This window comes from Kordia sp., from assembly GCF_965283645.1.
Classification (GTDB): domain Bacteria; phylum Bacteroidota; class Bacteroidia; order Flavobacteriales; family Flavobacteriaceae; genus Kordia.
The window spans coordinates 2,869,113-2,984,455 of sequence record NZ_CBDIPG010000001.1; the positions used below are offsets into that span (position 1 = coordinate 2,869,113).

Below are 115,343 nucleotides of genomic sequence, written 5' to 3' on the forward strand. Positions count from 1 at the left end.
GTGATTATCAATTATCGATAGAAGAGTATGAAACTGCAAAGAAAAATTTACGCCTTTCAGAACGTATTGAGAAAAAAAATCAAGTGAAATTTTTTGAAGGTGTCGGAACCAGTTTTCAATTACGCCAAGCACAAACACAATTATATAGTGCACAACAAGAATATTTACAATCTATGTTAGATGTAATTAACAAAAAGGCCGAATTAGAAACAATTTTAAATCAAACGAACTAGTCGTATCGTGTAATGGTTTATAAGTTTAAGAGTTTATGAAAAACACAATGAATCAACTTACAGCCAAAAAGTATAAAATTGTTAGTTAAAAAGTTTATTTAAAATACTTTATAAAACTAATCAACCTATAAACAAAAAATAACAGTGAAAGTATTCTCATTTGAAAAATTAGTAGAATGTTAAACACATTACGAAAATCACAATTAAACGAATAAACTTTTAAACTCATCAACTAACACACATCAACTATAAAATATCAATCATAATGAAAAAAATAAATATACTACTCATTCCTATTGTACTCATATTGGCTTCATGCGGTGGCGGAGCTGAGAAAGATGTAGATACATTAATTTCAGAAAAAAACATAGAGGCAATTGCTGAAAAAAGAGATGCATTGAAAGCTGAAAAAATGGAGCTTGACGCTAAAATTCAAAAGCTTTCGGATGCAATGGAAGCAATAAATCCTACGAAAAAGCTTCCGTTGGTTACTACAATTGTAGCAAAAGATACCATTTTTAATCACTTTTTAGAGTTACAAGGAAGTGTTGACACGAAGAAGAATATTGTCATAACACCTGAAATGTCTGGAATTTTAAAACAGGTTTTTGTAAAAGAAGGACAACGTGTTTCAAAAGGTCAAATTTTAGCAAGAGTTGATGATAACGGATTAAGTCAACAATTGGCACAATTGCAAATTCAAACTGACTTTGCAAAAACAACATACGAACGTCAAAAAAGATTATGGGATCAAAAAATTGGTTCTGAAATTGAGTTTTTACAAACAAAATCGGCATATGAAGGACAACAAAAAGCAGTTGATCAGTTAAAAATTCAAATTGCTAAAACAGCAATCCGTGCTCCTTTTTCTGGTGTTATTGATGATGTTATTACAGAACAAGGTTCTGTCGTTGGTGCCGGACAATCGCAAATTATGCGCATTGTAAACTTACGTGATATGTATATTGAAGCTGTCATCCCTGAAAAATATCTTACAAGCGTTGTAGAAGGTGTTGATGTAGAAGTGTATTTTCCAGTATTAGGAACAACCTCAAAAGAAAAAATTCGCCAAGCGGCAGATTTTATCAATCCAAACAATCGTACGTACAAAATTGAAATTGGTGTATCCAACAAAGATGGGAAAATCAAACCAAACTTAACTGCGAAACTAAAAATTAACGATTATACAAGCGAAAAAGCAATTCTAATTCCACAAAGTGTAATCTCAGAAAATGCTGAAGGTCAACAATATGTATTTGTTGCTAATGATATTAACGACAAAACTGCAAAAGCAAAACGTGTTATCATAGAAACAGGTAAAACACAAGGTGATTTCATTGAAATTACAAGCGGATTAAAAGATGGCGACGCAGTCATTAAAGAAGGTGCGCGAAGTGTAAAAGATGATCAAGAAATTAAGATCATAACAACCAACTAATCTCTACCAAATGGCTAACAAAAAAACAAATAAAGAGTTCATTTTATCCTCTTGGGCGATTGATAATAAAACAATTATCTACATCGTAATGAGCTTAATTCTCGTCTTGGGAATCTCAGCGTACTTCAGTATGCCGCGAGAAAATTTCCCAGAAGTGATTGAAACAAAAATTTACGTAAGTACCATATATCCTGGAAATACTGCGGAAGATATTGAAAAACTAATTGTGGATCCGTTAGAAGATCGACTCAAAAACGTAAGTGGCGTTGTAGAAGTTACCTCTACATCACAAGAAGATTACGGAATTATTATTGTTGAATTTGATGAAAAAATAAGCGTCGAATCAGCAAAACTCAAAGTAAAAGATGAAGTTGATGCGGAAAAAGGTGGCGAAGATTGGCCAACATTCAATGGCGCAAAAGTAGAGCCAACGGTATTCAATCTAAATCTTTCGGAAGAACAACCTATTTTAAACATCAACATTTCAGGAAACTACCCGGTAGATAAACTAAAAGAGTTTGCCGAAGTACTAGAAGATGATATCGAAGATTTAATCGAAATTAAACAAGTTGATATTCGTGGTGCGCAAGAAAAAGAAGTAGAAGTTGCTGTTGATGTATACAAAATGATGGCGGCACAAGTAAACTTTGATGATGTTAGAGGCGCTATTGCAAACGGAAATATGACAATTTCTGCAGGAAACATGATTTCCTCAGGACAACGACGTACGATTAGAATTATTGGTGAAATTGAAAATCCAAAACAACTTAATGATTTTGTAGTAAAATCAATTGATGGTCCTGTATATCTTAGAGATATTGCCGAAGTACGTTTTAAAGAAGAGGACAAAACTACATACGCACGTAAATTCTCAGAAGATAAAGATATCATTGCACGTGATGTAGTCATGCTAGATGTAAAAAAACGTGCAGGAGAAAACATGGTTGCCGCCGCAGAACAAATTAGTGACATCATTAAAGATTTCAAAGAAGATCACAAAGACTTAGATGTTTCTGTAACAAATGATCAATCTGAAAAAACAATCAATCAAGTAAATGACTTGGTAAACAACATTATTTTCGGAATCATTCTAGTGGTTTTTGTATTGATGTTCTTCTTAGGATTTAGAAATGCATTATTCGTGGGATTGGCAATTCCAATGTCAATGTTTATGTCGTTTGTCATTCTAGATTTATTTGGATACACCATGAATACCATGATTCTGTTCGCCTTAATTATGGGACTTGGAATGCTGGTAGATAATGGAATTGTAGTCGTTGAAAACGTATATCGTTTAATGGATGAAGAAGGCATGAGCCGAATTGAAGCTGCAAAAAAAGGTATTGGCGAAATTGCTTTTCCAATTATCATATCTACCTTAACAACAGTTGCCGCCTTTGTTCCGCTTGGAATGTGGCCTGGAACTATGGGACAATTCATGATTTATTTCCCAATTACGCTTTCTGTCGTATTAGGTTCTTCCCTATTTGTTGCCATATTTATCAACTCGTTAATGGTGTCTCAATTTATGGAAGTTGGCGAGCGCAAACTAAAAATACGTCAACTCATTATTATAAGTATCGTTCTTGGATTTCTTGGAATTTTATGCCTAATCATTGGTGGAGCGGCAAAAGGTTTAGGAACATTACTCATATTTATTGCCATCATGTTTTGGGTTTATAAATACATCTTAAAACCGATGGCGCGTTTCTTTCAAAACAGAATTTTAGCGGCGTTAGAACGTGCGTACGAACGTTTCTTACGATTTGCTCTTGGTGGTTGGAGACCGTATTTATTTACTATAGGAACATTTATATTACTGTTTTTAGCATTTGGATTTTTTGGGGCATCTATGGCGAGCAAACGTACCAAAGTAGAATTTTTTCCAGACAATAAACCAAATCAAATTATTGTTTACATTGAATATCCGCAAGGAACAGCTATTGAAAAAACGAACAATATTACCCAAGAAATTGAAGCGCGTGTATACGAAGTGTTAAATGGTGAAGAATACATGGATAATGGCAAAAACTTCTTGGTAGAATCTGCCGTTTCACAAGTTGGTGAAGGTGCTGGAAATCCGCAAACCGATGGTGGTTCGGCGGCAGAAATGCCACACAAAGCAAAAATCACAGCTTCCATGCGCGAATACAAATTCCGTAAAGGAGAAGATAGCGAAATATTACGCCAAAAAGTAACCGAAGCTTTAAAAGGAATTTATCCTGGAGTTGCTATTTCGGTAGAAAAAGATGCCGTTGGTCCGCCAACAGGTTATCCGATTAATATTGAATTGGAAGGTGAAGATTATACACAACTTATTGCAGAAGCAGAACGTATGCGTGATATTATCAATACTAAAAATATTGCAGGTATTGAAGAATTAAAAATTGACGTAAACAAAGGAAAACCAGCAATGCAAGTTGTTATAGACAGAGAAAAAGCTGGAGAATTAGGTGTTTCGGCTGGGCAAGTTGGGCAACAATTACGAAATTCGTTATTTGGTGTCAAAGCAGCAGTTTACAAAGAAGATGGAGAAGATTATGATATCTACGTTCGTTTCAATAAAGATAACAGATACAACATAAGCTCGTTGTTCAACCAAAAAATGATTTTCAGAAATCAAATGGGGCAGTTAAAAGAAATTCCTGTGTCTGCGGTTGTAAAACGAAACAATACGTCTGGTTTTAGTGCCATAAAACACAAACAGAAAAAACGTGTGGTAACAGTGTATTCAGGGATGTCTCCCGGGTTTACGGATGCTGGTGCCATTGTAGCGCAAATTCAGGCAGCAATGGCAGATTTTAAACCTGACGGAGTAGAAATTGATTATACAGGACAAATTGAAGAACAAAACAAGCAACAGGCATTCTTAGGAAGCGCATTCTTTGCTGGTTTAGGTTTAATTATGTTAATCTTAATTTTCCAATTTAGTTCCATCTCAAAACCAACAATCATTATGATTGCTATTTTCTTAAGTTTAATTGGTGTTTTTGGTGGAATATTAATTACAGGTGCGCCATTTGTAATTATGATGACAATGATGGGAATTATTTCCTTGGCGGGAATTGTGGTAAACAATGGTGTAGTTTTACTCGACTACAATCAATTACTCATTGATCGTAAAAAAGAAGAACTTGAAATTCCTGAAGACAAATATTTACCTATTGACGAAGTATTCAATACTGTTGTACGAAGTGGAAAAGCACGTTTGCGTCCAGTATTGCTAACCGCAATTACAACCGTATTAGGATTAATTCCGTTGGCAATTGGATTCAATATTGACTTCTTCTCACTATTCAGCGATTTTGATCCGAAAATATATATTGGTGGAGACAACGTAATTTTCTGGGGACCATTAGCATGGACAGTAATCTATGGATTAATTATTGCGACATTCCTTACGTTAATTATTGTTCCAATACTATTTTTCCTAATCACGAAATTCAAATTCTGGTTATTCAAAAGTAAACGACCTATCACAGATGAAGTTGTTGAAACTAAAAATAACGTTGAAGACAATAATGAAAACGGAGATGAAGACTTAGATATCAACGAAATTGATTTGCCAATAGAAACGGTATAAAATCATAAAGTAATACATGAAAACTCTGCTCAAAAGGCGGAGTTTTTTTATGTAGCAAAGTTTACGTCAAGCTTCCTATAGTTCGTTAAATTTGAGCATAAAAACAACTAGCAAATCAAAAAGTATTAGTTTTGGAAACTATATAGAACAGTACACTAAAATGAAAAGCAAACAGAAGTTCGCTAATTACTCATAGTTAATACTCACTCCTTGCTAATTACTATCGTTTATATCGTATTTGGGCGATAACAAGATCGACTAGCTGCTATACGAACGAACGTCTGACGATGCGCCGCCTAAAATTTTATTTTCTTTTAAAATTAACAATGGATTTTTTGTTGATGTTTAATGATTTAATATTTACAGAATTAAAGAACGAAAATAATTACGAAATAAACAATAAGGAAAATTCCCCTTTAACATTTAGCCTGTGAGTTATTTCATTAAATGCAAAACCACTTCTTAGATTTACGTTAAGGAAAAAGATATACAAATAGAAAACAAAAAAATCCCCAAATCTCATTGAGACTTGGGGATTTTGTATGATCGTAATTTTTTTATTTATTGCTCACAACCGGATTTGTATTTTTCCAGTTATTAACGCCAACAATTCTACTATTAGAATAATCTACTTCGCTTAAACTATTTGCACTCCAGAAAAACCATTTTCCAACTTTCTTTCCATTTTCGTAATTTCCAACGGCAACTTTCTTTCCGTTTGTATCATACGACTTCCATTCTCCTTGTAACTTTCCTTCTTTGTTGAAAAATCCTGTTTGTGCAACAGCTCCATTATTATGAAAATAAGTAGCTTCAATTACATCTCCTTTTTTCTCTAATGTTGGCTTGTTGTTTTGTGCGAATGCAACTGTTCCTGAAAGGAAGAACACTGCTATTATAAGTAACTTTTTCATATCTATATATTTTTAAATGACTTGGGCTTATTAATAATTACGTTACAAACTTAACTATTTTTTTACTTTTAAACAACATTTACGTAACATTAAATTAACATTGAAGCTTTAACAAGCTAATTTTCAACAACTTAAATATTAACACATATATCCTTCTTACATAAAAAAGGGTGAAAACACCTAGTAGTATTTAGGATATACATGGCTGAAATCGTTGACAGAACAATCTAGTTTTGGGAAAAACTAGATTAAAAAAATTAAAACTACTATTTATGGGAGCAATTGGAATTGAATGGGTAAATCAATACAACGGAAATGCATCTGACCTTAGTAACAATGACGATAATGCAAGAGGTTTTTACAACACATTAGCTGGTGTAAAACAATTTGATTACGGAGATAACTTAGCTTGGGATCGAGATTTTGAAGAATCAGGAAAAGGTTCTCCATCGTCAGGAACCGATACAACTTATGCCGACAATGTAGATATTGCCTTCTTTTCTGGTCATGGATCAAGAAGTTACTTATTGTTTGGAAGAAACGATTTAGACGATGGGAAAGCTCGAAATACTGAAATGGAACTTGGTGACAAAGACTTGGAATGGATCGTTTTTGATGGCTGTAACGCCTTAGATTCTAACGATGTTTTTAATCGTTGGGGTTGGGGAGTTTTTAAAGGATTGCATTTTATATTAGGTTTTGCTACTATTTGTTATGACCGCAGTGATCGTGGAGAAAAGTTTGCAAAACGTTTAAATGACTCTTGGACGGTTCGCGAATCATGGATAAAAGCCTGTGTAGAAACTGAGCCTGTAGCAACAGAATGGGCATATTTGCGCGCAAACGAAGGAAGTATCAACACATTTAGCGATCATTGGCATGGAAAGGGTTCTGTAAGTGCCGATCCTGATAATCCTACGCAATTAGCGTATGCAAAAGGAAGTTGTTAACATTCAAAATCATCAAAAAAATAATATAAAATGAAAGATTCATTATTCAAATTCAATACAAAATTACCAAAACACGTTGGACAGGTACCAATGTATAAAACATTTCACTTTGATACTGCCTCGGCTAAAAACAAAGAATATGCAAATTATATTGCAAAACGCACAGAATTTTTACGTTCAAACTTCAAAACTGAAGGAGAATTAAGAGATTTAGGAGATCAATTACTGATTAGAAACGATAAAGAAGCCTTAGAGATATACACTGGAAGTGACTCATTTTGGTGGACAGATCGTGAAAACGCGTATAGTGAAAACAGAGAACTTTCTAAAAATTTACCTTCTGAACAAGAAGCCATTCGCAGTGCAAAAAAACTTTTAGAGCAACTTAAAATTGATGAAAGTACGATGAAAGTACATTCAGTTTCAAACTCATTTGCCGCAACAAGCGAATCACCAAAAGATACAGCTACTAAAGAATTTCCAACAAGTGTAAATGTAAACTTTACACACGAATTGGAAGGTTTTCCAATATTCGGATCGGGTGCAAAAACACAAATATCATTTGTAAACAATGACCAATTGGTTCAATTTGTGCACTTTAACAGAATTCCAAAACAGGAAGGAAAAGCGGAAGTAATTTTACCCGAAGAAGCAGTGCAACAAGTGTTTGACAACTTTAGATTTGCAGTCATTAAAGAACAAGGGAAGAGCTCAGGCGAAATTACAGATGTAAGTCTCGGATACTACGCGGCGAGTCCTTCAGACTTACAACGATTCTTAATTCCAGTATACAAAGTACAAGGAAACGTATCTACTCCAGAGTTGGAAAATTATGATTTCAACCTATATGTAATCGCAGCTAAAGAAAGTCAGGAAATGGCAAAACGCAAAGGGCAAACAAATCAAGCATTAGAAACTGTCTTTAATTAATACAACTTTAACCATACTAAAACGCTTTGCAATTGTTGTGGAGCGTTTTTACTTCTTTTCTCTTTTTAAGAAATTCAATACTAATTTATAATAAAGAAGCCAACAACTCTTTAATTGTATCTTTAGAAATACCACATGTTGCATGCAACTCTTCAACTGTTCCATGTTCTATAAAACGATCTGGAATGCCAAGTACACGTAGCGTATTTGTATAATTATATCGCGAAGCAAATTCAGTAATAGCACTTCCAAAACCGCCTTTTATTGTTCCGTCTTCAACCGTAATTATCGTTTTGAATTTTTTGAAAATATGATGTAATAATATTTCGTCCAACGGTTTTACAAACTGCATATCATACTGTGCTACTTTTTCAGAAAAATCAACTTCTTTCAAAACATCAATAACAGTATTTCCGATAGCTCCTATACTCAAAATAGCAACCTCAGAACCTTCTTGAATGCAAATTCCTTTACCAATTTCAATAGCAGAAAACGGTTGTTTCCAATCGTGTAGAACGCCGCGACCTCTTGGATATCGAATCGCAATTGGATGTTTCAAGCCAAGTTGAGCTGTATACATTATATTTCGTAATGCGACTTCATTTAAAGGTGCAAAAATGATAAGATTTGGAATACAACGTAAATATGCCAAATCGAACACTCCATGATGTGTTGCACCATCTTCTCCAACCAATCCGGCTCTGTCTAAACAAAAAATTACGGGTAAATTCTGCAAAGCTACATCGTGAATTACTTGGTCATATGCACGTTGTAAAAACGTAGAATATACATTGCAAAACGGAATTAAACCTTGTGTTGCCATTCCGGCGGCTAAAGTTACGGCGTGTTGTTCGGCAATTCCAACATCAAAAGCACGATCAGGAATTGCTTCCATCATATACTTTAACGAACTTCCTGTAGGCATGGCTGGTGTAATTCCAACAATGTTTTCATTCTTTTTAGCAAGTTCTACAATTGTATGTCCAAAAACATCTTGAAACTTTGGTGGTAAATGCGAGGTGTTTTTTGGTGTTAATTCGCCAGTAATTTTATCAAACTTTCCTGGCGCATGATACTTTACTTGATCTTCTTCAGCTTTCTGCAATCCTTTTCCTTTGGTAGTAATTACATGTAAAAACTTTGGACCTTTTACGGTTTTCAAACGTTCCAATTCGGCAATAACACTAAAAACATCATGCCCGTCAATTGGTCCAGAATAGTCAAAATTTAACGCTTCAAAAATATTATCTTGCTTCTCTGCACCTTTCTTAACATTTGTTAAATACTGTTTCAACGCGCCAACACTTGGGTCAATTCCGATAGCGTTGTCATTCAGGATAATCAATATATTCGTATCCGTTACGCCAGCATGATTCATGGCTTCAAATGCCATTCCACTTGCAATGGAAGCATCACCGACAACGGCAATATGTTGTTTGGAAAAATTCTTTTGTAACTTGGATGCAATTGCCATTCCTAAAGCCGCAGAAATCGCCGTAGATGAATGTCCAACACCAAATGTATCATAGTCACTTTCGTCACGTTTAGGAAAGCCAGAAATCCCGTTACGTCTTCTATTTGTATGAAAAACGTCTCTGCGCTCTGTTAAAATTTTATGTCCATACGCTTGATGCCCAACATCCCAAACGAGTAAATCATTTGGCGTGTCAAACACGTAATGCAAGGCAATTGTTAATTCAACAACACCCAAACTTGCACCTAAATGTCCTTCTTTCGTAGCAACAATATCAATTATAAATTCACGTAATTCTTTTGCAATTTGTGGCAATTCCTCTTTGGAAATTTTTCGTAAATCTATAGGTGAATTTATATGTGAAAGTAAATTTTTCATGTATGCATTAATGATTACAAAACTACGATTTTTGAAGTTGGTTCGCTAAAAACTTAGTAGTTTTACTGTAGAATCTATTTCTATGAATCTACAAGACATTTACGACGACGCATATTTTATGAAAAAAGCGCTACAAGAAGCTGAAATGGCGTTCGAAAAAGGAGAAGTTCCTGTGGGCGCGGTCATTGTAATTGACAATAGAGTCATTGCGCGCGGACACAACTTAACAGAAACTTTAAACGATGTTACAGCGCATGCAGAAATGCAAGCAATTACAGCGGCGGCAAACTTTTTAGGTGGGAAATATTTAAAAAGATGCACCTTGTATGTTACGTTAGAACCTTGCCAAATGTGTGCAGGCGCGTTGTATTGGAGTCAAATTTCAAATATTGTTTACGGCGCTCGTGATGAAGAACGTGGCTGTATTCACTTAAACACAAAATTACATCCAAAAACTGTTATGAAAGGTGGAATTATGGCGGAACAAGCTTCCAGTTTATTAAAACAATTCTTTAGTCAAAAACGAAATTTGAATTAAGTTTCTCACTTTTTATTTCGAAATGTAAGTGTATAAAAAAACGCGCAATTTTGATTGCGCGCATTGTCGTTTTAGCGTTGGTTGAAAAAACAATTATTCAATAATTTGAACATCTGCAGCAACCACACCTTTTCGTCCATCTGCTTCTTCGTATGAAACGTTGTCGCCTTCGTTTAAAACTAAGCCATTCAAGTTAGAGATGTGGACAAAAATGTCTCTTCCTGTGTCTTCATTGGTAATGAATCCAAAGCCTTTGTCTTCGTTGAAAAATTTAACTGTACCAGTCATTTGTGATAAAAAATAAAATTAATAAGTACCTAAGTTAATATTTTTAAAGCATAATTAACATAAATAAATATTGTTTTTTGTGTTATTTTTTTCGAGCAAAGTCGTTCATTTCCTTCAAATTTTCGTTCGAAAGTATAAAGTCTTCTTTCTTTTTGTCTTTATATCGATAGTAAATAAATAGTGGCATCCAAATAAAAGAAAAGGTCAAAATACACAATCCGATTACTTTTTGATCAAAGTTTTCTTCTTGAAATTTGTAGTAATGTGCAAAAGCTCCAACACCTACTAAAGCTATTAAAAGTATGATAAGAATGTATTTCATGCGATTATTTTTTAGTTGAAAAACTATCGTGTAAAAGTAATTAACTTTCTTCTATATGCGGTTAACATTTTAGATTTTGAGACGAATCCGTAATATTTTCCTTCTTTTAAAACAGGCAAATTCCAAGCACTACTATCTTGAAATTTTTTCATCACAGATTTCATATTGTCTTGTTCATAAATGATGTAATCGGGCGCATTGTGCATGATATCATCCACGTGAAGTGAATTGTACAGAGACGTATCAAACATAAACTCACGAATATCATCTAATACAATTATTCCCACTAAAATATTATCTTCATCCACCACAGGAAACAGGTTTCGTTTCGATTTCGCAACAGCAGTATGCAACATTTCGCCCAACGTCATTTTAGGCTGAATTTTACTAAAATTTTGCTCAATTACGCTATCCAATGCCATTAATGTCAGTACCGTTTCATCTTTATTGTGCGTGAGCAATTCGCCTGTAGAAGAAAGTTCACGTGTGTAAATGGTATAGTTTAATAAATTTTTTGTGATTAAAAACGAAATCGCACAGGTTAACATCAACGGAACAAACAAGTCGTAACCGCCTGTAATTTCTGCAATCAAGAAAATTGCTGTTAGTGGCGCATGCAGAACTCCTGCAATTAACCCTGCCATGCCAACAAGTGTGAAATTTGCTTCCGACACATTAAATCCAAATTGATTGATTACTTTGGCGACAATATTTCCCAAGGCGCTTCCCATCACCATTGTTGGAATAAAAATTCCGCCAGATCCGCCAGCCGCAAACGTTGTTGTCATGGCAATTGCTTTAAAAATGGTGATTCCTATCAATAATAAAATAACAATCCAGATGTTTTCCGTGTAATTGTCCAACGGTGTTTTTCCGAGTGCTTCCATATGATTTCCATCGAGCAAATTGGTAATGAATCCAAAACCTTCTCCATACAATGGTGGAATAAAATACAGCATCACACCAATTGCCAAACCACCAATAATGAGTTTTGAGAGTTTGTTTTTAAATCGATCAAAAAACTTCGTAATGGCAAAGTGCATTTTAGTAAAGTAGATAGACGCAAACGCAGTTCCGATACCTAAGAAAACATACAAAGGAATGTCACTTAATTTAAATTGTTCTGAAAGTGTAAAGTTGAATAAGTTTTCATTCCCAAGAAAAAAATACGAAGTCACAACTGCCGAAACTGACGCTAGTAATAACGGAATTAAGGAAGTTAAGGTTAAGTCTAAACTAAAGACTTCTATGGCGAAAATAATAGCCGCAATGGGCGATTTAAATATAGAAGAAATTGCACCAGCCGCCGCACAACCAATTAGTAACATTCGTGTTTTACTGTTGATGTGAAATAGCTTGCTAATATTAGAACTTATTGCTGAACCAGAAGCAACTGCTGGTCCAAGTAATCCTACCGAACCACCAAAACCAACCGTTAATGGTGCCGTAATTAACGGAACATATATTTTGTAATTTGGAATGATTCCTGTGCGTTTGGATAGCGCGTATAATATGGACGAAATAGCGTGTTCGGGTTGTCTTTTAAAAACAAATTTTACCAATACGTATACCAAAAATAAACCGACAACCGGCAAAACGAAGTAGAGTTGATTTTTAGAAAAGATGATTCCGTTTTCTAATAATGTCTGAATCCAAAATGTAATATTTTTAATTGTAACCGCAACCAATCCTGAGCCTAAACCGACTAATACGCTTAGTATAAAAACGAAATTTTTGTTGGAAATGTGTTTATATCTCCAAATTAAGAAACGTCTGAATAATGATTTTTTCTGCGTTGGCATATGTATTGATTCGTATATCTTTAAAAGTACAAATCTAATGCAACGATTCCAATTTCAGCTTTAGGTTTATATAATCTTGCCAATATAATTGTCGCAATGTTTCCACATATGGACGTTGATTTGAGTATCCATTGTTAAAGTTATCAATGGCTTCGTCAATGATTTTTAACGCTTGTTGTTGTTTTTCATGCTGTTGTTGCACAAGGATTTTTGCTAAACTATTGTTGCTACGTGTCTGATTTTCAAAGGCAATACGACGTTGTAGTGATTGGCATTCATCAAATAAAATCAACGCTTTGTAGTATTTCGCATCCGCAAAATCGGAGTTGTATTTTAATAAGGTATTGAAATCTTTTAGCGCGAGTTCATACTTATGTTTGTCTATCTTGCTTAGATATTCTTTGTCTTTTTCGACTTCATAATGTGCAATTCCACGATATAAGAACGCTTCATGTTCAACCCAATCTTCGCCAGTTTCTTCCGTTTCTTTTTGAATGTGCTTGTCAAAATAGGCGATCGAATTTTTATGATCTTTTAAACCCAAATAGGCTATTCCGCGCCAAAAATCGACACTGTGACCTTGTGGTGCATCAATGAAATTTGGTGTCAACGAATCAGAAGCATTGAAGTCAGCAATTGCTTTTTTGTAATCTCGGTAAAACCATAAATATAAATAGCCGCGCCACGGATATCGATATGCAGGGTTCATTGCAAGTGCTTTGTTGTATTGTGGCAACCATTTGTGTGGCATTCCGCGTTTTAAGTGCGCTACAGAAAGTTCGTATACAGCATCTTCATAGGTAGAATCAATTGTAACGGCTTCTGCAATTCCATTTTGAAAAGGTATTGAACCTTGTGTAAATTGGATCGCTTCTTTGTAGCGTTTTTCCGCGCGTTGTCTTTTACTTTTTGCATCATCTTCACAAGAAAACAGCAAACATAGACAACAAATACTAAGGGATAATTTCAGTAACTTTTCCATTTTCTATTCGGTATGATACGTACATGTAATAATTTCTTGGTGCTTCGTAATATTCAATAATTTCCCAGTTTTCAGGATTAGATGTTAGGGTAAAAAGTGAATCTACCATTGTTTTATTTAGCGTTGTTTCTTTTAAATCTAAATTCATTTGAATAATTTCAAACCAACCTGCATTTCCTTCACAATTTACGAGAAAGCGAAAATTTACATACCCAGCATCTGTAAATGCATTGTTGTTAAAATTTTCATTTATATGATCGCGGAAACGCTTTTTTGAACCTTTATATGCTTTTAAACCTGCGCTACTGTACGTGTTGTAAATTCTGCCTTCGTCGCAAAGTTCATACGCATCATTTAGCAATGCTTTTTTAAAATCTATATACCCTACGTAATGTTTATAAGGTTTGTTTTCTGTATCAAAAGCTGCTGTATAGGTGTAATAGGAATAAGCTAGAAATCCTGCAAAAGCTAAGATTGAAACACCTACAATAGCCATTATTATTTTGAAGATTTTCATTCGTTGGTTTTATCTTATAAATCTAATGAAAATAAAGAAAGTTTACTAGATGTTTTATATGTACGACCTTGATAGTTATATGAACTTCTTTACTAATGGTATGAACTACATTATAGTGTTTAGCTTAAATAAATAGAGTATTTTCGCTGAAAAATAAATTATTTCTTACAAATTTATATAGATTTTTAATATATTTGAATGATTATGAAAAAAATAACCAGATTTATACCGATACTTCTTATTTTGATTCACATTCTATTCTTTAAGAATTTTTATCAAGATACTTTTGAATATAAAATGTATTCATTAGCAGTTATTTTTGTGATAACTACTTTTATACTCGTAAATTCTTTAAAAAAAGAGACACAAAAGAAGCGCAAAATAAAACTTATCGTAGTATCTGTATCGATACTTGTAACTTTACTGATTTCTTTTTTTGGGTTTAATCTCTAACTAGATTCTTACGAGAAGAATTTAATGTCAGTTTAAAAAGATATTCAATAAAAAAACCTGCAAAATGCAGGTTTTTTTATTTATAAATACGAATGTAATTGTAAAAACTACATGTCAAGTTTAATGCTTAATTCTTTTAATTGTTCATTATCAATTGGTGCAGGAGCATCAATCATAACATCACGACCAGAATTGTTTTTTGGGAAGGCAATAAAATCACGAATGGTTTCTTGTCCACCTAAAATAGCAACCAGTCTGTCCAAACCAAAAGCCAATCCACCGTGTGGCGGCGCTCCATATTGGAAAGCGTCCATTAGGAAACCAAACTGTGCTTTTGCTTCTTCTTCTGTAAATCCTAAATGCTTAAACATGATGGCTTGCATTTCTTTATCGTGAATACGAATAGATCCACCACCAATTTCATTTCCATTTAAGACTAAATCGTATGCGTTTGCTTTTACATCACCAGGATGTGTGTCTAACAATTCTAACTGACCTGGTTTTGGTGATGTAAATGGATGGTGCATTGCGTGGTAATGTCCAGTTTCTTCATCCAATTCTAGTAAAGGGAAATCCATCACCCATAACGGAGCAAATTCTTCTGAGTTACGCAAGTCCAAACGTGTTGCCATTTCCATACGTAAAGCACTTAGTTGTGCACGTACTTTGTTGGTGTTTCCTGATAATACACAGATTAAATCACCAGGTTTTGCACCAGTAATTGCTGCCCATTTTGCTAAATCTTCTTGATCGTAGAATTTGTCTACTGACGATTTGAAACTTCCGTCTTCATTGCATTTTACATATACCATTCCTAACGCACCAACTTGTGGACGTCGTACCCAATCAATCAGTTTGTCAATTTCTTTACGAGTATAACTTGCGCCTCCAGGCACTGCAATTCCGACAACCAATTCGGCAGAATTGAATACGTTAAATTCTTTGTGTTGTGCTACTTCATTTAGCTCACCGAATTCCATACCAAAACGAATGTCTGGTTTGTCGTTTCCGTACGTTTTCATTGCGTGATCGTACGTCATTCTTGGGAATTTTTCAATTTCAATTCCTTTAATTTCTTTTAGTAAGTGACGCGTTAATCCTTCAAATACATTTAAAATATCTTCTTGTTCTACAAACGCCATTTCGCAGTCAATTTGCGTAAATTCTGGCTGTCTGTCGGCACGTAAATCTTCATCACGGAAGCATTTTACAATCTGAAAATATTTGTCCATTCCACCAACCATCAATAATTGTTTGAAGGTTTGTGGCGATTGTGGTAAGGCGTAAAATTGACCTTCATTCATACGAGAAGGCACTACAAAATCACGTGCGCCTTCTGGCGTAGATTTGATTAAGTATGGTGTTTCAACTTCTATAAATTCTTGCTCTGACAAGTATTTACGAACTTCCATTGTTACTTTATGACGAAATATTAAGCTGTCTTTTACAGGGTTTCGACGAATGTCTAAGTAGCGATATTTCATTCGGATATCTTCTCCTCCGTCCGTTTCATCTTCAATTGTGAAAGGTGGTAATAACGAAGCATTTAACAATGTCAATTCGGTTACTAAAATCTCAATATCTCCCGTAGGCATGTTTGGATTTTTAGAAACACGCTCAATTACGTCTCCTTTTACTTGGATCACAAATTCTCTACCAAGCGTTTTCGCTTTTTCAAAAACTTCTTTTGGAGTGCGTTCTTCATCAAAGATTAATTGTGTGATTCCGTAACGATCGCGAAGATCGACCCAAATCATAAATCCTTTGTCTCTAGACTTTTGCACCCAACCTGATAAGGTAACTTCTTGTGTAATGTGTGATGTTCTTAATTCACCACAACTATGTGATCTGTACATGTATATGCGTTTTTAAAAGCGCAAATTTAATGGTTTTTGGCGGATGAATGGTGTAGGAATTGAAATATTTTGAGAGAAGAATTTGAATTTGAACCTGAAATAGGTTTGGTTTAAAAAAGAACTTATGTGGAAAGTGTTGTACAACATTCTCTCGCTAATCTATATATGTTACATTATGCGTAGCACTTCCGATTGCGCATTCATTATTTCTTCTGGCAGGCGAAAGCATTTTGAAATATATTTTCAAATTATTGAATCACTATTTTTTGTGTTTGAATGTTCCTATTCTGTTGAATTTTTAAGATGTAAACTCCTGAAGATAATTGAGATAGATTTAAGTTTGTTAGTGCGTTTTTTGTGAGATTCAGCGTTTTACTGTAAACGTTTTGACCTGATAGTGAATATACTTGAATGATAGTTTTTCCGTTTTCATTCGCGCTAAGCGTTATGTTTCCATCCGAAATAGTAGGATATATTTTGAAGTTGTTAATTGGTTTAATTTCCGCAGTATTTAGAGTTCCAGATAAGAATGCACCTGTAAATTGACCTCTTCCATAGGTTGATGCTAATACCGTATTGTCCGAAGTTCGTAAGTCTAAATCTAAGACAGAAACTGCGCGCATTCCATTGTCTGATTGTGTCCACGTTGGAGAATTGGTGTCAAAATTTTGCGATCGCCACACACCTAAGTCTGTTCCAATGATTGCTTCTGATCCAGCCGTTAGTATCGGATTCATCAGAATAGATTTTACAGGTATGTCAGGAAGATTTCCTTCTTTGTTTTCCCAAGAAACACCATTGTTTTCAGAAAACCACACATTATTCACGCCATAGTTATGGAACGTAACAAGTAGTTCGTTTTCAATTAAACCAAATTCAATATCAGAGATGCTTCCCACAAAATTACCATCACTTATGTTTGTAAATGTTGGTGTTTGCGTATGTGCGTTTTCAATTTTTAACAATCTACCATTTTTTAATCCAGCGTATAATGTTTGTCCGTCTGCCGAAATTTTTAATGCTGTTGGCGGATTGTTTAGTAATGGATCTGTAAGTTGAAAAGTGGTTACGTTCCCGTTTCCTCCATTTACATTGGAATATTGTCCAATTTGGTAGGTTCCAGTAGACGTTGAAGCATTTGTATATAGAATGTCTAATGTTTTGTCTAATGCCGCAGCATTTAGGAATTCGCCTTCGCGAAAGCTAAACGGATTTGATTCGAACGCAATGAAATATCCAACATTCACATCAAACGAAGGATACGGAACATGTGCATGATTTTGAAATGGAAATGAAATGATCGCGTATCCGTCAACCTCATCAATTTCTATGTAACCGCCATCACCTGAAATGATTGCAGCAAAACTGTTGATTCCTACATTTGCATCAATTGCTGCCAAGCTTCCATTGTCTTGCGTTCCGCCAGCGATATCATCACCATCTAAAATATCATTTTGTGCAATAGCACCTGTGTAAAATTGTGTTACGTTGTAATTTTTTACTCGTTTTTGAATTGCCGTTGCATCGTTTACTGCTGTAGAAATGTTATCGCTGAAGTACACGCCACCATCGTTTCCAATGACTGCTTCGTTGTTATTGTTTGGTCTAAAAACAATTGCATGTTGATCAGGATGTACTAGCGAAGCCGTAATGTTTTGCAAACCGCTATCGTTTTTCCACTTTGAGATTTGATCCCAATTGCTGTTTGTTGTGTTGTATTTGAATAAATCAATTCCGCCAACATATAGATTATCGTTTTCATCGGCTTCTACAACTAAGTCATAAAATGCTTGATTTCGGGTGAAATCTGTAGCAGGAATTCCACTATCCGCATCGTTTGGCTCTACAATTGCATTTACAGTATCAAAATTGTCATTTGTGAAGAATATATCTGCTTGACTGTTGATTTCTGCCAATATCCAGAACGTTCCTGGTGTTGTTGATGAAGGTTCTATTTCTGTACGTTTTGCTCCTGAAACTGCATATTTTTGTTGAAACGTGATTCCGTCAGATGATGTATATATTTGTCCACCAAAGTTGTTAAAGAAATCTCCTGTAGTTGTTAACCAAATATCATTGTTAAGATCAATTTCGATGTCGTTTGGGTTTCTGTATAATCCGCTTGTGTACTGAATTGGAAAGCGTGACCAATTGGTTCCGCCATCGTCTGATTTGTATAATCCACGTTGGTTGTATCCTAATATATTGAACGGAGAAGCCGCATTTCTGTATACGGCGCTTGCTACTGAAGCATATAGTTCAGTAGTTCCGTTGTTGTTTCGTGCTACTAAATCATTGATATAAAATATACCATCAACATAGTAGGAAGCTCCATCAACTGATGAAGTTCCGTAGTTTCCGCCAAATAGTTGTTGCCATGTAGTTCCGCCATCTGTAGATTTGTAAATTCCATTTCCAACAGCATCACCTGACACGTACGATTCGCCAGAACCTAGATATAATGTATTCGTATTATTTGGATCTGCAATAATTACCGAAACAGAGATATTATCTGGTAAACCCGTAACCAATTGCCAAGATGAGTTTGCGTCTGTGATATCGTTATTTACCCATAATCCTCCTGAGACACTTCCTGCAAAAACACGTGTGTAATCATCTGATGGGTTTGCATTGTTTGTATCATTAGGATCAAATAGGATGGCACGTGTGCGTCCTCCAATGTTATTTGGTCCTCTTTCTTCCCAAGCGTTATCAAAAGTGTCTCCTGGAGAACGTTCTTGTGCGTTTTGGGTAGCTAATTGTTGTTGCACACGAACTAAGACTTCTGGAGTTGGTCTTCCTAAACTGGGATTCATAGTGAGTTCCCATTGTTGTTCAAAATACGCGTTTGGTGGCAATCCTTGTAATTTTCGCTCTTGGCGAGATGTGTTTTTAGAAGCTTGAAACGGACTATTTTCTAAGTGATAGGCATGCGTTTCTTGTATGTTTTTTTCAGGAACTTTTTCTTTCGTTTCTTTTTTGGACTTACTACTTAGCATATATCCAACGATGGCTAAAAATAGTAGTATATAAAATATCCTTCTCTTTTTTTTTCTGTCCATATGTATAGATCGATTTTCCAAGAGAAGGATATTTTGTGTTTGTGAATGAGTTTACTTGTTATGTATTACTCAATGATAATTTTTCTTGATTCGATAAAATCATCTCCTTCAACTCTTAAGATGTATAATCCTGATTGTAAGCTATCTAAGTTAAAGTTTACCGTTCCTGTTAAAGTAACATCTTTTGTGTAAATACTTCTTCCATTGATATCAAATATATTGACTGAAACATCACCTAAGTTTTTCTTAGCCTGAATGTTAAAGCTTCCTTTTGATGGATTTGGATATACTGAGAAACCATTGTTATTTGCCACATCATCAACACTTAAGCTTGAGTTAACAGCTAAGTTATCAATTATTGGACCTGCTTGGTTTGTATTTGTATCGGCAACCATTGCAAATCTGAATACAATACTTGTTTCAGTACTTAAGGCACTTAAGTTATAGCTATATTCTTGCATTATTGTGTTTGTTCCTGTCCATTGCGCTCCTGGGCAATTGAAACAATCAGTGTTTCCAGATGAAGCAGCTGTCCTGTCACTATTATACCAGTTAGGCGCACTTGCAGATCCTAGAACGTTCCAACTATCGCCTCCATCAGTAGAATATTCTACAAAAAGAATGTCAAAATTTTCTTCTAAGTCGTATGCTAAGTCAAATACAATTTGTGGATTTGTAATTTGAGTTAAATCATAACATTCTGACAATAGGTAACTTCTAGTACTTTGAAAGTGGTTTCCGTTAAGGTTTGTTGCATATACGTCTCCTTCCAATACAGTAGATTGAAATACACTTCCAGCTTGTGCGTATGTACCTCTACTCCATAGTTGTGGAATTCCGTCAGCATATGTGTTTAATTCATCAGCAGTGCTTTCAAAATCATTTACTACTTGTGGTGTTCCAATTTCGTTGATACGAATTGCAAAACCTTCCGTGTTGTTTGTGGCATCTTGATCGTTTGGTGTATCAATTATAAAATTAATCGCGTGGAAACCTCTTGTCATTGTTATTGCAGGAATATCAATATCACCTGTAGTACCAACAGGAATGTTAACATTGTACATCGCTGTATTTGCAGCGCCACCATCAATAGTGTAGCTTACTTCAACTGAAGTTATTGTATTTGTTACTCCAGAATTTTCAACAGTTAGTCTTGGACTGAATGTATTTAAACCACAGTTAATTGCAGGATCAGTTACAGAAGCTAAACGAGCATCAGTGTCTAAAGCAACATATTGTGGTCCAACATTGACTGCATAGAAAGCATCTTGTGTTGCAATTGCTTCTGGACTGTTTGATCCGTAAAGACTGATTGCAACTTCTACTCCTGCATTTCTCGTATCTAAAAATGTACTATTTGGTGTTAAATAGTCTCTCAGTATTAAGTATGCTATTTCCTCCGCTTTTTGCATTCCTATTCCTGTTACATTAAACGCATCAAATACGTCATTTGTTCCAGATCCACCTTGCACTAATAAGTAAAACCAGTAATTTAATACTCCACTATTACTATGTACTCCACATTGGTCATTTGCATTGCTTGGTGTTGGACAACCTGCTGTATTTGTTGGTCTCCAGTTTGCACCTAAGTATGTATCAGGATCACCAAAAGTATTTGGATTGCTCATACTTCTGATTCCATTTCCTGGTGTAATATCTTCACCAATTTGCCATGTTTCAATATTTGGATTTAAATTATCTCCATTACCTTTTGAACGAAATTCAATTGCAGCTCCCCATAAATCAGAGTATCCTTCGTTTAGTGCTCCAGATTCTCTAGCATATACTAAGTTGTTTGCAAATTGTGTAACTCCGTGTCCAATTTCGTGAGCAACGATATCTAAACATGTAAAAGCATCTCTATTTCCTCCATTCCCATCTCCGTATGACATTACTGAGCCATTCCAAGCAGCATTTGTCCAGTTAGTACCAACATGTACATAACTTCTCATAGAAAACCCGTTACCATCAATTCCTTCTCTTCCATGTACATTTAACCAATAATCGTATGATTCCATTGCTCCCCAATGTGCATCTAATGCCGCATTATCTATGTTATTGTAAGACCAAATGTTGTCTGAATCTGAAAATTCTGCAAAGTTATTTATATAACCACCACCAAAAGGTATGTTTTGAGCATCTCTTGTAAATACGCTTCTAGTGTCGTCATTTAGTGTAAACTCACCTGTTGTTTCTAAACGTGTCTCAATGTCACGCAATCCACTGTAACGTGTGTTTGCTGCTCCTAAGACAAACATTGCTGTTTCTTCTTTTTTAACCGTAATTAAGTTTGCCGGATTGTTCAGCATTTCACGACCTTCATTGTTGTGATGTTTAATAATTTTGTTGTAGAATAAAATTTCTCCAGTAACAGCATCTACATATACTTCTCCTCTACTTACAGGTTGTGTAGCGTAGATATCAAATTTGTATGCTAGGTTTAGTAAGCCTGAATAGGTATTCATTTCAGGAAGTAATACCAATTCTCCTGTTGGTTTTGCATAGTTCATTGCCGCAGCTTCCGCAGGATTAGACCACAAATATTGTTGTGCTCCAATGTGCGCTGTTGCCTTGTTAAAAGCTTCTTGTGCAGATAATGAAGGAGCAAGGTTGATACCAATTCCGTCATATACTTCTCCATTGATACTTTTTACAGTATTATTTTTAGAGTGAACGATTAGCGTACCAAATTCTACTTTGATTCCTTTGTAATATTGTTGCATTTTTTCATGCTTCATTCCTTTTCTATCTTGATTTACAACTATAGATTGGAATGTGTTGTTTTCGTCTAATTTAAAATTTCTTAAGAATTCACTCTGAGCTTGTGCCGGAGAGACATCTTTAGTGAACTTCAAGTATTTGTTCACAGATACTGCTTGGTCTTGTGCGTTTGTTTGTAAGATAAACATAGCACAAAAAAGCATAATTCCAGTTTTAATGTAATTTGTATACATAGATAATAATTGGGTTAAATAACTAAATTAATAATTTTTTATAATGTTTTGGCTGTTATCTTGTTAAACAAGAATACCGCTTTACTATCAGATAATCTGGATATAAAGTTGGTGATATTCATCAGCCTTTTGTATAAATGATCTGTAGAGTAGTCTACAGTTTCAGGTAAAACTTTCAAAATTAATTTGTCATAGTTTGAAAGGGAATCGTTATGGTAATTTGTTGTTGCTGTGATAAATGTATCAAGCAAATGTTGCAATACATGATAACCTGTAATTTCTTTTTCTATAACTTCATCACTTTGATATATCTTTTCAATACTGATTTTAATGATATCATCAATTTGTGCTTTATATTTACTCTTATCCATAATACTTACGAAAAAATCACCTTTACGGATTGCTTCTTCGTTTTCTAAAAAGATTCGAGCTGCATCATTGATGAGCGTATTGATTGATAGTGCTCTTAGATAACTCAAACGATCTTCGCGATATTGTAATGAGTTATACTTTTCCGTCTGAATATTATCTCTAACTAAATTGATTAAATATTCTAATGCATATTCTTCTTGAATGAGCCCAAGATTGATTCCATCTTCAAAATCAATGATTGTGTAACAAATATCGTCAGCCGCTTCCACCAAAAAAGTTAATGGATGCCGTGCATAACGAATGTCATCAGCTTCTCCATAGGTTTTTAATCCTAATTCATTGGCTACATCTCTAAATGCAGTTTTTTCAGATTGAAAGATACCGTACTTTTTATCTGAAATGTGTTTTGTTGGCTTTTTTGGTAACGATTGTTTCGGATATTTCATAAACGCGCCAAGCGTTGCATAACTTAAACGTAAACTTCCGTCAACTCCTTTGCGATTTTCGGTTAAAATTTTAAAACCATTCGCATTTCCTTCAAAATCACATAAATCTTGATATTCTTTAGGTGTCAATTGCGATTGAAACTGTGTTCCTTTTCCAATCTTAAAATATTCTCCAATTGCTTTCTCTCCTGAGTGTCCAAAAGGCGGATTTCCAATATCATGTGCTAAAGCCGCCGCGGCAACAATGGCACCAAAATCATTAAACTGAAATCCGTGAACTTCTTTAAGATGTGGATACTTTTCTAGCAGTTTCTTTCCAACACTTCTTCCTAAACTTCTTCCAACAACAGACACTTCTAAACTGTGTGTCAATCGCGTGTGAACGAAATCTGTTTTAGATAATGGAACAACTTGCGTTTTGTCTTGTAAACTACGAAAAGCAGAAGAAAATATGATTCTATCATAATCTACTTCAAATCCCAATCTGGTTTCATCTTGTTCTTTTCGAAGTCGCTTATGGGTATCCCCGTAACGCTTTAACGAGAGTAATTGTTCCCAATTCATTAGTAAATAGCATTTTTCCTTGCAATATACTACATAAATAATTGAAATGCCAACCTTGAGGCTTTCTGAGGCGTATATTCCTGTTTTTGAGGAAAAAAGAACGACATTTACTTACAAAATTGAGTTATTTACTATATTTAGCACACACAGCTGTTGTATCGTCTTGAATACTACAAGATATAACCTTATGGTAACATTACATTTCACAACACTGTTGATATTTGTAAATTATTTATAAAACCACATATGGACAATATTTACTTAGTAATGATCATTGCCCTGATTGTATTGGCTGTTGCCGATTTAGTCGTAGGAGTTAGTAATGACGCAGTAAATTTTTTAAATTCAGCTATTGGCTCTAAAGCCATTTCGTTTAAAACAATTATGATTGTTGCTAGTGTTGGTGTAGCCGTCGGCGCTATTTTTTCTAGTGGATTAATGGAAGTCGCCCGGAAGGGAATTTTTAAACCTGAAAATTTTGTGTTTCATGAAATCATGATCATTTTCATGGCCGTCATGATAACCGATATTCTTTTACTTGACTTTTTTAATAGTATTGGAATGCCTACATCTACTACAGTTTCTATTGTTTTTGAATTGTTAGGAGCCGCTGTAGCCGTAGCATTGATTAGAATTAGCAATCAAGGTGATAATTATGACACATTACTTCAATACATTAATACCACACAAGCAACGGGAATTATTATTGGAATTTTGCTTTCCGTCGTCGTCGCCTTTTCCATTGGAGCATTCGTCCAATGGATTACACGTTTGCTTTTGTCGTATAATTTTCAAGAAAAAGCAAGTTGGGTAGGCGCATCATTTGGTGGAATTGCCCTAACTGCAATTACCTATTTTATTTTTGTTAAAGGAATTAAAGGAACTGATTATTCTTCAATGATTGTTGACAAAGCTTCATCATTAACATTAAAAGAATTCCTAGAAATACATGTATTATCAATTGTTTCTATAAGTTTAGTAGTATGGTCAATTGTCTCGTATTTAATCATATCATTATTAAATACAAATATTTACAAATTAATCATCATTGTAGGAACTTTTGCATTGGCATTGGCTTTTGCAGGAAATGACTTGGTAAACTTTATTGGAGTTCCTATTGCAGGTTGGCAATCGTACGATGCTTTTATGAATCCGGCAATAAACGTTAATGGTTTACCTGCTACAGAATTTTCTATGGGCTTTCTTGGAAAAACGGTAGCAACACCAACTATGTTTTTAGTAATTGCAGGACTTGTTATGGTGGTAACACTTTGGTTTTCAAGCAAAGCAAAAGCCGTTGTAAAAACATCACTCGATTTATCGAGTCAAGAACAAACAAAAGAACGTTTCAAGCCAAATTTCTTATCAAGAGGTTTAGTTCGTATAGCTATTGGAGTTTCTCAAGGAATTAATAAAATTACACCTGAATCGTGGCAAATAAAAATTGACAAACAGTTTGAAGTTCCACCAGTAGCCGTATATAAAAACAAAGAAGATATTCCTGCTTTTGATATGGTTAGAGCCGCTGTTAATTTAATGGTTGCTGGTGTATTAATTTCCATTGCTACTTCCAAAGGATATCCTTTATCTACAACCTACGTAACATTTATGGTTGCTATGGGAACATCTTTAGCCGATAGAGCTTGGGGAGCAGAAAGCGCCGTATATAGAGTTGCTGGTGTATTAAATGTAATTGGCGGTTGGTTTTTTACAGCCATCGTTGCCTTTTTAGCCGCAGGATTAATTGCCTTCTTATTAAATATACATTTGCCAAGTATGCTAGCCGTATTACTGAGTTTAGCGGCATTTTTGTTGATTCGTAATTATGTTGTGCATAATAAAAAAGCAAAAGAAGCGAAAGTAGAAGATAGCTTAAAGAAAGCAGAAAGCAGTTCTGTACAAGGCGTTATTCACGAAAGTGCAGACAATATTGCCAATGTTGTAAAACGTGGAAATAAAATTTATACAAGCGCTATTAATGGTTTGGCTAAGCAAGATTTACATATGCTTAAAAAGAACCGAAAAAATATCACGAAGCTTTCCAATGAGATTGATGAGTTACGTGACAATATTTTCTATTTTATTAAAAATTTAGATGAAACTAGTATTGGTGCGAGTAATTTCTACATTAATATTTTAGGCTATTTGCAGGATATAACGCAATCATTAGAATACATTTCTAAAGCGAGTTTAAAGCACGTTAATAACAATCACAAGAAATTAAAATTCAATCAAATTAAAGAATTGAAGCAGGTTGATGAAGCATTAGAAATGCTATTCAACAAAACAAAACAAGCTTTTGATTCTCGTTCGTTTGAAGAAATTGGAAGTGTTTTAGCAAGCAAAGAAGTTATTTTTGAATTGGTCTATGAAAAAATTCAAACGCAGGTTGCACGTACACGTACGGAAGAATCGAGTCCTAAGAATACCACATTGTATTTTAGCTTATTATTAGAGACTAAAGATTTGTTAAAAGCAACAATGAATCTTTTAGAAGAATATCACATTGCACATGATGATTCAGTAGAGCCTGCAACTATTACTATTATAAAAGATAAAATAACAGATACTACAAATACAAAAACTAAAGGCTCAGAACCAGATACTTCAGAAGATTCAGAAGATTCAGAATAATTTAGAGTATCATTTTATATACAAAAACACAATCGTAACGGTTGTGTTTTTTTGTTTTGATCTGATTCAAAATTTCTATCTTAGACACACCAATTTAAAACTACACTCATGAACAAATCATTTTTTCTTAGCCTTTTATGTTGTTTTATTTATGTAACAACGGCCACAAGTCAAGAACTTACAGGACAACAGTTACTAGAAAAAGCCATTCAATATCACGATCCTAACGGAAATTGGGAAACGTTCAACGGAACATTAACTGTAACTATGGAAACGCCAAAAAATCCTGCGCGTCTTAGTACGATTAAAATCAATTTACCAACAGAATATTTTTATGTAAAAGCAACACGTGGTGACACAACAACAGCATATACGGTTAAAAAAGATACGTGTATGATTGCTTTTAATGGAAAAACGGATCTTTCTGATGCTGTTTTAAAAGAAAACAATTTAAGTTGTGAACGTGCCAACTTATACAAAAATTATTATACTTATTTGTATGGTTTGCCAATGAAGCTGAAAGATAACGGAACTATTATTGATCCGAAAGTAATGAAGAAAACATTCAAAGGAAAAGCATATTTGGTCCTAAAAGCTACGTATGATAAAAATGTTGGGAAAGATACATGGTACTTTTATTTTGACCCAAAAACGTATGCAATGGAAGTATATCAGTTTTTTAAGGATGAATCTAAAAATGATGGCGAATACATTTTATTAACGGAAGAAGCTGTAATTAACGATATTAAAATGCCAAAAAAACGTGCGTGGTATTACAACAAAGACGATGGATATTTAGGAACAGATATTCTGGGAAAATAGGTCGCTTCGCTTTTGGGTTTTTGAATTTAACTATATCATGTTGCACTTTTACATTGAGCTAAGTTTAAATGTGATGCAGCATCACATATCATGAAAAATTTTAATTCGTTTCCCTATTTAAAAAATGATACTTCTAAGTACTTCTCGATACAATTTTCTAGCGAAAATTACTCGAAGTGACGCATCTTAATAATCTATAACTTTATAAACAGATCGCTTTGCGTTTAAACCTATCCAGATTATTAACTTCCGATTCGTTATTACAAGCGATAGTGAAATAATCTGTTTATTATAAAATGTTTTTGTTTTTTCAAGCTACAGATTGCTTCGTTATCGCTCGCAATAACGTTCAAGATATATCCAAAACAAAAAAAGGGAACGCTAGTAAACGTTCCCTTTTTCGTATTGTCAATTTTTTATCTATAAATTAAGAACCACACATTAAGCAGTCATCATCTTGATCTCCTTTCGATCTTGCAATCATTTCCTTCATTTCCTGAGGTGTCAATGGCTCTACAGCAATTGGTGCTGGCTTTGCTCCTACAGTTTCTACAGCTATTGCTGTTGCCGCTTCAACCGCTACAGGCTCTTTCTTTGCCGCTTTACTCACTGTAAATTTAATTGCATCTACTGCCGATTTTGTTCGTAAGTAGTACATTCCTGTTTTCAATCCTGATTTCCAAGCGTAGAAGTGCATAGAGGTTAATTTCGCCATCGTTGCACCTTCCATAAACAAGTTTAATGATTGTGATTGATCAATGAAATATCCTCTGTGACGCGACATATCAATGATATCTTTCATGCTCAATTCCCAAACTGTTTTGTACAAGTCTTTAATGTCTTGTGGAATTTCTTCAATGTGTTGGATAGATCCATTCGCGCGCATCAACTCTTGCTTTAAATCTTCTGTCCACAATCCTAAGTTTACCAAATCTTCTAGTAAATGCTTATTTACCACAATAAATTCTCCCGAAAGCACTCTACGTGTATAAATATTTGATGTATATGGTTCAAAACATTCGTTGTTTCCAAGAATTTGCGAGGTAGAAGCTGTTGGCATTGGTGCAACTAATAATGAGTTACGCACACCGTTTTTAGCAACTTGCTTGCGCAGTTTTGCCCAGTCCCAACGACCGCTTAATTCTTCATCTTTAATTCCCCATAAATTATGTTGAAATTCTCCTTGTGATATTGGTGAACCTTCATACGTTTGGTATGGACCTTCAACTTTTGCCAATTCCATAGAAGCTGTAACTGCCGCAAAATATAATGTTTCAAATATTTCTTGGTTCAATTTTTTAGCTTCATCCGATGTAAATGGCATACGTAATTTAATGAATGTATCTGCCAATCCTTGCACACCTAATCCAATTGGACGGTGACGGAAGTTAGAATTTTCTGCTTCTTTTACAGGATAGTAATTACGATCAATTACCACGTTTAAGTTCTTTGTTACACGTTTTGTAACTCTGAATAATTCTTTGTGATCAAATTCGTTTCCTTTAACAAACATTGGCAACGCAATAGAAGCCAAGTTACAAACGGCTACTTCATCAGGAGATGTGTACTCCATAATTTCCGTACATAAGTTTGAAGAACGGATCGTACCTAAATTCTTTTGGTTCGATTTGCGGTTTGCTGCATCTTTATACAACATATATGGCGTTCCTGTTTCAATTTGCGATTCTAGGATTTTCTCCCACAACTCACGCGCTTTGATTGTTTTTCTTCCTTTTCCTGCTGCTTCGTATTTTAAGTACATTTCATCAAACTCATCACTATGTACATTAAATAAGTTTGGACATTCGTTTGGACACATTAACGTCCAAGAACCATTTTCTTCTACACGTTTCATAAACAAATCCGGAATCCACATTGCATAGAATAAATCACGCGCACGCATTTCTTCTTTACCGTGGTTTTTCTTTAAGTCTAAGAAGTCAAAAATATCTGCATGCCAAGGTTCAATGTATATTGCAAACGAACCTTTACGTTTTCCTCCACCTTGATCTACATAACGAGCTGTATCATTGTATACCTGTAACATTGGTACAATTCCGTTACTTGTTCCGTTGGTTCCTGCAATATATGATCCTGTAGCACGAACATTGTGGATAGACAAACCAATTCCTCCTGCTGATTGTGATATTTTCGCCGTTTGTTTTAATGTATCGTAAATTCCGTCAATACTATCATCTTTCATTGCTAATAAGAAGCATGATGACATTTGCGGTTTTGGTGTCCCAGAATTGAATAACGTTGGTGTTGCATGTGTAAAGAATTTTTTAGACATTAACTCATACGTTTCAAGCGCCGCATCCAAATCATTTAAATGGATTCCGACAGAAACACGCATTAACATATGTTGTGGACGTTCTGCAATTTTTCCATTCAATTTTAATAAATATGAACGCTCTAATGTTTTAAATCCGAAATAATCGTATCCAAAATCGCGGTTGTAGATAATGGTAGAGTCTAAACGATCTGCATTTTCCATAATTACATTATATACCTCATCGGATAATAATGGTGCTTTTTTACCTGTTCTAGGGTTTACATATTCATATAAATCTATCATCGTTTCAGAAAACGATTTTTTGGTGTTTTTATGCAAGTTAGATACAGAAATACGTGCAGCCAATCGAGCATAATCTGGATGCGTAGTCGTCATTGTGGCGGCAATTTCTGCGGCCAAGTTATCTAATTCTGAAGTAGTTACTCCATCGTATAATCCTTCAATTACACGCATGGCAACTTTTACAGGATCTACCAAATCGTTTAAGCCATAACATAACTTTCTCACTCGTGAAGTGATCTTGTCAAACATTATTAGCTCTTTTCTTCCGTCTCTTTTTACTACAAACATATGCTCGTCTATTTTTTAAGTTCTTCTGAATTTCGTTCAGAAAAGGGGTTAGTTATTTTACCAATTTTTCGGCGAAAAAATTGGCATTCTAGGTATTTTGTTATGTATTTTAAGTTTCAACTGCAAGCAATTAAAACTTGGGGTTTTTTTAACTAGAAATCAGCGTCAAAGCTAAATTTGTCTGACTCTTCTTCTTTATTTAAGACACCTGCTTTTTGATATTCAGATACTCTTTTCTCGAAAAAGTTTGTTTTACCTTGAAGGGATATCATATCCATAAAATCGAATGGATTTGTTACATTATACTCTTTTTCACAACCCAATTCTTGTAAAAGTCTGTCGGTAACAAACTCCAAGTATTGTGTCATTAATTTAGCGTTCATTCCAATAAGACTTACTGGTAATGATTCTGTGATAAACTCACGTTCAATATTCAATGCATCCACAATAATTCCGCGGATACGTTCTTTAGGAACTTTGTTTACTAGGTGATTATTGTGTAAATGCACTGCAAAATCACAATGTACACCTTCATCACGAGAGATTAACTCGTTTGAAAACGTTAATCCTGGCATAATTCCTCTTTTCTTTAACCAATAAATAGAACAGAAAGCTCCTGAAAAGAATATACCTTCTACAGCTGCAAACGCAATTAAACGTTCTGCAAAACTTGGCGATTCAATCCATTGTAAAGCCCAGTCTGCTTTCTTTTTGATTGCAGGGAAATTATCGATTGCCTTAAACAGCATATCTTTTTCTTTTTCATCTTTTACATACGTATCAATTAATAGAGAGTATGTTTCTGAATGAATATTTTCCATCATAATTTGGAATCCGTAGAAAAATTTAGCTTCAGAATATTGCACTTCATTTACGAAGTTTTCTGCTAAGTTTTCATTTACAATTCCATCAGATGCTGCAAAAAATGCTAAGATATGTTTGATAAAATAACGTTCGTCATCATTCAATTTTGTGGTCCAATCTGTCAAATCTTGGTGAAGGTCTATTTCTTCCGCTGTCCAAAAACTAGCTTCAGATTTCTTATACCATTCCCAAATATCTGCATGTTTGATTGGAAAAATCACAAATCTGTCTTTGTTTTCTTGTAAGATGGGTTCTATTGCTGATGACATAAAATTATCGAGTTTTTAATGTAAAATTTGGTAAAAGACTATTGTTTGATTTGGGAATAACAAAGATTGAAAAATGTATGCGGAAATGAAAGCCTAACTTATTCACAAAGTTAGTGAGTTTTTAACAACAGTACAGTTTTTTCCTACTTTTTAACATATTTTCAAAACGGCATTTTTTACTGATTATCAATTACTTACAAGAATTAATTCTTTGTAAAGTGCTATAAAACGGGCGATTCTAAAAAAAAATGAGAAAAAGAAATTTTAATAATTTAACGACCTAGTTTTTGCGCAGTTTTTTCTAATTCGGAATACCAATCTTCTCCAAATTTTCGAACCAATGCATCTTTTACAAATTTGTACACTGGTACTTGCAATTCTTTCCCCAATGTACATGCATCATCACATATTTGCCATTTGTGATAGTTAACAGCCGCAAAATCACTGTATTCTTCTATTCGAACTGGATATAAATGGCAAGAAATTGGTTTTTTCCAATCTACAAGTCCTTTATTATATGCTTGCTCAATTCCGCACATAGCGGTTTGGTTTTCATCAAAAGTAACATACGCACATTCGGCATCATTTACCAACGGTGTTTCCAAATCGCCATTGTCTCTTACAATATATGTTCCTTGTTTTTCAATGGCATGTATTCCTTCTTTTCGTAAAAATGGTTTTACTGTATCGTAAATTTCATCAAGTTTTTTAATTTCATTTTGCTCTAAAGGTGCGCCAGCGTCTCCTGCTACACAACAAATTCCTTTACACGCGCTAAGATTACATACAAAATCCTTTTCGAGGATATCTTCTGAAATGATGGTTTTCCCTAATTGAAACATGCTACAAAGATACTTTTTATACAAATTCTATTTAGTGTACTATTCACTTTTTTTTGAACATGTTAAATTCACTTTAATTTAAACTAAAAAACACATGCTTTTACTATTATAATTAGTTGAATAGTGTACTTTTGCCGCGAATTTAAAAATGTAACGAAATGGAGTTAAATTTTAAACATATTTTAACGGCAAGTATGTTGTTATTTGCTGTAATTGACATCGTAGGAAATATTCCGATTATTATAGATTTACGACGCAAAACTGGACATATTCAATCTGGAAAAGCGACTATTATTGCAGGTGTAATTTTGACTGTGTTTTTATTTGTTGGGCAAAGTTTGCTTAATTTGATAGGAATCACCGTAAGTCAGTTTGCCATTGCTGGTTCGTTTGTGTTATTTTTCTTGGCGTTGGAAATGATTTTAGGAATTACACTGTTTAAGGAAGATGAAGAAAGTCCTATGAGTGATGCTTCAGTATTCCCTATTGCCTTTCCTTTAGTTGCCGGACCTGGAAGTTTAACGTCAATTTTATCGCTTCGTGCAGAATTTGATGCAATGAATATTGTAATTGCAATTTTAATCAATATGATTATTATGTACGTTGTATTGAAGGCTTCAGCAAGAATTGAACGATTGTTAGGGCAAAATGGTATCCGTATTTTGAGAAAAGTATTTGGTGTAATTTTATTAGCAATTGCAGTTAAAATATTTACTACGGGAGTTCAAAAAATATTTGCTTAATTTTGCAGTAAGAAAAGTGTCGTTGCGTATATCAATTTCGAGTAAATTTATATGCGCAACTATATATTCTATCTAAACTCATATAAAATGAAAATATTCACCTATATATTTATTGCAATTGCAACACTACTTTGTATTTACAACGCTACAAAACTAGATTTTTCAAACCTATTACAAGGTGATAGTTTGGTTGCCTTAATTAGTATTGTTGCCTCTATGTGTGCGATACTTATTTTATTAATTTTTATGACTTCAAAGAAGATTGAAGATAAAGTTAATGACAATAAGTAATGTTTGATGTTCTGGTAATTGGTGGTGGCGTTTCAGGAATGCAATGCGCACTTGTGTTAGGTTCGGCGAAGAATAAACCTTTTGCTTCGGATAGGAACATTGGTGTTATTATGCATCAAAAATCTTCACATTTACAAAATGCATTGTTTAATAATGTGCTCGGTTTGCCCGAAGGAAAAACTGGAGCTACAATTTTAGAAGAAGGAAAAGCACACTTACAAAAAGTATATCCGCATGTACAACAAATTGCGAATGAAAAAGTATGTGAAATTACAGGTGAAGCAGGCAATTTTCAGGTTGTTACCAATAAAAACACATATTATACAAAGTTAGTTGTGATTGCCTTGAATTATGCAAAACCGTTTACAATTGATGGTTTGGACGAATTTATTGCGCCACATCCAAGAGCAGCCGCTAAAAAAGATAGAATCTACTTAAAAAACGAAGATCATTTGGTAAAAGAAGGCATGTATGCTTGTGGAACCATTGCGGGTTGGCGAAGTCAATTTGCTATTGCAGCTGGAAGCGGCGCGCAAGTTGCTACGGATATTTTGACGCTTTGGAATGATGGAAATCATACTAAGATTCATGATAAGGTATAATTGAAAAATCGAATCAATTATTACTCTTTTCCTTACTAACAATTTATATTGTTTTTCTCTTTTGTAATGAAAAGATTTTAAAGTCGTAGAATCTATAAATGAAATGCTTGTGCATTTACCCAAACAATGCATTTTTCAGATATACTCCTATTGGTTGAACTACTTTTTTTTGTAGCTCAACTAAAAGATCGAACTCACGTAAAACACATTATCGATTTAGCCAAAGTCTCATTTTTCTCTATCCATAAATCATCTATAATTAAGTAATAATTATAATATTCGCCTAGTGTACTCACGGAAAGTTCTGCTGAATGTTCATTGATAATAACTCTATTTTTTTCTGGAATATTATCTAGTTTCATTTTAATAATCTCAGATAATTTATGCTCATCTATCTCTATTTCTTGAAGCTCAGTTATTGGATGATCAGCAAATATTTTTAAAACAGTTTGTAAGTCATTCGTTTCTAACTGTGCAGCAATATATTTTATATAGTTTAATTCATCAACTGCATATAAAACATCATCCAACTCCTCTAGTTCATTAGCTTTTAAAAAGTCCAATAAAGTATTCATTCTAACACCTTCAATTGTTACAACTGTCATATCTTCAATATTAAATCTATCATAGATAGGAACAGAAATAAAATAAGTACATCCTTCACCAGAACCTTTTACCTCTAATACATTTATATCTTCTTCCAAAACTATTCCATGTAAACCAAAAGAAGTTGGCAAAATATCATTAAACCAAATCGCTACTTTATCTTCATTTTTATTTTTATACTCTTCTGTAAAAATGTACCAACACAATCCAATTTCATCATTATCAGTACCAACTTTTATATAATCTTCTTCTCCTTCAATTTCATTTAGATAAAGACCTTCTTGTAATAAATTGAGTAAGTCTTGAAAATCTTTAGGTTTTAAACTACTAGAATTGTCCATATCTTCAGTCTCATCTTTTCTATCAAATAATTTACTAAAAAATGGGCGCTTCTCAACCACTATTTCTTTAGCATCTATATTGATAGGAAATCCATAAACATCCGTTCCTAAAATTTCTGAGTATTTATCACTACATAGAGAATCCCAATTTTCAATAAACCAATCATATATTGAATTTGAATTAAACTCTTTTAAATACCGTAAGTTCGATTTATATGCTGTTCTGTATGCAAAGTATATTTTCATAAAATTGTTCTTTTATATATAATGTAGTTTTATTTTTTTTAATCCTTGCCAAGATTTATAAATATGTGTCAACATATAATAAAACATTACCCATTGTTTTTGAATATTTTACATTTTTTTACTAATTCACTCATTCATCTTTACAAAAAAGAGTTGTTAAATGTATTGTTTCAGTTACATTATAAATACATCGAATATTTTTCTTTAGGAAGTTGTTTGAATCGACAAAACATAAATTTAATACTTTGAAAATTCGGATGTAAAAGCGATTCTATTAATTCTCGTGCAATTTAATCACTTTCTCAAGCATCTTATCATCTTTATTCAACTGTTGCTGATATCCGTTTCCACCAAATAGTTGTTCTATAAAAACGGCTTTGATGTGTCGTTTTATTTGTTTCGCGTACTTTTCTATGTAGATTCGTTGTCCGCGTTTTTCACTTAAGTAATCTGTATATTCTTTTACTATTTTGTCATCAATTTCGAAATCATTCATAAATTCTGAAATCGACATATTGCTATAAAAAGCCCTATCACTTTCCAATTTATTAAATACGAAGTCTTCAATATATCCGATAAGTTTTGCACGCAATCCTCTTTCTAGTGATAATTCTTCTGGCGTATATGAAATAGGCACAAACACATCTGGAATGATTCCGCCGCCGCCATATACAATTTTACCTTTTGGTGTTTCAAATTTGAGTGAATCTGCAACTTTGATACTATCCATTGATTTGAGTTCACCCGAGCTGAATCGTTTGTAATACTCATCAAAATAGTCTTCATTTCCTTTTTTGTACGAACGTTGAATAGATCTTCCAGTTGGTGTATAATAGCGTGAAATGGTTAGTCGTACCATAGAGCCATCACCAAGCGGCATTGGACGTTGCACCAAGCCTTTTCCAAACGAACGTCTTCCAACAATAACACCTTTGTCATTGTCTTGCAATGCACCTGCTATAATTTCGCTTGCTGAAGCTGATTTTTCATTAATTAACACATATATTTCGCCTTCTTCAAATTCGCCTTCATCGGTTGCATAGTAATTTTCAATATCACCTTTTTTATCTTTTGTAAAGAGAATTAGCTTTTTAGCTTTTAAGAATTCATCCGCAATTTGTCGTGTAACATCTAATATTCCACCAGGATTATTGCGCAAATCTAATGCTAAGTTTGTAGCGCCTTTTTGCTGCAAATCTTTTAGTGCAACTTTAAATTCATCATACGTAGTTTCTGCAAAACGATTGATTTTTATATAGCCTAAATCGTCCGCCAACATATAATTTGCAACGACACTTTTGATTGGTACTTTAGCACGTTTTAGATTAATTGTAACGTGTTCATTTGTTTTCTTACGATATATTTTAAGTTTTACAGAAGCACCTTCAACATCTTTCAGTTTTGAGATAATTTGTGTGTTGGCTAATTTTTTCCCGTATAGTGTGTCTTTATCTGCGGTTAAAATACGATCGCCAGCTTGAATTCCTGCCGCTACACTAGGACCGCCATCTAAGGTTCTAATAACGGTTAAGGTGTCATTTACCATATCAAACCGAATTCCTAGACCTACAAAATCGCCTTGCATATTTTCTGCAACACGTTTTTCTTCTTCCGAAGGAATGTATACGGAATGTGGATCTAAGTTTTCCATGATATTTTTCACGGTAGCATCTACAATACTATCTACATCAATATCATCAACATATTCGTAATCGATATAATCAATAAGTTTGTTGAGTTTGTCTTTGCTTGTGTTTGAAGAAAACAGCTTTTCAGGCGAAGCACTAAAGCTTAGTTTTCCGCCAATAACTACTCCTACAGCAACTGCCGCGGCAATTATAACAGGAAGTAAGTATTGTGTTGTTTTATTCAAAGTTTTTTATTTTTAAGAAGCGTTTATTACAGGAATGTGTTCTACTTCAACGCCAGCTTTTTGTAAAAATTGTATGCCCGAATCGTCTTTGTATGCATCTACATAGACAACTCTTTTAATTCCAGATTGATGAATAAGCTTGCTACATTCTTTGCATGGTGACATGGTAATGTACAATGTTGCATCCACACATGATTGTGTAGAAGCGGCAACTTTTAATATGGCGTTTGCTTCTGCGTGCAATACATACCATTTTGTGTATCCTTCTTCATCTTCGCAGAAATTTTCAAATCCTGATGGTGTTCCGTTGTAACCATCGGAGATGATCATTCTATCTTTTACAACAATCGCGCCGACTTGTTTTCGCTTACAATAAGAGAGTTTTCCCCATTCTTTTGCCATGCGTAAATAGGCGTGATCGTATTTTGCTTGTTTTTGTTTTGGCATGACCAAATGTAAAGTTTTTACAGCTAAAAAAAGCAACTTATTACAGTTGCTTTTGTCTTCCGTAACGAAGATATTAGGTTTATTCTGGAATCACAACAGCTTTGTTGTTAATTTTTTACCAAAATAATTATGGTGCTAACTCAGAGTAACAAGGTTTACAGTCTGTTTCTTCTGTATCACAGTCGCAAGTGTTTACTTCTGTACAGTTACAAGTACATGTTCCTTCACAATCAGTTTCTCCAGCACCTACTCTTCCTCCACGTAAATCGTGAAAAGTTAGTGATGAGATTTGTTTTTTATTTAAACTTAGTTTAGACATTGATCTTTTTTTCATACTTATTTGTTTTTATAGTTCATATTAATTTCTAAACTAGAGAAAGCTTATTAGCTTACAAAAAATTCACATCTACAATATGAATGGCAATTCCTAATACAATTGCCGAAATAACCATAACCCAATCTCTTTTTGAGAATCGGAAAATGGTTTGAAACACAAATGAAAGCGCCAATACAACTAGTACAATGATGATTTGAGCCGCTTCTACACCTAAGGCAAATTCTAACATTGGCAACAATTTTCCGCTTACGCCAGTAGTGATGGTTTTGAAGTAGTTTGAAAACGCCAAACCATGAATTAATCCAAAAAATAAAGCTGCAACTAATAGCAATACTAATTTTGTTTTATCGCTACTTTTTCCAGCCGTAAATATGTTGAATAACGCTGTCGCTAGAATGGTTATATAGACTAACAATTCGGCTAAATTTGCTTTTACAGAAATAACACCATAGGTTGATAAGAGTAATGAAATTGTATGTCCGATAGTAAAAACAGTTACGAGCCAAAAGACACGTTTCCATTCTTTAAAAGTGTAGGCTACTGTGAGCACAATTAGAAATAAAACATGATCGTATCCGTTTAAATCTAGTACGTGATTGAGTCCTAGTTTGAAATAGATCAGAAAATCATTCATCATAAGATTTCATTTTTAAGTTTGGGGTTTGTATATCAAATTTACATTTTTTATGTTAAAAACGGCGCTCTTTTTGCAGTTGCTCGTACGCTTTTTGTACTTGTTGAAACTTTTCTTTTGCACCTTTTATATGCTCTTCACCTAAATGCTGTACTTTGTCTGGATGGTATTTTTTCACCATTTTACGATAGGCTTTTTTCACTTCATTATCCGAAACCGATTTGTCAATTTCTAAGATTTTGTAAGCATTATCTGTTGCATTGTAAAACATGGCTTTGATCGATTCAAAATCACGATTGTTGATATAGAGATATCCTGCAATTTTTTCAATGAGTGTTACTTCTTCTTCACTTACGTGATTATCCGCTTTTGTGACACCAAATAAGTAATGTAATAATTGCAAACGAGATGAATGATCCATGTGCGATTGAATCTGCTGACATATTTCACGTGTAGAAATGTCTTCTTTTTTCAACACACTATTGAACAACTGAAATGCTTGATTGGCACGTTCTTTTCCGTACATTTTCACAAAATAGCTTCGTACATAGTTTAGTTCAGATTCTGAAACTTCGCCATCCGCTTTCATTACAATTGCGGAAAGCACGAGCAAACTTACTTCAAAATCTCCCGATTTTGTTTGTTCACGCTTTTGAGAAGGCTTGACACGCCTACGTTTTTCATATACTGGATCTTGTCGTCGTTGGCGACTTCCTTTTTTTCGCTTTGGTGGTTCTAATAATAATCCTTTAGAAGTTGCTTTGTCTACTGCAGTTCCAATAGCAAATCCAATAGCGGCACCAATAGGTCCACCAAGTGTCCAGCCTAACGCGCCTCCAATCCAGCTTGCAAATCCACTCATAAGTTTCGTTTCTGTTTGATTTTTATCAAAGATACATTTTCCCAAGAAAAAAATATCAAAATATCATATGAAGGTGACATTATGATTCATATTATGGCACACTGTATGCATTGACTGTTTTCTGTCAATCTAAATCTTAAAGATAATTTCTATATTCTTATTAAATTTTCCGCTAAGAAGGTTATTAAATTAAAAGATTTAATAGCTATTCAAAATCTTTAAAAAATTCTTCCAGTGTGATGCTGTGAATATTAGTAATACGTATTAAGCTAGACACTTTAAAATCATAACCTGATTCCCAACGCCACATTTGTTTTGGTTGAATATTATTGTCAAATGCAAATTGTTCATGACTTTTATATCCAGCAGTTACTCTTAGGTCTTTAATTCGTTTACCAATTTTTTTTAGCATCTCATCTTTTTCTAATGCGCTCATAAAGGTTAAAATTCTCAATTCAGAGCGCAATAATTTACGTCATACATGACGTATTCAACTTATATTTTTTACTTTTACGTCATGTGTGACGTAATTTTCTACTTAATACGTATTACAAGACTTAAAAAAGCATGGGTAAAAAGAAACAAAAGGCAGTCATAGAGGAAAAAAAAGAAAATGGCGAAACAGAAAACAAAATTAAAAAGCAAAAATATTTTGAAAAAGAGTCAACATTCATCAGCATTACTGTCGTCCTTTTTCTTATAGATTTATTTTCTATAACAGCCTTAAGCATTTTTTTTTCAGATATAATTATTGGCAATAATACATCTCATTTAGGAATATTCAGCACTAGTGCATTTGGAATATTTGTAATGATTTTAGTTTTAGGAATTATTAATGGTTTGGTATTAATTTATATAACTGTGTTATTGAAACGTTTTTTAAAAAAGAAATAGGTAGTTGAACTATTGAATTGTTACTAAAAGCCTCCTAATCAAAATAGTAGTATATTTATCAACTGCCTATTTTTACTCAAACTTTGATATTCATAGCATTGAGAAGAAAGTATTTACGAAGTCTATTGCCTATTTTAAAAAGTATTTCTATGACGGAAATATTTATAAAAATTACATGCTTTATGTATTTGATCTTTTAGGCGTATCACAACAAAGTATATCCGATTTTATTTCCCATAATGTGTCTTCAATTCAAAAATTGTTTCCTATTGAGACAACTTCGTTATCGCTGAGAAATATAAAGTAGCTGTTTTTATTGAATAAAGTGTTTCAAAAGAAGCTATAAACAAAGGCTTTTGGAGCAACGGTTGGTTCATGGAATTAGTTGCAGCATGCATTCGACAAGTGATTAAAAAAGATCATTATAAAATGAACATCATCACCTAAATTCAATTTTAACATTAATGAATAGAAGTATTAAAATTACATTTTTAACATTATTTTTCACCTTCTTTTTATTTATTTTCCGTAGTTTTCTGTACTAATTTTAAAAATTATATATCATGAAAAAAAGAAGTCTTACATCGTTAAAACTTAACAAAAAAACCATTACTCATTTACAAGCTCAGAAAAGTGCAGGTGGAATTCGTAAACAAGCACGTGATGTTTCAGGTACGTACTGCGATTCAGTAAATGTTTGTTGTGCATAACAGCTGAAAAAGCAATAGTGCATATAAAGAACCTTGTTTTTATTTTATCAAACTATATACTAACTAAGTATTGAAATTTTTACAGTGTATGTTTGGAAAAGTATCAACAAGGTTTTCTGTTTTCTCAATCCAATGTAAAGTTGTGGTTATGCGTTTACCATAAAGCGTTCTCAAAATTGAGTTTCACTAATTTAATCCGTATCTTTGCACCATTATTAATGAATTAATTTAGAAAGATTATGTATCCACCAGAATTGGTAAAACCAATGCGCGAAGATTTAACCGCAGTTGGTTTTGAAGAATTACATACGGTAGAAGCTGTTGATACTGCAATAGCAAAAGAAGGAACAACATTAGTAGTTGTAAATTCTGTTTGTGGTTGTGCAGCTGCCAATGCAAGACCTGGCGCAAGAATGTCTTTAGATAATGATAAAAAACCAGATAACTTAGTTACTGTTTTTGCTGGAGTTGATAGAGAAGCTACTAACAAAGCAAGAGGTTATATGATTCCTTTTCCTCCATCTTCACCAAGCATGGCTTTGTTTAAAGATGGACAATTAGTACATATGTTAGAACGTCATCATATTGAAGGTAGACCAGCTGAAATGATTGCTGAAAACTTAAAAGATGCCTATAACGAGAATTGCTAATACATTCTTACCGAAAAAAATACTATAAAACCACGTTTTTACGTGGTTTTGTTTTTATACTTTTACCACATTATAAAGTACTAAGTAGTGAAATTCTTATCGTATATATTATCTTCTATTTACATGCTGTTTTTCGGCTTGTCATTAGTTATTTTTCATGGAGTTCAATGGGTTTGTTTAAAATTAGGTGGGCAAAAATGGCACAATTGGAGCGTAAATATGCTACAATTTAGCTTAATGCGCTGCCAAAATATTTTAGGAACACGTTACATTCTGAGAAATCCGCAGAAATTAAATACCAATCAGCCTTTAATTATTGTGTCTAATCATCAAAGTATGAATGACATTTCTCCGCTGATTTGGACGTTTAAAAAGCATTATCCAAAATTTATCAGCAAGAAAGAACTCGGAAAAGGAATTCCAAGTATTTCTTTCAATTTACGTCATGGTGGTGCAGCTCTAATCGATAGAAATGATCCGAAACAAGCCATTACTGAAATCATCAATTTTGCGAAACGAATTCATGAAAACACACAAGCAGCAGTTATTTTTCCTGAAGGAACACGTAGCAAAGATGGTGTGCCAAGACCGTTTAAAACAAAAGGATTAGACGTATTGTTTAAGTATATTCCGAATGCACAAATTGTTCCTGTAACGATTAATAATTCGTGGAAAACGACCAAATATGGAAAGTTTCCGTACGGATTAGGCTCAAAAATTACAGTGGATGTTCATAAACCAATTCAACTTAGCGACTATCCAAAAAACAAACGTGCCGAATTGCTTGAACACATTGAAAAAGTTGTAACAGAACATATTGTTGTAGACTAAAAATATGCATCTCGATAGCTAAGCTATGTATTTACAATCAAAAAATATATGTACATGAATTCAAAAGAAGTAGAAATCATAACGCAAACTATTTCTTTTGTGAAAGAAACACTCAAAAACGCAGAAGGCGGACACGATTGGTTTCACATTGAACGTGTATATAAAAATGCATTGTTGATTGCGAAAGAAGAAACCGTAGATGAATTTATTGTAAGTTTAGGCGCGTTGTTACATGATATTGCTGATGCAAAATTTCACAATGGAGACGAAACAGTTGGCCCAAAAGTAGCGCGTGAGTTTCTTGAAAATGTACACGTTTCCGAAAATGTGATTGTACACGTTGAAAATATCATTTCTAATATTTCTTTTAAAGGTGGAAATTTTAATCAAAAGTTCACGTCTCCTGAGTTAGATGTCATTCAAGATGCAGATCGTTTGGATGCTATTGGCGCTATCGGAATTGCGCGTTGTTTTAATTATGGTGGATTTAAAAATCGTAAATTATACGATCCGGCAATTCCTGTAAATATGAACATGACGAAGGAACAGTACAAAAAATCTACTACGCCGACAATTAATCATTTCTACGAAAAATTGTTATTATTGAGAGATAAAATGAACACTACAACCGGACGAAAAATTGCGGAACAACGTCATGCGTATATGGAACAGTTTCTCGATCAGTTTTATGGTGAATGGAATGGGGAAAGATAACTTCTACATGAAAGTTACCATGTTTATTGACTTTTTTCAAAAATTGCGAATTTGTTTGTGTACATATTGTTCATGCTAAACTCGATTCAGCATCGCACCTAAATGAGCTAGTTTATGAGATTCTGAGTCAAGCTCAGCATAACGCAATCAAAGTGTTTAAAACAAATAAGCTTATTGTTTGAAAAACATAAAGCTAAAATCTCACTTAAAACCATCTTGAATCTTTTTAAACTTACTGAATCATCAACTTCATTTCGCTTCTATATTTTGAAGCACTTTTTCCTGTAATTTCTTTAAAGAGTTTATTGAAATGCGAAAAATTATTAAACCCACTTTCATAACAAATATCTGCAATACTACTTTGACTTTCCAAGAGTAATTTGGTTGCAAATACAACTCTATATTCGTTTACCAATTTCGTAAATGTTTTTCCTGTTACCTTTTTAAAATAACGACAAAAAGCTGGAACCGTCATATTTACTTCATTGGCAATTTCGTCTAAAGTTATGTGTCGTTGAAAATTATTATTGATATATTTAAATATCGTATCAATCTTTACGCTGTCTTGCGGTTGTGTTTCAAAAGCAAATCCGTCAGCATTGAGCAACTCATAATCTGTTGCCAGAGCCAGCATATTTAAAATTTCTAGCAGTTTTATAACTCTTTTAAAACCTTCATATTTTGGTAATTTTTCAATTTTCGGGCCTACTATTTTTTTAGTTTCTGGTCGAAAACGGATGCCTTTTTTTGCTTTTTCTAATAACAATGAAATGTCTTGCATTTCTGGTAAGTTGTAGAATTCTTTCCCTAAAAAATCTGTTTTAAATTGAATAAGTGTTTCTTTTCCTTTAGAAGTTAAACGATCTGCAAATCCGTTATGTGGCAAGTTGGAACCAATTAAAATTAATTGACTGTTATTGAAATATGACAAATGATTTCCAATATGGCATTTACCATTTCCTTTGTTTACGTACACCAATTCTACTTCAGGATGAAAATGCCAAAACGCCAATCCGCGTTTTCGCTTCTTCGTATTCTGCGCAACCAAAATAGAATTTCCAAATTCGGGTGTTATCTTTTCGTAGGTAGGCTTCGTGTGCTTCATTTGTAAAAATTCGTGTTACAAAGTTACCATTTATGCTATTCAAATTATATGTTCTTTTACCTAAATTATGTGCTATTTTAACTCTAATAAAAATTTACAATTATTTAATGGTTAAAATAACACACAAATTCATCAAAATAGCTGTTTTTCAAGAACCAAATCTGACTTAGTTTTGCTATGTGAACTATTTAAAATAAAAGTCATGAAAAAAAGCATTAAAAACATTGTATGTATACTACTTATGATAGTTAGTATAACGAGTTACGCAAACAGTGACTATACTTTACACACTAGAAAAGGAAGTACTGTTTTGACATTAGCAAATGTGAAGAAAGGACATCAGCTACTTATTAAAGATACTAATTTTTTAGTCCTTTACAGAGAAGCAATTGCACAAAACGGAAACTATTCTAAAGGATTTGATTTAACAAGTTTACCTGACGGTTCGTACTATTTTGAACTGGAAAAAGATGTAGAAATTTTAACAATCCCTTTTGCAGTAGTTGCAAATAAAGTAACCTTTGACAAAGAAAAAGAAAAGACTATTTACAAACCAACCATACGCGTTGTAGATGATAAGTTGTGTATTTCCAGGCTTTCGCTAGAATCGCAACCTATGAAAGTTGAAATTTATTATAGAGAAGTCATTGGCGACAATACTGCTTTATTACTTTCCGAAGATATTGAAAACACAAAGATTATTTCTCGAATTTATGAACTTTCAAAAGAGAGAAAAGGAAAATATACAATTGTATTTACAACACACGAAAGAGAGTTTACTGAGGAAATTAGATTTTAGACCGTAATAGTGATTCAACCAACTTGAAAGCGTAGTTATTTTATTTGTATAAAATGCTACGCTTTTTTACTATAAGCTCATATAAATACACACTTTAGTATACGTTATCACTCATATCATATTTACTAAAACTACTAAATTCAGATTGTTTTTTTCATTTTCTTTGTTTGCCCAAAGATTCCTGCATCAAGGTATTCATAAATGTAAACATTTCCAGAGGTGTTTTTAGCTGAAAAGCGCTCACTTCTATTAAACTTTTGCAAACACTAAACGCTTTTTTTATTGCTATTTTAATATTCAATATTGATCATTCCGTTTGTAAATGTAAATACTGGCTTATCAGAAATAGCATCTGTAGTAACTCTAAATGTGCCTTCCATATTTGAATCTGTATGTGTGGTGATAGAAGTTTCTCGGTCTCCGAAATTGACATCAGATGTATAATATCTATCATTATTTATAAAAATAAATTCATCAATTTGATTGGTTTCTTCAAGTAATACAAAAAAACGGATGGTTTTTGAATTGTTATCAAAAGAAGCTTCTATCATTCTGAAATTTTCATCCAAAGGATGTAATGTTACCTGATATTCTGTCAAAAAATAATTTACTCCATCCAAATTAAAGCTTATAAAAGTTTGTAAAGGGATATTTTCATCATCTGACGAGCACGATAACATAATTAAAGCTATCATACATAAAAGTACTTTTTTCATTGTTATTATTTTAAATTGTTACCTATTCTAAGCAATCAATCTTGATTACTTTAGACTAAATGTATCACAATAATGAATGAAAAATCTTATGTATTTTATAAGCGTCGTATCTTTTTTATAAGCGTTGTTCGATATTCGAAATTTAAAGTGTTTTTAAACTTTCCTCAATATTTTATGTGAATTCCTTTTATATACTTCGGGAACTTGCCTTGTGGTAACTAACTAAAACAGTGAATATTGCCCGTTTTTATACTTTTCGTGCAATATTCGATTGAGTCTTGGCATGTTTTTATCTTTAAAATATTTTAACCGTGCCAATTTGATTAGATTTCGAATTTGTTCTGCTATTTTTCCTTCACCGCGCATTCGGTTTCCGTAACGACTGTCGCCCAAACTTCCGCCATGACAACTTTCAATTTGATGCAATACTTTTTCAGCTTTGTCTGGCATCGTTTTGTGAATCCAATCAGAGAATATTTCGCCAATAGCGCCATTCAATCGTACAATGGTAAAGGCAATTGAACTTGCGCCTAATTCGGCTACTTTTTTTGCCATTGGTAATATTTCATGACTGTTTATTGATGGAATTATTGGTGCCAACATCACATTAACAGGAATTCCGTTTTCTGCCAACGTTTGTACAGTTTCCAATCGTTTTTTAATGGTTGCCGTTCGTGGTTCTAGCACACGGCGCGTTTCTTCCGACAAGGAAGTAATGGAAATATTGACATTAACTAAGTTGTCTTTTGCGAGTTCTTTTAAAATGTCTAAATCACGTAGAATTAAAGCATTTTTGGTAATGATTCCGACAGGATGTTTGTATTTTAAAAACACCTTTAACAGATTTCTAGTGATTTCAAATTCCTTTTCCGCAGGTTGGTAACAATCTGTATTTCCTGAAAGTATAATTGGGCATGCTTTCCAACTTTTCTTTTTTATTTTTTCTTCCAACAATTCGGCGGCATTTCGTTTGATCAATATTTTTCGTTCAAAATCCAAACCTGCGCTAAATCCCCAATATTCGTGCGTTACACGCGCATAACAATAAATACAACCATGTTCGCAACCTTGATACGGATTTAAGGAATATTCCATACCAACATCCGGACTTTTTACTTTGTTCACAATGGTTTTTGGAAACGTATTGATATAGGTTGTTTTGTTTTTATCAGCTTCTTCACCTTCTTTTCGGCAATATTCTAAAAAATCGGCACGTGTTTCATGCGCGTCTTGTAAAAAACGATTGTGTACATTTTTTTGTGCGCCTCTGCCTTTTATGTTCCCTGATTTGTTCAAGTTTGCCATTTATTTTCTCAAAAATAATTCTCACGAAAGTGAATTACGCAGATATATATCTTTTTAAGGTGCAACTACGGGAATAAAAAAATCCTGCTTTACGAAAACAGGATTTTTGATTTGTATATTTTATAGTCTACTTTTTAATAAATTTTCGAACTGCAGTACGGTTTTGAGCATCCGTTATTTTCAAAAAGTATACGCCATTTTTAAGTGAACTTACGTTTATAGTGTCTGAAGAAGTATTCAATGGAATGATTATGAATCGATATAACGAGTCGTTGCTTTCTACTTACCAGGAAAAGCAGCTTTGCGTTTTTCTAAGAAAGCTGTGGTACCTTCTTTAAAATCTTCCGTTCCAAAACAGTTTCCAAATGCTGTAATTTCTGTTTCATAACCATTTACGCCATCTTCATAGTTTGCATTAATCGCTTTAATTGCGCCGCTAATGGCAACTAAGGAGTTTCGCATTATTTTACTTGCGAGTTTGTACGCTAAAGGCAGTAACTCTTCTTGTGTTGTAACATGATTTACCAATCCGCATTGGTGTGCTTCAACTGCGCCAATCATTCCGGCAGTCATTACCATTTCCATGGCTTTTCCTTTTCCAACTAGTTGTGGCAAACGTTGTGTTCCGCCATATCCTGGAATAACGCCAAGCGAAACTTCTGGCAAGCCCATTTTTGCATTGTCACTCGCAATTCTGAAATGTGAAGCCATTGCCAATTCTAATCCGCCACCGAGCGCAAAACCGTTTACAGCCGCAATAACTGGTGTTCCTAAATTTTCTACAAAATTGAATAATAATTCTTGTCCTTTTGCAGCTAGCTTTCCTCCTTCATCTACTGAAAAGTGTGCAAATTCGCTAATATCAGCACCTGCAACAAATGCTTTTTCGCCACTTCCTGTAAGTACAATTACTTTTGCATCCGAGTCTGTATCTAATGCTTCAAAAGCATCGTGTAGTTCCTGAATTGTATCGCGGTTTAACGCGTTTAATTTTTTTGGACGATTGATGGTAATGGTTGCAATTCCATTGTCTTGCTGTACTAGTATATTTTCGTAATTCATGTTGTTTAGTTTTTTGGAATTTTCACTGTAAATGTTGTTCCTCTATTTTCTTCTGATGTAAAAGTAATACTTCCGTTATAAGTTTCCACAATATTTTTTACCATTCCCAATCCAAGTCCCATTCCGCTGGTTTTTGTGGTGAATTTTGGTTCAAATATTTTTGGTGTGTTTTCTTTTGTAATTCCGATTCCGTTATCTTCAACCGTAATAATTGCATTTCCATTTTGCTCAAATACACGTACATCAATTAATGGTTTTCGATCGCTTGAAATGGCTTGAATAGCATTTTTTACCAAGTTCGTAATTACACGAATAAGTTGTGTACGATCAAATTTTATGATAATTTCTTCTTGCTCATAATGTACCTGAATGTATTCCTCATTAAAAATATCCATTGCCAAACGTGTAATTCCTACCACATTCAACATTTCATTTTGTTGTGCTGGCATTTTTGCAAAGTTAGAAAAAGCCGATGCAATACTACTCATGGTATCAATTTGTTGAATGAGTGTTTTTGTGTATTCATCTACTTTTTGATGAATTTGCGGATCATTCGGATCAAACTTTCGTTGGAAACTTTGCACACTTAAACGCATTGGTGTTAATGGATTTTTAATTTCGTGCGCTACTTGTTTTGCCATTTCGCGCCAAGCTTGTTCACGTTCGCTCACAGCAAGTTTTACAGCACTTTCTTCCAATTCATCAATCATTCCGTTGTAGGCAGTAATTAAGTTGAAAATTTCTTCTCCAGCATTTTCTACTATAATTTTTTCATTACGCTTATTAAATCGAGTTTGATCTAATTTTGCACCAATACTTTTCAGCGAACGCGTTATATATCTTGAGATAAAATATGCAAAAACAATAGCAACCAACAACATTACAATGTAGGCATAGCCCAAACGTCTAAAGAATTCTTTCAATTCATTATTACTAAACGAATCATCACGTTCGTATTGAAGATTTAGGATTCCTAATGGTTTCGATTTCGAATCTGTAATGATACTGTATGAAGATTGGTATTGTCCGTTTTTAATTGTAATTTCTTCTAAATAACGTTTGTCTGCAAGCGTGTTTAAATTGTTTAAAATTTCCGCAGATAAGCAGTTTGGTATTTCTTCTTGACCAATAGACGTATCAGATGTGTTGATAAGCGTTCCGCCCAAATCGTATAAATTGAAATCAACATTATGGATATCCGCTATTTTATAAATTGCATCTTTAAAAATTAAATGTAAATTTTCTTCACTTACAACATACGTAGTTTCCTTATTAATAACATAATTTACATGTGATCGTATTTGATCTTCTTTACGTTCCAAACGTTTTTCATGATAATCGTTTGATTGTTCATTGTATTGATAAATACTGACCAAAGCAATTAAGATAGATGCTACAAGTATCAGTAGAATCATGTACGCAAATATTCGGGAACGTAATGAAAGTCTTGCTGGTTTCATGAATGTTTATTTTTCTTGACCAATATGCACAATAACCAAGCCAAGGTTACGCGTTTGGGTTTTTCTCGCGAATGCGTTTGTATAGCTTAAATCCTAACATGAGTAGTATTCCTAATACTAAAATTCCGATGACACCAAAAATCCAATTAATCGAGTTTTTTAAGATCACCAAAAAGACAACAGCAAACAATATAAATGTTGCGCCTTCATTCCACAATCGCATAAAATTAGACGTGTATTTTACCTCATCACGTTGCAATTGCTTGAACATTTGATGTGTTTTTAATTGATATAAAAATAACAATACTACAAATCCTAGTTTTACGTGCATCCAACCAAATTCCAGCCAAACTGGTCTTAAAATGAGCAACCAAATTGCAAAAATAGTTGCCAATATTGCAGATGGCCATGTAATGATAAACCACAAGCGTTTTGCCATGAGTTTGAGTTGTTTTCCTAAAATTTCCTTTTCAGGAGACGGTTTGTGAAACGCTTCTATTTGATACACAAATAAACGTGGAATGTAAAATAATCCTGCAAACCATGTCACTACAAATATTAAGTGTAGTGATTTTATGTAGTCGTAATAATATCCCATTTAATCTTCTATGAACAGATAGTTTAGTTTTTTTGCATTGAACGCTTCATTAAACGTTTTAATTTCGGTATCAACCAAGTTGTTAAATGTGTTTAATTCTGCATTTATTTTTTGCGATAATTCATTTTTCACTGCAATATCTTGTGCTGTTGGCGCAAAATCGCCCATACTTACCAATGAATTTAAATGTCCTAATTTGTTGGTGAGACGAATTGGGAAATTTAACGGATCTTGTCCGCTTCGGTTTTTAGTTTGATACAACGCTTCTTCAATTGACGTGAATTTTTTCTTTAGTTCTTTGGCTTTTTCTACCAAATCTTTCACATTCTCATCATCTTTATATTGCGCTGCAAAAGAAGTCAATTTTGCATTAATCTTACGTATTTTTTTGATCGATTTGTGCGCATTGTCCATCGTTGCATTTACATCTTTGATAAAATCGAATTGCTTTTGCATGTCTGCCAACGTACTTTCTGCTCTTGGATCTGCTAAAATGGTAAATGGCTTTGTAATTTCAACTGCGTCCGAACCTTCTTTTTTGACCGTTAATTGTACTTTGTACGTTCCTGGAACTGCTTTTGGGCCGTTTAAGCTTGCCCACCATAAAATCATTCCTTTGAGCTTTTCCGTTCCTTTGTAACCCATATTCCATACAAACTGATTGGCTCCTTCTTTTACTGCTAACTTGTCTTTCTTTTTGTTTTTTGTGCTAAACTTTTTAATCACATCACCATTTGCTTCCATATACGTTAATGAAACCTCAGCTGTTTCATCAAAATTATTTAGATAGAAATACGTCATCACACCATTTGGATGATTTGTTCCTTCCGTTTTACTTCCTTTTCGTGAACCGCCGCGCATTCTATACGTATCTTTTGGCGTGTATAAAATGTTTGCGTTTTTTGCAATGTTGTATTGTTGATGAATTACTGTTAAATCGTCAATCATCCATAAACTTCTACCTTGTGTGGCAACAATTAAATTATTGTTTTTTATGGTTAAATCTGTAATTGGAACGATTGGAAGATTCAACTGAAATGATTGCCAATTTTTTCCATCATTGAACGAAATATACATGCCCGTTTCTGTTCCTGCATAGAGTAATCCTTTGCGTTTTGGATCTTCACGAACAACTCTTGTAAAGTGTTCATTGTTGATTCCGTTGGTAATTTTCGTCCACGATTTCCCGTAATCTGTTGTTTTATATAGATACGGAGCAAAATCGCCCGTTTTGTATTTTGTTCCAGCTACATAGCATGTTCCCGCATCAAAGGCACTTGGTTCAATGCTGTTAATCATCATCCATTCTGGCATTCCTTTTGGCGTAACGTTGCTCCAGGTTTTTCCACCATCTTGTGTGATATTGATTAATCCGTCATCACTTCCAACCCACAATAAACCTTCTTTTAAAGGTGATTCTTGCGCAGCAAATATGGTGCAATAATATTCTACGGATGTGTTATCTTGTGTAATTGGTCCACCAGAAGATTTTAGTTTTTCTGGATCGTTTCGAGTTAAATCTGGACTGATAATATCCCACGATTGTCCTTCATTCTCCGTTACATGTACACGGTTTGAAAATGTATATAATCGGTTTGGATTGTGTTTTGAAAAGATAATTGGAAAGTTCCACTGAAAACGATATTTCATGCCTTCTGCGCCATGTCCCATCGGATTATCTGGCCAAACATTGATGGCTCTTACCGTTCCTGTTCTGTGATTTTTTCTGGTTAGAAAACCATCATAACTTCCACCATATACAATGTCATTATCTTTTGGATCGACAGCAATATGTGCCGATTCGCCACCAGCTGTACGTTCCCAATCATCATCCGAAATTGAACGTCCGTCAGTTCTATGCGGAATTCGAATGGTAGAATTGTCTTGTTGTGCTACATAAATTCTGTATGGGAAACTATTGTCCGTTGTTACTCTATAAAATTGTGATGTTGGTTGGTTGTGATAGGTACTCCACGTTTCGCCACCATCATAAGTAACTTGCGCGCCACCATCGTCACCAATAATCATGCGTTTTGGATTTTCGGGTGCAATCCATAAATCGTGATGATCGCCATGTGGCGCATTGTACGTACTAAATGTTTTTCCGCCATCTGTACTTTTATGATAACGAACATTTAAAACGTATACAACATCTACATTTTCAGTATCTGCATATAAACGTGTGTAATACCAAGCACGTTGACGCAATTTGCGTTCGCTATTGACTTGCTTCCATGTTTCGCCACCATCTTCACTTCGGTATAAACCACCTTTTTCTTTGTTTTCTACGATTGCCCAAACACGTTGATTGTTTAATGGAGAAACCGTTACTCCAATAATTCCTAAAGTTCCTGTTGGAAATCCTTTTTTCGTTGAGATTTCCGTCCACGTTTCACCACTATCCGTACTTTTCCATAATGCTGAACCTTCTCCACCAGAACTTAAACTGTACGGCGTTCTACGAATTCGCCATGTAGACGCATATAGTATTCTTGGATTTGTTGGATCGATGCGTAAATCGACAACACCAGCATCTGCATTTGCAAATAGTGTTTTGCGCCAGGTTTTTCCACCATCGGTACTTTTGTAAACACCTCTTTCTTGCGTTGGTTTGTACAAATTCCCCATAACGCCAGCATATACAATATCTGAGTTTGTTGGATGTACTGCCATTCTTGGAATGTGCCGTGAATTTTTTAATCCTGAAGCTGTCCATGTTTTTCCTGCATCAACACTTTTCCATACGCCATATCCTGAAGATACATTACCACGAACCGTTTTTTCGCCACCACCAACATATAGTACATTTGGATCACTTTGTGAAACCGTTATTGAGCCGACACTTCCGCCAAAATAGCCGTCTGAGATATTTTCCCAATTGCGTCCGCCATTGGTTGTTTTCCAAACGCCACCACCTGTAGCGCCAAAATAGAATAGATTTGGTTTGTTCGGAACTCCTGTAACTGCGGCACTTCGTCCACCACGAAAAGGTCCGACCAATCGGTATTCTACATTTTTATAATAAGTTTCGTCAAAGGTTTGTGCTTGTAGTTCAAGAGAACTTCCTACCGTAAGGAGTAGCACGGTGAGTAAGGATAAAAATCGCATTTTTAGGTTGGTTTGGTTTTCAGTTACTAAAAATACGGATTATTCTTTTTATGATGTTGGGTTTAGGGTTTTTTGTGATTTATTTAGGGTGTTGGACTACTCTTATTTTCGGTTGTGAGTTGTCGGTTTGAGCGTAATCGGGAATCTTTTTTAGGTTTTGGGTTTTGGGTTTTGGGTCTTGGGTCTTGGGTCTTGGGTCTTGGGTTTTAAAAAGTATCTTTTTTACATTTAAAATTTTAAGATGCTGTTTTCAACGTTCGTCGAATTTCTTTGTTGAGATACCAACCTGTAAGAATTGTTGATAGCAAATCGGCAATAGGAAATGCTACCCAAACACCAAATATTCCGTAGTATTTTGGTAAGATGAGAATTAACGGAATGAGGAAAAAACCTTGTTTTGTGAGTGTTAATAGTAGTGCTGGAATTGCTTTTCCGATAGCTTGAAAGTACCCAGAACCAATCATTTGTACCGCAATTAATGGTGTAACTAAGAAAACCCAACGCAATGCATTTGGCGTGTCTCTAATGACAACTGCATCATTGGTAAAAACTGCCGTAATTTGCTCTGGAAAAAACATAATTATAGCAAAGATAACTAACGCCAATCCTGTTCCGTATTTGATAGAGATATTGATACTTTCGCGTACGCGTTCTAGCTTTTTTGCTCCGTAATTGAAGCCTGCAATTGGTAAAAAGCCTTGTGAGATTCCCATGACTGGAAATAACGCAAACATGAGCATTCGGCTAATGATTCCGTAAATTGTTACCGAAGTTTCGCCTCCATACGTATATAATGTATGATTTAGAATGATAGATAAGATACTTACCATTCCTTGTCGTGCCAACGTGACACCGCCAAGTTCTGTAATTTCACGAACAATCGCTTTTTCTAGTTTGAAACATTTTAAACGTATTTTGAGTTCGCTATGTTTTGAAAAGAAAAACCAATAGATAAACACGAAACAGATAAAGTAAGAGATTGATGTTGCCCAAGCGGCACCAGCCATTCCCATATCTAATACATTGATAAAAATATAATCAAAGAGAATATTCCCGATGGCAGGAAGAATCAAAGCAACCATTGCAAATTTTGGTTTTCCTTCTGCACGAACCACAGGGTTTCCGGTCATACACAAAGCTAAAAACGGAATGCAATACATGATGATTTGATAGTATATTTCGGCTGGACCGAAAATTTTACCATTCGCACCAAATAATGCCAATGCTTCTTCTTTAAAGATGAGTCCGACAATTACAAAGAAAACGGACAAACCTAACGACATCACTATTTGATTTCCGAACGTACGTTGTGCTTTGTCGTGATTATCTGCACCTAATGCTCTGGAAATTATGGACGCACCACCAACTCCAATTGCCATTCCAATGGAAGCTATTAAAAAAGTAAGCGGAACTACTACCGTTATTGCGGCAATTGCCATAGGACCAATCCATTGCCCAACAAATATGGTATCAACAACCATGTTTAAGGACATGACAAGGATTCCTATGGAAGCAGGAAGTGCTTGCGCAATTAGTAATTTACCTATTGGTTCATTACCGAGTTCGGTAGAAGCTTTATTTGCCATTAAGCAGTTACTTCCTTTTTAGACGTTACGCTCCATTCATTAATCCAGCGTGTCATTACTTTTACCCAATTATCATCATCATTTAAGCATGGAATGTGTTTGTAGTGTTCTCCGCCAGCTTCTATAAATTCTTCTTTACCTTCCATGGCAATTTCTTCTAGTGTTTCTAAACAATCTGCCACAAATGCAGGCGTAATGACAACTAAGTTCTTTTTGCCTTCTTTTGGGAAACGTTCAAATTCATAATCTGTATATGGTTTTAACCAAGGATCGCCACCTAAACGTGATTGGAAAGAGTTACTATATTTTCCTTCTGGCAAGCTTAAGTATTTTGCAATTTCTTTTGTGGTTTCAAAACATTGATGTCTGTAACAATATTCATGTGCTTTTGATGGCGTATTACAACAGCTTCCGTCAATTTTGCAGTGTGATTTTGTGGGATCGCTTTTGCGAATATGGCGTTCTGGAATTCCGTGATATGAGAATAAGATATGATCGTAATCAATACCTTCTAGGTGCGATTTTATGTTTTCAGACATTACACGAATGTAATCTGGATGCTTGTAAAAAGAAGGCAAAATTGTGAGTTCCATGTTTGGAAAATGCTTCGCCTGATCTTCTTTAGTTTTTTCAATGACTGTTTCCGTTGAAGACATTGCATAATGCGGATATAACGGCACAACTAAGACATCATCAACACCTTTGTCATGCAGTTCTTGCAATCCTTTTTTGATGCTCATTGAGCCATAACGCATTCCTAATGCTACAGGAACTTTGGCACGTGTTTGTACTTTTTCGTGAAAACGTTCAGAAATTATAATCAATGGCGAACCTTCTTCCCACCAGATTTTTTTATATGCTTTTGCCGATTTTTTTGGTCGTGTGTTTAAAATAATTCCTTTTACTAAAAATGCACGAAGCAGATAAGGAACGTCAATTACACGTTCGTCCATTAAAAATTCACCTAAGTATCTTTTTACATCTTTAGGATTTGGACTGTCGGGAGACCCTAAATTAATCAGTAATACACCTTTCATATGTTCTTCTTTTCAAGTTTTTTTAAGGAACTCCAAAATTACGATTCTATATTCAATAAATGAATATGCAATCATAGGAAATCTTTATACACTCATTTAAAAGCTATTTTTACGTATATACCATCTCTACATTGAAATCAATATAATAACCTATCCTTTTTTCTTTATGTCGATTTCAAAATAGAAATGGTATTATGATTCTGTTAACAGGAAAGAATCGTTATCTTTAGTACATTGTTACCAAATTCCCGATTGTACAGATCGGCTTTAATATTGCACACGATTTTTATGAGAGTTTATATATCTATTTTATCCCTGTTTTTTACATCTATCCTTTTTTCACAACAAACGAAACAGAGTCTTCTTTGGGAAGTTTCTGGAAACGGCATGGAAAAACCTTCCTATTTGTACGGCACGATGCACGTGAGTAAAAAAGTAGCATTTCGTTTGGATGATGTGTTTTTTAAAGCATTAAACGAAGCTGAATCAGTTGCTTTAGAGTCTGACCCAACAACATGGTTGGCGCATAATTATGAACGAATGACAACGGCTTCTCCACGAAGTTTAGGTGGAAGCAATTTTTATACAAGCAGTTTTAATCCGCAGTTTTCAAAGAAAGAAATTGTACGACGTATTATTCGGTTTGATAACAGAATTATCAACGGATATTTATACCGAAAGCAAGCTGGCGCAGATGATTTTGAAGAAGAAACATATTTAGACATGTTTATTTATCAAGCTGGAAAAAAGAATAACAAACCTATTATTAGCTTGGAAGATATTTCCGAATCGCGCTACTTAACTTCACGCGCCGCTTTTAATAGATTGAAGAAAAAACCAGATGAATGGCTTCAGAAAAAGTTTAAGAAAGAAAACAAATACACTTTACAAGAAGATGTATATAGAGATCGAAATATTGATTTGTTAGATTCTATCGGATCTGCTACAAATACAGAGTTTTATCGTGAACACATGTTGTATAAACGCAATGAAAATATGGTCATTGTAATGGATTCATTAATGCAACATAAAACGGTTTTTGCAGGTGTTGGTGCCGCACATTTAGCGGGCGAAAAAGGCATGTTGCAAATGCTAGAAGATAGAGGTTATACCGTAAAACCACTAACTTCCAAACAAACAGATTTTGCATTGAAAGCAAAAGCCGAATTGGAAGATTTGCATGTGCAACCATATTTAAATTCGTATAGCACGCCAGATGGTTTTATTACCATAAAAACCTTTGACGAACTTCGTGAATTTGTATATAAAGAGCAAAAATTTTATTTAGCGCCTGATATGACAAATGGTGCGTATTTAACTATTACACGCTTAAATACGTATGATCATTTTCCGAACGAGGAAAAAATTACACTAGACGAAATTGATCCGTTATTATATGAAGATATTCCTGGCGATATTATCTCCAAAAAGGAATTAACAAGTCCATTTCCTGGATTTAGTATTGTGAATAAAACTAAAAAGGGCGATTACCAAAAGTATCATATTTACAAAACGCCGTTGGAAGTAATTATTATCAAGTTTGCTGGAAAGAAGGATTTTGTGTTGCAATACGAAAAAGAAATCTTTGATTCTATTTCGTTTCGTTCACCTTCAAACGAGCTAAAAACCTATACTTCTGCATACAACAAATATAGTTTTTTGTTTCCTGCGAATTACATTTCAGACAATACAAAAAACGTTGGAAACAAGTTATTACAAGCTGAAATAGATGATCAGTATTATTTCTTTAAAGAAGTAATGAATAGCGATTTGTCATATATTGAAGAAGATGCGTTTGAAGCAAAATACATTCATGATAACTTTTACAACGAACTCGATTTAACGAAAGAAAAAGGCGAATTTGTCAATTTTGGATATAAAAGTTATGAATCTTCTGCATTGATAGATAGTGTGAAACAAGATCATATTTACTTGAAAACCATTATAAAAGACGAAAGCTACTATTTGTTGGGTTATATTGGAAAAACGAAAGAAAAAGCGCGCACGTATTTCAATTCGTTCAAGTTAGAAAAACCAAGCTACAAAAAGTTTAAAAAAGTAATTGATACTTCCCTGCATTTTTCAGTATTAACAAGTGCGAAACAGCCAGAAACTAGCGCGGCGTACGGACGTTACAAATCAAAGAAAAAATCATATGATGAAGATAAAAAGTACATTATTTACACATCAAAAAGTAATGAACGTGTGTATGTAAAACGCCTAAAATATCACGATTTACAAATGTTTCATAATGTTGATAGCGTTTGGAGTTCGTTAGAGAAAAGCTATCAGTACGATTTGGAAATTGAAGACAAGCAAACGTCACAAAATGGCGATACATTTTACAGCACTTATCGTTTAAAAGATACCGCAAGTGCCAAGCGTATTTACATGAAAAATATTTTAAAGAAAGGTGTTTTGTATGGTTTGCTTACGCTAGAAGATTCCATTGCCGAACCTTCTGAGTTTGTTTCTAATTTTTACGAAACTTTTCAGCCATTAGATACCTTACTCGGGAAAGATATTTTCACCGATAAAACAGCTATTTTCTTTGATGGTATTAAAAATAATGACAGCATTGTATTGAAGTCGTACGAAAAAATTAAGTTTACAGATAAGCATGCCAATACGATAATTTCTATCTTACAGCAACACGATTTTCCTGAAGACAGAGAAAACATTAAAAACTACTTAATCAGATCGTTAGGAAAGCTGAACAATGACCGAATTCATCCGTTTTTTAGAGATTTATATGTAAATGCATATGACAAGCCTAAAACGCAAACTGCCATTTTAAAATCGTTGTTATTACAAAAAGAAGCTACTTCCTATAAATTGGTACTTTCCTTATTAGAAAAAGATTTTCCGTTAGATTCCAGAGGTACAAGCCGATTGTTTAAAACTGGAAAAAATAGCTTGGCATTAAAGAAAATGTTATTTCCGGAATTGTTGAATTATTCCAGCATTCAAGAATACAAAACGCCTATTTATTCATTATTAACGCAATTAAGCGATAGTAGTCTCATTAAACCAAAAAGCTATAAAAAGTATAAAAATCAATTGTTGAATGATGCTAAAATAGAAATCAAACGAAACTTAGGAAAATCATCCTACAATGGCAATAGCAATAGCGCGTTAAACAGATATGTGAAACTTTTATTTCCGTTTCGAAAAGATAAAAAAATCCAAGATTTCTTTAACAAATTGGTCAAAAGTGATGCAAAAAGTGCTTTGACAACCTATTTTGTATTATTAGCTGAACAGCAAGAACCAATTTCAAAAGCGTTAAAAGAAAAAACAATTGAAGACCAAAAAGCGCTTTCCTATACATTATACAAATTGGCTAAAAAAGATTTACTAGCTGTTATTCCCGATTCGTTAAAAACACAAAAACGATACGCAGAAACCCGATTGATTAATCAAGTTAGTTTTAATGAAGAAAAAGACGAAGTTTCGTTTGTAACCACAAAACAAGTGGAAAACGAAGATGGAAAAATTACTATTTACTTTTTTAAAATCACAAAAGAAAGTACATATGACAAAAGCACGAAATTATATTACATTGCATTTTTAGATCAAGAAACACTGAACACTAAACCTTATTTTACTTCTAAAACCTATAGTGGAACAAAAATTTTCGGAGACGAAATTGAAGATGAAATCTATGAAAAAGCTGTAGAATTGGTAACTTATAAAAACCGTAAACGAATTAGTGGACGGACTAGGTATTAGGTTATTGGGTTGTTAAAATTAAACTGTTTCTTGATTGAAAACACTTAGCTTAGCCATCGAACTGTAAATTATTGAGTTCGTGGCAAAACAATTTCTCGTCATTCCGAACTTGATTCGGAATCACACAAAATAGTTCAGCATGACAATGAAAAATATCAAATTTTAAATACAAGCATTCCGTAACCAATCAACTATTGATTTTACGAAATGCTTGTGTGTTTAGTTTAAAACTCATACTCTTTTTCAGTGATAGCATTCAATTTTTCTAAAGTTATGTTGTGTTCTTTTAAAATAAAATTTGCGATTCTAATGACTACTAAAGAAATTTGAGTTGGCAAATTCATAATATGAGGACAAATTCTAAGTGCTTCAGGACGTGTTTTATGTTCCGTTTTCTTTTCAGGAATAAAACCAACTGCAAAACGATAACCTTTCCCTTTTTCACCATATAAATAGTCATACAACTCTTTATGGTTAATTGTTGTTCTTGGCGAAATAAATCTAAAAACGGTTACACCATTAGAGAATTTTTCTGAAGTAGGTGTAACATGTACAATTTCGACACCCAAACTACTAGCCATAAAATTTAATTTTCTTCTTAAATCATCTTGAAGACATTTAACTCTTGTTTCAATGCGTTTCGGATTGTTCCCGTTTATTTTATCATGTTCTAAAATCGTTTGTCCAAGTGCATAAATATTGGCTTCATCTCGTTGTCCAAGTAATTCAAATCGTGATGTATCTTCTGGTAGTTTGTCTTCAAAGCCAATTTTACCATCATACGCATGAATACTAATGTCAAAATTCTTAGCGCGTTCAGGTTTCATATAAAAAATACCTGTTTCAAAAGGTCCCATTAACCATTTATGCGAACTTGAAGCAAAACTGTCACAGTTTACACCTTTAACACCATTTTTCGCTATCAAGTTTATTTCCAATCCGCCCCAACTTACGGCTCCGTCAACATGAATATGAATGTCAGGATACGTAGCACGTACTTTTTCAATAATTTCTTTTGTAGGCATACAAATACCTGAAATATTAGACACTTCAGAGAAACTTAACAAAACCGTTCTTTCATTTCTATCTCTGATTTCATCAATTTTATCTAAAATGATTTTGCAAATTCCTTTTACAATATCTTCATCTTTTCCATGTATAAAATCAATTTTGTCAAGTGAGAATGTTTCAACTTTTTTCGTTTCGGTTGCTCTCGATTTCCAAACATTATAATTTGTAGGATGATTTTCGTCCCATAACAGCACTGTATTTCCTTCCCAAAGTTTATATCCTTTTGAAAGTTGATTATTGGCTTCACTCGTATTGCGAACCAATGCAATATTTTTAGCATCTGAGTCAGACACAGCACCAACATGCAGTGCAATTACTTTTCGTATTGCTTCTAAAATAAGTCTATACCGCTCTTGTCTTGATTGCATTGAAATATCTGCATTGAATTGAAAACGTAGTTCGTTAATTTTATAAAGCACTGATACAAACGTTGGACATAGATTTGCTGAGTTCATGGGTTCCACCTCAAATTTAGGATCTACACCTATATCAAAAAATAACTTCCGAACGTCTGACCATTCAACAGGCGTTTCGGAATGTAAAGTCTGCTGGCAATCGTGTGTAAGTGACGTATATAGTTCGTTGGTAATTAATGATTTTTGATTGAGCTTTTCCAATAGCTCAAGCATTTCCTTTTGAATTGCACTAGTTTTCATAGGTTAGGTATTAAATTGTGTTTCTTACTCGTTTAAGGTTTTTCAGATATCACCTTGTAATTAAAACACAAATTTGGGTTGAAATGAGTCACTAAAACAGCCCATAACTACGGAAAATGTCATTGCGGATACTACGTAAGAATTGCAGATACTACGTGTTTTGAAAAAGTGAAGCACTATTAAAATACAGAATTGAAAAAGTATTGTTGAGTTTTTCAATCCTTTAGTTTTTAAAAAAACATATCTATTTTCAAAGTACTTCTCGATACAATTTTCTTAAGAAAATTACTCAAAGTGGCGGTTTTAAAATTGCTATACTATATAAATTACTACATGTCAGATCGAGTAAAATTTTGAAAAGATTTTGTATCGAGATCTTCCACTAGTAAGAGTTTTAAAGAATATTTATGCAAAGCTGAATAAAGAACTTTAACTAACTCACACTCGCCTGTGTATATTTTTTAGGCGTTGTGCCATATTTCTTTTTAAAAGCTGAAATAAAATGACTTGCCGTACTGTAACCAACTTTTAAACCAACTTCGTTTACATTATAACTTCCAGATTCTAAAAGCTTGCGTGCGTATTCCATTTTATAATCAAACAAAAAGCTAAATACCGAATCGCCATAAATTTGCTTGAAACCTTCTTTTAACTTCTTAATATTCAAACCAACTTGGTTTGCCAATTCTTGCAAACTTGGTGGTTCCGCCATATTTGCAATCACAATATCTTTTGCACGGCGAATTTTCAATACATTTTCTTCATCAACCAAAAACGGACATTGTTCAATATCTGCATCTTCACTTCGATTAAAATACAAGCTTAGTAACTCGTATGCTTTTCCTTTTAAATATAGCTTTTTAATAGATTCGTGCATGTTGTAATTAATCATCTGATTCAACACAACTGCCATCATCGGCGTTATTTTTTTATTATCGTAATACTTTTTATCCTTCTTATCAGCATTCAAAAAATGTATAAAATCTGCTTCCAACGAAAACAATGCATGAAACTTTTTAATAGGAATCAACATAGAAATTAACCATGTTTTCGGTTTCAAATCTACATTAATAGGCAAATCGGTTTGTGGATTGTATAACAACAGCGCATGTTCATCTAACACATCAAAAGAATAACGTCCATTATTAAAATTGAACTTACATTCACCTTTTACAGCAAAGTGAAATTGTATAAAACTACTGTCAATTTCTCGGATAAGTTGTTGAGTATCATTACTATCATTTTGAAGCTTTAAAATATAAAAGCCATCTTCAATTTGAGTCTCTTGTAAAGTTCCTTGAGCGATATTTTTTTCTTCCATAAGTAGAAATACGTGTTTTTACTTTATTTAGAATGATTCTATGTTAAGTGCCTTAAAAAGGCTTATTTTGCAGTAAATTTACAACATTTCGCAAGTTTTTTAGAGGAAACGCATCTAAAAAACTTATAGCGATATAAAAAGTCCTTTGAGCGTTATTTTTATTAAACCGCTAATGATACTTTTGTTAACGAATTTAGAAATTTCATGAAGCAATACAATATATCAAAACATAATTCTTTCTACTGTGTAGGGTTGAGCTACAAAAAAGCAGAAGCACACATTCGTGGAAAATTTAGTTTGCCTGATACTGCTAAAGCTTCCATCCTAGAAACTATAAAGGTTGACAACATTGGCGACGGCGCGCTCATCATATCTACATGTAACCGAACAGAAATTTACGGTTTTGCACAACATCCGTGTCAATTTATCAAATTACTTTGCGATTACTCTAACGGAACTGCTGAAGAATTTCAAGACGTTGCTTACATTCATAAAAACAAAGATGCCATTTCGCATTTGTTTAAAGTAGGAACCGGATTGGACAGTCAAATTTTAGGAGATTTCGAAATCATATCACAATTAAGAAAAGGATTCAAGGCTTCTCAAAAAGCAGGATTGATCAACGGTTTTATGGAACGTATGGTAAACGCTGTTATTACGGCTAGCAAACGTATCAAAACGGAAACCGAAATATCTTCTGGAGCAACATCTGTTGCTTTTGCTTCTGTACAATATATCTTAAGAAATGTTGAAAATATTTCTCAGAAAAATATCTTGTTATTTGGAACAGGAAAAATTGGAAGAAATACTTGTGAAAATCTTGTCAAGCACACGAAAAATCATCACATCACATTAATCAATAGAACGAAAGATAAAGCTGAAAAGATTGCTGGAAAGTTCAATTTGACTGTGAAAAATTATGAAAATCTTACTTCAGAAATTCAAAAAACAGATGTATTAATTGTAGCTACAGGCGCACAATTGCCAACGGTTTCGAAAGATGATATTCATACCAACAAAGAATTGCTTGTTTTAGATTTATCAATTCCTGAAAACGTTTCAAGAGATATTACTGAATTGGAAAATGTTTCACTTGTTCATTTAGACGCTTTATCGCAAGTTACCGATGAAACACTAGAAAGAAGAAAAGCACACATCCCAAAAGCAGAAGCAATCATTAACGAAGTAAAATTAGAATTTACTGCGTGGTTAGAAACACGAAAATTTGCACCAACCATCAAAGCGTTGAAGCAAAAACTAACGGCAATGAAAAATGCTGAAATTGATTTTCAACGCAGAAAAATAAATGATTTCGACGAATCTCAAGCTGAAATCATCACAAATAGAATCATTCAAAAAATAACTACACAATTCGCCAATCATCTAAAAGATGAAAACACAACTTCAGAAGAAAGTGTAGCTTTTATACAAAAAGTATTTCAATTGGAAAATAACTCAATATGAGTAAACTCATCAGAATCGGGACTAGAGATAGTGAACTCGCATTGTGGCAAGCTAAAGTAGTACAAGATATGTTAGAGCATCTTGGTCACAAAACGGTATTAGTTCCCGTAAAAGCTACTGGAGATTTAGTTTTAGACAAACCTTTATACGAACTCGGTATCACAGGAATTTTTACACGAACGCTTGATATTGCAATGCTTAACAACGACATTGATATTGCAGTGCATTCGTTAAAAGATGTTCCAACTATGTTGCCAAAAGGTATTGTACAAGCCGCAGTTTTAAAACGTGGTAACGTTCGTGATACGTTGGTTTTTAAGAAAAATGAAGAATTTTTATCGCAACGTGACGCTGTTATTGCAACAGGAAGCTTGCGCCGAAAAGCACAATGGCTCCACAGATATCCGACACATACAATTGAAGATTTACGTGGAAATGTAAACACACGTTTAGAAAAATTAGAAAACACCAAGCACTGGAATGGTGCAATTTTCGCTGCCGCTGGATTGGGAAGAATTGGGTTGCGACCTGAAGATTCTGTAAATCTTGAATGGATGATTCCTGCGCCCGCACAAGGTGCTATTATGATTACAGCACTAGAAGAAGATTCAGCAATACGAGAAATCTGTGCCGAAATTAATCATGAAGAAACGGAGATTTGTACATCTATTGAGCGTAAATTTCTAAATTTACTAGAAGGTGGTTGTACAGCGCCAATTGGCGCCATTGCATACATAAAAGAAGAAGTGGTAACGCTTGAAGGCGTCTTACTAAGTACTGACGGAACGAAACGAATTTACGTTACACGTTACGAAAAACTAGGGGAACATCACGAATTGGCAAAATACTGTTCAGACTTTATCATTGAACGTGGTGGGAAACGCTTAATGGACGATATTAAACAATCTGGAAAGCAAACCAATGTATATTCTACAAAATTACTAACGGAAGCACAACGACAATTATTCAATGAAAAAACGACTGTAGAAAGTAGTGATTTCATTAAAATAAGCTTAAACAGAATTAAGCCACAAGTCGTTCGCAAACCGATAAAAAATGTAGTAATTACAAGTAAAAATGCTGTTGAAGCGTTGGTAAACAACTTCTCACCTGCCGAATTGCAATTTACAAACATATACTGTGTTGGACGACGTACCAAAAAACTCATTGAGCAAAAAATTGGTCCAGTTGTAAAATCGGCTCGGAATTCAAAACAACTAGCAGCATATTTAGTAGAATATATTGAAGGAACATCAGTAACGTATTTCTGTAGCGACATTCGCTTAGATGCATTGCCAACAATTCTAGAAGAAAACAACATAGAAGTTACAGAAGTACACGCTTACAAAACCATGTTAGACGCTGAAAAATTGCAAGAAAGTGTAGAAGGTATCATGTTTTACAGTCCATCAACGGTACAAAGTTATGTATCTGCAAACAAAGCAAAAGGAATTGCATTTTGTATTGGTGAAACTACGGCAAAAGAAGCAAAACAACATTTTGAAGATGTCCGAATTGCAAAAGTGCCAACAGTGGAAAGTGTGATTGAATTGGTGAATGAGCATTACGCTGGTTAGTTGTGAGATATTAGTATTGAGTAATGAGATCTATCAAAGAAAATGCTCAACTCTAAAACAACCAAAACGTCACTTCGAGTGAACTTCTGAAAGAATTTTGTATCGAGAAGTACTTTGAAATAGAAATAGACTTGAGATATAAGTAGTGAGTAATGAGATTTTTCTCAATACTAAATACGAACAACTCAATACTAAAAAAACAAAATAGATTCCTGCCTGCGCAGGAATGACAAACGATAAAATAAAGAGCAATATTAGGATTAAGTTCTCTCAATACTCAATACTAAAAACTCAATACTAAAAACATGCTAAAAAACGATTTATTTTTAAGAGCTTTAAAAGGAGAAGTGGTAGAACGTCCGCCAGTTTGGATGATGCGCCAAGCAGGAAGATATTTACCTGAATTCATGGAAATAAAAAAGAAGTACGACTTCTTTACACGTTGCCGTACACCAGAATTGGCAAGTGAAATTACAGTTCAACCAATTCGTCGTTACGGAATGGACGCTGCAATTTTATTTTGCGACATTCTGGTAATTCCGCAAGCCATGAATATTGAAGTGCAAATGAAACCTAACTTTGGTCCCTATTTGCCAAATCCGGTACGAACACAAAAAGATGTTGACAATGTTATTGTTCCTAATGTAACTGTTGAACTAGACTATGTTTACAAAGCCATCAAAGCAACGAAAGAATTGTTAAATGATGAAATTCCATTAATTGGTTTTGCAGGTTCGCCATGGACAATTTTATGTTACTGCGTACAAGGTCAAGGAAGTAAAAACTTTGATAAAGCAAAAAAATTCTGCTTCACAAATCCTGTGGCGGCACATCAATTATTGCAAAAAATCACAGATACTACCATTGCATATCTAAAAGAAAAAGTAAAAGCAGGCGTAAATGCTGTACAAGTATTTGATTCTTGGGGCGGCATGTTATCACCAACGGATTATCAAGAATTCTCTTGGAAATATATCAATCAAATCATTGAAGCGTTAAAAGATGATGCGCCCGTAATTGCCTTTGGAAAAGGTTGTTGGTTTGCTTTGCAAGAAATGGCACAATCTAACGCTTCGGCTTTGGGAATTGATTGGACATGCTCGGCACGAAATGCGCGTTACTTAACAGGTGGAAATATCACGCTTCAAGGTAATTTTGATCCAACACGATTGTATTCGCCGCCAGCGGAAATCAAGAAAATGGTACACCAAATGATTGATGAATTTGGAAAAGATAAATACATTGTCAATCTCGGGCACGGTATTTTACCAGACATTCCACTAGACAATGCAAAAGCATTTATTGATGCGGTGAAAGAGTATAAAGCATCTTAAATTTGTGAAAAAAACTCAATAAGCATGAGATATTTTTTGTTACTAATTTTGCTAGTAACTGTTCGTATTGGCTATTCTCAAAATATAGCTTTAGATCCATCTTTTGGAGATGATGGATACACTTCTTTTACTATTCAATCTGTAAATGATTTGTCAGATACAGTCCTTTTACCAACTGGTGAATTTATCACAAGCTACGTAAATGTTACTTCTGTTGGTTGGACATTACGTTTTAAGAAAATTGACGCTAACGGAGTTATTGATACTTCTTACAATGGTGGAATAAGTACTGACGGCGCTATAGAATTTAAAAAATTAGTTTACCATAACAATCACTTATATTTTATTGGATCCTATTCAACTTATCCTTACAACAATCGTAATTTAATGATTGTACGGTTTGATTTAAATGGAGCTATCGATACGACTTTTGGAACCAATGGACAAACGCTTTTCTCTTACGGTTCCAGTCACGACGATGCTTTAGATTTTGTAATTGACAATTCTGGAAATAGTTACATTTATGCCAAACATAGCTCGGATTACTATGTAGTAAAGTTGAATACCACTGGTACTATTGATACTAACTTTGGTAGCGGAGGAGCAGTATATTTGCATAGCTATAATATTTATGACTCCAATACTAACAAAATTTTGAATAAAATGTTCCTGCAAAATGATGGGAAATTTATACTTGTAGGAGCAAAAATTAATCCGTCAACTGACCTAAAGGAATCTTTTTTGACACGAAAATTACAAGATGGCTCTGCTGATCTCAGTTTCGGAACCAATGGAGAGTTAATTATGTCTAATACTGAGTATTCCACCATTAAAGATTTAAAATTTGAATATGCTGACAATTCAATTCTTCTTTTACATCAATATGACAATTCTAACCAAGTTAGAGATAGAATCTTTTTATCTCAAATACAGATCTCAAATGGTGCTTTAAATACTGCGTTTGCAAATAATGGCATGACTTCGCAATACAGTTTTACAAACGCTCCAAATCTTAACCTTCAACATATTACGGTACTTTCTGATTCAAAAATGTTAGTTGTAGGAAGTGTGAGTAATTTTTCAGCGAGTCCGAGTATTAACACACAATTATTTGTGATGCGATTCAATTCAGATGGAAGTTTAGATTATACATCTTCAAGTAGTGGCTATCATATATTTGATACAACGCCTCCAGATTCTTCAATGAGAGCCGATCATGTCAACAGATTATTTGATATGAATAATGGTACATTCATCATAGCATATTCTGGGTATAGTGCTACACATGGCGCACATTCCTATTTGGCCAGATTTAACGGTGCTACACTAGGATTGGATGATTTTAATGAAGACCTTTTTACGGTAGCAGTTTCTCCGAATCCTTCTCGCGATTATGTAACTATACAACACTCGTTACATACTTTCACCAACTTCAATTACGAAATTGTTGATTTGATTGGTAGAATTACACAAAGAGGAAATTCAAAATTTAATGAAAAAATAAATATTGGAAACTTACCGAGTGGTACTTATATTTTTCGTTTACAGACTGAATTAGGAGAAAAATTTTCTAAAAAAATAATCATAGAATAAGGAATCTTAACTCAATATTTCTCTCTATTTTTAATGCGAAAGAATAACTAACGAGTGAAGAAAGCACTGGTATATTAAAACTTATGGTAAATTTGATTCACCATTTGTAAATGCTTCCATCACTAACGCATTGCCTCATGAATAGGTCTACAACATATACAATATCTTTACTAACTCCAAAAGACGTCGTTCCTCTTTTTGAACTAATTCAAGCGAATGCAAAACGATTGCATCAATACTTTCCGATTACAGCAAAAGAAAACAGTTCGCTTATTGCAACAGAAAATTATGTATACAAGAAAATGCGAGAAGTTTCTCGAAAGGAAAATTACACCTTCAAAATTGTAAATATAGCTTCTCAACTTCCAATTGGCTTACTCATCATCAAAAAAATTGATTGGACACAAAAAATCTGTGAACTTGCCTATTTTATTGACGAAAATCAGGAAGGAAAAGGAATTACTTCGGAAGGAATTGGACAATTAATTACTTATTGTAAAGAAGAATTACAACTTCAAAAAGCCATTCTCAGAATTGGAGAAGACAATCCTGGAAGTCTTCGTATTGCAGAAAAGCATACCTTTATACTTACACAACGAATTAAAGACGGACATGAAGATTTTCACGGAAATATAATGGACGTTTTACATTTTGAACGAACACTATGATAAAGCAAATATTTAACGGAATTCAGGCGTATTTTTCAGCAGTTTCATTGTTAAACAAACTCAAGTTGTGGCGTTATTTTGCAGTTCCTATCATCATCGGTTTTGTACTTGGCATCTTTATACTTTTTTCAGCGTATGGGCTATCGGATAATCTTGGAAGTTATATTTCTAGTATTTGGGGATTTGCGTGGGGAAAAGAAACGGTTACGAGTATCAGTTATTTCATTGCGGGATTAATTATTCTTGCGTTGGGAATTGTCATATTTAAGCATGTGCTAATGGCAATCATTGCTCCATTTATGAGTCCAATTTCTGAAAAAATAGAACAACATCTTACAGGAAACATAGCTAACAAAGGAACAGGAATAAAAGCACAAACCTCTGCATTGGCAAGAGGAATACGACTCAATCTTCGTAATTTAATTGTAGAAATACTCTGGATTATCCCGTTATTCATCTTCAGTTTCATTCCGCTTATTGGATTTGTTTTTCTAATCTTTATCTTCTTAATTCAAGCCTATTATGCAGGTTTTGGAAACATGGATTACACCTTAGAACGCTACTTTTCATATAGAGAAAGTGTTGCTTTTGTCCGAAAAAATAGAGGAATTGCCATTGGAAATGGAATCGTTTTTATGTTCATTTTATTAATTCCATTTATTGGAATTTTGATTGTATTGCCATTATCGGTTGTGGCTTCTACCACAGAAACACTCAAAGCGTTACATGATGAAAAGACGAAAGAAAATCGCTTATAACAACCGTCAGTTTTAATGAATGTGCAATTCGCACACGCAAAAACTACACTAAAAATAATGTAGTAGTTTGCAAAACATAACTAATAATTCCTCAAATTTGAGTGTACCAAAAGTCGTTTAAAGATCGTTTTGAACAATTAAAACCAGAAATGTGAATATCAAAGAAGTCATTCAGAATGCATACCATAAAATTAAAGATATTGATGATAAAGGAAATTTAGCATCGTATATTCCTGAATTAGAAAATGTGAATTCAGCATGTTTTGGTGTGCATATTTCAACAATAGACACCTTGAATTTTGGAGTTGGTAATTATCATGATAAATTTTCTATTCAAAGTATTGCTAAAGTACTTACACTAACGATGGCATATAATATACTTGGCGAAAAATTATGGAAACGAGTAAAGGTAGAACCTTCTGGAACTGCATTTAATTCTCTTGTGCAACTTGAAGTTGAAAATGGAATACCTCGAAATCCATTTATAAATGCAGGCGCTATTGTTATTGCCGATGTCCTTTTAAGTAACTTGGATAATCCTAAAGAAGATTTTCTAAACTTTGTCAAAACTCTTTCAAACAGTAAAGAAATATGCTATTCAGAAAAAATAGCAACCTCAGAAAAAAGTGTAGGATATCGAAATGCCGCACTTTGTAATTTTATAAAGTCTTTCGGTAATATTGAAAACAAACCTTCCGAAGTTCTTGACTTCTACTTTAACCTTTGTTCACTTGAAATGAGCTGCAAAGAACTTTCAAATTTATTCTTATTTTTAGCTAATGACGGTTTTACTTTGGCAGATAACGAACAAATACTCACAAGAAGTCAAACAAAAAGGATAAATGCACTAATGCAAACCTGTGGATTTTATGATGAATCTGGAGAATTTGCTTTTAAAGTAGGACTTCCAGGTAAAAGTGGTGTTGGTGGAGGAATTATAGCCGTTCACCCAAAACAATATGCAATAGCCGTTTGGAGTCCTAAATTAAACGAAAAAGGAAATTCGTATAAAGGAATGAGGTTTCTTGAAGAATTTACTACAGAATCTAAATTATCTATTTTTTAAAAAAGGCACTAACCTATAGACTGTGTAAATCGTTTAAAATCCTGTAAATTTGTAAAAAATTATACACCATCACGTTGTATAGCAATTGCGAAAAACTGAAATTCATGAAAGACCTTTTTCTAAACTATATTCACCAATTACAAGATACGATTACGGCTACCATAGAAAAAATTGACGGAAAAGCAACGTTTCAAGAAGACTTGTGGAAACGTCCAGAAGGCGGCGGCGGACGTACGCGTATTATTGAAAATGGAGCAATTTTTGAAAAAGGTGGCGTAAACATTTCGGCTGTTCATGGTGAATTGCCAGAAGCGTTACGTAAAAACTTCAACGTTGAGCAAGGTGATTTTTTCGCTTGCGGATTGAGCTTGGTGTTACATCCAAAAAATCCGTTTATCCCAACAGTTCATGCCAATTGGCGTTATTTTGAAATGTATGATAAGGAAGGAAATATTGTGACACAATGGTTTGGCGGCGGACAAGATTTAACGCCGTATTATTTGTTTGATGAAGATGCCAAGCACTTTCATTCAACTTGTAAAACGGCTTGTGATAAACATCATCCTGAGTTTTATCCAACACATAAAAAAACCTGTGATCATTATTTTTGGAATACACACAGAAACGAAGCGCGTGGCGTTGGCGGATTGTTTTTTGATTACCTAAAAAAGACTGACGAATTCTCTATGCAAGATCGTTTTGACTTTGTCACAGAAGTTGGAAACAGTTTTCTTGAAAGTTATGTTCCTATTGTGGAACGTCGCAAACACATGGAATACACACAAACACATAAAGATTGGCAAGAAGTACGTCGTGGTCGGTATGTAGAATTCAATTTGGTGCATGACAGAGGAACATTGTTCGGACTCAAAACCAACGGACGTATTGAAAGTATTTTAATGAGTTTGCCACCAACGGTTCAATGGAAATACAATCACCATCCGGAAGAAGGAAGCGAAGAAGCAAAACTGATTGAAGTGCTAAAACATCCGAAAGAATGGATATAATAATTTCTAAAGGATTGAACATAATTGAGAATTAGAGATAATATGAAAAAAAGAAGTAAAGAATTCCTTGAAGTAGCTTTTTACTTATCAAAATTTGGATCAATTAATGATGGAAAAAAGAACCTATATCCACCAATTCGCTTAGGTGTTGGCAAATGGAATGAAGCTTATCAAATTTTTTATGAGAAATTAAATGAAGGTAGAACAGTTTTAACATTTCAACGTAGTTTAAAAAATGCCCGCGATTACTTTGATAGTCATCTATCTAGCTCTACAAGAATTGGCTGGCTATCAGACAACAAAAAACCTAATCCACTATCTAAAGAAGCTCAGAAAGTATATGATAATTTAATCAATAAATCAGAAGAAGATATCTGGAAGAGGATAAAAAAACATTCTGATTTAGACGCTTCTATATATAAAAATGAATTTGATAATCTTATTAGTTTTCAAGAGAGTGAGTCTAAATATAATACAAGTAAAAATGAAGGTGGAAAAAAAGTTTTCACATCAATTAGATATGAAAGACAACCTTCATTAAGTAATGAGGCTAAGAAAATTCATGGAGTTAATTGTTCTGTATGTGGATTTAATTTTGAAGAATTTTATGGAAGTTGGGGTAAAGGTTTTATTGAAGTTCACCATACGCAACCATTATCAGAAAATAAAGGATTAGAAGTCTTCACCGACCCTGAAAAAGATTTAGCTGTAGTGTGTGCAAACTGTCACAGAATGATTCATAAAAAGCGAGATGTTACGCTTTCTCTTGAAGAATTAAAAGAAAAGATTAGAAACAAATAATTTTATCTTGAAATTCAAATATAAACTTTCCAACTATAGTATAAAATTAAATAAAGACACTTAAAAAATCACTAATTTTAAACCATGGAACATTACCGAAAGTTAGAGCGCATGTATTTGGATTCAAATATGAATACACAACTCTATGAAACTACTGAAATTAAGATTGATGATGAAGTTGCCGAAATCAAATTAACAATTGATTCCAAGTATTTTCATGCGCTTGGCGCAATTCATGGTTCGGTATATTTCAAACTCTTGGATGATGCTGCTTTTTTTGCGGTAAATTCTATTGTAAAAGATGCCTTTGTCTTGACAACTTCATTCAATATCAACATTACTCGACCTGTAAGTAGCGGAACCATTACTGCAACTGGAAAGCTCAAATTCAAATCGCGAAGTCTATTTGTTGCCGAAAGTAGTTTGGTGGATGAAAAAGGACGAGAAATTGCCTTTGGAACAGGAAATTTTGCAAAAAGTAGAATTCCATTAACAGAAGATATTGGATATAAATAAAAGTAATTATCTTGATTAAAAAACAAACCGAATGTTAGAAAGTTTATTAGAAGCATTACAATTTTCTCCCAACAATATTCCACTCAAACTTCAAGTTGCAAAACTATACATGCAACAAGCTAGTTTTACCGAAGCGGAACAACAATTGATTGAAATTATTGATTTAGACAATAATCATATAGAAGCAAAATACGAATTGGCAAGTTGTTTTTACAAACAGCAAAAAATTACAGCAGCTGAAGTGCTATTGGAAGAAATTATCAAAGTAAATACGCATCAGAAGTATTTAGAATTGTTGTGCTATTGCCAAATAAATCAAGAAAATCATAGTGACGCGCAAGAAACCTATAAAGAATTACTGAATCTTGATCCTTCTTATGAAAACGAAGATTTTGACAATGTATTAAAAGTAAATACAACGCGCGACCCCGAATTTATTGATGAAGATGGTTTATCATTCCTCAAAAAGCCCAGTACCAATTTTGCAAGTATTGGTGGTATGGATGATATCAAAAAAGAAATTGATCTTAAAATTATAAAACCGTTAGAACATCAAGATTTGTACAAAGCCTACGGCAAAAAAATTGGTGGTGGAATTCTTTTATACGGTCCGCCAGGTTGTGGAAAAACACATATTGCACGTGCAACGGCAGGAGAAATTAACGCAAACTTTATCAACATCGGAATCAATGATATTTTAGACATGTGGATTGGAAATTCTGAGAAAAATCTGCACGAAATATTTGAAGTTGCCAGAGCAAACAAACCGTGTGTGGTTTTTATTGATGAAATTGATGCGCTTGGCGCGAATAGAAACGACGTGAACAAAACTTCAGGCAGATCGGTCATCAATCAGTTTTTAGCCGAATTGGACGGAATTGACGCTGACAACGACGGAATTTTAGTGTTAGGTGCAACCAACGCGCCTTGGCATTTAGATCCGGCTTTTCGTCGTCCAGGACGTTTTGATCGTATCATATTTGTATCGCCGCCAGACGTGGAAGCTAAAGCGTCAATTTTTAACATTCATCTTAAAGAAAAACCAACAGAAACCATTGATTATATGGCGTTGGCAAAAGCGGCAAAGGAATTTTCCGGAGCTGATATTCAAGCCGCAATTGATGTTGCTATTGAGCAAAAACTAGAAGCTTCGTTTACAGATGGCATTCCAAAACCATTGACCACAAAAGATATATTAAAAGCTATCAAAAAAGTAAAACCAAGCACAAAAGAATGGTTTGTATCTTCAAAAAACTATGCATTGTATGCAAATGATAGCGGATTGTACGATGACATTTTAGCATATTTAAAAATTAAGAAATGATCGAATCAAAAAATCATCAACGTGGCGTTCAGTTATTTGAGTTAGGACGTTTCAACGAAGCCATTCCATATCTCAGTCAAGCCATCACGGAAAGTGTATACAATTACGCAAGTAAATATTATTTGGCATTGTGTTTTTTCAATATTGAAGCCTTTGATAAATCGTCAAAAATTATTGATGAATTATTGAGCGAAACACCAAATGAAGGCAATTTATTTTTCTTAAAAAGTCAAATTGCGGCACAATTAGATAAAGCTACGGAAGCATTAAACTTGGTCAATCAAAGCATTGAACTAAATCCGTATGAAGCTGATTATTTTGGTTTTAAAGGCATGTTATTAATGGGAAGTAAAAAGTTTGAAGAAGCGTTACATACTGTAAATGAAGGCTTACAACTGAATCCTAAAAATAACGCTTGTCTTAATTTACGCGCACGTTTATTGACAAAATTAAATCGAAAAGAAGAAGCAGACGAAACGGTTGAACATTTATTATTTGACAATCCTGAAGATGATTACGCGCATGCAAATGTTGGTTGGGTTGCGCTGGAAAATGGCGATACAAAAAAGGCATTGCATCATTTTAAACAAGCGTTGCAACTAAATCCGAACATGCAATATGCGCGTGAAGGAATGTCAACGGCGTTAAAATCGAAGAATTTCTTGTACAAATGGTATTTAAAATATGCCTTTTGGATGAGCAAACAATCGTCCAGAAATCAATGGATTTTTATCATTGGTTTGTATGTTGTTTACCGATTGGGAATTGGATTGTTAGAAGCATCTGATTTGACCTTTTTAATCATTCCGTTGGTTGTAGTATACTTAGTTTTTGTACTTGGCGGATGGATTATGGAATCGTTATCAAACACGATATTATTGGCAGATTCTTATGGAAAATACCTTTTAACAGACAATGAAAAGTATAGTGGGTACGCTTTTGGCGGATTGATTTTTGCAGGATTTGCCTCAGTAATTGTTTATTTTATACTTGGAAATCCGCTTTTCATGTTATGGGGATTTGGATTTTTCTGTGCATTGCTACCATTACCAGGATCGTTTTTACGAGAAAAAAAACGCACACGCATGATTGGTCTTTTCTATGGAATTGCTATGATTTGCGTAGGACTTTTTGGAATCTTTTTTACAGGAGATATTATGTTGCTTGGCGGAATTATTTTAGGAATGATGGTGGTGTATACGTGGTTGAGTAATTTTATTTCTTGAAAATATATTTAATATAAATTCGACATAGATTTCTTTTAAATAAAATCTTAAAAACAGCTACTAAACCAGTTTTAAAATACTAAATTTTTGGTTTTTACTTTCGTTTTAGCTCAAGCAGTTTCTGTTTTCTTAGTAAGAATTCGTGAATCTTCGATGTTTATATTCGCCCAAAGACTACTGAATCAAGTTCAGCACAGGCTTCACCAAAGAAATGGCGCTTTTTCAGGGATATTTCTAGTTTTTCTTTACTAATGAACTGAGACTGTTTTAATCAAATTGCATTTATTATTCTCAATATTTTATCACTAAAACAGAACCGTTTACTGCAAGAGCATTTTCTAAAAACATTTTAGTTTCATTAAATATTTTTAATAATTCGTCTGTTTTCTCATGTAATTGTTCAATTTTATAAACTCCTTCATCAACCATATTTTTATAATCATACAGCTTGTATAAATCTTCAAAAGAAACTGAATCAAGCACTTTTTTCTTGTTCCGTAACATATTTATAGTCCAATACACCAAAGGAAATCCTTGACCCGATTCACAAACATCATGTTTAATTCCATCATAGAAAAAGGGAGTTACATCTCTAAAATTTTTGGTTGCGTTTTCATTTTTAGCCAATAAATAATCGAAGATTTTATATGTTCTATTGGTGTCAAGGTAGAATTTGGAATGAAATGTACTTTCTGGATAATACTTTACTAAATCTTGCGCATCTTTATGAAACTCAATCCAGTCTGAATGCCCAAAATCTGTACAATCATTTTCGAAAGCATGAGGAAGAGAAAAAACTGCATCACAGTATTCAGAATCTCTATTTTTCGTTGCCTTTTTTAAAATATATTCTACTTCTTTTGGTACTGCTAACAAACACAAATCAATCGCCATTATTTATACATTTAATAGTGTCAAAAACTACTTTTTAGGTTTATCTACCAAAATATACAAACCAGCTTCAGCTTCTTTTCCATAAATAGCTATCGCTGCTTCCGATTCAAAATAAAGAAAATCTTTATTCTCCAAATTACAGCTACTTTTCTTTCCGTGTCGCGCATTTATAAAGTCTTTATAGTCAATTCTTTTATGGTTTTGAATAACTATTGGATTCTTTTTAACATAGTGACCTATTCCTCCCATAATCAAAATTAATGGATACGCGTCTATAACATATTCCGAATTAAGTTGTTTTTTGGATAGAATAAAATCTTTGTCATCATACATCATTTGAGTTGTTTTTCCAGATTCAGTTTCAACTTCCTCATACGAAACTCTGATTACATTATCATTGTCAATCAATTCAACTGGAATTTCTAAAGAAAAAGATCCGTCTTCTGAGCTATATGCTGAGAGTATTTTTTGAACCGTTACAAAAATGATTTTAGCATTCTTAACTGGCTTTCCGCTTTTTTGTGTGCTCACTTTTCCTTTAAAAGTGATAAAATCATCGGATGAAGATATTTTAGGATTTGATTGATTTCGTTTGATATTTGATTTTGAAGATAAATTTGTTGTTTGTACAAACTCAGTTGATGCTTTTTGGTTTTGTGCATATGCAGTTTGGCCAACAGCTAAAGTTGATGCAAGTAGTAAACTCGCGGCAATATTGGAATATGGTAAACTGTATTTTTTTTGAATTTCAAAATCAATTAATGGCGTTTCTAATTGCTTTTTGGTAAGTCTAGCACAAATTTCGCCTCTTGAATTTTTGATTTTTTCTGAGATTTCTAATTGACTCAACTTCGTAAAATCGATCACATTTTTTGAACAAACATTACAAAAACTCCCTTTTTCATTGGGTTTCATGTTGTCCCATTGTTCGCTACATGCTTTGTTAAGCTTTAGAAATTTACTTTTCATAATTCGTCGGTTTTAATGTGTATGAATGTTTGAAGCTAGTTATTTCTTAACGAAAATCAATAAGAAAAATTTTACTGCTTAAACAAATATGTGAATCAAAAACAATACCATTACTTCCAAATCACTTCTTTTTTAGTTGCCTTTTTCAACACATTGGTTACATGAAACAAACGTGCTTTAATCAATAATTTTCGACCAACAAGGGTTCGTGTGAAATGCAATTTTGCATCACCAATATATCGATTCCAATTGTCTAAAAAAACCAACGCATCTTTCTTATTGGAACTACAAATAGCAGGAACTGAAAAATAATTTTGCCAATCAGATTTTGAACCAAAAATGCTTGTTTTTTCAAGTATATATCGTGGATTTTCTATCGGATTCAACACTTCTTGCATTGCTTTTACAAACAACGCACTTTCTACACGTGTAGCACCATACATATTACAAACTGTATCGCCGCCGTATAAATGTTCTGATCGAATATCAATTTCGTCGAGATTGGTGGTAAAATATCCAAGTTCATTCAAGGTTTGTAAAACGGTTTCACCAATAACAATCATATTTTTATGTACAAATCGCGATTGTACATAGACACGAATTCTCGTAAATATTTTAAATGCTAGGAAAATTCCTAGTACAGAAAGTATACCATATATTCCATACAAAACGCCCATTTCCATGTTCATAAAAGCTTCATAAAAATAAAATTGTATCAATATAATTGCAACGCCAATAGAAAGTTCGGCAGAAATATATGTTGCTAAATCGCGATGATAAATTTCTTTTCTACGTACGCCACTACTTCTATTTTCGTTAAAATATTGTATTTCGGTCGTTAACGAATTTCCTTTTTTAATCGCCGTTTGCCAAGCACTTCGAATCTGTGTTCTATTTTTTGCTAACGCGAATGTACGCTCGTTTAAATTTTCAATGTGTTCCGTTTCAAATGTTGATGGTAGCTTTAATCTGCCAATTCCTGTACTGATGTAAATCGGTTTTGTATTTGAAACTCCAACAAACGCATGAAAGCGACGTTCTAGTTTTGCCAAATCACTTCCAGCATTTTTTAAAGTTGGATCAATACAAGCTAAATGCCAAATAGTGCTTACTTTTTCAGGATTTCCTTGTTGTGATCGAATGGCGCGTCCACGCATTTGATTTGAAGAAACATACGACCCAACAAAAGATGCTAAAATGAGCGTATTGATGGCTGGAGAATCCCAACCTTCGCCCAATAACGACTTGGTTCCTACCAAAATGGTAATGTGTCCAAGTTCAAATAATTTGGTAATATCAGCTACCAAATCAGATTTTACTTTTGTACTTATTTTAATATTTACAAATCTGTCATCGCAATCTAACAATGAATATTTGTATTCCTTTTCAGGATTAATTGTTGCCAGAATTTCCAAACATGCTTTTGGAATAATTACCATCGTTCCTGAAAGTACTGCCAAGCTTGAAATATCTACTAACGATGTACGCACATGTTGAAAAATGGGCAATACACCTAATAAATTTACAGCTGCAATATCTTGATACGTCAAAAATTCCTTCCGAATATAATCTGTTAAAATAACTGCACGTAATTGTGTTTGTAGATTTTCATGTTCGTTGTATAAGATATCAACAATACTTCTGAGTTTGCTTGGACTATTTGCTAGTGTTTTATACAAATCTTCATCGCCAAAAATACGTACACGCTTTTTATTGAGCATTCCGTTTCTGCGCAAGCGATTTTCTAGTTTTTGCAGAAACTCTTCATGTATAAACAATTGCTCACGATCAGAAAATACAAGGTTTTGCAATAAAATTTCGATCCAATCATAATCTAAAATTGGCAAACTGACTTTTTTGTTTTCTTCAAAACCTAAAACTTCTAACAGAAATGGATTGATTTCTAGACCAATTGATTTTAGAAAGATTAAAATGCTCGAAAAGTAACTTGGTTCTTTGTAGATTTCTTCTAGAATTTCATCCGTAACATTCAAAAAACGATGCGTTGTTAAGGTCGAAATAAACGTTTCATGCTGTTGTAAATCACTAACAAATGAAGCTACTTTTTCTCTGTAATCAACAATGGCTTTAATTTGCGCTTCATTAGGTATAGAGAAATGTATAAAATCTTGATGCGGACACAAATCGCCTTCTTTCACCAAATCGGGTACAGCAATTTCTTCATCAATCGGACCGCATAATTCAAAATACCGTGATAATTCTTGATCTGTACTATCAATCGGCGGTGTTGCCGTTAAGGCAATCGTTGTTAACTTGCGATCATCTTTCAACGCAAACAAACATTTCCACCATTCATTTTTTAAATGATGCGCTTCATCTAACACAATGGCTTCAATTCCGTACGATTCAAAATATGCTAAAAATGCTTCTTTTGTATCAAATGATTTGTAAAACGTATGCAATGCCTGATACGTCACAAACGTTAACATTTCGGGTTGTTTAATGTCAAAAGAATAGTCTGTAAACGTACTATCTTTCGTAAAAAAAGAAAGCAATCGATCTTTCCATTGATTCCGAATCGTTAACGTTGGTGCAAACACAATCGTTTTCTTTTGCACTCTACGGAGCATTTCAATACCTAAAATCGTTTTTCCAGAACCTGGCGGTGCCACCACATGCAAATGATTGTCATTCAAATGCAAATTGAAATGCTTCAGAAACTTCTCTTGATAATTTCGCCAAGAAAACTGAAATTGTAACGATTCAAATGGCGTACTTGATATGACTTTTGGTATATTCGGTGTATTATTTTTTGAACTCATCTTGAATTTTCTGCTTCCTAAAAAATGGCTGAAATTCGCTCATACTTCAGGTATTTTCTTGTGCGTAGCGATGCTATGCCTTTTAAAAATATCTTTATCTGAACAAATTTCAACTCATTTTCGGTTAAAAATAAAAAGTCAAGATGAGTTCATTATCTTTGTGATGTCTAAAATAGAAAAGATATTTTAGACATCTTGATTTTTTTATAAATAACAATATATGTTTCCACTTCGAAGAAATAGACGTTTACGTACCAATGCCGCTATTCGTGGTTTGGTAAGAGAAAATATAATTACTCCAAATGATTTTTTAGTGCCACTTTTTGTGGTTGAAGGCAACGGTGTGAAAGAAGAAATTGCATCCATGCCAAATTATTACCGACACAGTTTAGATACGTTGGTTGATGAAGTAAAACTACTTTGGAGTTTAGGATTACGCTCAGTATTGCTTTTTGTAAAAGTGCCTGATAATTTAAAGGATAATAAAGGTACAGAAGCGTTAAGCCCTGATGGTTTGATGCAACGTGCGATTAAAACCGTTAAAAATACCTGTCCGGATATGATTGTTATGACAGATGTTGCGCTTGATCCATATTCTTCTTTTGGTCATGATGGCATTGTAGAAGAAGGAAAAATTGTCAATGATGCTACCGTAGAAGTGTTGGCAGCAATGAGCGTTTCCCATGCGGAAGCTGGTGCTAATATTGTTGCACCAAGTGATATGATGGACGGACGTATTTTAAGCATCCGAGAAGCGTTGGAAGATGAAGGTTTTGTCGATGTTGGCATTATGAGTTACAGTGCAAAATACGCGTCTGCATTTTACGGACCGTTCCGTGATGCACTCGACTCTGCTCCTGGATTTGGTGATAAAAAAACCTATCAAATGGATCCTGCAAATCGTCATGAAGCCATGCGCGAAACCGAAATGGACATTGACGAAGGCGCAGATATTGTGATGGTAAAACCTGGTATGGCGTATTTAGATATTGTTCGTGATGTTAAGAACGAATTTGATGTTCCTGTTGCGGTGTATCAAGTGAGTGGCGAATATGCAATGATTAAAGCAGCGGCTGAAAAAGGTTGGCTGAATCATGATCAAGTGATGCTAGAATCGATTATGGCATTTAAACGTGCTGGTGCAGCTATAATTGCGAGTTATTTTGCGAAAGATGTTATTAAATTATTGTCGTAACCTATGAAAATTGTCTGTTCCATATTTGCTTTTATTATTTTGGCTGGAACAGGTTTGCTCTATTTTTCTTTGACCAATCAAACTGAATATACAGAGTGTAATATGGATGTTCCTGTACTTTTCTGTGGTACAGTTTCTCCGCCATTGAGTGAAGAAGCAAAAGTTGGAAAACAGTTATTTTATGCAAATTGTGCCGCTTGTCATAAACTAGACAAGTAATCTACAGGTCCGTATTTACGAAATATAAACGAGCGTTTTACAACAGAAGATATTATTAAATTTATACGAAATGATTTTTCAAGCACAATAAAATATACTGACGAAAGAGGTTATAAATGTACTTTATTTTCAAATTTGTCTGATGAAGATATTCAAACTATATTACACTACACTAACTAACTTTTTATGAAAAAATACATCTTTCTTATTATCATTTTCGTGAGTGCATTCGCGAAAGCACAAGACACGCCAATTACTGCTTTTTTGGAAAAATGGGAGAATTCTAAAAATTATTTGGTTGAAATGGCGGCAGCAATGCCAGAAGATGCATATGACTTTAAACCTACAGAGCGCCAGAAAACGTTTAAAGAGCAATTGTTACATATTAAAGGAAATATGGATTGGTTGAGCACAACGTACTTTGCAAAGGATAAAAAAGATACTAAAAAACAAACGTATACTACAAAAGCAGAAGTGATCAAGGCACTAAAAGAAGCATTTGATAATACAACTACCATTATTAAAACAGCAACTCCAGAAGAATTGAAAGAAATTGTAGAATTTTTTGCAGGTCCAAAAACAAAGTTGCAAATCTTGAATTTATTACAAGATCACGTCACACATCATAGAGGACAACTTATTGTATATTTAAATTTAAATGATGTAAAACCACCGAAGTATCGTGGTTGGTAGAGTATAAAATTGAATACTTTTTAAAGTAAAAGCTGTTTTGAAGTTTTACGTTTCAAAACAGCTTCTATTTTTTATAATCCTATGGCCACCAGTCTAAAATACATGAAACTTGTGGTCTTGAAAGACATCTTACTGGTTCTGGACCTACTGGCTCAGCTGGTTTGTAAGGCGGTCTTCCTCCACTTGCTTCTGCTATTGTTGATTTTTTAATATTCAACTTGTCTAAACTTACATTCTTTTTTTTCATTTTAATAAAGTTTTGATTTAATTATGAAACAAACTTAAACTCCAAAACTCATCAAAACAACTACATATACTTACCTTTTATAAAGGATTGGGTTATGTTTTATAAAATATCAGCACTATTTTTGTAACAAAAGCGCAAACAATACATCGAATAAATAAACCACGAAAACAGAAACTTTGTCGATTCGCGTCAATATCTGAACTATTGATTAAAATATTCTCTAAATTCGCTATACACAATTTTTAAACAACCATGACACTATTAATATTTTACGGAGTTATCTCTATTTTCTTTTCGTTCCTATGTTCCATCTTGGAAGCAGTTTTATTAAGCGTTACGCCAACGTTTGTAAATATTAAAAAGAAAGAAGGAAAACCCTTTGCAAATGCTTTAAAAGCATTAAAACAAGATGTTGACAAGCCTCTAATTGCTATTCTTACTTTAAATACTATAGCACATACTGTTGGCGCTATTTTAGTAGGAACAGAAGCAAAAAAACTATATGGAGATGGCGATAGTTATGGTGTATTTATTATTTCTGTTATTATGACCATTTTAATTTTAGTAGCTTCTGAAATTATTCCAAAAACCATTGGTGCTAAGTATTGGAGACAATTGGCAAATTTTACCACAAAAACACTTGGAATTATGGTCACAATTTTAAAATACACAGGAATTCTGTGGGTTTTACAATTATTTACCAAGATTATTGGAAGTAAAGGACATGGTGAAAGCGTGCTGAGTCGGGAAGATTTTGGTGCAATGGCAGAAATTGCAACAGATAAAGGCGTATTTCAAGAGTCGGAAAGTAAAGTGATTCGTAATTTATTAGGGTTTAAAGATATTTTAGTAAAAGATGTAATGACGCCGCGATCTGTATTAAAGATTGATGCTTCAACTAAAACGATTCAAGAATTTTTTGATGAAAACCCTAATTTGAAGTTTTCAAGAATTCCAATTCATGGAGAAAAAGAAGATGATATTATTGGATATTTTTTGAAAGATAAATTGATGGAAGCCATTATTCATGGTAAAGGTGAAGAACCGTTGGAATCTATCAAGCGAGAATTGTTGGTGACTGATCGTAATTTACCAATTCCAGAATTGTTTGAAAAACTTATTGAACACCGTGAACACATTGCTTTAGTGGTGGACGAATACGGTTCGGTAAGCGGTTTGGTAAGTCAGGAAGATGTAATTGAAACCTTATTAGGTTTGGAAATTATGGACGAAAGTGATAATGTGGCAGACTTACAACAACTAGCTAGAAAGAGCTGGGAAAAACGTGCGAAAAAGCTTGGATTGATTGAAAAAAATAACCCAGAAGAATAAATCTACTGGGTAATTTGTCATTGGCTTTTTTAATTACCAACTACTAACAACTATCTTAATGCTGATATGTGATAAACTTAGTTTTTCTAGCAAATAGGAATAGATACTAGTTAAGTTTATAGTAACATTTTGGGCATAACAAATCTATAAAAAAAACGCATTTCATCTGCATTTATAGTAGTTTTATCGATGAATCATACGTTTAGTTTCGATGAATACACATACGGCATACATAAAAACACCTTTAGGAATTACACGACTTGTTTCGGAAGAAAATGGTATTACAGAAATTTCTGTTTTAGATGATGTTTCTGATATTTTTCTGACGGAATTTATACCAGAATCGCTTCAAGATTGTGTAAAGCAATTACACGAATATTTTGAAGGAACGCGAACCGAATTTCAATTACCATTTGCACCAAAAGGAACCGTTTTTCAACAAAAAGTATGGAAAGCCCTAAACGAAATTCCTTACGGAAAAACATGTTCCTATTTAGAACTTTCCAAACGTTTGGGTGATGTAAAAGCCATTCGTGCTGTAGCGGCGGCAAATGGCAAAAACCCACTATGGATTGTAACACCTTGCCATAGAGTTATTGGAAGTGATGGCTCGTTAACAGGCTATGCTGGCGGATTGTGGCGTAAAAAATGGTTATTAGCTCATGAAAATCCTGTAAAGCAACAATCGTTATTTTAATGTAAATTTACTAGAACAACGGTTTTTCGGTTTTAGTTTTCCGGCGAGAAAACTAAAAATACCTGCCAAAAAAGTGCTCTTTCTTTTGTGAAGCCTGTACTGCACTTGATTCAGTTTTCTTTGGGCTAACAAAGAAAATGAAAATTAATGGTTGAAAAAGAATTCTTTTTTAGTTCATTTAAGTATTAATTAACTTAGAGCTTTGATACACATTACATCAAAATCAGATTATTAAATATTATGTACAAAACCGCTACCAACATTCTTAAAAAATTCATGTCAACTTCAGCAATTTTCAAACATGGATTCAATTTATCACCAATGTATCGTCGCACAACAGCACGCGTTACTCATATTACAGACGATTTAAAAGAAGTGAAGATTAAAATTCCATTAAGCTATAAAAACAAAAATTATGTCGGTGCTATTTTTGGCGGAAGTATGTTTGCCGCAACCGATCCAATTTACATGATTCAACTCATGCAAATTTTAGGTGAAGACTATGTCATTTGGGACAAATCAGCTACGATAAATTACAAACGTCCTGCAAAACAAGCGTTAGTTTGTGAGTTTAAATTTACAGATAGCGAAATTGAAGCCATTAAAAAACGTGTGCAAAACGAACAGGAAATTACAATTGAAAAAACAACGTATTTGGTGAATACGGAAAAAATCGTTTTTGCAGAAGTCATCAAAATCTTATATATTGCTGAAAAGCAATTCTACAAAGAAAAGCTTAAAAATAGAGCTTCGTCTTAACTTTATATACAACTATTTTACCCTTTTTAACGTACTAAAGTAAAGACTATGTTACATAAAATTAATCTAGAACACATCTTGTTTTTAGATATTGAAACCGTTCCAGAGCATCCATCTTATGATCAATTAGATGCTGATGAAAAAGCACTTTGGGAACAAAAAACTACGTACCAACGTAAAGACGAATTTACAGCTGAAGAATTCTACGACAGAGCAGGAATTTGGGCAGAATTTGGTAAAATTATTTGTATTTCTGTAGGTTATTTTGCCGATAAAGGTGATGTCCGAAATTTTAGAACAACTTCTTTTTATGGAGAAGAAACGCACTTATTGCAAGAGTTTCGAACACTTTTAGAAACACATTTTAGCAGACCTCATCATTTGTTATGTGCACATAACGGAAAAGAATTTGATTTTCCTTATATCGCCAGAAGAATGATTATTAACGGAATGACATTGCCTTTTAAGTTGAATCTTTTCGGAAAAAAACCTTGGGAAATTGCACATTTGGATACACTTGAATTGTGGAAATTTGGCGATTATAAACATTATACTTCTTTAAAATTGATGACAAAAGTATTGGGCATTCCATCTCCGAAAGATGATATTGATGGAAGCCAAGTGCGAAATGTGTTTTATGAAGAAAATAACATTGATCGTATTATTGTGTATTGTGAAAAAGATGTCATTGCTGTCGCACAGATTTTACTCAGACTTCGAAATGAAGATTTATTGATGGATGATGAAGTGTTACATGTGTAGAATTGGGTATTAGATTTTGGGTTGCCTCACTCTTGGATTTTTAGACTTCTTGAATGGTTATAAGATTAAAAAAGTAATAAAGTTTTCAAAAAAGGGCTTTATTATTTTTTTAATATAGCTTGCACTACTACATTATTAATGAAATATAAAGCACAATCATTATTATAGTATATGCAATTGGAAACCCATATCTAAAGTATTTTAATAATGGAAGTTTATCTCCTTCATCTTCTATACCGTTAATTCGATGATTTATAATTACGGCCAATATTCCTAAAAATATAAAAACATACCCTACAATAATTACGTATTCGATAAAGGTATTGTACGGAAGTCTTGGAAGTATGGATGCGGAATAGAAATTAAATGCTACAACTGTCAACATTAACGTAAATCCGACACCAATTTGCGATCCAAACTCTTTTATCCAAAAAATAGAGAATGATGCTAAGATGATTATCAGCAATGGAAATAATACTTGCCACTTGTAATATCCGGACAATCTTTTTGCTTTGACTTCAAAAATGACTCTGGAGTATAAATTCTTTTTAGAATTCACTTTCTCATCCATATATTTATATTCCTTTGTTACAACATGAGCATCACTATTTATAAATTTCCAATCCTCTCCAAGATAGTCGTTCTCATCTTCTTCTAGGAATAACTTAGGATTTTTTAAAACAATTTTTTCATTCCCATAAGAAAACGACTCAATGATTACTTTGTAACTTTGTGAATCAAAAGGAAACTTAGTGAAGTCCATATTTGTGCTACATGTGGCAAAGAAACGTTCTTCATATTCAATAGTGCCATCTGAATAGATTTCAATGCTAATATTAGATCTTTCTCGACTGCCTTGAACATTTATAAGTTCAAATGCAGGAACCCATAGTTCGCTATTCATGAGTTTTCGTGCCTTATCATTTTCAAAAACCACTGTATTAGCTGTGGAATCTTTAAGGTAAGATATGGCGTGTTCATTTTTCCACGAGTACACAAAATAACCATCAATTTGATACGTTTCATGTACCGAATTGATATTGTAAATTTTATTAATCCGTAGTTTAACAGAAACCTCTAAAGGTTCCTTTTCTTTTGGAATATTAAAATTCTCTTGCTGACCTGCAAATGATTGTACAGATAATAACAAAATAAAAATGTATAGAATATTAATGGGTAATTTCATTTTATAAGAGTTGGTAATTTTAATTTTCATTAAGAGTTGTTGACATTGTTGGGCATTTTAAAAGCCTTCAATTTAGTGAATACTAATTTAATAGAAAACCCTTGAAGGTTTTTATAGCGAAGCTTTTAACTATTGCAACGCTATTCTGTGAAAAATTACAGAATCAAAAGGGGCAAACTTTTTTCTCTACATTAGCCCAATAGAAGAATATGATATGTACAAAACGACTATGCATTCAGGTTTTGGATTTGCAGATCAATTGATGGAACTGCGGATGCGTTTTTATAGTCTTTTAAAAAATACTTTAAAAACTTATGATTCACTATTTATGAATACGCAGTAAATGTATTATTGTTGTATGATTACAGTGTTCAGTAAAGTAAAGGTAGAAATCCACAATTAGTACTTCAGAGTGGATTTCCATTTACATGGGAATGACATTTTTACTTAAATACAAAAAGCCCAAACCTATAATGGTTTGGGCTTTTAAGCACTCTATTTACTAGTTATTGGGTAGGTTATTATTGTTTTATAAATCTTTTTGTTACTGATTTCAATCCAGCTTCAATTTGAATCATATATACACCTGTTTGTAATCTTTCAACATTAATAGTTCCAGAAGCAACTTTTCCTTTAGCTACTTGTTGTCCCATCATATTGGTAATAGTATAACTTGCGTTATCCTGCGTAGTTGTTACATGTAACGTTGATCCTTTTACAGGATTTGGATAAATTTTCACATCAAACGAAGCTGTAGCAGTATCGTCCGTTGTAGTTACATAATTATTTGTTGCAGTTGTTGCAGCAGCTGTTAAGCAGAAATTTGTAGTATCTGATGTAGTAAATGATCCTCCTGAAGCTAATGTTGCTCCACTATCATTGTTTGTTAATGTAAATGAACCATTACCAAAAGAACAGCAAATTCCATCACCATATGCATCTGTAATAGTGAAATCATAACATCCATCATCTAAGCATCCAACATCAATATTTAATGTTGATCCGTCAGCTTGAGAAGCATACGTTCCTCCAGAAGCGACTACTGTTCCTCCACTATTTGTAATTTGCCAGCTTGTTTCTTCTGGATAATCATCAAAAGTAATTGATAATGAAACATTAGAGCATGATGGTCCACTTCCGCCACCTGTTGTAAGACTTACATCATCTATTGCAATATCTGCTTGCCATGTAGATCCTGTAATTCTGTTAAATCTTAACTGTACATTTCCACCAACATATGCAGATAAATTTACACTAGCAGACAACCAAGAGTTTCCTTGATTTCCTGTTTCGCTCCATAAAGAAGTCCATGTAGCTCCATCATCATCACTTGCTTCTAATGAAATACTTCCCATGTCAGTTGCTCCATACATATGATAGCTAAAGTCAAATGTAGCTTGTGTTTCTCCACTTAAATCAAAACATGGAGAATTCAAAATTGCTTGTTTTGTAGGATATCCTGTTCCGTTTCCTGATGCTTCAACATATACATAATATGTTCCTTCAGAAGCACTAGATGGTCCTGTACTACCAGAAGGCGTTCCAGAAGCGTCAACTGTCCAATCAATATCATCTGCTGTAGACTGCGTCCATCCGCCTAAGGTATTTTCAAATCCTTCACTATATGGGAATGATGTTACTTGACCTGTACAGCTTCCTGTACTCGCGGCATTTACATTTACTGTTCTTGACACTTGAGTTGCTGCATTTCCAGCTGCATCACTTACATTATAGTTTAGTGTATACGTTCCTTCTACAGAAGTATTTACAGTACCTGTTACTACAATACTTGACGTTAAGTTTCCGTCAATATTATCCGTTGCTGTTGCGCCTGGATCTGTGAAAGAATCTCCAACTGTTAAAGTAATTGTAGCCGCGCCAGTTAATGTAATTACTGGTGCTGTTGTATCTGCTGATGCACCTACTGCTGTTACAGATAAATCGTCAACGGCAATGTCACTAGACCATCCGCCGCCTGTAACTCCAACAATTCTTAGTTTTACTTTTTGTCCTAAGTATGCACTTAGATTTACTGAAGTATCATTCCATTGATTTCCTTTGTTTCCTGAATCTGTCCATAAGTTTGCCCAAGAAGTTCCGTCAGTGGAACCTTGAACAGTTATTGATCCTACATCAGTACCATACATATGGTTTTTAAAAGTAAATGTAGCTGTAGATTTTCCTGCAAGATCAAAACAATTACTTTCTAAGATTGCAGTTCCGTTATTTCCAATTTGTCCTGTACTTCCATTTGTAGAAGCTTCAAGGAATAAATAGTTAGATCCTTCTCCAGCCGAAGTTGGTCCAGTTCCAGAAGATGGTGTACTTCCACTTGTTCGTACCCAGTTACCGTCGTCTCCTGTGAGTTGTGTCCAACCATCATTTACTTCAAATCCTTCACTATACGGGAACGATGTTATTGTAGCTGAACAAAATGATGGTACTGCCGCTGTTGTAAAGTTTACAGAAGCACTGTATGATGAGTTTCCACTAGTACATTTACTACGAACTTGTACTTCGTATTGTGTAGATGCTGCTAATCCGCTTAATGTTGTAGATGTAGAAGTAACTGCATTTGTTGTCCAAGAAGAACTTCCTGTTGCTCTGTAACGAACATCATATGTTGCTGCAGTTACTGCACTCCAGCTAACATCTGCTCCAGAAGTTGTAATTGCTGCAGTTGAAACTCCCGTTGGAGTTGTTGCCGTACAAACTACTGGTGTTCCTGTTAATCCAGTTACAATTAGCGAGAAGTTTTGACTTCCGCCAACTAATGAACCTTTGTGTGTTACTGTAATTGTGTATGTTCCTGAAGCTCCAGAAACATCTACTCTTTCGTAAGGATCAACATCGTTGTCGCGTTGTGCATTTGTAGTTGCTCCTGTTAACTCATATGGTAAATAACTTGTTCCACCCTTTGTAACTCTTATATCTAAATCGTTTACTAATACTGGTGTTGTAGAGTTTACCGTTGAATTTGCTGTTCCTGCACGATCTGTCCACGAAATAGATGCTAATAATGGACTAGTTCCATCAGAATCAACTGTAATACTGTATGTTTGCCCAGAAGTTAATGTTAATTGTTCAACTTTAGACTCACTACCATTTTCAGTAATTACCTCAGCGGCACGTTTTGAGTTCATTAATCCCCAACCAAAAACAGCATCAGGTCCTGAAGCTCCAGCATCATCTGCAGTATGTAAAACTATCCCTTTTATTGTCGCTGCTCTTGCAAAAGAACCGTTGGTATTGTTGTAATGTTGTTGTAATAATAATACAGAACCTGCTACATTTGGCGAAGCCATTGAAGTTCCTGTAATAGAATTGTATGCTGTATCACTATTTTGATATGTAGAATATACGTCTGTACCGTTTCCTGTAATATCTGGTTTAATACGGAAATCATCTGTTGGACCTTCACTACTAGAGCTATTGATTGATACAGAAACTAAGTTTCCACTACTGTCAATATTTGCATCTTGTGCATTGGCAACTACTAAGTTGTTTTTAGCAGTAGAATGTCCTGTTAATTTATCAAATCCTGATCCACCAGTAGGATTAGTGTTTGCAGTGTTGTCGTTTCCATCATTTCCAGCAGCAACAACCATTAGGTAGTTTGGTGCGTTGAATAATATTTCATCCCAATCACGTGATTCGTCAATGTATCCACCAAAATAGTTTTGTGGCAATTGTACTTGACCAAATTGGTTTCTAGTAGCAAATCCATAAGAATGGTTTGAAACTAGCATTCCATTAGAAGCCGCTGTAGTTGCTTCTGCTTTATCACTATTCCAGTCGTACCCAATAGCGCTTGCATGTGGTGCCATTCCTTTTGCATTGGCTACAACTCCAGAAGCCATAATGGTTCCAGTAACGTGTGCTGAGTGATAGTTTAAGGCACCTGAATCTCCTGTAGAGAAACGATTGTTTCCTCCTGCTCCATCATATTCTTGGTGTGTTGCTCTGGCAACTCCACCATCCCAAACATACGCCGTCATGTTTTGTCCCATCAAATTTAATCCGAGAGAACCACCATTATTTAAATGATCTGTTCTAGTAGAACGTGCCGCATCTACATTAAATGTAGTGTAGTATATAGGTCTTCCATCAGCCGTTACTTTTTGTAGTTCAATTAAAGTTCCATCTGGCAATGTTTTTCTAATGTCCCAACCATTTTGTTGCGCCATTCGAATCGCTTTTTGCTTTTCTTGCACTTGTGTAGTTGTGAATTTGTTTTGTAATGTTCCTAACTTTTGCACATCATACTGACTTACAATTTGCTGCTTTTCCGCAACTGTTTGTGCAAATGAAGTTTGAGCAAAGAACATTCCTAGAGCTAGTAGCCCTATTGAGAAGTACTTGTTTTTCATTGGTAATAGGTTATTGGTTAATTTAAAACACTTAGCAAACATAAAGGAAGAGTCAAGATGTAAAGTTTGTACGAATAAGGTTTTAAAATTTCGTAGCTAAAATGCATCAAGGGTGTATACTCGCCATTTTTTATTTTTACTAATTCTCAGCAAAAGTGTTAAATTTTAGTTAATATTCTATGAAATTATCTATTTTTTCGATGAATTACACGTTTTTTTATGAAATTTCTATATATCACAAATTACCAATATAAAGTTAAAGACTTGATTTTGAGCTATTTTCTACTAAATTGATAGAGTATCTATGGTTTTTCTTTTTTTTACTAAAAACTCCTCAAAACAGGTAACATTGTGTACATTTTTTCAGCTTCACGCAAATTTTATGAAGTATACGAAAGTGAATTTTCAAAAAGACACTATTATACAACAGCGTAGTTCAATTCGTTTGTGTATTTTTGAATTATGAGCAGCTTGTTAGCTATTAAAAATTTAAGTATTTCTTTTAAAGGAAATGAAGTGATTCATGGAATTTCTTATACGCTTTCCGCGAATGAAATTTTAGGAATTGTTGGTGAATCTGGTAGTGGAAAATCGGTTTCTTCGTTGGCTATTTTAGGTTTGTTACCTAAAAAACATACAACGATTACAGGAGAAATATTGTATGATAATCAGAATTTAATTTCTTTAGATAATAAAGAGTTTCAACGCATACGCGGAAATGAAATTTCAATGATTTTTCAAGAACCGATGAGTTCGTTAAATCCTTCTATGACCTGTGGCAAACAAGTTGAAGAAGTGTTACTACAACACAAACAATCTACTAAGAAAGTAGTGAAAGCAGCTGTTTTGTCTTTATTTGAGAAGGTAAAGTTGCCCAGAGTTGCTGACATGTATAGTTCGTATCCGCATCAATTGAGTGGCGGACAAAAGCAACGTGTTATGATTGCAATGGCTATTGCGTGCAAACCAAAAATTTTGATTGCTGACGAGCCTACTACTGCATTAGATGTTACGGTTCAGAAAGAGATTATTTTGTTGTTGAAGGAACTGCAACAAGAAACCCAAATGGGCATTGTTTTTATTTCGCATGATTTGTCATTGGTAAGTGAAATTGCCGATGAAATTATTGTCATGTATAAAGGTGCTATTGTTGAGCGTGGAAAAACACGCACTTTATTTTCAAACCCAACACACGAATATACCAAAGCATTATTGAAGTCAAAACCATCGTTGGCAGTTCGGTTAAAAAGGCTTCCTACCATTCAAGATGTCTTGGCAGGCACGGTTTCGGATACGGTGGTAAGTGTTACAGAACGCGCCAAACACCACAAGTCTATCTACGCGAAAGCGCCATTATTAGAGGTGAAAAATGTATCAAAGTCATTTTTTAGCAATGCAGGTCTTTTTGGCAAATCTACGGAAGTGAAAGCTGTAAACGACGTTAGTTTTTCATTGTATGAAGGCGAAACACTTGGTTTGGTTGGCGAATCGGGTTGTGGAAAATCTACTTTAGGAAATACTATTTTGCAATTGCACAAAGCCACCGAAGGACAAATTTTATATAAAGGACAAGATATTACCAAGTTGTCAAAATCTGCAATTAGAAGTTTACGAAAAGAGATTCAGATTATTTTTCAAGATCCTTTTGCGTCGTTAAATCCGCGAATTCCTATTGGAAACGCCATTTTAGAACCAATGAAAGTACATGGTTTGTATGCAAATGACGCCGAACGAAAAGAAAAAGTGTTGGCGTTATTGGAACGTGTTGGACTTGACGCTTCGTATTACAGTAGGTATCCGCATGAGTTTTCTGGTGGACAACGCCAACGTATTGGAATTGCACGTACAATTGCCTTGCAACCAAAGTTGATTATTTGTGACGAATCGGTTTCAGCGTTGGATATTTCGGTTCAGGCACAAGTGTTAAATTTGCTGAATGAATTGAAAGATAATTTTGGATTTACCTATATTTTTATTTCGCACGATTTGGCGGTTGTAAAGTATATTTCTGATCAGTTATTAGTGATGAATGCAGGACAGATTGAAGAGTTGGGTGAAGCTGACGCTATTTATGCACATCCAACATCAAACTACACAAAAACCTTAATTGACGCCATTCCAAAGGGGATTTAATCTCCATGTATTTCCTTCTTTAAAATAGTGTTTATACTGTAAAAATATTTTTTCTATTGGTACATCTTTGCACCAAACAAAAAATAGAAAATCATGAAAAAACAAACATTAAACACTTTGTCATTGAACAAGAAAACAGTTTCAAACTTAGACGTATTAACACAGTTAAAAGGTGGTGCGACTAATACAACTACACCTATTAAACCACAAAATCCTGATCCGATACCAGCTAGTTTTGTACCTCGTTGTCATAGCAAGTATGTGATTTGCCCACTATGGTAATATGATACGTATTTGTTATATATACTTATAACGATCGTTTTAGAAGCTTAAACAATTGATTCAGAAATTTTTGAAAGTAATCTGTATTTCCTTTGAGTAGTTTTAGTAATGAAAATAGTAATCATTAAAATTTAATCATTATGAAAAAACAAACATTAAAAAGTTTATCATTAAACAAAAAAGTAATTTCTGAATTGAAAGGTGGAGCAGATACTGTTGCAACTCCATTAACAGTAAAGTCGTGTCCGCCGGAAGTACCAGCTTCTTGGTTTCCTCGTTGTCATAGTAAATATAATCCGTGCCCGATGTGGTAATATTATACCTACGAACGCCTTAGAAGCTTAAACAATTGATTCAGAAGTTTTTAAAAGCAACCTGTGTTTCCTTTGAGTAGTTTTAGTAATGAAAATAATAATCATTAAAATTTAACTCTCATGAAAAAGAAAGCACTGAATAACTTATCATTAAATAAAAAGACGATTTCTAAATTAATTTTAGAAATGGATATTAAAGGTGGTGTACAAGCGGCCTCAGATGGACCGACAACTTGTCAAGTATGTCCTACTCCATCTTCATCTAAGCCAGACCCAACTCCTGCTTCTGATCCAGCTATTTGTAGCGGAAGATGGGAACAGTGTCCAATTATTTAAATAACTTCATTGAAAAATTAACGAGGCTGTCCAAAAAGTAATCCTTTTTTAGACAGCCTTATTTTTTTAGCGAACAGGAACTTTTTAAGTGTTTTAAGCGTCTATATAAATGTAATTATGAAAATACTAATCATTAAAAATCAAACAGTATGAAAAAGAAAACAATTTCAAATTTGAATCTCAAAAAAAGAGTCATTTCTGACTTGAATCAATTAAACCATGTTAGAGGTGGAGAACAAAGTATTACGATATCATCTATGAAATGTATTAATACGGTACTTTCTTTGTTGACGTATTGTCCAGAACCAGAACCACAACCTGAACCAACTTCTTATATTCCAGTATGTGATAGTAAGTTTCAAGATTGTCCAATTTTTTAATATATAAGATTTATATAAACAGAAGAAAAATGTATTAAAAGTGAGTTAAAGCTCACTTTTTCTTTTTTTCTACATACTAAAAATATGTATCTTTAAAAGATATGAGCTTAACTAGAGAAGAAAAAAGAATATTACGATCGTTATTGTTTAAACATCAAGATGGAATTGCTATTACGGCAATTATTGCCACTTTAGAACGCCACGCCATTTTTGATTTTTTGGCTACACATAAAACAACTTCCGTTGCTACTATTCTTGAAAAGTTTCCACAATTTCATGCAGGTTATTTAAATGTTGCTTTGCGTAGTTTGGCTTCACAAGGCATTTTAACGTATGAAGTTACACAAGAGGAAGTTCGTATTGAAGTTACTTCAAAGTTTACAGCATTTCAACGGCATAGTACACATTACGTAAAGTTTGATCAATTATTCACCTATTATTACGAATTGTTTCAACAGCCATTTCAGTTTCCGTTAGCAAATCCTCATAAACTGTATGAGTTGGCTTCTTATTTAACAAACGCTCGGAGTGTACTGAGTACTGACGCGTATTTTCAAGTAGAGATTGCTACACATTTAGAAGGTGTTTTGTTGGCGCCTTTGCTGGTATATTTAGGATATAATGCCGATTTAGAAAGCTTGGATATTACTACTTTTTTAGCAGATGCTTCCATTTTGAAATTGTTTAGTTTGCTTGAATTGCATGATGGAAATTCGTTGACACAAAAAGGTAATTTTCTGTTTACTAAAAGCTATGCGTATGGTGTCACCGTTTCGTACACACCAATTATGCGACATATGGAAACCTATTTGACAGGTGATTTTTTACCTTTCTTTCAGCAAGATCATTTAGGAAATGAGCAACATGTTTTTAGAGGTATTAATGTTTGGGGAAGTGGCGGAAGTCATGCAACATATTTTAATAAATTTGATGCTGTTTTGGTTGACATTTTTAACAAACCACTTGCCAAACAACCAAAAGGAATTATTGATGTTGGTTGTGGAAATGGCGCATTATTGGAACATATTTTTGATTTAATTTGGAATCAGACCCAACGTAGAGATGATTTGGGTGCTAATAAGTTAATTCTTGTAGGCGCTGATTATAATAAGGAAGCGTTGTTGAGTACCAAACGAAATTTAGAGAAAGCCAATGTTTGGGCAGAAGTTGTTTGGGGCGATATTGGAAATCCTGCAGAGATTGACAGAAAGTTACAAGAGTTATACAATGTAAAGTTGGAAGAGCTGCTTAATGTACGTTCGTTTTTAGATCACAATCGTCCGTTTAACACGCCAATTGGAAGTTATACAGATAGTTTGTTATCTACAGGTGCATTTGCACATCGTGGAACATTGTTGCACAATAGTGATGTTGCCCAAAGCTTGATAGAGCATTTTCAGAAATGGAAGCCATATATTCAACATCACGGACTATTGTTTATTGAGTTGCATACGGTTTCGCCAAATGTAGTTTCATTAAATTTAGGCAAAACACCTTGTACGGCATATGATGTTACACATGGTTTTTCCGATCAGTATATTGTGGAATTGGATGTGTTTTTAGATGCAATTGCTAAAGCTGGAATTACGATTGATCCGACACATTCGTATCGTTTCCCAAGTGATCAAATTTCTACGGTTAGTATTAATTTGATTCAATAGTAATTAAATAAACATTCTACAAACTGCATCTTGTGATTTTCATTTAAATAAACACAATTATTTTTCTGATAATTCCAGTTTCAACCCTAAAAAGTTAATGAACTTAAAATGAGGTAATTAATTATTTTTCGGTTTTCTTTTGTTTTTTTATTTCACAATTAACATTTATTATTCTCCTTTTTTGAAACTACGTTTGCTAGTAACAAAGCAAGCATTGCTATTGATCTGGCACATTTATATCGTTTTTCAAATGATCAAATTTCTACGATTAGTCCTAATTTCATTATATAAAAAAGCAACTTATTTCCATTAGAAGTAAGTTGCTGTTTTGGTACTTTTTATATTAGAATTTCTAGCACTATTTAATTGATCATTTTTATGATTTTTTTATCTAATCCATTTCTAACGATGAAGATGTACAATCCATTTGTGAGTTTTGATCTATCAATTTGAATGGTTTGTTCAAATTTCTCCTTCAATAGTAATCGTCCCGTTATGTCATATACTTCTAAGCTAGAGTTTTCAGTTTTTTGGTTTGTTGTTGATAATTGCAAGTTGTCTTTAGCAGTTACAAGCATTGCATTAAACTGAGGCGTTTCAATGAAAGTATTTAGCGTAGTATTTACAGCTCTTGAGCTTGTTCCGCCTGGACAGTGAATTCTATTTCTTCGTAACGTCGTTATAAGATTTACATCATCATCAATACCTCCACTATTATGGCTAAAATTAGATCGAAGTTGCATTACGCCTACGCTATTTTTAATACAGCGGTATACTCTAGTATTAAATCCTACTAATAATTCATCAACACCATCACCATCAAAATCTCCAGCACTTAATCCTCTACATAATTGATTTCCATTGTAAAAGTTTTGTTCTAAAGTCATGTACGCTGTAGTTTCATCTTCTTCATATATAGAAATATGTTTATTGTTAAATGCTACAACTAATTCGTCTTTTCCGTCTAAGTTAAAATCTCCTGCTTCTAAATGAATTGGTAAGATGCTACTATTTTGATAGAAGTTTTCGTTGGCATCAGTTACTAAATTGCCCGTATCATTTTCTTTGTATCTGTTCATATTACCATCGCTCAGTGCAATAATTAATTCGTCATTACTATCTTCATTAAAATTTCCTACTTGGATGCCAATTGGATACACACCAGTAGTGTTTGTATATATTATATCGTCTTGTACCATGTATCCATTTTCATCTTCATAATATCTCTCTACAGAACTGTAGAAAGTAGATGTGCGTACTAGTATAAGTTCATCAATACTATCACCATTAAAATCACCTACTGCAAGATGTGTAATAGGGTTTATATATGATGTACTACCTGATGGCGTTATTACATCTTCTGTAAGAGTACCAGCACTGTTTTCACTGTACTTTTTTATTTTCCTGTCGCTAAAAGAGACAATTAATTCATCAACACCGTCACCGTCAAAATCGCCTGCGGCTAATTTTTCTGATTTTATAGTTCCTCCATCTGTTGAGTATACTATTATTGGATTATCCATGAGTCCTAAGCTATTTTCTCTGTATCTATATGTATTTCCTCCATCAAATGCTATGATAAGTTCATCACTTCCATTTCCATTAAAATCGCCCGAAAGCATATCAACAGCTTCTTGGTTGTGCGAGTAAAAATCTTCATTAAAATCCAACGTAATTGCTGCATTTTCTTTATGAGAAACTATTGTTGCTGTATTTGAGCTATCGACTTTAAAAGCGGCAATCGCCTTATCTTTGGATATATTTTTTTGAATACTATTTAAATTATTCCTGTTTAAAAATAGTGTGAGATCATATAATTGATCGGCTGGAAGAGAACTATCTGCACCACCATCATTTACTAGGTGCTCGGTTAGTACAGAAATTATTGCATCTAATTTTTTAGCATCTTCAATAGTTAAGTTATCTAGGTAGTTTTTAGCAAAAATTAAACTTCTTATCAATCCAATTCCAAAAAGTTTTTTGTCATATTGATAATCTATATCTCCATCGCCATCAGGATCAGCAACACATTCAGTAGAACTTAATTCTCTATGATATTTTGTGACACGTCCTGTACGGTGAAGTCTCGTTTGTGCATAGTCATCATTTAAATCAGTGTCTGCATCTTCTATTACAAGTTCATTAAAAGGATGTTCAAGGTACTCAGTTTCTCCATTGTAATCAATTATATGATTGATAGACCTTAGCAAATGTGCTCTGGTACTATCTTTTAGTGCTCCAGCTTCTAATGTATGATATGAATAAGCAAGTCCTTCTGTAATAACGGAATGATAGTCTAATTCGGAGTCATGCCATTTTTGACATTCATTTAGAGAAGCCTGGTTACCACTATTATCGATATAATTATTACCAATAACATATATAGCTCCATAATCTTTCCATGATCCGTCTGCTTGCTGTCCTTCTTCCCACATTCGTTGCCAGTCTGGATCGCCGCCTTCAAAAGGTCGTAATGGTCCTGTTTTATTATACAACTCCGTTAATTTTTCTATCAAAAAATCCATACTCCAAGCATCATCATACAATTCATGCATACTCGTTGCTGCAATTTGTATAAAACCCATCATATTAATATATTGATAGTTAATTTGCTGGTAAGTATATAGTGCATGCTTTGCTTGGTATACTCTATCTTCAAATTCATCACAAGAAATAAAAGGTACCTGCTGCCCTAAACCATCATAAAAGTTTCGTACCTCAACAAAGGTTTTTAATGCTAATGCTGTAGGTAATGGGTTTGCGGTCCAATCCGGTGACAATTCATCATTTCCATAGTTGGCTGGAAAACCACCATGATCAGTACATTCTAACGCGCTGTTTGTATTGTAGCTAATACATTGCTCGTCTAATAACAATTTAAAATAGTAATCTAGGCTAGTCTTTTCAATATTTGCACTTCCTGAATTTCCTTGATCCATGTAATAGTAATACAGTTGGATGTGTGCTAAAACTCTTTTTGAAAAATATACACTGTTTACACCTAAATTATTCAAATGAAATCCATCAGTTGCTGGGTCATTTCCGTCAAGATTAGCAATAATTGTGTTAACTCTTGAAAGAATATTACTATCAGAAATCGTAGTACGAGTAATAGCTCCGTAATAATGATATTGATATAATTGAGGTATGTTATGAATTTCTTGAGAAAAACAGACCGTGGTTGTTAGTAAAAAAAGTAAGTAAAGTTTTTTCATGGTTTTATGTATTAAAAATTTGGTTAACCGTAAGTTAATAAATAATCCTTTAAAATAGGTGTCCATTTATATGAAATTATAGTTTTGAAAACATCAAGTTTTTTACAAAAAACCACACAATGTGACAGTTTTATTTTGATTCTTTATATGTGTGTTTTTTTTGGAAATTTTTAACCTGTGCTGTACGTTATTCAAATTCGTTTTTTGATTCGTTTATTTTCTTTATGAAATACGAAGGATAGATTCCCGCTTGTTTGTAGAAAGCATTTGAAAACGATTTGGAATTACTGAATCCGACATCAGAAGCAATGGCATTTATGGTATATTTTCTAAAGGTTTCATCTGTTTTTAATCTTACTATTGTATGATGAATTCTCAGATCACTTATATACGTTGAGAAGCTCTTATTTTTATATTCATTTACGATACGTGATAAGTATTTAGGATTTGTTTCAAAATCTTTTGCAAGCGAAGCTAAAGTTATTTTGCGCGCTATAAAGTCTTCGTTTTCTTCAAAGTTTTTTAATGCGTCCAGAATTTTTGTTTGAATTTTTTCATCTATGTTGATAGCTTTATTTTCTTGTTTCACGTTTTCACTTTCCAGTTGTTTCGTTTCATTAATTAGTTTCTCAAATCGTTTTTTGTATACTTGTTTCCTTCTGTAATTATACCAAACCAACACTCCTAGTAAAAACAATAGCATCCCCATAATTCCTAACTTAAGAAAAGAATTTAGATTTTGTTTATTAAGTTTATAAACAATTTCTTCCTTTTCTTTAATAAGTTTAGGTACATCATATTTTTCACTCAGTGCTGTATTTTTAGTTTTATACTCATGTTGGAGTACGCTATCTACATACAATAGTTTTTTGGTAAAAAGTAATTGCATGTCTATATTTTTTTGTTCTTTGCTGTTTTCAATTAATAGTTCATAAGCGCTTCTCACTTCTTTGCTTGGTAGTTTATTTGCTTCAAAATAGGAATCTATTTTCTTGGCGTAATAGATCGTTTTTTCTTTCGTATTCGTAGCATCCGTAAACTTTGCTATAAGCGCTTTATATGTTGTATTTTTGAGAGAATCGGAAATAGAAAAATCACTTTCTTGAGAAAAAGAAAGCAACGGAAATAGGTATATAAATACGGTTGTAAAAAGTTGTATGGATTTATTTATTTTCATTGAGTAGAAATGATTTACATTCAAATAACGTAAATATTCTAGCATCAAAAAATAATAGCTAGTCCATATTCATGAATTTACACCTATACTTTTTATAAATGAAGTGTGTAATTAGTTGCGTTTCTTCTTCTTTTCCTTTGAAACCTTTTCTGCCATGAGCAACGCATTATAGGCATTTACTATTTTTCCTGATTTGGATAAGGAACTGAATGGGACTTTATTTGGATCGCGTTTTTCTCCATTTGGATAAGGTTTTAAAACCATAATATCATAAGGTACTCCAGATTCCATGATAATTTGTTTTACCTCTTTGGCTGTCAAATCGGGATAGTAGGAAAACAGTAAGCTTGCAACACCGCTCACAACTGCAGATGACAACGAAGTCCCTGTGTCAGTAGTCATTCTCCATCTGTTTAAACAAGAAATTTGTGTGCCAGGTGCAAATATGTCTACTTCTGTTTTTCCATAGTTAGAACTATTATCAACAAACATAGAGTCTACTTTATAGGAAGTGTTACCTACTTTTATGAAGTTTTTTAAAAACTCCTTTCCATTTATAGCATCATTTGGATAGTTATTCTTTTTATCAAGGTTATAGCCATCATTCCCTGATGATGTTACTACTAAAACACCATGTTTTTCTGCATATTCTAACGCATCATATACCCATTCGGGATATAATGAAAAATTTTTACCTATGCTCATATTAATAACTCTGGCTCCATTATCTACAGCGTAACGTATCGCTAATGCAATATCTTTATCATGTTCACTGGCAGATACTGAAATACTCAAAGGCATTATTTTCACTTTATCATTGATTCCTTCAGCTAATGTATTATTTCTTGTCGCTGCAATGATGGAAGAAACTTTCGTAGAGTGACTTAGTTCTTTTGTCCCTTGAACATCATTATTCCCATAAGGAAAATCCGTAAGGTCATTGGAATCATCAGTAATCAGATAACGTTCTTCATAATCAAAATTAAATTTAGAATTAATGACATTTTTATAAAATTTTATCCTATTATCAATAAATTTCTCAGATATCCTTTGTTTTTTAAAACGACCAAATCGTTGTATTTCTTTTTTATGATCTTCATTTGAAACTGCATTTCCTAAAGAATCAAGTTGAGTTAGACTAACATTAGTAACATCTCCTATGTATTCATTTGTTATTTTTTTTGCTTTTAGATAGCGTTGTTTTCCTGCCTTGTATCTTTCTATATTTTTTTTTGTTAACGCTAGGTTAAAATGATAAGCTTCGTAAGCTTCTTGATATTTTTTAAAATCCTGTCTTTTAGATTTATCAATATCATTTAAAGAAATGACATCCTTATAAATTGAATCAAAGCGATTAATAATTCTCACATATTCATAAAATCCGTAAGGAACACTATCTTTTTCTGTACTCCCTACATAGTTCCAACCATGAATATCATCTACATAGTCATTGTTGTCATCATCGATACCGTTCTTAGGTATTTCATTATTATTGATCCAAATTTGACTTTTTAATTCTTTGTGATTTATATCTAGCTCAGTATCGATGACAGCAACAATAATTGTATCGCCTTTTTTGTTGTTTAAAAAATCATAGGTTTTGTGTAAACTAATTCCGGGTATTGAATCTGTATAGATATCTTTAAAATACCAGTCTTTCTTTTCTTCTTCGGTAAGTAGTTGTTTCTTGGAAATAGCAAATGTAACTGCTTTTGGAGATTTTACAGAAGCGCAAGATATGATACAATAGCAAATTGAAAATAGTGTAACTAGTTTTAATAATTTCAAAAGTGGTAGTTTTTACGAAGTAAATATAATAATATCGTATCTAATATTCTTCAAGTTGAAATGTACCTTCAAAATCTTTATTTTGAGTGTACAACTCTATTCCTAATAAACCCCAATGTAGTAATCCATAGGCTTCATATGAAAAAGAACCATCCGTGTTTTTATTAATGACAATATTTTTATATTCCCATTGAAAACCGCTTATAAATCCATCTAATCTACTTTGGCTAGAAACGGGAACAAATTCACCTTTTGCATCTTTTGTAAACCGAACTGAGAGATGAAATGTCAATGACAAATTTTCTTCCAATTTGGTGTTAATTTCTTTAGTAACATCACTTTGCGTTACAGTACCATTAAGTACGTATGTGTTGTCAAGTTCTTTATCCTTTGCATTAATAATGCCCAAAACACCTAAAACTAATACTATAATAATAGGATTACCGTATTTGTTATTGAACAGCTTTTTACCTTTTGTAAATAACGACAATACCAATGCAAAAAAGAAAATCACAAAAGCTGCATTAATGAGTGACCAAATGATGTACATGTGTTTTATTTTTTACGCTTTTTTTTCTTTTTAGAAACTTCTTCTGCCATAAGCAACGCATTATAGGCATTTACTATTTTTCCTGATTTGGACAGGGAACTGAATGGGACTTTTTCTTCTTTTCCTTCCAAAGATGGTTTATTAACCATAATGTCATATGAAACACCCGATTCCATGATGATTTGCTTTACTTCGGAAGCGGATAATTTTGGGTAACGAGATCGAATTAAAGCAGCAATATTTGAAACAATTGCAGTAGATAGTGATGTACCTGAATCATTAATGCTTTCATCTCTAGTTAATACCTTTATTTCTTCTCCTGGAGCAAATATATCAACCGTTTTCTCTCCATAGTTAGAATATACTGAAACTAAGTTATTTGTTTGATTTGAAGAACCAATCACAATAAAATTATTTGTTATTTCATTTTTATTTTGATCCATATCATTTGGATAATAATAAATATCAGGATTATCAAGGTCTAAAGCCTCATTCCCTGCCGCAGAAACAATCAATACATCTTTAGATTCCGCATATTGAATAGATTTTATAATCCATTCTTCATTTAAAGTAAATGCTTTTCCAATGCTCATATTGATGACTTTAGCACCATTATCAACTGCATATCGTATGGCTAGTGCAATATCTTTATCATATTCGCTTCCATAAGTAGATATTACAACTGGCATAATTTTGATATTATGCTTTATTCTATCATCAAATACAGAAAGTATAAGACTTGCTACTTCTGTTGCATGATCAAGCTTGTAAGTTCCTTCAATATTATTATTACCATAAATTGAATCTTTAAGATTCAAAGGGTCATCTTTTGTTAATCTATCTTTATAGTAATTTATATTATATACTTTATCCTTATTAATTTTATGCATAAAGGTTACATCCTTTAACCAATCTTCATCGATGTCATTTTGCATACAATATTGCATGCTCTTAATTTTTTTTAGAATCGTTGAATCGTTTGAAACTTCTTTTAAAGAATCTAGTTTTTGTAAAGTAATCTGATTTGATTTAAGAACTGAGCTTAATGTATCTTTTAACTTTTCATATCTACTTGTAAACCCAACAAAGTAGTCATAATTTTCTATTGCTTCTAATAGTCTAGTTTCAAGTTCAACACTAGCATTTGAATAGTTTTGATATAATATTTTATTTTTTTCTCTAACTGCTAATGAATCTTTATCATGAAAAAAATCTTTATACTTCCTTACAATTCTTACTGTTTCATGTGTCGTAGAGGATAGAGAATCGTTGACTGTAGTTCCTAAAAAATTCCAACCATAAATATCATCTACATAACCATTATTGTCATCATCAATATTATTGTTTGGAATTTCATCTTTGTTTACCCAAATTTGGTTTTTTAAATCTTCATGATTTATATCAATTTCTGAATCAATAACGGCGACAATAATTGTAGCTGCTTTTTTGTTGTTTAAAAAATCATAGGTTTTATGTAAACTAATTCCGGGTATTGAATCTGTATAGATATCTTTAAAATACCAGTCTTTCTTTTCTTTTTCGGTAAGTGGTTGTTTTTTGGAAATAGCAAATGTAACTGCTTTTGGAGATTTCACAGAAGCACAAGATATAATACAAGAGCAAATTGAAAATAGTGTAACTAGTTTTAATAATTTCAAAAGTGGTAGTTTTTACGAAGTAAATATAACAATATCGTATCTAATATTCTTCAAGTTGAAATGTACCTTCAAAATCTTTATTTTGAGTGTACAACTCTATTCCCAATAAACCCCAATGTAGTAATCCATAGGCTTCATATGAAAAAGAACCATCCGTGTTTTTATTAATGACAATATTTTTATATTCCCATTGAAAACCGCTTATAAATCCATCTAATCTACTTTGGCTAGAAACGGGAACAAATTCACCTTTTGCATCTTTCGTAAACCGAACTGAAAGATGAAATGTCAATGACAAATTTTCTTCCAATTTGGTATTAATTTCTTTAGTAACATCACTTTGCGTTACAGTACCATTAAGTACGTATGTGTTGTCAAGTTCTTTATCCTTTGCATTAATAATGCCCAAAACACCTAATACTAATACTATAATAATAGGATTACCATATCTGTTATTGAACAGCTTTTTTCCTTTTGTAAATAACGACAATACCAATGCGAAAAAGAGAATGACAAAAGCTGCATTAATGAGTGACCAAATGATGTACATGTGTTTTATTTTTTACGTTTCTTCTTTTTAGAAACTTCTTCTGCCATGAGCAACGCATTATAGGCATTTACTATTTTTCCTGATTTGGATAGGGAACTGAAGGGAACTAATTCTTTTTCTTTACTTAAAGATGGTTTGTTTACCATAATATCATATGAAGTGCCTGATTCCATGATAATTTGTTTTACTTCGGAAGCGGTTAGGTTTGGGTAGTATGAAAATATTAATCCAGCAATTCCAGAGGTAATTGCTGATGCCATAGATGTTCCTTTTTCATCAATATAATTATTATTAGTAATTGTTGTACGTATCATATCGCCAGGAGCAAATATATCAACATCAATATTACCATAATTTGAAAAATTACAAACTAAATTGTCATTCATTATATATGAAGATGCACCGACTAATAAAAAGTTTTTTGAAACTTCTTGACCGTTATTAATATTGTCATTGGGATAATAATCATTAATTTCATTGAGATTTAAACTATTATTTCCAGATGATGAAACAATTAAAACATTATTTTTTTCAGCATACTTGAAAGCGTCAAAAACCCATTGTTTATATAAAGATAATTCTTTACCAAAGCTTATATTGATTACTTTAGCACCATTGTCAACAGCATATCTTATACCTAAAGCAATATCCTTATCATGTTCATCGCCATAACCAGAAATACAAATAGGCATAATTTTATTATATGAGGAAATTCCTCTTATTGAATCATTTTGTGTTTGAGAGTTAATTATGGGAGAGATAATACGAGTCCCATGTGTTAGAACATCTAAATTATGATTAACTATATTATTGCCATAATATTTGTCATTTAAATTATCAGGATTATCTGCCATTGTTGCCCTTTCATCATAATCAATATTTAATAAAACTTTTATATGATTTGTATATATTAGATAACCAAGATTTATTTCTTCCTCAGACGTATAACTAGTAAAAGTATTTATGTTAAAAATTGCATCTTGGACACTCTTGTTATCAAGATGTTTCTTTTTTAGACTGTCAAGCTTTGATTTTGAAAAATCATTTTTCAGGTAAGGTGATAATTGTTTTTTTGCCTTATGGTACGCATTAAAAACCATGCTGTAATATTTTTCGTATTCTTTAGATTGTTTTAGCATGTCTGAATAATATTTTTTTGCTTTCAAATACAATTCATAATTATCTGTATCTTTTGGCTTAATATCATCGTAGTTTTTATCAATGAATAAGGAGTCATATTTTTTTATAATACGAGTATATTCCATTTTCATGAATGAAATATTTTGCCCACTTTGGTTGCCTAGAAAATTCCATCCGTGAATATCATCAATGTACCCATTTCTATCATCATCAATTCCGTTATTTCGAATCTCATTTTTATTAGTCCAAATAGCATTTTCTATATATTCATGATTTATATTTATAGGAGTGTCTAGTATAGCAATAATAGTTTGCTTTCCTTGTTTATCTCTAAGCAATTCCTGTTGTGCCAAATCTAAACTTATTCCTGCCAAAGAATCTGTATAAATATCTTTAAAATACCAAAAGTTAACTTCTTTTTTAGGAAACTTTTTAATCAATGGTTTTTTAACTGAACTAATTAACTCTTTCTTATTTGCACAACTTGTAATAAACGATATTATGCAAAAAATAATTAGAGTCTTACTTTTATAAAAACTAAACAATATGATAACATTTTAATTATTAATCTAAAGAATTCCTCGAGGTCAAGAGGGAAGTTTGAAAAAATAAGATTTTCTTCCACTTGACCTCGAGGCTCACCCTCAGGGTAATTTATTTAACCATCTACAACAGGTCCTTTTCCTTTCTTTTTAAGCACATATCTTTCAGAGGTCTCAATACAAGCTAAAACATAGGTGTCAGGAACAGGTACATTTGGTTTTGTTGTTTCACCTCCTGTAGGAAAATCTCCTGCGCCTTGACCTGTGCCTCCGTATATTCCATAGACATGATTTAAACTAGCAATTTTTCGTTTTGTTAAAGATAAAAGGTTTTTCTCTTGTTGTTTCTTCATAACTTAAATTAATTTAAATTTTATATTGAGCAAATTTAAATATAAATATCACTAGTTTTTATGGCAAGGATAATAAGTAAGTCTTGATTTATAAACGATCTGTTTTATGTGTTTGATTATAAGTGCTTTAACTAATTATTAAACTCGTTTGACTTTACAACTTGTTTTATGAAATAAGACGGTTTTAATCCTGTTTTTTTAAAAAAAGTCTTAGAAAAAGTTTCAGAACTTTTAAACCCAACTTCTTTAGCTATTGCTTTTATAGTATACTTGCGGAACTTGCTATCTATTTTTATTTTCTCGATAGCAAAATCTATACGTAATTCATTAAGGTACACATTAATGTTTTTATTTTTAAGATGGTTTATGGCTCTTGACAAATACGTAGTATTGGTGTTAAAATCTTTTGCTAGTGAAGTTAAAGTTATTTTTGAATCAATAAACTTATTATCTGCTTCAAAATTTTTAATTAATCTAATTATGTTGTTTAAAATTTCTTCAGGAATATCTAATTCTTGACTATCAAAAGTGTTTTCAATCTCTTTTTTATCTTTAACAGACTCATTTTTTATCAATAAATTGAACCTCTTTTTTAGAATTACCTGTCTTACTATTAAATAAATTATAATACTTGAAGCTAAAAACAATGCTAATAATGAGTAATAATATATTGATTTATTTTTATTTTCTAAGCTTTTTATCAATTCTTCTTTTACAGCAGTATATTTAGGTATGTCATACTTATATTTTAAATTCTCGTTTATGTAGATATAATTACTATTTAAAATACTATCTGCACGTATTAATTTTTGAGTATATCTTAACTGATTCCTAATGTCTTTCTTTTTTTCATAATACTCACTCAAAATATAATAAGTTTCTCTAATCTCAGGAATTAAATCATTCATTATATTAAATATTGAGTCTACTCTTTTAAGATGAAAAACACCTTTATTTTTATTTTTTAATTCGAATTTAATTTTTCCTAAATAAAAATATGCTTCGGCAGTATTTGGTAGATTTTCTTGTTCTTCAAAGAAATCTTTGGCATCATGCAAGTTTATTTCAGCTTCTAAAAACTCTTTTTTTGAAAATTGAATGATGCCTTTATTCAATAGAAAGTGGTGATACAGATCATTAAAATTATTATTTTTTGATTTCTCTAAACCATAGTCATTATAATATCCCGCAGAGTCTAATTGTCTTAGGTTCTTATATGTAAAAGCCAAAGCAAAAACAGAACTTAAATAGTCCTTTTGACTAATTACATCACTATTTTTTTTTACAAAATTGATATTTTCTTTATGTATTTTCAGTGCTTCATTATAGTTTCCAATTCTATCTTTAAGAATACCTATTTGTAAATTGCTTTGAAAAAAACAATATTTATCATCATGTTTTTTTGCGTACTTATTTGCTTTTAAGAAAGTATTTAATGCTTTCTTAAAATCTCTTTTTTCTCTATATAATGATGCCTTACTAATATAGGATATTGATGTAAAGACTGGGTCAGGGTTTTTTTCGGATATTTTGATAATACTATCTAGACTCTGTAATTTAATACTATCATTTTCTGAATAATTAAACCTATAATAAAACCCAGCTTTTAAATTAAGTAGATTATTTTCCATTTTTGCCTTTTCAATAAACTCATCTATATATAAGAATCTTAAATCTATATTATCAGTAGCATTAATTTTGTCTGATAACATCTCAAAATTATAAGTGCTTAATGAGTCCTGAGCATTCACAGGAAATACCCATAAACACAAAAAATATAGTTTTAAGCACAAAACAGAAATTTTCATAATTAATATTTGGTATATGACTCTTTGTTTATAAACCAACAGTCTTTATTTATAAACCAAGACTTGTTCTACTTGTATTGTTACCTGAATCTTTATTAGTTTTACACCATCAAAAAAATCTGACAACTAAAATAAAGGATATATTTTAAAAAGAAAGAAAAGTTGTGATAAAAGTATTTTTTGCATCATCCATTAAAGATAAAGTATGATACACAAAAAACAAGGCAAAAAACTAAAGGAAGTACTAGGATATCATTATACAGCTGGTGTTTTAAAAATTTTAAAACAAAAGAAAATAACTAGCAATAGAGGTAAGCCCTACGGTACATCCATGATTCGGAATGTATTTAACGGACTCAATGAAAATGTGAAAATTGAAAATGCCATTTTAGAACTTTTTACCCAAACTATTGAAAAAAGTGAAAAACGAGAAGCTCTAAAAAATGAATTACTAGATATGGATGATACTTAAAGCTTTCTTTATGGTTCATTGTCCAAAATATGAGGTTCTAAACCATATAAATACGGTTATAAGATAGGTTCATTTAGGTTATTTGTACAATCATTAAGGTTGTTTACAAGTTATTTGTGGTTCTGTAAAGGTAAAAAGCGGTTCCGCATAGGTACAAAGCGGTTCAGTAACGAATATAAAGGGTTCGGAACCCAAAAAAAGGGGTTCGCTTGGGGGGTACACCCCTTACAGCACCTAATAAAAACGGTAAGTAACCACATATAAATGGTACATAACCGCATCAAAATAGTTCCGAGAGGGCTAACAACTAGTAAACAACCGCTTTGAAATAGTAATGAACCGTAATTAATGATAAACCAACGTGAAGAATATATAAAAAAAAAGACTCCCGCTTTCACGGGAGCTCATGTAAACAAATAAACATTTGCCTACGATCTGCAAATCAAAGATAGGTATTTTTTTAATACACATCACGGCAAATGTTTTTAGAAGGATGCTATTCCTTCGGTAGTATAGAGAAATGAGGTGTTAGTAGTGAGACCATTTTTAAGTCTCACTACTCACTACTAAAAACTCAGTACTACTAACAACAGTCGTGGATGCCGAAAAACGAATGAGTAGGTGTATTTAAAAAAACCAATACTAATGAAAACAATTAAAAAAGTAACTAAAATTACACTACTATTATTAACTTCATTTTTTATGCTTTATTCTTGCTTACATGATGATGATACTGATGAAGATTTACAAAATCTTTCAAGCATAAACTCAATTAGTTTTGATACAAATAATTATAATTTATTGAGTAATGAAAGAGGATTTCAAAAATCGGAAGATTATGTATATTATTCGAAAGAGAGTAAGACTTTTCTAAATGTTTCGAAAATTACTACTAAAGAGAATAGTGATGATTTATCTTCAATACTAGTTTCTTTTACTAAGGTAGATGAAGAAAACCTTAATAGTATTATCTCTTCTTTTCCAAGTTCGTTTGACATTGTCACTATCACGCTAGCAAAAAATGGAAATAATATTGTTAACGGAATTATTATTCATTATCTAGATTCAGACAATAATATGAAAATAGAAATTTTTGATAAAGATGAAGACCTAGATATATATAATTTAGTTGAATTTCCAGCAAAAAAAGTTGATAATTACACTCTAGATAATATTTTGTTTATTGCAAAAACACTATTTCCTGACCATGATATAGAAGCCTTAGGAATTGAGGAAATGCAAACAATAACATCTAATAGTAAATATAATGATGTGGCATTATTAAATTTTGCTTCTCGTTACGGATACGACAACGAAGGCAGATTTCCTCCAAGTTTTGACCCAGGTGGAAATACTAAACCTTGTGGTTTAACACATCATTGTCAAAATGGTAATGATGTTATGACTAACTGCCAACCATTTGCTCAAGGATGTCAAGAAGAGCCAGATATCTGTTCTAAAGAATCTTCTGCTAGAGCAATGACAAATAATAATATGATTGTTGAATATGATATTTTTAACAATAGCTTACCAAATAATAAACTATATTCTTTAAGAGATTTATTGAATACTAACTCAAAAGGTAAATTTTATGTTGAAGCATATTATGCTATTTCTCGACATTTCAAATCGTCTATAGATATTGAGGTTTTATACAAAATATCTACTGCTTCACCAGAAATAGGTAATTTTGTTCAAGCTTTTATCAATGATGATCGTGATTTTGTATTAACAGAAGAATTGTATAATTCAATAATCGAAGTCGCTCAGGTGTCAACAGATAATTCTGATAGTGATTTATATAAAAATATAATGACAGAACTTATTAATACAACTAGCCAGTATAAGAATAAAAATATAGGCGAGATAAAAAACTTATTAAACTAAATTCATGTGAAAAAATATGTATTCGCAATAGCACAAATACTAGTAATAATAAGTATAGTTACATTGACTTATTGGATTACTCAAAAGTATATTGTATTTAATAATAGCTTTCTTGAAGTAACAATATTAAGTCCACTATTTTATCTATTTCCTTTGATGATTAGTCTTTCAATAAGTTTATTGTTAGCTCATAAGTTTACTAGTATTCCTAAACTTATTCAAAGGCTCAGTATTACGTTTGTGAATACATATTTATTCTTATCCGTTTTTATGGGAACTTCTAAATATTGTGAAGATGAAAAAAATATGACATTAGCTTATCTAATAATTTTATGGGTTCTTTTTCTTAGCACTATTTACATATTGATAAAATACATACTACCGAAACTAAAATTAAAAGATATTATAATTATCGGAGTTTCTACTCTTTTAGCATATGCAGACTTTTATTTCTTTTTCATATCCCTTGATCTTTTATATTATATAGGTTGGTTTCAATATAATATTACAACTTAAAACAACAACAGTCTTAAAATAAATATAAAACAATACACAAAACTAATCATGGAAACAACTATAAATGACTCTTTCAGTACATTCGGAATTTTTATAACCATATATCAAATTGTAATCATTGCTCTTTTAATTATAGTCATTGTACTTGGTATAAAGTTAGTATTAAAACTTTTTAAACTCATGAACTCGCAAACAGCATTGAATAAAGCGAAGTTGCAAAAGCTACAAGATGACTTGTAACTTTATATAAATAAGAAACAGACACTGTTATGCAACGGTGTTCCTTCAACTAGCATGCTTGCGTTCGCCGTTGGCTTCGCAAGCCTGAGTTTCACTAATTTTTTTTTTCATAAGTACCCTTAAAAGCCATGCTTGTACTATAGCATAGCCTGCTATACGCATGGCTTTTTTAAACTAAAATTGATTGTATTGGTAGCCAGTAACACTAATAAAAATCAATACAATGAAACCAAATAACACCACACTTTTACTACTGATAATTATAGTTGAAAGCATACTCATCGTCATTGTCGTACTCGTATTTGTAAGACTGTTTTGTAAACTAAAACAAAAACCAACACTGAAAAATGAAGTAGATGAGGAAGTTGAGAAAGAGTTGAATGAGTTATGAGTTATGAGTTATGAGTTAAAATAGAAGCGAAAATCTTAGCTATTGAACTCTGCATTATTAATTTTTTTAAATTAAAAACACAATGAAAGTTACCTATATAATTCTAGTGCTAGTATGCTGTTGTATGCCCAATTATGGGTTTGCAAGTACTACACAAACGCAGGAAACACAACAATTAATTAATGATTTACTAGAAAAACAGCAGGTGTTTGAAACACGCATATACATACTAGCAACCATTATAGTAATATTGGTTTTACTGTTTGGATTGCTATGTTTTTTTAATAAAAAAGGTGATACACGATTGCAAAAAATTATGACCTTATTGGAAAGTCAACAACGCAATGCCGAACAAAATTCTGAAACAAACGACAATCAATTAGATATTGACCCAGCAATTGTAAACACTATTCTATTTGAGTTGCAACAATTTGAAAAGGAAAGAGGCTTTTTAATTTCTAAAATTACATTGCATGAGTTTGCCAAAAAAATTCAAACCAATACAAAATATCTATCCAAAGTAATAAATACACACAAGCTTACATCGTTTCGAAATTACATCAACGATTTACGCATTCAGTATAGCATAGAAGAACTAAAAAGCAACTCTGAGTATAAAAAATATACCGTGAAAGCCATGGCAAAAGAAGCTGGCTTTGGATCTGTAAATTCTTTTTCAAAAGCGTTTCAGAAAAGAACAGGCGATACGGTTTCTGGCTTTTTAAAACAACAGAATTAGATTGTAAGCTTCGTAAAATTGTTAGTTCAAAATACATTAATAATCATTAGTGCTAAAATAAAATGTCACGTTTTAATTTTCTATTAGTTATAACTGTAGAAAAAAGTCAGAATGGCTTTTAGTAATTTAATACTGATTATTATGAAAAAAAGAAGATTAGAAAAGCTTCAAGTAAAAAAACAAACAATTGCCACAATTAATCCTTACCAGATTAATGGAGGTGCAGATTCATCTATTTTAACACTAACTATTCCAAAAACTATTTTGGAATCTGTTAATTATTGTCATGAAAAAACTTATGATTGTGAAGTCGTTGCATAATCAAATGTTGAGTTTCAAGCGAACTTCGGTTCGCTTTTCTTTTTTAAAACCAAAAACACAACCCTTACATTTAACCTATAATTCGATAATTACGGTTTGTACTTCTTCATATTGACATAGAACACCTATATATTTGAATCATTATTAAATTAAAAATATATAATTATGAAGAAAAAGAATATAAATTACCTAGCATTAAAAAAGGAATCTGTTTCTAACCTTAATGGTATTTTTGGCGGTAAAGAAGATATCACATTTGAGTATACTTGCAATACCGTTGTTATTTGTGCGCCTGGAGAAACACAGATTGATTGTCCTCTGCAAAGAACATTACATATAACGAACTGCAACGACTGCTTAACTGGGTCTGTCGACCAATTGTGCTAGTGAACAATGTTAAATAAATAGAATAAAAATTTCTGTAGTAACGATATTTCAGGACGAAACAGATTTAATAATAAAAAAACTCCCAAGCTTTTACACTTGGGAGTTTTCAGTTGTATATAATTATATTGAAGTGCTTGCTTATTGCTTCACAAACTTCTCAATAATTTTCTCTTCTTCGTCGCTTACTTCTAATAAGTAAACTCCAGATTTTAATTCAGCTACATTCAATCTTCCATCTTTCAATGTTCCTGTTTTCACAGTCTGACCTAATAGATTCAATACTCTGTATGATGAATTAACGTTATAGCTAGCTAAGTTGATCGTAATGTCTCCACGTGTTACTGTTGGTGTCATTAAGAAATCTCCACTAACC

The 115,343-nt window shown here is 33.2% G+C and carries 98 protein-coding genes and 1 pseudogene (2 of these 99 cut by a window edge); 49 read left to right on the top strand and 50 right to left on the bottom strand.

The features are described from left to right. The 3 genes from ACQ654_RS12635 to ACQ654_RS12645 all read left to right on the top strand — a co-directional run. Nucleotides 1–233: the end of a TolC family protein gene (locus tag ACQ654_RS12635; RefSeq protein ID WP_430410697.1), read on the top strand. Its footprint begins 1,141 nt before the window's first position; only the last 233 of its 1,374 coding nucleotides appear in the window; its start codon lies off the left edge, out of view; its stop codon occupies nt 231–233. A gap of 265 nt (nt 234–498) precedes the next feature. Next, complete coding sequence (locus ACQ654_RS12640) at nt 499–1,671, top strand: efflux RND transporter periplasmic adaptor subunit (RefSeq protein WP_430410698.1); 1,173 nt, start codon at nt 499–501, stop codon at nt 1,669–1,671. 10 nt (nt 1,672–1,681) lie between these two features. After that, nucleotides 1,682–5,254 carry an efflux RND transporter permease subunit gene (locus tag ACQ654_RS12645; RefSeq protein WP_430410699.1) on the top strand — a complete coding sequence of 1,191 codons (3,573 nt, stop codon included), beginning with the start codon at nt 1,682–1,684 and terminating at the stop codon, nt 5,252–5,254. Between the two features lie 557 nt (nt 5,255–5,811). Here the strand turns inward: ACQ654_RS12645 and ACQ654_RS12650 are convergent. Then, nucleotides 5,812–6,168: a toxin-antitoxin system YwqK family antitoxin gene (locus ACQ654_RS12650; RefSeq protein WP_430410700.1), complete on the bottom strand. Its 357-nt coding sequence runs from the start codon at nt 6,166–6,168 to the stop codon at nt 5,812–5,814. A 272-nt stretch (nt 6,169–6,440) separates the two neighbouring features. Between ACQ654_RS12650 and ACQ654_RS12655 the strand changes: the two genes are divergently transcribed. Next, nucleotides 6,441–7,118 (top strand): DUF6345 domain-containing protein, encoded by a 678-nt coding sequence (locus tag ACQ654_RS12655; RefSeq protein ID WP_430410701.1) that lies wholly within the window; start codon nt 6,441–6,443, stop codon nt 7,116–7,118. A gap of 30 nt (nt 7,119–7,148) precedes the next feature. Then, on the top strand, nt 7,149–8,048 hold the full coding sequence (locus ACQ654_RS12660) for a hypothetical protein (protein WP_430410702.1): 900 nt from the start codon (nt 7,149–7,151) through the stop codon (nt 8,046–8,048). Nucleotides 8,049–8,133: 85 nt separating this feature from the next. Here the strand turns inward: ACQ654_RS12660 and ACQ654_RS12665 are convergent, their stop codons facing one another. Further along, nucleotides 8,134–9,900: a 1-deoxy-D-xylulose-5-phosphate synthase gene (locus ACQ654_RS12665; RefSeq protein WP_430410703.1), complete on the bottom strand. Its 1,767-nt coding sequence runs from the start codon at nt 9,898–9,900 to the stop codon at nt 8,134–8,136. Between the two features lie 82 nt (nt 9,901–9,982). Between ACQ654_RS12665 and ACQ654_RS12670 the strand changes: the two genes are divergently transcribed. Next, nucleotides 9,983–10,438 (top strand): nucleoside deaminase, encoded by a 456-nt coding sequence (locus ACQ654_RS12670; protein ID WP_430410704.1) that lies wholly within the window; start codon nt 9,983–9,985, stop codon nt 10,436–10,438. 93 nt (nt 10,439–10,531) lie between these two features. Here ACQ654_RS12670 and ACQ654_RS12675 read toward each other — a convergent pair whose 3' ends face one another. The 9 genes from ACQ654_RS12675 to ACQ654_RS12715 all read right to left on the bottom strand — a co-directional run bounded on the left by ACQ654_RS12675 (nt 10,532) and on the right by ACQ654_RS12715 (nt 24,056). Beyond that, nucleotides 10,532–10,726, bottom strand: a complete 195-nt coding sequence (locus tag ACQ654_RS12675) for a cold-shock protein (protein WP_430410705.1) — start codon at nt 10,724–10,726, stop codon at nt 10,532–10,534. 82 nt (nt 10,727–10,808) lie between these two features. After that, nucleotides 10,809–11,048 (bottom strand): hypothetical protein, encoded by a 240-nt coding sequence (locus tag ACQ654_RS12680; protein WP_430410706.1) that lies wholly within the window; start codon nt 11,046–11,048, stop codon nt 10,809–10,811. Between the two features lie 23 nt (nt 11,049–11,071). Beyond that, nucleotides 11,072–12,850, bottom strand: a complete 1,779-nt coding sequence (locus ACQ654_RS12685) for a chloride channel protein (RefSeq protein WP_430410707.1) — start codon at nt 12,848–12,850, stop codon at nt 11,072–11,074. A 34-nt stretch (nt 12,851–12,884) separates the two neighbouring features. Further along, nucleotides 12,885–13,832, bottom strand: a complete 948-nt coding sequence (locus ACQ654_RS12690; RefSeq protein ID WP_430410708.1) for a tetratricopeptide repeat protein — start codon at nt 13,830–13,832, stop codon at nt 12,885–12,887. Next, nucleotides 13,804–14,349 (bottom strand): hypothetical protein, encoded by a 546-nt coding sequence (locus tag ACQ654_RS12695; RefSeq protein ID WP_430410709.1) that lies wholly within the window; start codon nt 14,347–14,349, stop codon nt 13,804–13,806. The genes ACQ654_RS12690 and ACQ654_RS12695 overlap by 29 nt, the downstream gene beginning before the upstream one ends. A 560-nt stretch (nt 14,350–14,909) precedes the next feature. After that, nucleotides 14,910–16,658 (bottom strand): aspartate--tRNA ligase, encoded by a 1,749-nt coding sequence (gene aspS, locus ACQ654_RS12700; RefSeq protein WP_430410710.1) that lies wholly within the window; start codon nt 16,656–16,658, stop codon nt 14,910–14,912. 248 nt (nt 16,659–16,906) lie between these two features. After that, nucleotides 16,907–19,720 carry a T9SS type A sorting domain-containing protein gene (locus tag ACQ654_RS12705; RefSeq protein WP_430410711.1) on the bottom strand — a complete coding sequence of 938 codons (2,814 nt, stop codon included), beginning with the start codon at nt 19,718–19,720 and terminating at the stop codon, nt 16,907–16,909. A gap of 65 nt (nt 19,721–19,785) precedes the next feature. Beyond that, on the bottom strand, nt 19,786–22,674 hold the full coding sequence (locus ACQ654_RS12710; protein WP_430410712.1) for a M4 family metallopeptidase: 2,889 nt from the start codon (nt 22,672–22,674) through the stop codon (nt 19,786–19,788). Nucleotides 22,675–22,712: 38 nt separating this feature from the next. Continuing rightward, nucleotides 22,713–24,056 (bottom strand): deoxyguanosinetriphosphate triphosphohydrolase, encoded by a 1,344-nt coding sequence (locus tag ACQ654_RS12715; protein WP_430410713.1) that lies wholly within the window; start codon nt 24,054–24,056, stop codon nt 22,713–22,715. Nucleotides 24,057–24,302: 246 nt separating this feature from the next. Between ACQ654_RS12715 and ACQ654_RS12720 the strand changes: the two genes are divergently transcribed. Together ACQ654_RS12720 and ACQ654_RS12725 are read left to right on the top strand one after the other, a co-directional pair. Next, a complete protein-coding gene (locus tag ACQ654_RS12720; RefSeq protein WP_430410714.1) occupies nt 24,303–26,690 on the top strand; it encodes an inorganic phosphate transporter in 2,388 nt (795 codons plus the stop codon). 108 nt (nt 26,691–26,798) lie between these two features. Continuing rightward, the gene (locus ACQ654_RS12725; RefSeq protein WP_430410715.1) at nt 26,799–27,512 is read left to right on the top strand and encodes a DUF6503 family protein; all 714 of its coding nucleotides are present in this window, start codon (nt 26,799–26,801) and stop codon (nt 27,510–27,512) included. 427 nt (nt 27,513–27,939) lie between these two features. Here ACQ654_RS12725 and ACQ654_RS12730 read toward each other — a convergent pair whose 3' ends face one another. The 3 genes from ACQ654_RS12730 to ACQ654_RS12740 all read right to left on the bottom strand — a co-directional run bounded on the left by ACQ654_RS12730 (nt 27,940) and on the right by ACQ654_RS12740 (nt 32,353). Then, entirely contained in the window at nt 27,940–30,378 is a 2,439-nt protein-coding gene (locus ACQ654_RS12730) for a ribonucleoside-diphosphate reductase subunit alpha (RefSeq protein WP_430410716.1), read from the bottom strand. Between the two features lie 152 nt (nt 30,379–30,530). Then, complete coding sequence (locus ACQ654_RS12735) at nt 30,531–31,511, bottom strand: ribonucleotide-diphosphate reductase subunit beta (protein WP_430410717.1); 981 nt, start codon at nt 31,509–31,511, stop codon at nt 30,531–30,533. Nucleotides 31,512–31,783: 272 nt separating this feature from the next. Next, nucleotides 31,784–32,353 (bottom strand): DUF3109 family protein, encoded by a 570-nt coding sequence (locus tag ACQ654_RS12740; protein ID WP_430410718.1) that lies wholly within the window; start codon nt 32,351–32,353, stop codon nt 31,784–31,786. 158 nt (nt 32,354–32,511) lie between these two features. On the opposite strand from ACQ654_RS12740, the gene ACQ654_RS12745 reads away from it, so the two are divergent. The 3 genes from ACQ654_RS12745 (at nt 32,512) to ACQ654_RS12755 (ending at nt 33,989) form a co-directional block, all read left to right on the top strand. After that, on the top strand, nt 32,512–33,096 hold the full coding sequence (locus ACQ654_RS12745; protein WP_430410719.1) for a MarC family protein: 585 nt from the start codon (nt 32,512–32,514) through the stop codon (nt 33,094–33,096). An 87-nt stretch (nt 33,097–33,183) separates the two neighbouring features. Further along, nucleotides 33,184–33,387: a hypothetical protein gene (locus tag ACQ654_RS12750; RefSeq protein WP_430410720.1), complete on the top strand. Its 204-nt coding sequence runs from the start codon at nt 33,184–33,186 to the stop codon at nt 33,385–33,387. Further along, nucleotides 33,387–33,989, top strand: a complete 603-nt coding sequence (locus ACQ654_RS12755) for an FAD-dependent oxidoreductase (protein ID WP_430410721.1) — start codon at nt 33,387–33,389, stop codon at nt 33,987–33,989. Before ACQ654_RS12750 ends, ACQ654_RS12755 begins: the two co-directional genes overlap by 1 nt. A 42-nt stretch (nt 33,990–34,031) precedes the next feature. On the opposite strand, the pseudogene ACQ654_RS12760 reads toward ACQ654_RS12755, so the two are convergent. The 8 genes and pseudogenes from ACQ654_RS12760 to ACQ654_RS12795 form a co-directional block, all read right to left on the bottom strand. Then, nucleotides 34,032–34,182: pseudogene (locus ACQ654_RS12760) on the bottom strand (IS982 family transposase); the annotation flags it as partial. 1 nt (nt 34,183) lies between these two features. Then, complete coding sequence (locus ACQ654_RS12765; RefSeq protein WP_430410722.1) at nt 34,184–35,182, bottom strand: hypothetical protein; 999 nt, start codon at nt 35,180–35,182, stop codon at nt 34,184–34,186. A 274-nt stretch (nt 35,183–35,456) separates the two neighbouring features. Further along, nucleotides 35,457–37,055, bottom strand: a complete 1,599-nt coding sequence (locus tag ACQ654_RS12770; protein ID WP_430410723.1) for a S41 family peptidase — start codon at nt 37,053–37,055, stop codon at nt 35,457–35,459. A gap of 12 nt (nt 37,056–37,067) precedes the next feature. Then, nucleotides 37,068–37,502 (bottom strand): deoxycytidylate deaminase, encoded by a 435-nt coding sequence (locus tag ACQ654_RS12775; RefSeq protein ID WP_430410724.1) that lies wholly within the window; start codon nt 37,500–37,502, stop codon nt 37,068–37,070. Between the two features lie 127 nt (nt 37,503–37,629). Then, nucleotides 37,630–37,836, bottom strand: coding sequence for a hypothetical protein (locus ACQ654_RS12780; RefSeq protein ID WP_430410725.1), 207 nt, complete (start codon nt 37,834–37,836; stop codon nt 37,630–37,632). A gap of 55 nt (nt 37,837–37,891) precedes the next feature. Then, on the bottom strand, nt 37,892–38,473 hold the full coding sequence (locus tag ACQ654_RS12785) for a HupE/UreJ family protein (RefSeq protein ID WP_430413026.1): 582 nt from the start codon (nt 38,471–38,473) through the stop codon (nt 37,892–37,894). A gap of 55 nt (nt 38,474–38,528) precedes the next feature. Then, the gene (locus ACQ654_RS12790; protein WP_430410726.1) at nt 38,529–39,335 is read right to left on the bottom strand and encodes a TerB family tellurite resistance protein; all 807 of its coding nucleotides are present in this window, start codon (nt 39,333–39,335) and stop codon (nt 38,529–38,531) included. A gap of 205 nt (nt 39,336–39,540) precedes the next feature. After that, nucleotides 39,541–39,771 carry a hypothetical protein gene (locus ACQ654_RS12795; protein ID WP_430410727.1) on the bottom strand — a complete coding sequence of 77 codons (231 nt, stop codon included), beginning with the start codon at nt 39,769–39,771 and terminating at the stop codon, nt 39,541–39,543. 131 nt (nt 39,772–39,902) lie between these two features. Between ACQ654_RS12795 and ACQ654_RS12800 the strand changes: the two genes are divergently transcribed. From ACQ654_RS12800 to ACQ654_RS12820, 5 genes are all read left to right on the top strand, one after another. Then, a complete protein-coding gene (locus ACQ654_RS12800; protein ID WP_430410728.1) occupies nt 39,903–40,229 on the top strand; it encodes a hypothetical protein in 327 nt (108 codons plus the stop codon). 563 nt (nt 40,230–40,792) lie between these two features. After that, nucleotides 40,793–40,939, top strand: coding sequence for a class I lanthipeptide (locus ACQ654_RS12805; protein ID WP_430410729.1), 147 nt, complete (start codon nt 40,793–40,795; stop codon nt 40,937–40,939). Nucleotides 40,940–41,178: 239 nt separating this feature from the next. Beyond that, entirely contained in the window at nt 41,179–41,589 is a 411-nt protein-coding gene (locus ACQ654_RS12810) for a BrxA/BrxB family bacilliredoxin (protein WP_430410730.1), read from the top strand. An 87-nt stretch (nt 41,590–41,676) separates the two neighbouring features. Then, nucleotides 41,677–42,420: a lysophospholipid acyltransferase family protein gene (locus ACQ654_RS12815; protein WP_430410731.1), complete on the top strand. Its 744-nt coding sequence runs from the start codon at nt 41,677–41,679 to the stop codon at nt 42,418–42,420. Nucleotides 42,421–42,474: 54 nt separating this feature from the next. Further along, complete coding sequence (locus tag ACQ654_RS12820) at nt 42,475–43,134, top strand: HD domain-containing protein (RefSeq protein WP_430410732.1); 660 nt, start codon at nt 42,475–42,477, stop codon at nt 43,132–43,134. A gap of 232 nt (nt 43,135–43,366) precedes the next feature. Here the strand turns inward: ACQ654_RS12820 and ACQ654_RS12825 are convergent, their stop codons facing one another. Then, the gene (locus tag ACQ654_RS12825) at nt 43,367–44,239 is read right to left on the bottom strand and encodes an AraC family transcriptional regulator (RefSeq protein ID WP_430410733.1); all 873 of its coding nucleotides are present in this window, start codon (nt 44,237–44,239) and stop codon (nt 43,367–43,369) included. A 202-nt stretch (nt 44,240–44,441) separates the two neighbouring features. Between ACQ654_RS12825 and ACQ654_RS12830 the strand changes: the two genes are divergently transcribed. Next, complete coding sequence (locus ACQ654_RS12830) at nt 44,442–45,038, top strand: hypothetical protein (RefSeq protein ID WP_430410734.1); 597 nt, start codon at nt 44,442–44,444, stop codon at nt 45,036–45,038. Nucleotides 45,039–45,328: 290 nt separating this feature from the next. On the opposite strand, the gene ACQ654_RS12835 is transcribed toward ACQ654_RS12830, so the two are convergent. The 9 genes from ACQ654_RS12835 to hemH form a co-directional block, all read right to left on the bottom strand. Further along, nucleotides 45,329–45,754 (bottom strand): hypothetical protein, encoded by a 426-nt coding sequence (locus ACQ654_RS12835; protein WP_430410735.1) that lies wholly within the window; start codon nt 45,752–45,754, stop codon nt 45,329–45,331. 222 nt (nt 45,755–45,976) lie between these two features. Continuing rightward, nucleotides 45,977–47,059 carry a PA0069 family radical SAM protein gene (locus ACQ654_RS12840; RefSeq protein WP_430410736.1) on the bottom strand — a complete coding sequence of 361 codons (1,083 nt, stop codon included), beginning with the start codon at nt 47,057–47,059 and terminating at the stop codon, nt 45,977–45,979. A gap of 127 nt (nt 47,060–47,186) precedes the next feature. Then, nucleotides 47,187–47,300 carry a T9SS type A sorting domain-containing protein gene (locus tag ACQ654_RS12845; RefSeq protein WP_430410737.1) on the bottom strand — a complete coding sequence of 38 codons (114 nt, stop codon included), beginning with the start codon at nt 47,298–47,300 and terminating at the stop codon, nt 47,187–47,189. Nucleotides 47,301–47,338: 38 nt separating this feature from the next. Then, nucleotides 47,339–48,121, bottom strand: coding sequence for an enoyl-CoA hydratase/isomerase family protein (locus ACQ654_RS12850; protein ID WP_430410738.1), 783 nt, complete (start codon nt 48,119–48,121; stop codon nt 47,339–47,341). Between the two features lie 5 nt (nt 48,122–48,126). Then, nucleotides 48,127–49,581 carry a sensor histidine kinase gene (locus tag ACQ654_RS12855; protein WP_430410739.1) on the bottom strand — a complete coding sequence of 485 codons (1,455 nt, stop codon included), beginning with the start codon at nt 49,579–49,581 and terminating at the stop codon, nt 48,127–48,129. Nucleotides 49,582–49,627: 46 nt separating this feature from the next. Continuing rightward, on the bottom strand, nt 49,628–50,179 hold the full coding sequence (locus ACQ654_RS12860) for a CopD family protein (protein WP_430410740.1): 552 nt from the start codon (nt 50,177–50,179) through the stop codon (nt 49,628–49,630). After that, a complete protein-coding gene (locus tag ACQ654_RS12865) occupies nt 50,180–53,287 on the bottom strand; it encodes a VPS10 domain-containing protein (RefSeq protein ID WP_430410741.1) in 3,108 nt (1,035 codons plus the stop codon). It abuts the gene before it with no gap. A gap of 236 nt (nt 53,288–53,523) precedes the next feature. Beyond that, on the bottom strand, nt 53,524–54,873 hold the full coding sequence (locus ACQ654_RS12870) for an MATE family efflux transporter (protein WP_430410742.1): 1,350 nt from the start codon (nt 54,871–54,873) through the stop codon (nt 53,524–53,526). Continuing rightward, the gene (hemH, locus tag ACQ654_RS12875) at nt 54,873–55,910 is read right to left on the bottom strand and encodes a ferrochelatase (RefSeq protein WP_430410743.1); all 1,038 of its coding nucleotides are present in this window, start codon (nt 55,908–55,910) and stop codon (nt 54,873–54,875) included. The genes ACQ654_RS12870 and hemH overlap by 1 nt, the downstream gene beginning before the upstream one ends. Nucleotides 55,911–56,198: 288 nt before the next feature. On the opposite strand from hemH, the gene ACQ654_RS12880 reads away from it, so the two are divergent. Then, nucleotides 56,199–59,642: a TraB/GumN family protein gene (locus tag ACQ654_RS12880; protein WP_430410744.1), complete on the top strand. Its 3,444-nt coding sequence runs from the start codon at nt 56,199–56,201 to the stop codon at nt 59,640–59,642. 224 nt (nt 59,643–59,866) lie between these two features. Here the strand turns inward: ACQ654_RS12880 and ACQ654_RS12885 are convergent, their stop codons facing one another. Together ACQ654_RS12885 and ACQ654_RS12890 are read right to left on the bottom strand one after the other, a co-directional pair. Further along, nucleotides 59,867–61,369 (bottom strand): aminotransferase class V-fold PLP-dependent enzyme, encoded by a 1,503-nt coding sequence (locus tag ACQ654_RS12885; RefSeq protein WP_430410745.1) that lies wholly within the window; start codon nt 61,367–61,369, stop codon nt 59,867–59,869. A gap of 433 nt (nt 61,370–61,802) precedes the next feature. Then, on the bottom strand, nt 61,803–62,690 hold the full coding sequence (locus ACQ654_RS12890; protein WP_430410746.1) for a helix-turn-helix transcriptional regulator: 888 nt from the start codon (nt 62,688–62,690) through the stop codon (nt 61,803–61,805). Nucleotides 62,691–62,894: 204 nt separating this feature from the next. Here ACQ654_RS12890 and hemA point away from each other — a divergent pair, with 204 nt between their 5' ends. The 12 genes from hemA (at nt 62,895) to ACQ654_RS12950 (ending at nt 76,024) form a co-directional block, all read left to right on the top strand. Next, nucleotides 62,895–64,154: a glutamyl-tRNA reductase gene (gene hemA, locus ACQ654_RS12895; RefSeq protein WP_430410747.1), complete on the top strand. Its 1,260-nt coding sequence runs from the start codon at nt 62,895–62,897 to the stop codon at nt 64,152–64,154. After that, nucleotides 64,151–65,731: a hydroxymethylbilane synthase gene (gene hemC, locus ACQ654_RS12900; RefSeq protein WP_430410748.1), complete on the top strand. Its 1,581-nt coding sequence runs from the start codon at nt 64,151–64,153 to the stop codon at nt 65,729–65,731. Before hemA ends, hemC begins: the two co-directional genes overlap by 4 nt. Nucleotides 65,732–66,036: 305 nt before the next feature. After that, nucleotides 66,037–67,065 carry a uroporphyrinogen decarboxylase gene (gene hemE / locus ACQ654_RS12905; protein WP_430410749.1) on the top strand — a complete coding sequence of 343 codons (1,029 nt, stop codon included), beginning with the start codon at nt 66,037–66,039 and terminating at the stop codon, nt 67,063–67,065. A gap of 24 nt (nt 67,066–67,089) precedes the next feature. Continuing rightward, nucleotides 67,090–68,658 carry a T9SS type A sorting domain-containing protein gene (locus ACQ654_RS12910; protein ID WP_430410750.1) on the top strand — a complete coding sequence of 523 codons (1,569 nt, stop codon included), beginning with the start codon at nt 67,090–67,092 and terminating at the stop codon, nt 68,656–68,658. Nucleotides 68,659–68,795: 137 nt separating this feature from the next. Then, the gene (locus ACQ654_RS12915) at nt 68,796–69,326 is read left to right on the top strand and encodes a GNAT family N-acetyltransferase (RefSeq protein WP_430410751.1); all 531 of its coding nucleotides are present in this window, start codon (nt 68,796–68,798) and stop codon (nt 69,324–69,326) included. Beyond that, nucleotides 69,323–70,084: an EI24 domain-containing protein gene (locus ACQ654_RS12920; protein WP_430410752.1), complete on the top strand. Its 762-nt coding sequence runs from the start codon at nt 69,323–69,325 to the stop codon at nt 70,082–70,084. The genes ACQ654_RS12915 and ACQ654_RS12920 overlap by 4 nt, the downstream gene beginning before the upstream one ends. Before the next feature lie 151 nt (nt 70,085–70,235). After that, a complete protein-coding gene (locus tag ACQ654_RS12925) occupies nt 70,236–71,150 on the top strand; it encodes a glutaminase (protein ID WP_430410753.1) in 915 nt (304 codons plus the stop codon). A 104-nt stretch (nt 71,151–71,254) separates the two neighbouring features. Continuing rightward, entirely contained in the window at nt 71,255–72,157 is a 903-nt protein-coding gene (gene hemF, locus ACQ654_RS12930) for an oxygen-dependent coproporphyrinogen oxidase (protein WP_430410754.1), read from the top strand. 42 nt (nt 72,158–72,199) lie between these two features. Beyond that, nucleotides 72,200–72,958, top strand: coding sequence for an HNH endonuclease (locus tag ACQ654_RS12935; RefSeq protein WP_430410755.1), 759 nt, complete (start codon nt 72,200–72,202; stop codon nt 72,956–72,958). Nucleotides 72,959–73,042: 84 nt separating this feature from the next. Next, nucleotides 73,043–73,474 carry a PaaI family thioesterase gene (locus ACQ654_RS12940; RefSeq protein ID WP_430410756.1) on the top strand — a complete coding sequence of 144 codons (432 nt, stop codon included), beginning with the start codon at nt 73,043–73,045 and terminating at the stop codon, nt 73,472–73,474. Nucleotides 73,475–73,505: 31 nt separating this feature from the next. Continuing rightward, nucleotides 73,506–74,798 carry an AAA family ATPase gene (locus ACQ654_RS12945; RefSeq protein ID WP_430410757.1) on the top strand — a complete coding sequence of 431 codons (1,293 nt, stop codon included), beginning with the start codon at nt 73,506–73,508 and terminating at the stop codon, nt 74,796–74,798. Next, the gene (locus tag ACQ654_RS12950; protein ID WP_430410758.1) at nt 74,795–76,024 is read left to right on the top strand and encodes a tetratricopeptide repeat protein; all 1,230 of its coding nucleotides are present in this window, start codon (nt 74,795–74,797) and stop codon (nt 76,022–76,024) included. Before ACQ654_RS12945 ends, ACQ654_RS12950 begins: the two co-directional genes overlap by 4 nt. 291 nt (nt 76,025–76,315) lie before the next feature. Here ACQ654_RS12950 and ACQ654_RS12955 read toward each other — a convergent pair whose 3' ends face one another. From ACQ654_RS12955 to ACQ654_RS12965, 3 genes are all read right to left on the bottom strand, one after another. Beyond that, a complete protein-coding gene (locus tag ACQ654_RS12955; protein ID WP_430410759.1) occupies nt 76,316–76,918 on the bottom strand; it encodes a DUF1877 family protein in 603 nt (200 codons plus the stop codon). 27 nt (nt 76,919–76,945) lie between these two features. Further along, on the bottom strand, nt 76,946–77,887 hold the full coding sequence (locus ACQ654_RS12960) for a hypothetical protein (RefSeq protein ID WP_430410760.1): 942 nt from the start codon (nt 77,885–77,887) through the stop codon (nt 76,946–76,948). Between the two features lie 110 nt (nt 77,888–77,997). Continuing rightward, on the bottom strand, nt 77,998–80,670 hold the full coding sequence (locus ACQ654_RS12965; RefSeq protein ID WP_430410761.1) for a DEAD/DEAH box helicase family protein: 2,673 nt from the start codon (nt 80,668–80,670) through the stop codon (nt 77,998–78,000). 220 nt (nt 80,671–80,890) lie between these two features. Between ACQ654_RS12965 and hemB the strand changes: the two genes are divergently transcribed. From hemB to ACQ654_RS12980, 3 genes are all read left to right on the top strand, one after another. Next, complete coding sequence (gene hemB, locus ACQ654_RS12970; RefSeq protein ID WP_430410762.1) at nt 80,891–81,865, top strand: porphobilinogen synthase; 975 nt, start codon at nt 80,891–80,893, stop codon at nt 81,863–81,865. Nucleotides 81,866–81,868: 3 nt separating this feature from the next. Then, nucleotides 81,869–82,084 carry a hypothetical protein gene (locus ACQ654_RS12975; protein ID WP_430410763.1) on the top strand — a complete coding sequence of 72 codons (216 nt, stop codon included), beginning with the start codon at nt 81,869–81,871 and terminating at the stop codon, nt 82,082–82,084. A gap of 186 nt (nt 82,085–82,270) precedes the next feature. Then, a complete protein-coding gene (locus ACQ654_RS12980) occupies nt 82,271–82,777 on the top strand; it encodes a DinB family protein (RefSeq protein ID WP_430410764.1) in 507 nt (168 codons plus the stop codon). A gap of 79 nt (nt 82,778–82,856) precedes the next feature. Here ACQ654_RS12980 and ACQ654_RS12985 read toward each other — a convergent pair whose 3' ends face one another. Next, nucleotides 82,857–83,024 (bottom strand): hypothetical protein, encoded by a 168-nt coding sequence (locus tag ACQ654_RS12985; protein ID WP_430410765.1) that lies wholly within the window; start codon nt 83,022–83,024, stop codon nt 82,857–82,859. Between the two features lie 252 nt (nt 83,025–83,276). Here ACQ654_RS12985 and ACQ654_RS12990 point away from each other — a divergent pair, with 252 nt between their 5' ends. From ACQ654_RS12990 to ACQ654_RS13005, 4 genes are all read left to right on the top strand, one after another. Next, nucleotides 83,277–84,356 (top strand): CNNM domain-containing protein, encoded by a 1,080-nt coding sequence (locus ACQ654_RS12990; RefSeq protein ID WP_430410766.1) that lies wholly within the window; start codon nt 83,277–83,279, stop codon nt 84,354–84,356. Nucleotides 84,357–84,567: 211 nt separating this feature from the next. Then, nucleotides 84,568–85,053: a methylated-DNA--[protein]-cysteine S-methyltransferase gene (locus ACQ654_RS12995; protein WP_430410767.1), complete on the top strand. Its 486-nt coding sequence runs from the start codon at nt 84,568–84,570 to the stop codon at nt 85,051–85,053. Nucleotides 85,054–85,329: 276 nt separating this feature from the next. Continuing rightward, on the top strand, nt 85,330–85,812 hold the full coding sequence (locus ACQ654_RS13000; RefSeq protein ID WP_430410768.1) for a PaaI family thioesterase: 483 nt from the start codon (nt 85,330–85,332) through the stop codon (nt 85,810–85,812). A 48-nt stretch (nt 85,813–85,860) separates the two neighbouring features. Beyond that, complete coding sequence (locus ACQ654_RS13005; RefSeq protein ID WP_430410769.1) at nt 85,861–86,574, top strand: 3'-5' exonuclease; 714 nt, start codon at nt 85,861–85,863, stop codon at nt 86,572–86,574. A 127-nt stretch (nt 86,575–86,701) separates the two neighbouring features. Here ACQ654_RS13005 and ACQ654_RS13010 read toward each other — a convergent pair whose 3' ends face one another. Then, nucleotides 86,702–87,760 carry a hypothetical protein gene (locus tag ACQ654_RS13010; protein WP_430410770.1) on the bottom strand — a complete coding sequence of 353 codons (1,059 nt, stop codon included), beginning with the start codon at nt 87,758–87,760 and terminating at the stop codon, nt 86,702–86,704. A 521-nt stretch (nt 87,761–88,281) separates the two neighbouring features. After that, entirely contained in the window at nt 88,282–92,130 is a 3,849-nt protein-coding gene (locus tag ACQ654_RS13015; protein ID WP_430410771.1) for a S8 family serine peptidase, read from the bottom strand. A gap of 462 nt (nt 92,131–92,592) precedes the next feature. Between ACQ654_RS13015 and ACQ654_RS13020 the strand changes: the two genes are divergently transcribed. The 6 genes from ACQ654_RS13020 to ACQ654_RS13045 all read left to right on the top strand — a co-directional run bounded on the left by ACQ654_RS13020 (nt 92,593) and on the right by ACQ654_RS13045 (nt 97,236). Then, nucleotides 92,593–94,263, top strand: a complete 1,671-nt coding sequence (locus ACQ654_RS13020; RefSeq protein ID WP_430410772.1) for an ABC transporter ATP-binding protein — start codon at nt 92,593–92,595, stop codon at nt 94,261–94,263. Between the two features lie 123 nt (nt 94,264–94,386). Further along, a complete protein-coding gene (locus tag ACQ654_RS13025) occupies nt 94,387–94,545 on the top strand; it encodes a hypothetical protein (RefSeq protein WP_430410773.1) in 159 nt (52 codons plus the stop codon). A 140-nt stretch (nt 94,546–94,685) separates the two neighbouring features. Beyond that, nucleotides 94,686–94,859, top strand: a complete 174-nt coding sequence (locus tag ACQ654_RS13030) for a hypothetical protein (RefSeq protein ID WP_430410774.1) — start codon at nt 94,686–94,688, stop codon at nt 94,857–94,859. Between the two features lie 120 nt (nt 94,860–94,979). After that, on the top strand, nt 94,980–95,195 hold the full coding sequence (locus ACQ654_RS13035; RefSeq protein ID WP_430410775.1) for a hypothetical protein: 216 nt from the start codon (nt 94,980–94,982) through the stop codon (nt 95,193–95,195). A gap of 149 nt (nt 95,196–95,344) precedes the next feature. Next, nucleotides 95,345–95,575 carry a hypothetical protein gene (locus tag ACQ654_RS13040; protein ID WP_430410776.1) on the top strand — a complete coding sequence of 77 codons (231 nt, stop codon included), beginning with the start codon at nt 95,345–95,347 and terminating at the stop codon, nt 95,573–95,575. Nucleotides 95,576–95,676: 101 nt separating this feature from the next. Beyond that, nucleotides 95,677–97,236, top strand: a complete 1,560-nt coding sequence (locus tag ACQ654_RS13045) for a class I SAM-dependent methyltransferase (protein WP_430410777.1) — start codon at nt 95,677–95,679, stop codon at nt 97,234–97,236. Nucleotides 97,237–97,598: 362 nt separating this feature from the next. On the opposite strand, the gene ACQ654_RS13050 is transcribed toward ACQ654_RS13045, so the two are convergent. The 9 genes from ACQ654_RS13050 to ACQ654_RS13090 form a co-directional block, all read right to left on the bottom strand. After that, nucleotides 97,599–100,451: an FG-GAP-like repeat-containing protein gene (locus ACQ654_RS13050; protein ID WP_430410778.1), complete on the bottom strand. Its 2,853-nt coding sequence runs from the start codon at nt 100,449–100,451 to the stop codon at nt 97,599–97,601. A gap of 187 nt (nt 100,452–100,638) precedes the next feature. Further along, nucleotides 100,639–101,628, bottom strand: coding sequence for a helix-turn-helix domain-containing protein (locus ACQ654_RS13055; protein WP_430410779.1), 990 nt, complete (start codon nt 101,626–101,628; stop codon nt 100,639–100,641). Between the two features lie 111 nt (nt 101,629–101,739). Then, entirely contained in the window at nt 101,740–103,416 is a 1,677-nt protein-coding gene (locus ACQ654_RS13060) for a S8 family serine peptidase (RefSeq protein WP_430410780.1), read from the bottom strand. 40 nt (nt 103,417–103,456) lie between these two features. Further along, nucleotides 103,457–103,966 (bottom strand): hypothetical protein, encoded by a 510-nt coding sequence (locus ACQ654_RS13065; protein ID WP_430410781.1) that lies wholly within the window; start codon nt 103,964–103,966, stop codon nt 103,457–103,459. A gap of 5 nt (nt 103,967–103,971) precedes the next feature. Then, complete coding sequence (locus tag ACQ654_RS13070) at nt 103,972–105,624, bottom strand: S8 family serine peptidase (protein ID WP_430410782.1); 1,653 nt, start codon at nt 105,622–105,624, stop codon at nt 103,972–103,974. A gap of 40 nt (nt 105,625–105,664) precedes the next feature. Continuing rightward, nucleotides 105,665–106,174 (bottom strand): hypothetical protein, encoded by a 510-nt coding sequence (locus ACQ654_RS13075; protein WP_430410618.1) that lies wholly within the window; start codon nt 106,172–106,174, stop codon nt 105,665–105,667. Nucleotides 106,175–106,179: 5 nt separating this feature from the next. Continuing rightward, complete coding sequence (locus ACQ654_RS13080) at nt 106,180–107,754, bottom strand: S8 family serine peptidase (RefSeq protein ID WP_430410783.1); 1,575 nt, start codon at nt 107,752–107,754, stop codon at nt 106,180–106,182. A 218-nt stretch (nt 107,755–107,972) separates the two neighbouring features. After that, nucleotides 107,973–108,209 carry a hypothetical protein gene (locus ACQ654_RS13085; RefSeq protein ID WP_430410784.1) on the bottom strand — a complete coding sequence of 79 codons (237 nt, stop codon included), beginning with the start codon at nt 108,207–108,209 and terminating at the stop codon, nt 107,973–107,975. 131 nt (nt 108,210–108,340) lie between these two features. Continuing rightward, entirely contained in the window at nt 108,341–110,017 is a 1,677-nt protein-coding gene (locus tag ACQ654_RS13090) for a helix-turn-helix domain-containing protein (protein WP_430410785.1), read from the bottom strand. 205 nt (nt 110,018–110,222) lie between these two features. On the opposite strand from ACQ654_RS13090, the gene ACQ654_RS13095 reads away from it, so the two are divergent. The 6 genes from ACQ654_RS13095 to ACQ654_RS13120 all read left to right on the top strand — a co-directional run bounded on the left by ACQ654_RS13095 (nt 110,223) and on the right by ACQ654_RS13120 (nt 114,970). Further along, a complete protein-coding gene (locus tag ACQ654_RS13095; RefSeq protein ID WP_430410621.1) occupies nt 110,223–110,489 on the top strand; it encodes a hypothetical protein in 267 nt (88 codons plus the stop codon). A gap of 645 nt (nt 110,490–111,134) precedes the next feature. Then, nucleotides 111,135–112,376, top strand: a complete 1,242-nt coding sequence (locus ACQ654_RS13100; protein WP_430410786.1) for a hypothetical protein — start codon at nt 111,135–111,137, stop codon at nt 112,374–112,376. Nucleotides 112,377–112,940: 564 nt separating this feature from the next. After that, the gene (locus tag ACQ654_RS13105) at nt 112,941–113,132 is read left to right on the top strand and encodes a hypothetical protein (RefSeq protein WP_430410787.1); all 192 of its coding nucleotides are present in this window, start codon (nt 112,941–112,943) and stop codon (nt 113,130–113,132) included. 473 nt (nt 113,133–113,605) lie between these two features. Next, a complete protein-coding gene (locus tag ACQ654_RS13110) occupies nt 113,606–114,262 on the top strand; it encodes a helix-turn-helix domain-containing protein (protein WP_430410788.1) in 657 nt (218 codons plus the stop codon). 141 nt (nt 114,263–114,403) lie between these two features. Continuing rightward, nucleotides 114,404–114,583, top strand: a complete 180-nt coding sequence (locus ACQ654_RS13115; RefSeq protein ID WP_430410789.1) for a hypothetical protein — start codon at nt 114,404–114,406, stop codon at nt 114,581–114,583. A gap of 165 nt (nt 114,584–114,748) precedes the next feature. Next, nucleotides 114,749–114,970, top strand: a complete 222-nt coding sequence (locus ACQ654_RS13120) for a hypothetical protein (RefSeq protein ID WP_430410790.1) — start codon at nt 114,749–114,751, stop codon at nt 114,968–114,970. 138 nt (nt 114,971–115,108) lie between these two features. On the opposite strand, the gene ACQ654_RS13125 is transcribed toward ACQ654_RS13120, so the two are convergent. After that, nucleotides 115,109–115,343 carry the end of a M43 family zinc metalloprotease gene (locus tag ACQ654_RS13125; protein WP_430410791.1) on the bottom strand. It continues 1,988 nt past the right edge of the window, so the window shows 235 of its 2,223 coding nt (coding positions 1,989–2,223); its start codon lies off the right edge, out of view — the gene reads right to left on this strand; it ends in the stop codon at nt 115,109–115,111.

Coding starts and splice junctions, on each gene's coding strand:
- ACQ654_RS12640 (WP_430410698.1), top strand. CDS start 499: ATGAAAAAAATAAATATACTACTCATTCCTATTGTACTCATATTGGCT.
- ACQ654_RS12645 (WP_430410699.1), top strand. CDS start 1,682: ATGGCTAACAAAAAAACAAATAAAGAGTTCATTTTATCCTCTTGGGCG.
- ACQ654_RS12650 (WP_430410700.1), bottom strand. CDS start 6,168: ATGAAAAAGTTACTTATAATAGCAGTGTTCTTCCTTTCAGGAACAGTT.
- ACQ654_RS12655 (WP_430410701.1), top strand. CDS start 6,441: ATGGGAGCAATTGGAATTGAATGGGTAAATCAATACAACGGAAATGCA.
- ACQ654_RS12660 (WP_430410702.1), top strand. CDS start 7,149: ATGAAAGATTCATTATTCAAATTCAATACAAAATTACCAAAACACGTT.
- ACQ654_RS12665 (WP_430410703.1), bottom strand. CDS start 9,900: ATGAAAAATTTACTTTCACATATAAATTCACCTATAGATTTACGAAAA.
- ACQ654_RS12670 (WP_430410704.1), top strand. CDS start 9,983: ATGAATCTACAAGACATTTACGACGACGCATATTTTATGAAAAAAGCG.
- ACQ654_RS12675 (WP_430410705.1), bottom strand. CDS start 10,726: ATGACTGGTACAGTTAAATTTTTCAACGAAGACAAAGGCTTTGGATTC.
- ACQ654_RS12680 (WP_430410706.1), bottom strand. CDS start 11,048: ATGAAATACATTCTTATCATACTTTTAATAGCTTTAGTAGGTGTTGGA.
- ACQ654_RS12685 (WP_430410707.1), bottom strand. CDS start 12,850: ATGCCAACGCAGAAAAAATCATTATTCAGACGTTTCTTAATTTGGAGA.
- ACQ654_RS12690 (WP_430410708.1), bottom strand. CDS start 13,832: ATGGAAAAGTTACTGAAATTATCCCTTAGTATTTGTTGTCTATGTTTG.
- ACQ654_RS12695 (WP_430410709.1), bottom strand. CDS start 14,349: ATGAAAATCTTCAAAATAATAATGGCTATTGTAGGTGTTTCAATCTTA.
- aspS (WP_430410710.1), bottom strand. CDS start 16,658: ATGTACAGATCACATAGTTGTGGTGAATTAAGAACATCACACATTACA.
- ACQ654_RS12705 (WP_430410711.1), bottom strand. CDS start 19,720: ATGGACAGAAAAAAAAAGAGAAGGATATTTTATATACTACTATTTTTA.
- ACQ654_RS12710 (WP_430410712.1), bottom strand. CDS start 22,674: ATGTATACAAATTACATTAAAACTGGAATTATGCTTTTTTGTGCTATG.
- ACQ654_RS12715 (WP_430410713.1), bottom strand. CDS start 24,056: ATGAATTGGGAACAATTACTCTCGTTAAAGCGTTACGGGGATACCCAT.
- ACQ654_RS12720 (WP_430410714.1), top strand. CDS start 24,303: ATGGACAATATTTACTTAGTAATGATCATTGCCCTGATTGTATTGGCT.
- ACQ654_RS12725 (WP_430410715.1), top strand. CDS start 26,799: ATGAACAAATCATTTTTTCTTAGCCTTTTATGTTGTTTTATTTATGTA.
- ACQ654_RS12730 (WP_430410716.1), bottom strand. CDS start 30,378: ATGTTTGTAGTAAAAAGAGACGGAAGAAAAGAGCTAATAATGTTTGAC.
- ACQ654_RS12735 (WP_430410717.1), bottom strand. CDS start 31,511: ATGTCATCAGCAATAGAACCCATCTTACAAGAAAACAAAGACAGATTT.
- ACQ654_RS12740 (WP_430410718.1), bottom strand. CDS start 32,353: ATGTTTCAATTAGGGAAAACCATCATTTCAGAAGATATCCTCGAAAAG.
- ACQ654_RS12745 (WP_430410719.1), top strand. CDS start 32,512: ATGGAGTTAAATTTTAAACATATTTTAACGGCAAGTATGTTGTTATTT.
- ACQ654_RS12750 (WP_430410720.1), top strand. CDS start 33,184: ATGAAAATATTCACCTATATATTTATTGCAATTGCAACACTACTTTGT.
- ACQ654_RS12755 (WP_430410721.1), top strand. CDS start 33,387: ATGTTTGATGTTCTGGTAATTGGTGGTGGCGTTTCAGGAATGCAATGC.
- ACQ654_RS12765 (WP_430410722.1), bottom strand. CDS start 35,182: ATGAAAATATACTTTGCATACAGAACAGCATATAAATCGAACTTACGG.
- ACQ654_RS12775 (WP_430410724.1), bottom strand. CDS start 37,502: ATGCCAAAACAAAAACAAGCAAAATACGATCACGCCTATTTACGCATG.
- ACQ654_RS12780 (WP_430410725.1), bottom strand. CDS start 37,836: ATGAAAAAAAGATCAATGTCTAAACTAAGTTTAAATAAAAAACAAATC.
- ACQ654_RS12785 (WP_430413026.1), bottom strand. CDS start 38,473: ATGAATGATTTTCTGATCTATTTCAAACTAGGACTCAATCACGTACTA.
- ACQ654_RS12790 (WP_430410726.1), bottom strand. CDS start 39,335: ATGAGTGGATTTGCAAGCTGGATTGGAGGCGCGTTAGGCTGGACACTT.
- ACQ654_RS12795 (WP_430410727.1), bottom strand. CDS start 39,771: ATGAGCGCATTAGAAAAAGATGAGATGCTAAAAAAAATTGGTAAACGA.
- ACQ654_RS12800 (WP_430410728.1), top strand. CDS start 39,903: ATGGGTAAAAAGAAACAAAAGGCAGTCATAGAGGAAAAAAAAGAAAAT.
- ACQ654_RS12805 (WP_430410729.1), top strand. CDS start 40,793: ATGAAAAAAAGAAGTCTTACATCGTTAAAACTTAACAAAAAAACCATT.
- ACQ654_RS12810 (WP_430410730.1), top strand. CDS start 41,179: ATGTATCCACCAGAATTGGTAAAACCAATGCGCGAAGATTTAACCGCA.
- ACQ654_RS12820 (WP_430410732.1), top strand. CDS start 42,475: ATGAATTCAAAAGAAGTAGAAATCATAACGCAAACTATTTCTTTTGTG.
- ACQ654_RS12825 (WP_430410733.1), bottom strand. CDS start 44,239: ATGAAGCACACGAAGCCTACCTACGAAAAGATAACACCCGAATTTGGA.
- ACQ654_RS12830 (WP_430410734.1), top strand. CDS start 44,442: ATGAAAAAAAGCATTAAAAACATTGTATGTATACTACTTATGATAGTT.
- ACQ654_RS12835 (WP_430410735.1), bottom strand. CDS start 45,754: ATGAAAAAAGTACTTTTATGTATGATAGCTTTAATTATGTTATCGTGC.
- ACQ654_RS12840 (WP_430410736.1), bottom strand. CDS start 47,059: ATGGCAAACTTGAACAAATCAGGGAACATAAAAGGCAGAGGCGCACAA.
- ACQ654_RS12850 (WP_430410738.1), bottom strand. CDS start 48,121: ATGAATTACGAAAATATACTAGTACAGCAAGACAATGGAATTGCAACC.
- ACQ654_RS12855 (WP_430410739.1), bottom strand. CDS start 49,581: ATGAAACCAGCAAGACTTTCATTACGTTCCCGAATATTTGCGTACATG.
- ACQ654_RS12860 (WP_430410740.1), bottom strand. CDS start 50,179: ATGGGATATTATTACGACTACATAAAATCACTACACTTAATATTTGTA.
- ACQ654_RS12865 (WP_430410741.1), bottom strand. CDS start 53,287: ATGCGATTTTTATCCTTACTCACCGTGCTACTCCTTACGGTAGGAAGT.
- ACQ654_RS12870 (WP_430410742.1), bottom strand. CDS start 54,873: ATGGCAAATAAAGCTTCTACCGAACTCGGTAATGAACCAATAGGTAAA.
- hemH (WP_430410743.1), bottom strand. CDS start 55,910: ATGAAAGGTGTATTACTGATTAATTTAGGGTCTCCCGACAGTCCAAAT.
- ACQ654_RS12880 (WP_430410744.1), top strand. CDS start 56,199: ATGAGAGTTTATATATCTATTTTATCCCTGTTTTTTACATCTATCCTT.
- ACQ654_RS12885 (WP_430410745.1), bottom strand. CDS start 61,369: ATGAAAACTAGTGCAATTCAAAAGGAAATGCTTGAGCTATTGGAAAAG.
- ACQ654_RS12890 (WP_430410746.1), bottom strand. CDS start 62,690: ATGGAAGAAAAAAATATCGCTCAAGGAACTTTACAAGAGACTCAAATT.
- hemA (WP_430410747.1), top strand. CDS start 62,895: ATGAAGCAATACAATATATCAAAACATAATTCTTTCTACTGTGTAGGG.
- hemC (WP_430410748.1), top strand. CDS start 64,151: ATGAGTAAACTCATCAGAATCGGGACTAGAGATAGTGAACTCGCATTG.
- hemE (WP_430410749.1), top strand. CDS start 66,037: ATGCTAAAAAACGATTTATTTTTAAGAGCTTTAAAAGGAGAAGTGGTA.
- ACQ654_RS12910 (WP_430410750.1), top strand. CDS start 67,090: ATGAGATATTTTTTGTTACTAATTTTGCTAGTAACTGTTCGTATTGGC.
- ACQ654_RS12915 (WP_430410751.1), top strand. CDS start 68,796: ATGAATAGGTCTACAACATATACAATATCTTTACTAACTCCAAAAGAC.
- ACQ654_RS12920 (WP_430410752.1), top strand. CDS start 69,323: ATGATAAAGCAAATATTTAACGGAATTCAGGCGTATTTTTCAGCAGTT.
- hemF (WP_430410754.1), top strand. CDS start 71,255: ATGAAAGACCTTTTTCTAAACTATATTCACCAATTACAAGATACGATT.
- ACQ654_RS12935 (WP_430410755.1), top strand. CDS start 72,200: ATGAAAAAAAGAAGTAAAGAATTCCTTGAAGTAGCTTTTTACTTATCA.
- ACQ654_RS12940 (WP_430410756.1), top strand. CDS start 73,043: ATGGAACATTACCGAAAGTTAGAGCGCATGTATTTGGATTCAAATATG.
- ACQ654_RS12945 (WP_430410757.1), top strand. CDS start 73,506: ATGTTAGAAAGTTTATTAGAAGCATTACAATTTTCTCCCAACAATATT.
- ACQ654_RS12950 (WP_430410758.1), top strand. CDS start 74,795: ATGATCGAATCAAAAAATCATCAACGTGGCGTTCAGTTATTTGAGTTA.
- ACQ654_RS12955 (WP_430410759.1), bottom strand. CDS start 76,918: ATGGCGATTGATTTGTGTTTGTTAGCAGTACCAAAAGAAGTAGAATAT.
- ACQ654_RS12960 (WP_430410760.1), bottom strand. CDS start 77,887: ATGAAAAGTAAATTTCTAAAGCTTAACAAAGCATGTAGCGAACAATGG.
- ACQ654_RS12965 (WP_430410761.1), bottom strand. CDS start 80,670: ATGAGTTCAAAAAATAATACACCGAATATACCAAAAGTCATATCAAGT.
- hemB (WP_430410762.1), top strand. CDS start 80,891: ATGTTTCCACTTCGAAGAAATAGACGTTTACGTACCAATGCCGCTATT.
- ACQ654_RS12975 (WP_430410763.1), top strand. CDS start 81,869: ATGAAAATTGTCTGTTCCATATTTGCTTTTATTATTTTGGCTGGAACA.
- ACQ654_RS12980 (WP_430410764.1), top strand. CDS start 82,271: ATGAAAAAATACATCTTTCTTATTATCATTTTCGTGAGTGCATTCGCG.
- ACQ654_RS12985 (WP_430410765.1), bottom strand. CDS start 83,024: ATGAAAAAAAAGAATGTAAGTTTAGACAAGTTGAATATTAAAAAATCA.
- ACQ654_RS12990 (WP_430410766.1), top strand. CDS start 83,277: ATGACACTATTAATATTTTACGGAGTTATCTCTATTTTCTTTTCGTTC.
- ACQ654_RS12995 (WP_430410767.1), top strand. CDS start 84,568: ATGAATACACATACGGCATACATAAAAACACCTTTAGGAATTACACGA.
- ACQ654_RS13000 (WP_430410768.1), top strand. CDS start 85,330: ATGTCAACTTCAGCAATTTTCAAACATGGATTCAATTTATCACCAATG.
- ACQ654_RS13005 (WP_430410769.1), top strand. CDS start 85,861: ATGTTACATAAAATTAATCTAGAACACATCTTGTTTTTAGATATTGAA.
- ACQ654_RS13010 (WP_430410770.1), bottom strand. CDS start 87,760: ATGAAATTACCCATTAATATTCTATACATTTTTATTTTGTTATTATCT.
- ACQ654_RS13015 (WP_430410771.1), bottom strand. CDS start 92,130: ATGAAAAACAAGTACTTCTCAATAGGGCTACTAGCTCTAGGAATGTTC.
- ACQ654_RS13020 (WP_430410772.1), top strand. CDS start 92,593: ATGAGCAGCTTGTTAGCTATTAAAAATTTAAGTATTTCTTTTAAAGGA.
- ACQ654_RS13030 (WP_430410774.1), top strand. CDS start 94,686: ATGAAAAAACAAACATTAAAAAGTTTATCATTAAACAAAAAAGTAATT.
- ACQ654_RS13035 (WP_430410775.1), top strand. CDS start 94,980: ATGAAAAAGAAAGCACTGAATAACTTATCATTAAATAAAAAGACGATT.
- ACQ654_RS13040 (WP_430410776.1), top strand. CDS start 95,345: ATGAAAAAGAAAACAATTTCAAATTTGAATCTCAAAAAAAGAGTCATT.
- ACQ654_RS13045 (WP_430410777.1), top strand. CDS start 95,677: ATGAGCTTAACTAGAGAAGAAAAAAGAATATTACGATCGTTATTGTTT.
- ACQ654_RS13050 (WP_430410778.1), bottom strand. CDS start 100,451: ATGAAAAAACTTTACTTACTTTTTTTACTAACAACCACGGTCTGTTTT.
- ACQ654_RS13055 (WP_430410779.1), bottom strand. CDS start 101,628: ATGAAAATAAATAAATCCATACAACTTTTTACAACCGTATTTATATAC.
- ACQ654_RS13065 (WP_430410781.1), bottom strand. CDS start 103,966: ATGTACATCATTTGGTCACTCATTAATGCAGCTTTTGTGATTTTCTTT.
- ACQ654_RS13075 (WP_430410618.1), bottom strand. CDS start 106,174: ATGTACATCATTTGGTCACTCATTAATGCAGCTTTTGTCATTCTCTTT.
- ACQ654_RS13085 (WP_430410784.1), bottom strand. CDS start 108,209: ATGAAGAAACAACAAGAGAAAAACCTTTTATCTTTAACAAAACGAAAA.
- ACQ654_RS13090 (WP_430410785.1), bottom strand. CDS start 110,017: ATGAAAATTTCTGTTTTGTGCTTAAAACTATATTTTTTGTGTTTATGG.
- ACQ654_RS13095 (WP_430410621.1), top strand. CDS start 110,223: ATGATACACAAAAAACAAGGCAAAAAACTAAAGGAAGTACTAGGATAT.
- ACQ654_RS13100 (WP_430410786.1), top strand. CDS start 111,135: ATGAAAACAATTAAAAAAGTAACTAAAATTACACTACTATTATTAACT.
- ACQ654_RS13105 (WP_430410787.1), top strand. CDS start 112,941: ATGGAAACAACTATAAATGACTCTTTCAGTACATTCGGAATTTTTATA.
- ACQ654_RS13110 (WP_430410788.1), top strand. CDS start 113,606: ATGAAAGTTACCTATATAATTCTAGTGCTAGTATGCTGTTGTATGCCC.
- ACQ654_RS13115 (WP_430410789.1), top strand. CDS start 114,404: ATGAAAAAAAGAAGATTAGAAAAGCTTCAAGTAAAAAAACAAACAATT.
- ACQ654_RS13120 (WP_430410790.1), top strand. CDS start 114,749: ATGAAGAAAAAGAATATAAATTACCTAGCATTAAAAAAGGAATCTGTT.